This window comes from Actinomadura sp. RB99 (assembly GCF_014706005.1).
In the GTDB taxonomy this organism is placed as follows: domain Bacteria; phylum Actinomycetota; class Actinomycetes; order Streptosporangiales; family Streptosporangiaceae; genus Spirillospora.
Map to the genome: position 1 here is coordinate 1 of NZ_JABMCA010000027.1, position 111,587 is coordinate 111,587.

General features: G+C 73.5%; 109 protein-coding genes, 3 tRNA genes and 2 pseudogenes. 75 read left to right on the plus strand and 39 right to left on the minus strand.

Going from position 1 to position 111,587, the window contains the following annotated elements:
• From amrb99_RS23500 to amrb99_RS23515, 4 genes are all read left to right on the plus strand, one after another.
• Positions 1 to 887: MFS transporter (locus amrb99_RS23500; protein WP_190859628.1), on the plus strand; the 887-nt coding region annotated here is incomplete at its 5' end.
• A 152-nt stretch (positions 888 to 1,039) separates the two neighbouring features.
• Positions 1,040 to 1,384, plus strand: a complete 345-nt coding sequence (locus tag amrb99_RS23505) for an NADH-quinone oxidoreductase subunit A (RefSeq protein ID WP_190859630.1) — start codon at positions 1,040 to 1,042, stop codon at positions 1,382 to 1,384.
• 199 nt (positions 1,385 to 1,583) lie between these two features.
• Entirely contained in the window at positions 1,584 to 2,321 is a 738-nt protein-coding gene (locus amrb99_RS23510; protein ID WP_241755849.1) for a hypothetical protein, read from the plus strand.
• Positions 2,314 to 2,550 (plus strand): hypothetical protein, encoded by a 237-nt coding sequence (locus amrb99_RS23515; protein ID WP_190859632.1) that lies wholly within the window; start codon positions 2,314 to 2,316, stop codon positions 2,548 to 2,550. Before amrb99_RS23510 ends, amrb99_RS23515 begins: the two co-directional genes overlap by 8 nt.
• A gap of 13 nt (positions 2,551 to 2,563) precedes the next feature.
• Here amrb99_RS23515 and amrb99_RS23520 read toward each other — a convergent pair whose 3' ends face one another.
• Positions 2,564 to 3,499 carry an NAD(P)-dependent oxidoreductase gene (locus tag amrb99_RS23520; RefSeq protein ID WP_190859634.1) on the minus strand — a complete coding sequence of 312 codons (936 nt, stop codon included), beginning with the start codon at positions 3,497 to 3,499 and terminating at the stop codon, positions 2,564 to 2,566.
• Between the two features lie 80 nt (positions 3,500 to 3,579).
• On the opposite strand from amrb99_RS23520, the gene amrb99_RS23525 reads away from it, so the two are divergent.
• Positions 3,580 to 3,990, plus strand: a complete 411-nt coding sequence (locus amrb99_RS23525; RefSeq protein WP_190859636.1) for a MarR family transcriptional regulator — start codon at positions 3,580 to 3,582, stop codon at positions 3,988 to 3,990.
• Between the two features lie 72 nt (positions 3,991 to 4,062).
• On the opposite strand, the gene amrb99_RS23530 is transcribed toward amrb99_RS23525, so the two are convergent.
• From amrb99_RS23530 to amrb99_RS23555, 6 genes are all read right to left on the minus strand, one after another.
• A complete protein-coding gene (locus tag amrb99_RS23530) occupies positions 4,063 to 4,917 on the minus strand; it encodes an MHYT domain-containing protein (protein ID WP_190859638.1) in 855 nt (284 codons plus the stop codon).
• An 86-nt stretch (positions 4,918 to 5,003) separates the two neighbouring features.
• On the minus strand, positions 5,004 to 5,411 hold the full coding sequence (locus tag amrb99_RS23535) for an NUDIX domain-containing protein (protein WP_190859641.1): 408 nt from the start codon (positions 5,409 to 5,411) through the stop codon (positions 5,004 to 5,006).
• A 1-nt stretch (position 5,412) separates the two neighbouring features.
• Positions 5,413 to 6,162 (minus strand): amino acid ABC transporter ATP-binding protein, encoded by a 750-nt coding sequence (locus amrb99_RS23540; RefSeq protein ID WP_190859643.1) that lies wholly within the window; start codon positions 6,160 to 6,162, stop codon positions 5,413 to 5,415.
• Positions 6,159 to 7,031, minus strand: coding sequence for an amino acid ABC transporter permease (locus amrb99_RS23545; RefSeq protein WP_190859645.1), 873 nt, complete (start codon positions 7,029 to 7,031; stop codon positions 6,159 to 6,161). Before amrb99_RS23545 ends, amrb99_RS23540 begins: the two co-directional genes overlap by 4 nt.
• A gap of 7 nt (positions 7,032 to 7,038) precedes the next feature.
• Positions 7,039 to 7,914 carry an ABC transporter substrate-binding protein gene (locus amrb99_RS23550; protein ID WP_347256817.1) on the minus strand — a complete coding sequence of 292 codons (876 nt, stop codon included), beginning with the start codon at positions 7,912 to 7,914 and terminating at the stop codon, positions 7,039 to 7,041.
• A 32-nt stretch (positions 7,915 to 7,946) separates the two neighbouring features.
• On the minus strand, positions 7,947 to 8,795 hold the full coding sequence (locus amrb99_RS23555; protein WP_190859649.1) for an SAM-dependent chlorinase/fluorinase: 849 nt from the start codon (positions 8,793 to 8,795) through the stop codon (positions 7,947 to 7,949).
• 92 nt (positions 8,796 to 8,887) lie between these two features.
• Here amrb99_RS23555 and amrb99_RS23560 point away from each other — a divergent pair, with 92 nt between their 5' ends.
• Complete coding sequence (locus tag amrb99_RS23560) at positions 8,888 to 9,796, plus strand: LysR substrate-binding domain-containing protein (protein WP_190859651.1); 909 nt, start codon at positions 8,888 to 8,890, stop codon at positions 9,794 to 9,796.
• A 15-nt stretch (positions 9,797 to 9,811) separates the two neighbouring features.
• On the opposite strand, the gene amrb99_RS23565 is transcribed toward amrb99_RS23560, so the two are convergent.
• The 3 genes from amrb99_RS23565 to amrb99_RS23575 form a co-directional block, all read right to left on the minus strand.
• Positions 9,812 to 11,044: an NAD(P)-binding domain-containing protein gene (locus amrb99_RS23565; protein WP_190859653.1), complete on the minus strand. Its 1,233-nt coding sequence runs from the start codon at positions 11,042 to 11,044 to the stop codon at positions 9,812 to 9,814.
• A 93-nt stretch (positions 11,045 to 11,137) separates the two neighbouring features.
• Positions 11,138 to 11,761 (minus strand): MerR family transcriptional regulator, encoded by a 624-nt coding sequence (locus amrb99_RS23570; RefSeq protein WP_190859655.1) that lies wholly within the window; start codon positions 11,759 to 11,761, stop codon positions 11,138 to 11,140.
• A 202-nt stretch (positions 11,762 to 11,963) separates the two neighbouring features.
• Complete coding sequence (locus tag amrb99_RS23575; RefSeq protein ID WP_190859657.1) at positions 11,964 to 14,297, minus strand: glycoside hydrolase family 3 C-terminal domain-containing protein; 2,334 nt, start codon at positions 14,295 to 14,297, stop codon at positions 11,964 to 11,966.
• 107 nt (positions 14,298 to 14,404) lie between these two features.
• Here amrb99_RS23575 and amrb99_RS23580 point away from each other — a divergent pair, with 107 nt between their 5' ends.
• Positions 14,405 to 15,028: a TetR family transcriptional regulator gene (locus amrb99_RS23580; protein ID WP_190859659.1), complete on the plus strand. Its 624-nt coding sequence runs from the start codon at positions 14,405 to 14,407 to the stop codon at positions 15,026 to 15,028.
• A gap of 54 nt (positions 15,029 to 15,082) precedes the next feature.
• Here the strand turns inward: amrb99_RS23580 and amrb99_RS23585 are convergent, their stop codons facing one another.
• A complete protein-coding gene (locus amrb99_RS23585; protein ID WP_190859661.1) occupies positions 15,083 to 15,796 on the minus strand; it encodes an IclR family transcriptional regulator in 714 nt (237 codons plus the stop codon).
• Positions 15,797 to 15,895: 99 nt separating this feature from the next.
• On the opposite strand from amrb99_RS23585, the gene leuC reads away from it, so the two are divergent.
• The 4 genes from leuC to amrb99_RS23605 all read left to right on the plus strand — a co-directional run bounded on the left by leuC (position 15,896) and on the right by amrb99_RS23605 (position 19,047).
• On the plus strand, positions 15,896 to 17,293 hold the full coding sequence (leuC, locus tag amrb99_RS23590; RefSeq protein WP_190859663.1) for a 3-isopropylmalate dehydratase large subunit: 1,398 nt from the start codon (positions 15,896 to 15,898) through the stop codon (positions 17,291 to 17,293).
• Between the two features lie 13 nt (positions 17,294 to 17,306).
• Positions 17,307 to 17,894 (plus strand): 3-isopropylmalate dehydratase small subunit, encoded by a 588-nt coding sequence (gene leuD / locus amrb99_RS23595; RefSeq protein WP_190859666.1) that lies wholly within the window; start codon positions 17,307 to 17,309, stop codon positions 17,892 to 17,894.
• Between the two features lie 482 nt (positions 17,895 to 18,376).
• A complete protein-coding gene (locus tag amrb99_RS23600) occupies positions 18,377 to 18,610 on the plus strand; it encodes a hypothetical protein (protein WP_190859668.1) in 234 nt (77 codons plus the stop codon).
• A 158-nt stretch (positions 18,611 to 18,768) separates the two neighbouring features.
• A complete protein-coding gene (locus tag amrb99_RS23605) occupies positions 18,769 to 19,047 on the plus strand; it encodes an HU family DNA-binding protein (protein ID WP_151542535.1) in 279 nt (92 codons plus the stop codon).
• 65 nt (positions 19,048 to 19,112) lie between these two features.
• Here the strand turns inward: amrb99_RS23605 and amrb99_RS23610 are convergent, their stop codons facing one another.
• Positions 19,113 to 19,319, minus strand: coding sequence for a hypothetical protein (locus tag amrb99_RS23610; RefSeq protein WP_190859670.1), 207 nt, complete (start codon positions 19,317 to 19,319; stop codon positions 19,113 to 19,115).
• 9 nt (positions 19,320 to 19,328) lie between these two features.
• Entirely contained in the window at positions 19,329 to 20,015 is a 687-nt protein-coding gene (cofC, locus tag amrb99_RS23615) for a 2-phospho-L-lactate guanylyltransferase (RefSeq protein WP_190859672.1), read from the minus strand.
• 85 nt (positions 20,016 to 20,100) lie between these two features.
• Here cofC and amrb99_RS23620 point away from each other — a divergent pair, with 85 nt between their 5' ends.
• The 4 genes from amrb99_RS23620 (at position 20,101) to amrb99_RS23635 (ending at position 24,048) form a co-directional block, all read left to right on the plus strand.
• A complete protein-coding gene (locus amrb99_RS23620; protein ID WP_190859674.1) occupies positions 20,101 to 20,985 on the plus strand; it encodes a lysophospholipid acyltransferase family protein in 885 nt (294 codons plus the stop codon).
• A 17-nt stretch (positions 20,986 to 21,002) separates the two neighbouring features.
• Positions 21,003 to 21,992, plus strand: coding sequence for an NAD(P)H-dependent glycerol-3-phosphate dehydrogenase (locus amrb99_RS23625; RefSeq protein ID WP_190859846.1), 990 nt, complete (start codon positions 21,003 to 21,005; stop codon positions 21,990 to 21,992).
• Positions 21,993 to 22,084: 92 nt separating this feature from the next.
• Complete coding sequence (locus amrb99_RS23630) at positions 22,085 to 23,209, plus strand: D-alanine--D-alanine ligase family protein (protein ID WP_190859677.1); 1,125 nt, start codon at positions 22,085 to 22,087, stop codon at positions 23,207 to 23,209.
• Between the two features lie 170 nt (positions 23,210 to 23,379).
• Positions 23,380 to 24,048, plus strand: coding sequence for an acetamidase/formamidase family protein (locus amrb99_RS23635; protein ID WP_241755850.1), 669 nt, complete (start codon positions 23,380 to 23,382; stop codon positions 24,046 to 24,048).
• A gap of 96 nt (positions 24,049 to 24,144) precedes the next feature.
• Here the strand turns inward: amrb99_RS23635 and amrb99_RS23640 are convergent, their stop codons facing one another.
• A complete protein-coding gene (locus amrb99_RS23640) occupies positions 24,145 to 24,879 on the minus strand; it encodes an SDR family oxidoreductase (RefSeq protein ID WP_190859679.1) in 735 nt (244 codons plus the stop codon).
• Between the two features lie 169 nt (positions 24,880 to 25,048).
• Here amrb99_RS23640 and amrb99_RS23645 point away from each other — a divergent pair, with 169 nt between their 5' ends.
• From amrb99_RS23645 to amrb99_RS23675, 7 genes are all read left to right on the plus strand, one after another.
• A complete protein-coding gene (locus tag amrb99_RS23645; protein WP_190859682.1) occupies positions 25,049 to 26,191 on the plus strand; it encodes an MFS transporter in 1,143 nt (380 codons plus the stop codon).
• A 97-nt stretch (positions 26,192 to 26,288) separates the two neighbouring features.
• Positions 26,289 to 27,182: a metal-dependent hydrolase gene (locus amrb99_RS23650; protein ID WP_190859684.1), complete on the plus strand. Its 894-nt coding sequence runs from the start codon at positions 26,289 to 26,291 to the stop codon at positions 27,180 to 27,182.
• Positions 27,179 to 28,210, plus strand: a complete 1,032-nt coding sequence (locus tag amrb99_RS23655) for a PDR/VanB family oxidoreductase (protein ID WP_190859687.1) — start codon at positions 27,179 to 27,181, stop codon at positions 28,208 to 28,210. Before amrb99_RS23650 ends, amrb99_RS23655 begins: the two co-directional genes overlap by 4 nt.
• 75 nt (positions 28,211 to 28,285) lie before the next feature.
• Positions 28,286 to 29,809 (plus strand): protein kinase, encoded by a 1,524-nt coding sequence (locus amrb99_RS23660; RefSeq protein WP_190859689.1) that lies wholly within the window; start codon positions 28,286 to 28,288, stop codon positions 29,807 to 29,809.
• Between the two features lie 232 nt (positions 29,810 to 30,041).
• Positions 30,042 to 30,115: transfer RNA gene (locus amrb99_RS23665), tRNA-Leu, on the plus strand.
• A 5-nt stretch (positions 30,116 to 30,120) separates the two neighbouring features.
• Positions 30,121 to 30,193, plus strand: a tRNA-Leu gene (locus tag amrb99_RS23670).
• Between the two features lie 25 nt (positions 30,194 to 30,218).
• Positions 30,219 to 30,299: transfer RNA gene (locus amrb99_RS23675), tRNA-Tyr, on the plus strand.
• Between the two features lie 24 nt (positions 30,300 to 30,323).
• Here the strand turns inward: amrb99_RS23675 and hpnR are convergent.
• Positions 30,324 to 31,799, minus strand: a complete 1,476-nt coding sequence (gene hpnR / locus amrb99_RS23680) for a hopanoid C-3 methylase HpnR (RefSeq protein WP_190859691.1) — start codon at positions 31,797 to 31,799, stop codon at positions 30,324 to 30,326.
• Positions 31,800 to 31,936: 137 nt separating this feature from the next.
• On the opposite strand from hpnR, the gene amrb99_RS23685 reads away from it, so the two are divergent.
• The gene (locus amrb99_RS23685; protein ID WP_347256818.1) at positions 31,937 to 32,533 is read left to right on the plus strand and encodes a helix-turn-helix domain-containing protein; all 597 of its coding nucleotides are present in this window, start codon (positions 31,937 to 31,939) and stop codon (positions 32,531 to 32,533) included.
• A gap of 10 nt (positions 32,534 to 32,543) precedes the next feature.
• On the opposite strand, the gene amrb99_RS23690 is transcribed toward amrb99_RS23685, so the two are convergent.
• Both amrb99_RS23690 and amrb99_RS23695 read right to left on the minus strand, forming a co-directional pair.
• On the minus strand, positions 32,544 to 33,017 hold the full coding sequence (locus tag amrb99_RS23690; protein ID WP_241755851.1) for a DUF3515 domain-containing protein: 474 nt from the start codon (positions 33,015 to 33,017) through the stop codon (positions 32,544 to 32,546).
• Positions 33,004 to 33,237, minus strand: a complete 234-nt coding sequence (locus tag amrb99_RS23695) for an Lrp/AsnC ligand binding domain-containing protein (protein WP_151542521.1) — start codon at positions 33,235 to 33,237, stop codon at positions 33,004 to 33,006. Before amrb99_RS23695 ends, amrb99_RS23690 begins: the two co-directional genes overlap by 14 nt.
• A 155-nt stretch (positions 33,238 to 33,392) precedes the next feature.
• On the opposite strand from amrb99_RS23695, the gene amrb99_RS23700 reads away from it, so the two are divergent.
• From amrb99_RS23700 to thiD, 3 genes are all read left to right on the plus strand, one after another.
• Complete coding sequence (locus tag amrb99_RS23700) at positions 33,393 to 34,313, plus strand: thiamine-phosphate kinase (RefSeq protein ID WP_190859693.1); 921 nt, start codon at positions 33,393 to 33,395, stop codon at positions 34,311 to 34,313.
• A gap of 102 nt (positions 34,314 to 34,415) precedes the next feature.
• Positions 34,416 to 35,375, plus strand: coding sequence for a cellulose binding domain-containing protein (locus amrb99_RS23705; protein ID WP_190859695.1), 960 nt, complete (start codon positions 34,416 to 34,418; stop codon positions 35,373 to 35,375).
• Between the two features lie 53 nt (positions 35,376 to 35,428).
• Complete coding sequence (gene thiD, locus amrb99_RS23710) at positions 35,429 to 36,241, plus strand: bifunctional hydroxymethylpyrimidine kinase/phosphomethylpyrimidine kinase (protein ID WP_190859696.1); 813 nt, start codon at positions 35,429 to 35,431, stop codon at positions 36,239 to 36,241.
• 188 nt (positions 36,242 to 36,429) lie between these two features.
• On the opposite strand, the gene rpmB is transcribed toward thiD, so the two are convergent.
• A complete protein-coding gene (rpmB, locus tag amrb99_RS23715) occupies positions 36,430 to 36,624 on the minus strand; it encodes a 50S ribosomal protein L28 (RefSeq protein ID WP_067632165.1) in 195 nt (64 codons plus the stop codon).
• A gap of 201 nt (positions 36,625 to 36,825) precedes the next feature.
• Here rpmB and amrb99_RS23720 point away from each other — a divergent pair, with 201 nt between their 5' ends.
• The 5 genes and pseudogenes from amrb99_RS23720 to amrb99_RS51380 all read left to right on the plus strand — a co-directional run bounded on the left by amrb99_RS23720 (position 36,826) and on the right by amrb99_RS51380 (position 44,729).
• On the plus strand, positions 36,826 to 38,415 hold the full coding sequence (locus amrb99_RS23720; protein WP_190859698.1) for a DAK2 domain-containing protein: 1,590 nt from the start codon (positions 36,826 to 36,828) through the stop codon (positions 38,413 to 38,415).
• A 32-nt stretch (positions 38,416 to 38,447) separates the two neighbouring features.
• A pseudogene (locus amrb99_RS51370) lies at positions 38,448 to 40,166 on the plus strand (OB-fold nucleic acid binding domain-containing protein); the annotation flags it as partial.
• A 222-nt stretch (positions 40,167 to 40,388) separates the two neighbouring features.
• Positions 40,389 to 41,663: pseudogene (locus amrb99_RS51375) on the plus strand (ATP-dependent DNA helicase RecG); the annotation flags it as partial.
• Positions 41,664 to 41,859: 196 nt separating this feature from the next.
• Entirely contained in the window at positions 41,860 to 42,720 is an 861-nt protein-coding gene (locus tag amrb99_RS23730; RefSeq protein ID WP_190859702.1) for a HEAT repeat domain-containing protein, read from the plus strand.
• Between the two features lie 266 nt (positions 42,721 to 42,986).
• Positions 42,987 to 44,729, plus strand: a complete 1,743-nt coding sequence (locus amrb99_RS51380) for a serine/threonine-protein kinase (protein WP_190859704.1) — start codon at positions 42,987 to 42,989, stop codon at positions 44,727 to 44,729.
• 57 nt (positions 44,730 to 44,786) lie between these two features.
• Here the strand turns inward: amrb99_RS51380 and amrb99_RS23740 are convergent, their stop codons facing one another.
• The gene (locus tag amrb99_RS23740; RefSeq protein ID WP_190859706.1) at positions 44,787 to 45,743 is read right to left on the minus strand and encodes a hypothetical protein; all 957 of its coding nucleotides are present in this window, start codon (positions 45,741 to 45,743) and stop codon (positions 44,787 to 44,789) included.
• A 296-nt stretch (positions 45,744 to 46,039) separates the two neighbouring features.
• Here amrb99_RS23740 and rsmD point away from each other — a divergent pair, with 296 nt between their 5' ends.
• The 26 genes from rsmD (at position 46,040) to amrb99_RS23870 (ending at position 71,960) form a co-directional block, all read left to right on the plus strand.
• Entirely contained in the window at positions 46,040 to 46,606 is a 567-nt protein-coding gene (gene rsmD / locus amrb99_RS23745; protein WP_190859708.1) for a 16S rRNA (guanine(966)-N(2))-methyltransferase RsmD, read from the plus strand.
• An 85-nt stretch (positions 46,607 to 46,691) separates the two neighbouring features.
• The gene (locus tag amrb99_RS23750) at positions 46,692 to 48,146 is read left to right on the plus strand and encodes a penicillin-binding transpeptidase domain-containing protein (protein WP_190859710.1); all 1,455 of its coding nucleotides are present in this window, start codon (positions 46,692 to 46,694) and stop codon (positions 48,144 to 48,146) included.
• A 120-nt stretch (positions 48,147 to 48,266) separates the two neighbouring features.
• Positions 48,267 to 48,749 (plus strand): pantetheine-phosphate adenylyltransferase, encoded by a 483-nt coding sequence (coaD, locus tag amrb99_RS23755; protein WP_190859712.1) that lies wholly within the window; start codon positions 48,267 to 48,269, stop codon positions 48,747 to 48,749.
• Between the two features lie 130 nt (positions 48,750 to 48,879).
• On the plus strand, positions 48,880 to 49,521 hold the full coding sequence (locus amrb99_RS23760) for a YceD family protein (protein WP_190859715.1): 642 nt from the start codon (positions 48,880 to 48,882) through the stop codon (positions 49,519 to 49,521).
• Between the two features lies 1 nt (position 49,522).
• Positions 49,523 to 49,702: a 50S ribosomal protein L32 gene (gene rpmF / locus amrb99_RS23765; RefSeq protein ID WP_151545395.1), complete on the plus strand. Its 180-nt coding sequence runs from the start codon at positions 49,523 to 49,525 to the stop codon at positions 49,700 to 49,702.
• Between the two features lie 357 nt (positions 49,703 to 50,059).
• Positions 50,060 to 50,866 (plus strand): ribonuclease III, encoded by an 807-nt coding sequence (gene rnc, locus amrb99_RS23770; protein WP_190859853.1) that lies wholly within the window; start codon positions 50,060 to 50,062, stop codon positions 50,864 to 50,866.
• Positions 50,859 to 51,752 carry a bifunctional DNA-formamidopyrimidine glycosylase/DNA-(apurinic or apyrimidinic site) lyase gene (gene mutM / locus amrb99_RS23775; RefSeq protein ID WP_190859717.1) on the plus strand — a complete coding sequence of 298 codons (894 nt, stop codon included), beginning with the start codon at positions 50,859 to 50,861 and terminating at the stop codon, positions 51,750 to 51,752. Before rnc ends, mutM begins: the two co-directional genes overlap by 8 nt.
• A 40-nt stretch (positions 51,753 to 51,792) precedes the next feature.
• On the plus strand, positions 51,793 to 52,119 hold the full coding sequence (locus tag amrb99_RS23780) for an acylphosphatase (protein WP_190859719.1): 327 nt from the start codon (positions 51,793 to 51,795) through the stop codon (positions 52,117 to 52,119).
• Between the two features lie 178 nt (positions 52,120 to 52,297).
• A complete protein-coding gene (locus tag amrb99_RS23785) occupies positions 52,298 to 52,495 on the plus strand; it encodes a hypothetical protein (protein WP_021598747.1) in 198 nt (65 codons plus the stop codon).
• Between the two features lie 317 nt (positions 52,496 to 52,812).
• A complete protein-coding gene (gene smc / locus amrb99_RS23790; RefSeq protein ID WP_190859721.1) occupies positions 52,813 to 56,481 on the plus strand; it encodes a chromosome segregation protein SMC in 3,669 nt (1,222 codons plus the stop codon).
• A 303-nt stretch (positions 56,482 to 56,784) separates the two neighbouring features.
• Positions 56,785 to 57,192, plus strand: coding sequence for a globin domain-containing protein (locus amrb99_RS23795; protein ID WP_190859723.1), 408 nt, complete (start codon positions 56,785 to 56,787; stop codon positions 57,190 to 57,192).
• Positions 57,193 to 57,199: 7 nt separating this feature from the next.
• A complete protein-coding gene (locus amrb99_RS23800; RefSeq protein WP_190859725.1) occupies positions 57,200 to 58,384 on the plus strand; it encodes a globin domain-containing protein in 1,185 nt (394 codons plus the stop codon).
• A 5-nt stretch (positions 58,385 to 58,389) separates the two neighbouring features.
• A complete protein-coding gene (locus amrb99_RS23805) occupies positions 58,390 to 59,079 on the plus strand; it encodes a DivIVA domain-containing protein (protein WP_190859727.1) in 690 nt (229 codons plus the stop codon).
• A gap of 99 nt (positions 59,080 to 59,178) precedes the next feature.
• The gene (gene ftsY, locus amrb99_RS23810) at positions 59,179 to 60,342 is read left to right on the plus strand and encodes a signal recognition particle-docking protein FtsY (protein ID WP_190859729.1); all 1,164 of its coding nucleotides are present in this window, start codon (positions 59,179 to 59,181) and stop codon (positions 60,340 to 60,342) included.
• 267 nt (positions 60,343 to 60,609) lie between these two features.
• Positions 60,610 to 61,953, plus strand: coding sequence for an ammonium transporter (locus tag amrb99_RS23815; protein ID WP_190859731.1), 1,344 nt, complete (start codon positions 60,610 to 60,612; stop codon positions 61,951 to 61,953).
• Positions 61,950 to 62,288 (plus strand): P-II family nitrogen regulator, encoded by a 339-nt coding sequence (locus amrb99_RS23820; protein WP_190859733.1) that lies wholly within the window; start codon positions 61,950 to 61,952, stop codon positions 62,286 to 62,288. Before amrb99_RS23815 ends, amrb99_RS23820 begins: the two co-directional genes overlap by 4 nt.
• Before the next feature lie 7 nt (positions 62,289 to 62,295).
• Positions 62,296 to 64,782 (plus strand): [protein-PII] uridylyltransferase, encoded by a 2,487-nt coding sequence (locus tag amrb99_RS23825; RefSeq protein ID WP_347256819.1) that lies wholly within the window; start codon positions 62,296 to 62,298, stop codon positions 64,780 to 64,782.
• A gap of 125 nt (positions 64,783 to 64,907) precedes the next feature.
• Positions 64,908 to 66,497 carry a signal recognition particle protein gene (gene ffh, locus amrb99_RS23830; RefSeq protein ID WP_190859735.1) on the plus strand — a complete coding sequence of 530 codons (1,590 nt, stop codon included), beginning with the start codon at positions 64,908 to 64,910 and terminating at the stop codon, positions 66,495 to 66,497.
• Positions 66,498 to 67,069: 572 nt separating this feature from the next.
• Complete coding sequence (gene rpsP, locus amrb99_RS23835; RefSeq protein ID WP_190859737.1) at positions 67,070 to 67,519, plus strand: 30S ribosomal protein S16; 450 nt, start codon at positions 67,070 to 67,072, stop codon at positions 67,517 to 67,519.
• 1 nt (position 67,520) lies between these two features.
• The gene (locus tag amrb99_RS23840) at positions 67,521 to 67,763 is read left to right on the plus strand and encodes an RNA-binding protein (RefSeq protein ID WP_021598307.1); all 243 of its coding nucleotides are present in this window, start codon (positions 67,521 to 67,523) and stop codon (positions 67,761 to 67,763) included.
• Positions 67,764 to 67,897: 134 nt separating this feature from the next.
• Positions 67,898 to 68,410, plus strand: coding sequence for a ribosome maturation factor RimM (rimM, locus tag amrb99_RS23845; protein ID WP_190859739.1), 513 nt, complete (start codon positions 67,898 to 67,900; stop codon positions 68,408 to 68,410).
• Positions 68,407 to 69,189, plus strand: a complete 783-nt coding sequence (gene trmD, locus amrb99_RS23850; protein WP_190859741.1) for a tRNA (guanosine(37)-N1)-methyltransferase TrmD — start codon at positions 68,407 to 68,409, stop codon at positions 69,187 to 69,189. The genes rimM and trmD overlap by 4 nt, the downstream gene beginning before the upstream one ends.
• A gap of 114 nt (positions 69,190 to 69,303) precedes the next feature.
• Positions 69,304 to 69,654: a 50S ribosomal protein L19 gene (gene rplS / locus amrb99_RS23855; RefSeq protein ID WP_067461562.1), complete on the plus strand. Its 351-nt coding sequence runs from the start codon at positions 69,304 to 69,306 to the stop codon at positions 69,652 to 69,654.
• A gap of 168 nt (positions 69,655 to 69,822) precedes the next feature.
• Positions 69,823 to 70,752, plus strand: a complete 930-nt coding sequence (lepB, locus tag amrb99_RS23860; RefSeq protein ID WP_347256820.1) for a signal peptidase I — start codon at positions 69,823 to 69,825, stop codon at positions 70,750 to 70,752.
• Positions 70,753 to 70,920: 168 nt separating this feature from the next.
• Entirely contained in the window at positions 70,921 to 71,649 is a 729-nt protein-coding gene (locus amrb99_RS23865; RefSeq protein ID WP_190859745.1) for a ribonuclease HII, read from the plus strand.
• Positions 71,646 to 71,960 (plus strand): DUF2469 domain-containing protein, encoded by a 315-nt coding sequence (locus amrb99_RS23870; RefSeq protein ID WP_151539670.1) that lies wholly within the window; start codon positions 71,646 to 71,648, stop codon positions 71,958 to 71,960. Before amrb99_RS23865 ends, amrb99_RS23870 begins: the two co-directional genes overlap by 4 nt.
• A 124-nt stretch (positions 71,961 to 72,084) precedes the next feature.
• Here the strand turns inward: amrb99_RS23870 and dprA are convergent, their stop codons facing one another.
• From dprA to amrb99_RS23885, 3 genes are read right to left on the minus strand one after another with little or no spacing between them, the layout of a single operon-like run.
• Positions 72,085 to 73,230 (minus strand): DNA-processing protein DprA, encoded by a 1,146-nt coding sequence (gene dprA / locus amrb99_RS23875; protein ID WP_241755853.1) that lies wholly within the window; start codon positions 73,228 to 73,230, stop codon positions 72,085 to 72,087.
• A gap of 5 nt (positions 73,231 to 73,235) precedes the next feature.
• A complete protein-coding gene (locus amrb99_RS23880) occupies positions 73,236 to 74,789 on the minus strand; it encodes a YifB family Mg chelatase-like AAA ATPase (protein ID WP_190859755.1) in 1,554 nt (517 codons plus the stop codon).
• The gene (locus amrb99_RS23885; RefSeq protein WP_190859757.1) at positions 74,790 to 75,143 is read right to left on the minus strand and encodes a YraN family protein; all 354 of its coding nucleotides are present in this window, start codon (positions 75,141 to 75,143) and stop codon (positions 74,790 to 74,792) included.
• Positions 75,144 to 75,299: 156 nt separating this feature from the next.
• Between amrb99_RS23885 and amrb99_RS23890 the strand changes: the two genes are divergently transcribed.
• Positions 75,300 to 76,205: a tyrosine recombinase XerC gene (locus amrb99_RS23890; RefSeq protein ID WP_347256821.1), complete on the plus strand. Its 906-nt coding sequence runs from the start codon at positions 75,300 to 75,302 to the stop codon at positions 76,203 to 76,205.
• A gap of 39 nt (positions 76,206 to 76,244) precedes the next feature.
• On the opposite strand, the gene amrb99_RS23895 is transcribed toward amrb99_RS23890, so the two are convergent.
• Positions 76,245 to 76,976, minus strand: a complete 732-nt coding sequence (locus tag amrb99_RS23895; protein ID WP_190859759.1) for a M23 family metallopeptidase — start codon at positions 76,974 to 76,976, stop codon at positions 76,245 to 76,247.
• Between the two features lie 396 nt (positions 76,977 to 77,372).
• Between amrb99_RS23895 and rpsB the strand changes: the two genes are divergently transcribed.
• The 5 genes from rpsB to amrb99_RS23920 all read left to right on the plus strand — a co-directional run bounded on the left by rpsB (position 77,373) and on the right by amrb99_RS23920 (position 81,737).
• Positions 77,373 to 78,332: a 30S ribosomal protein S2 gene (rpsB, locus tag amrb99_RS23900; protein ID WP_190859762.1), complete on the plus strand. Its 960-nt coding sequence runs from the start codon at positions 77,373 to 77,375 to the stop codon at positions 78,330 to 78,332.
• A gap of 83 nt (positions 78,333 to 78,415) precedes the next feature.
• Complete coding sequence (gene tsf, locus amrb99_RS23905; RefSeq protein ID WP_190859764.1) at positions 78,416 to 79,252, plus strand: translation elongation factor Ts; 837 nt, start codon at positions 78,416 to 78,418, stop codon at positions 79,250 to 79,252.
• Between the two features lie 56 nt (positions 79,253 to 79,308).
• Positions 79,309 to 80,088, plus strand: a complete 780-nt coding sequence (gene pyrH, locus amrb99_RS23910; RefSeq protein WP_151539737.1) for a UMP kinase — start codon at positions 79,309 to 79,311, stop codon at positions 80,086 to 80,088.
• A 51-nt stretch (positions 80,089 to 80,139) separates the two neighbouring features.
• Positions 80,140 to 80,697, plus strand: a complete 558-nt coding sequence (gene frr / locus amrb99_RS23915; protein ID WP_190859765.1) for a ribosome recycling factor — start codon at positions 80,140 to 80,142, stop codon at positions 80,695 to 80,697.
• Positions 80,698 to 80,753: 56 nt separating this feature from the next.
• Positions 80,754 to 81,737 carry a phosphatidate cytidylyltransferase gene (locus tag amrb99_RS23920; RefSeq protein WP_190859768.1) on the plus strand — a complete coding sequence of 328 codons (984 nt, stop codon included), beginning with the start codon at positions 80,754 to 80,756 and terminating at the stop codon, positions 81,735 to 81,737.
• Between the two features lie 83 nt (positions 81,738 to 81,820).
• On the opposite strand, the gene amrb99_RS23925 is transcribed toward amrb99_RS23920, so the two are convergent.
• The gene (locus amrb99_RS23925; protein WP_190859770.1) at positions 81,821 to 82,966 is read right to left on the minus strand and encodes a suppressor of fused domain protein; all 1,146 of its coding nucleotides are present in this window, start codon (positions 82,964 to 82,966) and stop codon (positions 81,821 to 81,823) included.
• Positions 82,967 to 83,101: 135 nt separating this feature from the next.
• Here amrb99_RS23925 and rlmN point away from each other — a divergent pair, with 135 nt between their 5' ends.
• From rlmN to amrb99_RS23940, 3 genes are all read left to right on the plus strand, one after another.
• Positions 83,102 to 84,250, plus strand: a complete 1,149-nt coding sequence (rlmN, locus tag amrb99_RS23930; RefSeq protein ID WP_190859772.1) for a 23S rRNA (adenine(2503)-C(2))-methyltransferase RlmN — start codon at positions 83,102 to 83,104, stop codon at positions 84,248 to 84,250.
• A gap of 68 nt (positions 84,251 to 84,318) precedes the next feature.
• On the plus strand, positions 84,319 to 84,819 hold the full coding sequence (locus amrb99_RS23935) for a DivIVA domain-containing protein (protein ID WP_190859774.1): 501 nt from the start codon (positions 84,319 to 84,321) through the stop codon (positions 84,817 to 84,819).
• A 79-nt stretch (positions 84,820 to 84,898) separates the two neighbouring features.
• Complete coding sequence (locus amrb99_RS23940) at positions 84,899 to 85,723, plus strand: DUF1963 domain-containing protein (protein ID WP_190859776.1); 825 nt, start codon at positions 84,899 to 84,901, stop codon at positions 85,721 to 85,723.
• Between the two features lie 51 nt (positions 85,724 to 85,774).
• Here the strand turns inward: amrb99_RS23940 and amrb99_RS23945 are convergent, their stop codons facing one another.
• Both amrb99_RS23945 and amrb99_RS23950 read right to left on the minus strand, forming a co-directional pair.
• Positions 85,775 to 86,467, minus strand: a complete 693-nt coding sequence (locus tag amrb99_RS23945) for a hypothetical protein (protein ID WP_190859778.1) — start codon at positions 86,465 to 86,467, stop codon at positions 85,775 to 85,777.
• Between the two features lie 220 nt (positions 86,468 to 86,687).
• Positions 86,688 to 87,413, minus strand: coding sequence for an ATP-binding cassette domain-containing protein (locus tag amrb99_RS23950; protein ID WP_190859783.1), 726 nt, complete (start codon positions 87,411 to 87,413; stop codon positions 86,688 to 86,690).
• Between the two features lie 87 nt (positions 87,414 to 87,500).
• Here amrb99_RS23950 and amrb99_RS23955 point away from each other — a divergent pair, with 87 nt between their 5' ends.
• Complete coding sequence (locus amrb99_RS23955) at positions 87,501 to 87,941, plus strand: HIT family protein (RefSeq protein WP_347256822.1); 441 nt, start codon at positions 87,501 to 87,503, stop codon at positions 87,939 to 87,941.
• Positions 87,942 to 88,628: 687 nt separating this feature from the next.
• On the opposite strand, the gene amrb99_RS23960 is transcribed toward amrb99_RS23955, so the two are convergent.
• Both amrb99_RS23960 and amrb99_RS23965 read right to left on the minus strand, forming a co-directional pair.
• A complete protein-coding gene (locus amrb99_RS23960; RefSeq protein WP_190859790.1) occupies positions 88,629 to 88,895 on the minus strand; it encodes a DUF1778 domain-containing protein in 267 nt (88 codons plus the stop codon).
• Positions 88,896 to 89,010: 115 nt separating this feature from the next.
• Positions 89,011 to 89,502: an Lrp/AsnC family transcriptional regulator gene (locus amrb99_RS23965; protein ID WP_190859793.1), complete on the minus strand. Its 492-nt coding sequence runs from the start codon at positions 89,500 to 89,502 to the stop codon at positions 89,011 to 89,013.
• A 164-nt stretch (positions 89,503 to 89,666) separates the two neighbouring features.
• On the opposite strand from amrb99_RS23965, the gene amrb99_RS23970 reads away from it, so the two are divergent.
• The 6 genes from amrb99_RS23970 (at position 89,667) to amrb99_RS23995 (ending at position 96,781) form a co-directional block, all read left to right on the plus strand.
• Positions 89,667 to 91,100 carry a gamma-aminobutyraldehyde dehydrogenase gene (locus amrb99_RS23970; protein ID WP_190859796.1) on the plus strand — a complete coding sequence of 478 codons (1,434 nt, stop codon included), beginning with the start codon at positions 89,667 to 89,669 and terminating at the stop codon, positions 91,098 to 91,100.
• Between the two features lie 116 nt (positions 91,101 to 91,216).
• Positions 91,217 to 92,368 carry an ABC transporter ATP-binding protein gene (locus amrb99_RS23975; protein ID WP_190859798.1) on the plus strand — a complete coding sequence of 384 codons (1,152 nt, stop codon included), beginning with the start codon at positions 91,217 to 91,219 and terminating at the stop codon, positions 92,366 to 92,368.
• Positions 92,365 to 93,609, plus strand: a complete 1,245-nt coding sequence (locus amrb99_RS23980; protein WP_347256823.1) for a spermidine/putrescine ABC transporter substrate-binding protein — start codon at positions 92,365 to 92,367, stop codon at positions 93,607 to 93,609. The genes amrb99_RS23975 and amrb99_RS23980 overlap by 4 nt, the downstream gene beginning before the upstream one ends.
• A complete protein-coding gene (locus tag amrb99_RS23985; protein ID WP_190859801.1) occupies positions 93,609 to 94,478 on the plus strand; it encodes an ABC transporter permease in 870 nt (289 codons plus the stop codon). The genes amrb99_RS23980 and amrb99_RS23985 overlap by 1 nt, the downstream gene beginning before the upstream one ends.
• Positions 94,475 to 95,302 (plus strand): ABC transporter permease, encoded by an 828-nt coding sequence (locus tag amrb99_RS23990; protein WP_190859803.1) that lies wholly within the window; start codon positions 94,475 to 94,477, stop codon positions 95,300 to 95,302. Before amrb99_RS23985 ends, amrb99_RS23990 begins: the two co-directional genes overlap by 4 nt.
• A gap of 39 nt (positions 95,303 to 95,341) precedes the next feature.
• On the plus strand, positions 95,342 to 96,781 hold the full coding sequence (locus amrb99_RS23995) for an FAD-dependent oxidoreductase (protein WP_190859805.1): 1,440 nt from the start codon (positions 95,342 to 95,344) through the stop codon (positions 96,779 to 96,781).
• 19 nt (positions 96,782 to 96,800) lie between these two features.
• On the opposite strand, the gene amrb99_RS24000 is transcribed toward amrb99_RS23995, so the two are convergent.
• On the minus strand, positions 96,801 to 97,322 hold the full coding sequence (locus amrb99_RS24000) for a PH domain-containing protein (protein WP_347256824.1): 522 nt from the start codon (positions 97,320 to 97,322) through the stop codon (positions 96,801 to 96,803).
• Positions 97,323 to 97,467: 145 nt separating this feature from the next.
• Here amrb99_RS24000 and amrb99_RS24005 point away from each other — a divergent pair, with 145 nt between their 5' ends.
• Positions 97,468 to 98,178, plus strand: a complete 711-nt coding sequence (locus amrb99_RS24005; protein WP_190859807.1) for a hypothetical protein — start codon at positions 97,468 to 97,470, stop codon at positions 98,176 to 98,178.
• Here amrb99_RS24005 and amrb99_RS24010 read toward each other — a convergent pair.
• The 8 genes from amrb99_RS24010 to amrb99_RS24045 all read right to left on the minus strand — a co-directional run bounded on the left by amrb99_RS24010 (position 98,139) and on the right by amrb99_RS24045 (position 109,194).
• A complete protein-coding gene (locus tag amrb99_RS24010) occupies positions 98,139 to 99,347 on the minus strand; it encodes a hypothetical protein (protein ID WP_190859809.1) in 1,209 nt (402 codons plus the stop codon). The two genes, amrb99_RS24005 and amrb99_RS24010, sit on opposite strands and share 40 nt — an antisense overlap.
• A 166-nt stretch (positions 99,348 to 99,513) precedes the next feature.
• On the minus strand, positions 99,514 to 100,398 hold the full coding sequence (locus amrb99_RS24015) for a glutamate ABC transporter substrate-binding protein (protein ID WP_241755854.1): 885 nt from the start codon (positions 100,396 to 100,398) through the stop codon (positions 99,514 to 99,516).
• An 11-nt stretch (positions 100,399 to 100,409) separates the two neighbouring features.
• Positions 100,410 to 101,951, minus strand: a complete 1,542-nt coding sequence (locus amrb99_RS24020; protein WP_241755855.1) for a hypothetical protein — start codon at positions 101,949 to 101,951, stop codon at positions 100,410 to 100,412.
• Positions 101,948 to 102,676, minus strand: a complete 729-nt coding sequence (locus amrb99_RS24025) for an FHA domain-containing protein (RefSeq protein ID WP_190859811.1) — start codon at positions 102,674 to 102,676, stop codon at positions 101,948 to 101,950. Before amrb99_RS24025 ends, amrb99_RS24020 begins: the two co-directional genes overlap by 4 nt.
• Before the next feature lie 2 nt (positions 102,677 to 102,678).
• On the minus strand, positions 102,679 to 104,034 hold the full coding sequence (locus tag amrb99_RS24030; RefSeq protein WP_190859813.1) for a VWA domain-containing protein: 1,356 nt from the start codon (positions 104,032 to 104,034) through the stop codon (positions 102,679 to 102,681).
• On the minus strand, positions 104,031 to 105,467 hold the full coding sequence (locus amrb99_RS24035; protein ID WP_190859815.1) for a protein phosphatase 2C domain-containing protein: 1,437 nt from the start codon (positions 105,465 to 105,467) through the stop codon (positions 104,031 to 104,033). Before amrb99_RS24035 ends, amrb99_RS24030 begins: the two co-directional genes overlap by 4 nt.
• The gene (locus tag amrb99_RS24040; protein ID WP_190859868.1) at positions 105,464 to 107,881 is read right to left on the minus strand and encodes a serine/threonine-protein kinase; all 2,418 of its coding nucleotides are present in this window, start codon (positions 107,879 to 107,881) and stop codon (positions 105,464 to 105,466) included. Before amrb99_RS24040 ends, amrb99_RS24035 begins: the two co-directional genes overlap by 4 nt.
• Positions 107,882 to 107,943: 62 nt before the next feature.
• Positions 107,944 to 109,194, minus strand: coding sequence for a hypothetical protein (locus amrb99_RS24045; protein ID WP_190859817.1), 1,251 nt, complete (start codon positions 109,192 to 109,194; stop codon positions 107,944 to 107,946).
• Positions 109,195 to 109,392: 198 nt separating this feature from the next.
• Here amrb99_RS24045 and amrb99_RS24050 point away from each other — a divergent pair, with 198 nt between their 5' ends.
• On the plus strand, positions 109,393 to 109,908 hold the full coding sequence (locus amrb99_RS24050) for a WYL domain-containing protein (RefSeq protein ID WP_190859819.1): 516 nt from the start codon (positions 109,393 to 109,395) through the stop codon (positions 109,906 to 109,908).
• Positions 109,909 to 109,933: 25 nt separating this feature from the next.
• Here the strand turns inward: amrb99_RS24050 and amrb99_RS24055 are convergent, their stop codons facing one another.
• Both amrb99_RS24055 and amrb99_RS24060 read right to left on the minus strand, forming a co-directional pair.
• Positions 109,934 to 110,815: a lysophospholipid acyltransferase family protein gene (locus amrb99_RS24055; protein ID WP_190859821.1), complete on the minus strand. Its 882-nt coding sequence runs from the start codon at positions 110,813 to 110,815 to the stop codon at positions 109,934 to 109,936.
• A 57-nt stretch (positions 110,816 to 110,872) separates the two neighbouring features.
• A complete protein-coding gene (locus tag amrb99_RS24060; protein ID WP_190859823.1) occupies positions 110,873 to 111,544 on the minus strand; it encodes a class I SAM-dependent methyltransferase in 672 nt (223 codons plus the stop codon).
• Positions 111,545 to 111,587: the final 43 nt, after the last annotated feature.

Below are 111,587 nucleotides of genomic sequence, written 5' to 3' on the forward strand. Positions count from 1 at the left end.
CGCTGGCGACGGTCCCGGCCGTCCTGCCCGCGGTGCCCGGCCGCCGCGCCGGGCTCGACGTCGCCGGGGCCGCGGCGGTCACGGCCGGGCTCGGCCTCGCCGTGTACGCGATCGTCCAGGCGCCGGGGCGCGGCTGGGACGCGCCGGCCACCGTCCTGCAGCTCGGCGGCGCCGTCCTGCTGCTGGCGCTGTTCGTGGCGTGGCAGCGGATCGTGCGCGGCCCGCTGATGCCGCTGTCGGTGTGGCGCACCCCCGGCCTCGCCGGGGCGAACGCGGCGATGGCGCTGCTGGGAGCCGCGTGGATCCCGATGTGGTACTTCCTGAACCTCTACCTGCAGCAGGTGCTGGGGTACGGGGCGTTCCCCAGCGGTGCGGCGCTGCTGCCGATGACCGCGCTGATGATGGTGCTGATGGTCGGCGTCACCGGGCGGCTCATCGCGCGGTTCGGCACGCGCCCGCTCATCGTCACCGGGCTGGTCGTCCTCGCCGCCGGGCTGCTCGTGCTGTCGACGATCGACGCGGACGGCGGCTTCCTCACCGACGTGCTGCCGGGCTCGCTGGTCTCCGCCGTCGGGATGTCGCTGGTGTTCATCCCCGCCACGATGGCCGCGATCGGCGGCGTCGCGCCGGAGCAGGGCGGGCTGGCGTCCGGGATCGTCAACACCACCTACCAGGTGGGGTCGGCGATCGGCCTCGCGGTGATGACCGCCATCGCCACCTCGCAGGGCGCCGGGAGGCCGGGCGACCTGCCCGCGCTCACCGACGGGTTCCAGGCCGCGTTCGTCGGCGCCGCGGTCGTGGCGCTGGCCGGTGCGGGTCTCGCGCTGGTGACGCTGCGCGCGCGCTCGGCGCGGCCGGCGGACGAGAAGGAGAGCGTCGGCGCGTGAGCCGGGCTCAGAGGGGAGCCGTCCGGTCCGGGCGGCTCCCTTCCGCGCGTCCGGGCCCGTCCCGCTTTCCGGCGATTTACCCCCGGGAGGTTTCCTGCGGGCGGTGATCAGGTACACCTCCCGGGAGTGGACGCCGGGAGCGGGGAGGAGCGATGCCGCCGTACGCCGTGGTCCTCTCCGTCCTCGGGCTGGTGGGCGCGGTGATCGCGGCCGTCTACGCGATCTCGTACGCGATGGCGCCGGGGCCGCTGGAGGCCGGGCCCTTCCTGTCGGGCGGGCGGCCCCGCGAGCACGCCTTCTCGCGGTACCACGTCCGCTGGTACGCGGTGACGATGGTGTTCCTCGCCTTCGACATGGAGATGGTCTTCATGTACCCGTGGGCGCTCGTGGTGGCGTCGGTGGGCGCGAAGGCGGTCGTGGAGATGTTCGCCTTCCTGGGGCTGCTGCTGGTCGGGGTGCTGTACGCGTGGCGCGAGGGGGCGCTGCGGTGGGTCTGAGGGAGCGGCTGCGGGGGTTCGCGGAGCGGAGTCCGCGCCCGTTCGTCGTGTCGGCGGCGGACGGGACCGGCGACCGGCTCGCGGTCGAGGCGGGGCTGCGGGAGCGCCGGTGGCGTCCTGCGGTGTCGCCCGCGGAGACGGGCGTGCTGGTGGTCTGCGGCCGGCCCGGCGAGGCGCTCGCCGAGGCGATCGACCTCGTGTGGTCGGCGATGCCGGCCCCCGGGCGAGGATCAGGCCGGACGCGCTCGACGACATCGAACCGGACCGGACGCGGCGGCGCGGCGCGGAACCGCCCGAGGACGCCGGCATGGCCGACCGGGCGGACGACCGGGACGGCCTGCGCCTCGACGTCCTGCACGTCCCGCTCGGCCCCGTGCTGGCGGACTGGCCCGCCGGGCTGCGCCTCGACCTCGCCTTGCAGGGGGACGTCGTGCAGTCGGCCGAGGCCGTCATGGTCGACACGGGCGGCGGACCGTTCTGGGCGGGGCGGGAGGCGGCGCGCCGTCTCGACGGCGCCGCCCGGCTCCTGCGGGTCGCCGGCTGGGACGACGCTGCGCGGCGCGCGGCCGTCCTGCGCGACGGCCTTCTCGACGGCCGAGAGATCGGGCGCGGGTTCGAGGCGTTCGAGCGGACCGTCCGGCGGTCCAGGCTCCTGCGCTGGATGACCAGAGGGATCGGGCACCTCGCGCCGGACGCGGCGGACCGGCACGGCGTGCCCGCGCGGTACGTCGGCGACGTCGCCGACCGCCTGGACGGGTGGCTCCGCGACATCCGGCTCGCCCTCGACGGCGGCGGTACGCCGGTCGACGGCGACGACCGGGACGAGGCGCTCGTGTCCGTGCTGCCCGAGCTGGTGACGGGCGCCGACCTCGCGCAGGCCCGGTTGATCGCGGCGAGCCTGGATCCGGACCTCGGCGCGGTGACCGCCGATGCTTGAGGTGCTGGTGCTCGGTGCGCTCGCGGTCGCGGCGGCGTCGCTGGACGCGGCGCTTGCGGGCGGTCCGGGCCCGTTCCGCGAGGCCGCGCGGCTGCTGGCGATGGAGCGGCGCGTCACACCGCGCGCCGACCGGGCGCTGGCCCGGATCGGCGCGATCGCGCTGCCGGTGGCGGCGGCGCTGCTCTCGCTCGTCCTGGGCGTCGGCGCCGGGGTCGCGCTCACGGCATGATTCCCGTTCTCCGTCAACGACGCGGCGAGCCTTCCGCGCGGCCGCGCAGCCAGGCGACATAGTCGGCCACCGCGCCGTCGAGGTCGTGGGCGGGCGCGAAACCGGTGTCGGCGCGCAGGCGGGTGACGTCGAGGCGGTAGTCCTCGTCGGGGCCGCCCGGGGAGCGCCCTTCGGCCAGCTCGATCGGGGCGTCCGGGACGGCCTTGGCGATCGCCGCCGCGACCTCCGCGTTCGTGGTGACACCGCCGGACCCGACGTTGTAGATGGCGTGGCGCAGCGTCCCGGCCGTCTGGAGGAGGGCGATGGCGCGCCCGCAGTCCGGCGCGTACAGCGCGTCGATGCCGTCGCCGGCGTACGCCTTCCCCGGGTACGGCTCGCCGCGCACCGCCGCGTTGACCAGCCCGGGAAGCGCGAAGAACGGGGACTCGGCGCGCCCGCGCGGACCCCAGACGGCGCCGATCCGCAGGCACACGGCCTCGAACTCCGCGTGCCCCGCGATGGCCGACGCCAGCGCCTCCGCGCTCCGCTTGAACGCGGGGGTCGGGTGCGGGACGCCCGGCGGGAGCGGCGCGTCCTCGCGGAACGGGCTGTCGCGCACCCCGGCGTACACGCCGATCGTGCTGGCGACGCAGACCCGGCGGACGCCCCAGGCGCGCGCGGCCTCGAACGCGTTGAGCAGGCCGGCGGTGTTGGCCCGCATCTCCGCGACCACGTCGGTGCCGCGTAGCGGGGTGCTTGCCAGATGGACGATCCCGGTGACGGCGTACCGGTCGCCGAGCGCGAGGAACGCGTCCCGGTCGGTCATGTCGAGCCGCTCCGCGGCGGCCCCTGCGGGCACGTCCCGAGGCGCCGCCGAGTGCCGGGTGAGCAGGCACGACTCGCCGAGGTCGAGCAGCGCCCGCGCGACGTGCGAGCCGATGAATCCGAGCCCGCCGGTAACGAGGATCACGGGCCCCTCCTTTCGTTAGCGTGCTAATGGAACGCTAGCGGTGAGATCGCTAGCATGCAAACGATTACTAGGATCGGGGCATGGACGACCTGCTCCGGCTCTCCACCCGCGCCCACAAGCTGCTGCGCGCGGCCTCCGACGAGGCGATGAGCGAGCACGGCGTCCGCGTCGGGCAGAACCTGCTGCTGGAGGTGCTCTGGCAGGAGGACGGCCTGACCCCCGGCGAGCTGGCGAACCGGCTCGCCCTCACCACCCCGACCGTCGTCAACACCGCGACCCGGATGGAGGCCGCGGGCCTGGTCACCCGGCGCCGCGACCCGTCCGACGCCCGGCTCGTCCGGCTCTACCTGACCGAGCGCGGCCGCCGGGCCGAGGCGCCGATCCGGGAGGCGCGGCGGCGGCTGGAGGAGCGCGCCACCGCGACCCTCACCGACGACGAGCGCCGCCACCTGCGCAGCGCGCTCGAGAAGATCATCGCCGAGCTGTCCTGACCGGCGCGGGCCGCCGGACGAGCACGCGCCGGGCGAGGGCGCGCCGGGCGAGCACCCGCCGGGCGCGGGCCGTCAGCGGCCGTCGAACCGCTCGCCCGCGGTCCGCGCGCGGGGAGCGTCCGGCGCCGCCGCCGGGCCGCCCTCCTCCGCAACCGCCCGCCGCGCGGCGATGCGCTCCTGGAACTCCGCGTCGGCCCGGATCTCGTCCTCGCTCGGCGCCATCGCGATGATGATCAGCAGCGTGATCGACACCGCCGCGATGCCGCCGATGAGCGGGATCAGGAAGTCGGACGCGGTGGCGCCGTGCGGGGCGGGCATGGCCGGGTCCATGGTGATCCGCATGGCCGCCATGCCGGTGTAGTGCATGCCGGTCACCGCGACGCCCATGATGAGCGCGGCCCCGGCCGTCGCCGGCAGGCCCCGGACGCGCAGGCAGAACCACAGTGCCGCGGTGGCCGCCACCAACGCGATGACGATCGACAGCACGACCAGGCCCGGCCGGTACCCGATGTCCCCGGGCATGTTCATCGCGGCCATCCCGGAGTAGTGCATGCTCACCACGCCGATCCCCATGACCGCGCCGCCCGTGACGATCACGCCCGGCCCGGACCCGCCGAACCCGAGGATGAACAGCCCGACCGCGACGACCGCCACCGCGGTCAGGCAGCTCAGCAGCGTGACCGGCACGTCGTAGCGGATCGGCATGCCCGAGACGCTGAAGCCCAGCATCGCGATGAAGTGCATCACCCAGATCCCGGTGCCGCCGATGGCCAGCGCCGCGAGCGACAGCCAGGACGCGCGCGAGCGCCCGGTGGACGCGCGGGCCCGGGACATGCACAGCAGCCCGAGGAAGGAACCGACGAACGACATCAGGTACGCCGACACGGGCGTGAGCGGCCCGTAGGAGAAATGGTGCACGTGCGCCATGCGGTTCCCCGGAAAGTGAAGAGATCTCGGATCCAGCCAGGATCCTAACCGCGTCCTTCCGGAGATTGGTGTGATTCCGGAGACCTTCAGCGAAGCAGGCCGTGGTCCAATGCCAGGTCGAGCGCCGCCCGGGCCGCCGGCGCGAGCAGGCCCCGGTCGGCCGGCGCGAGGTAGAGGTACTCGTCGACCTCGCCGGACGCCGCGATCTCGCCGCGGTGCGCCGCGGTGAAGCACGCCATCCGGGCGTGCGTGTAGTCCGGCTGGTCGTGCGCCGGCGCGCGGATCACCCCCAGCTCGCGGAACGACGCCCGGTCCAGCTCGACGTCCAGTTCCTCCCGGACCTCCCGGGACAGCGCCGTCCAGTCGTCCTCGCCCGGCTCCCGCTTGCCGCCGGGAAGGTACAGCAGGTCACGGCCCCGCGACCGGACCGCCAGCAGCCGCCCGTCCACCACCCGCACCCACGCCACCACGTCCAGATCCGCCACGCCCGCCATCCTAGATACGCCGGGATTCGAGCACGCGGCGGAGGAACTCACGGGTGCGCGGCTCGGCCGGCTCCTCGAAGATCTGCTCGGCCGGGCCGCGCTCCAGCAGCACGCCGTCGTGCAGGAAGCAGACCGTGTCGGCGATGTCCCGAGCGAACCCCATCTCATGGGTGGCCAGGATCATCGTCATCCCGGACTCCTTCAGCTCCCGGATGATCCCCATCACCTCGGTGACCAGCTCCGGGTCGAGCGCGGAGGTCACCTCGTCCAGCAGCAGCAGGCTCGGCCGCGTCGCCATCGCCCGGATGATCGCGACGCGCTGCTGCTGGCCGCCCGACAGCCGGTCCGGGTACTCGCGGGCCTTGTCGGCGAGGCCGAACCGCTTCAGCAGCGCGTGCGCCTGCTCGGCGGCCTCCGCCTTCGGCCGCTTGTGGACGCGGACGGGCGCCAGCGTGATGTTGTCCAGCACCGACATGTGCGGGAACAGGTTGTAGGACTGGAACACCATCCCGATCCGCTTGCGGACCTCGTCGGGGTCGGCGTCCGGGTCGGTGATGTCGTCGCCCTCCAGGAGGATCGCGCCGTCGTCCACCGTCTCCAGCACGTTCACGCAGCGCAGCAGCGTCGACTTGCCCGACCCGGACGCGCCGATGAGGCAGACGACCTCGTGCGGCGCGACGTCCAGGTCGACGCCGCGCAGCACCGGATGCGCGTGGTAGGTCTTCCAGACGCCTTCGACGCGCAGCAGCGGTCCGCTCATGTGCCGCCTCCCGGGGCGCGGCGGCGCTCGGCGCGCGCCGCGAGGTGGTCGGTGAACCGGGCCATCGGCACCGTCAGCGCGACGAACAGCACCGCCGTGGCCAGGTACGGGGTGTAGTTGAAGTTCGTCGCCGAGTGGATCTGCGCCTGCCGCAGCGCCTCCAGCGGGCCGAGCACGGCGACGAGCGCGGTGTCCTTCTGCAGCGAGGCGAAGTCGTTCAGCAGCGGCGGGACGACGCGCCGCACCGCCTGCGGCAGCACCACGAACCGCAGGCTCTGGGTCTTGCTGAGCCCGAGCGACCGGGCCGCCGCGCGCTGGCTCGGGTGGATCGAGTCGATGCCCGCGCGGAACACCTCCGCGACGTACGCGCCGTACGACAGGACGAGCGCGAACCCGCCCAGCACCGCCGGGCTGTCCGGAACGCCCTGGAGCCGCAGCGCGGGCAGCCCGAACCCGACCAGGTACACCAGCAGGATCGTCGGGATGCCGCGGAACACGTCGGTGTAGGCGACGGCCAGGGCCCGCAGGGGGAAGAACAGCGGGTTGCGCAGCCCGCGCGCGAGCGCGACGAGCAGGCCGAGCACCAGGATCACCGGCTCGGCGATCAGGAAGATCCGCACGTTCAGCCAGAAGCCGCGCAGCACGTCCGGGAACGCGCCGGTGAACTCGCCCCAGTTGAAGAACGTCTCGTGCACGCGCGGCCAGCCGGGCGACGTCACCACCACGGCGACGACGACCGCGACGCACAGCACGGTCGACGCGGCGGCGACCGAGCCGGACCGGACGCCGGCACGCCGGCGGCGCCGCTCCCGGTCCAGCTGCCGCTCGCTCTTGACCCAGGCGGTCTCGCCGCCGGCCCGCACCGTCATCGCAGGGTCACTTCAGGACGGGCGCGCCGGCCGACGAGGTCAGCCATTGCTGCTGGATCTTCGCCAGCTCGCCCGACGACCTGAGCTGCCCGACCGCCTGGTTCAGGCAGCCCACGAGCGTGCTGCCCTTCTCCATCAGCAGCCCGAAGTGCTCGGTGCTGCCGCCCTCGGTCTGCGGGAGCTGGCCCACGATCTTCGAGCCGTCGATCTGCGCGGCGGTGACGTAGAACGCGGTCGGCAGGTCGACCAGCAGCAGGTCGACCTGCTTGTTCTTGAGCGCGTTCACCGCGTCGATCTGGGTGTTGAAGATCTTCGGCTGGCTGTCCGGCTTGATCTGGTTCTGCACCGCCTGGAGGGCGGTCGTCCCGACCTGGACGGCGATCCGGGCCTTCTTCAGCTCCGCGATGCTCGCCGCGTTCGCGAACTCGCCGTTCTTGAGCGCGACGACGCCCTGCTGCACGTCGTAGTAGCCGTCGCTGAACGTCACGGCCTTCTCGCGGGCCGGGGTGGCGGAGATCTGGTTGATGTCGAAGTCGAAGTTCTTCGGCCCCGGCGCGTAGGACGACTCGAACGACTGCGTCGTCCAGGCGACCTGGTCCTTGGTGAAGCCGAGCTTGCCGGCGACCGCGTACGCGACGGCGCTCTCGAAGCCCTGCCCGTTGGACGGGTCGTCGTTCTTGAACCAGGGCTCGAACGCCGGCTTGTCGGTCGCGACGGTCAGCTTGCCGGGCGTCTTGAGCGGCAGCTTGTCCTTGGTGCAGGAGGCGGGGCTCTTGCTCGCCGAGGCGTCGGAGCCGCCGTCGTCCTGCGGGGCGCAGGCGGTGACGGCGAGGGTGAGCGCGGCGACGCCGGTCAGGGCGGCCACGAGGGGGCGGCGGGTCACGGGGGTGCCTCCAGCGGTGCGGTGTCGCATGATCAAGAATGCGGGGTGGTGGGGCGCGGGGCGGCGGCGCGCAGGGTGACGGTGCGCGCGCCGGCCAGACCGAGGACGTCCGCGGCCCGGCCCTGGTTGACGGCGAGGCCGAGCCAGCCCGAGGAATCGATCCACAGCAGCGGCTCGCCGACGGCGACGCTGCCGAAGGTCCGCTCGAACGGGACGAGGGCGGTGCGGGACGCCCCGTCTGGAACGCTCCATTCCACTTCGAGGGGGGTGCCGGGCTCCAGCGCGCCGAACGCGGCGGCGAGATCGTCGCGCTCCGCGCCCAGCACCAGGCTGCCGAACCGGTCGGTGTACAGCACCGGGGCGGTCAGCTCGCCGTCGCGGGCGACCGGCGCCGGCAGGTCCAGCGGCACCGGCTCGACCGGCGCGCCGAGGTCGGCGACGTCCACGCCGGCCGCGACGTGCGCGGCGGCGGGGGAGAAGATGTCGCGCCCGTGGAACGACGTCGAGACCTCCGTCAGCCGGTACGCCGGGTTCTCCAGCGCGTGCGCCCGGACGATCCCGCCGAGCGCCTCGGCCGCCGGCACCAGCAGCCCGTTGTCCGGGCCGACCAGTACGTCGCCGCGTCCGGTCTCGACCGCCAGCGGGCGGCGCGGCGTCCCGACCCCCGGGTCCACGATGCCCGTGTGCGCGCCCACCGGCAGGTACGGCAGCGCCTGTCGCAGCAGCATCGCGCCCTCCACCACGTCGAACGGCGTGATCTCGTCGCTGAGCACCAGGACGTTCGCCTCGGGCGCGATGGTGTGCACGACGCCGGCGCAGATCGAGGTGTAGGCGGCGCCGAAGTCCGTGGCGATGCTGACGAAGGGGCGGCTTCCGGACATGGGCGACCTCGGTGGGACCTGCGGGGATGCGGAGAGGAGAGCAGCAGCCTACCAAGCCGATTTCATGGCCGAACCGGCGCTAACCTCCGGGGATGCGCGCCGAATCGCTCGATCCGCTCCTGCTGCGGACCTTCGTCGCCGTCGCCGACCTCGGCTCGTTCACCGCGGCCGCGGCGGCGGGCGGCTACACCCAGTCGGCGGTGTCCCGGCAGGTCGCCGCGCTGGAGGACGTCTGCGGCGTCGAGCTGTTCGCGCGCGGCGCCCGCGGCGTGCGGCCGACGCCCGCCGGCGAGCACCTCCTGCCGCACGCCCGCGCCCTGCTCGACCGGCTCGCCGACACCGTCCAGGCCATGGAGGGGCTGCGCCGCCTCGACACCGGGACGCTGCGGCTCGGCGCGTTCCCCACCGCGAACGCGGCATTGGTCCCGCGCGCGCTCGCCCGGTTCCGCGACCGGCATCCCGGCGTGCGCGCCACGCTGCGCGAGGGCGTCACCGACCGGCTCCTCGCGATGCTGGACGGCGGCGACCTCGACCTCGCCGTGGTCAGCACGCACACCGTCCCCGCGCTGCCCGCCGGCGACCTGGTGCCGCTGCTGGACGACGCGCTGCTCGTCGCGCTGCCGTCCGGGCACCCGCTCGCCGCGCGCCGCCGCGTCCCGCTGGACGCCCTGGCCGGCGAGGCGTGGATCGTCGCCGACGCCCCCGAGGCGGTCGCGGCGCTGCGCGCCCGCTGCGAGCCCGCCGGGTTCGAGCCGCGCACCCCGCTGCGGGTCGCCGAATGGATCTCCAAGCTGGGCCTGGTCGCGGCCGGGTTCGGCGTCACCCTCGTGCCCGCGCTCGCGGCGGCAGCGGCGGCGCGCGACGGCGTCGTGCTGCGGCCGCTCGCCCCCGAGCAGCCCACCCGCGCCGTCCGCGCCGCGGTCGGCCGGCACGCCCGCAGGTCCCCGGCGGTCACCGCGTTCCTGGACGACCTGCGGGCCGTCGCCGCCGAGCTGGGCTAGCACGGCCCGGCCGGGTCAGGGGATCGCGGCGACCACCTCGACCTCCAGCAGGGCGTCCGGGTGGAACAGCCGGGCGACCTCGACGGTCGTGCTGGTGGGCGCGGCGCCGGGGAAGAACCGCCGCCGCACGGCCCCGTACTCGGCGACCCGGCCGAGATCGGTGACGAACGTCCGGACGTTCACCACGTCCGCGAACCCGGCCCCGTGCGCCGCGAGGATCCGCTCCAGCAGCGAGAAGATCACCTCGGACTGCCGGGCCATGTCGCCGGGCGCGTCCACCTTCCCGTCCTCGGTGAGCGCGATCTGCCCCGACACGTACAGCATCGGACCGGCCGTCACGTGCGCGGCGTGCGAGTAGAAGGGGTTCGGCGGCGGTGGGACGGTGGCGGGGTCGCCGAATGTGACGCGCATGGGGGAGTCCTTCCGTGTCCGATCCGCGAGTGCGATGAGGTCGTGCGGCCCGAGGCCGTCCGCCAGCGCGGCGGACGCGCGGGCGCGCGCGGCGGCGAGGACGCCCCCGGTGGGCGCTCCCGGGACGTCCAGCGCGAGATCGAGGTCCTTGGCGGCGAGCGCGACCGTGAAGCGCGGCGCCGCGCCGGGCACCGCGTCCTTCAGCCGCCGCGCCTGCGCGCTCGTGCGGGACAGCACGTCCAGCACGAGGTCGCGGTCGAGGCCCAGGCGGCCGGCGAGCGCGAGCGCCTCGCCGAGCACGGCGAAGTTCGCGACCAGCATGCCGTTCGCGACGAGCTTCAGCGCGGCGCCGGACCCGGGCGGGCCCGCGTGCCGGACCCGTCCGAGCGCCTCCAGCGCCCCGGTGCACCGGGCGAGGTCGTCATCCGTGCCGCCGACCAGCACTTCCAGCTCGCCCGCCTCCGCCTGCGGGACGCTGCCCACCACGGGCGCGTCGACGTGGCCGACACCGTCCGGCAGCCGTTCGCGCACGCGGCGCGCGGCGTCCGGCCCGATCGTCGACGTGTCGGCGACGACGGCTCCGGGCTCCAGCACGGTCGCGGCCCCGTCGGGGCCGAACAGCACGTCCTCGACGGCGTCCGCGTCGGTGAGCATGGTGATGACGACCTCGCGGCCGGCGGCGGCCCGCGCGGGGGAGGCGGCGAGCGCCGCACCGAGGTCGGCGGGCACCCTGCTCGCGGTCCGGTTCCACACCGCCACGTCGTGGCCTGCGGCGATCAGCCGTCCGGCCATCGGGGCGCCCATGCGCCCCAGTCCGAGAAAAGCGATTCGTGTCATGGTGCGACCGACGCTAGGCGCCGCCGAGCCATGCCACCAGCGCAGGTTTCGCAGACCGGCCATGCGTGAGCCGCATGGCTTGCGCAGGCCGCCTCAGCCGAAGCGGCGGGCCGAGGCGTTCTCCTGGGCCAGCCGGTGCAGGGCCGTCAGGACCTGCTCGTACAGCACGGTGGAGACGAGCAGGGTGTGGACGGTCCGGGCGCGCGGCGCCCCGTCGGCCACCCGGCCGATCTCGTGGTCGGCGACCTCGGCGGCGGCCTTCACGTAGGGCCGCAGGTCGGTGAGGGTGATCGGGAAGCCGAGCCGGCGCAGCGCGACGAAGGTGTGCGCGAGCAGGTCGCGGGCGGGGGAGCGGTCGCCGACCGTCCAGCCGAGCTCGCGGACGAGCGCGTCGACGTCCTGCCGCGCGGCGCGCCAGTGCGGGTCGTACGGCGCGGCGACGTGCGGTCCGATGGCGTACTGGGCGGTGCCGAACAGCTCATGCAGGCCGACCCGCTCGTCCTCGATCGCCTCGACGATCCGCTGGATCGCCGCGACCGGCAGGTCGCCGACCTCGCGCAGCGCGCTGATCAGCCGCAGCCGCTCCAGGTGCCGGTGGTCGTACTCGGCGCGGGTCGCGCTGACCGTCGAGCCCTTCGGGAGGAGCCCCTCCCGGATGTAGAACTTGATCGTCTGGACCGTCAGGCCGCTGCGATCGCTGAGCTCGGAGATCTGCACCGCGCACCTCCCTGTCCGGAGCACAACGCTATCCAGGGCGTGCGGGCCGATACCGGCACTCTTCAAAGGTGGCCCGAGATGCGGTGCTTTGTCGGACCATGCGCGGAGACGCTCCGGCCGGGACGCCGGGACGCCGGGACGCCGGGACGCCGGGACGCCGGGGGGGGCGGGGCGGGCATCGGGCGCCGCCCCGCCCCCGGCGTCAGGCGGTCAGCCGCAGATCGGCGACGGACCGTCCGGCGCGCACCGCGCACCCGCCGGGCAGCCGCTCGTCCAGCGGGACCCGGACGGTCACCCGCTCGCCCGCCGCGGCCTCGGCGACCGCGAACCCGGCGAGCCGGAGGGGCAGCCCGTCCGGCGCGGCGTACACCTGGACGACCTCGCGCCCCGGCCGGTCGCCGGCGTTGCGGACCGTCACCTCCGTCACCCCGTCCGCCACCGCCAGCGACTCGTACTCCCAGTCCGTGTAGCCCAGGCCGTGCCCGAACGGGTACGCGACCTGCTCGGGCGCGTAGTGCAGGTAGCCGATCGCGGCGCCCTCCGCGTACGGCAGCGACCCGTCCTCGCCGGGAACCGGCGACAGGATCCCGTCCTCCGACACCGGGAACGTCGTGGGGAGCCGCCCGCCCGGCTCGGCCGCGCCGGTGAGGACGTCGGCGATGGCGTCGCCGCCCTCCTGGCCCGGCAGCCACGCCCACAGCACCGCCGCGACCTCGTCCCGCCACGGCATCAGCACGGGCGCGCCCGCGTTCACCACCACCACCGTGCGCGGGTTGGCGGCGGCGACGGCGGACACCAGCTCGTCCTGGCGGCCGGGCAGCGCCAGCGTCGTCCGGTCGAAGCCCTCGCTCTCCACGTCGTCGTTCGTGCCGACGATCACGACCGCCGCGTCGGCGGCGCGGGCGGCCTCGACAGCCGCCGCCAGCTCCTCGTCCTCGGGCAGGTGCGGCTCGTGGTACCCGATGCCGAACGCCGTCAGGAACGATCCGGCCTTGTAGGCGCGCCGCAGCTCCACCGGGACGGCCCGCCCGGCCGCGAGCTCCACCTCGACGCGGTGCTCCGGCGGACGCATCATCGCCTCGACCGGGTCGCCGCCGTCCAGGGCCAGGTTCACCGTCGCCGTCGTGTCCGCGACCCGCACCTCGTACTCGCCGACGCCCGCGACCGCGAACGTGTGGACGCCGTCCGCCGCAGGCGTCACCCGGGCGCGGACGACGATCTGCGCCGTCCCCTCCGGGACGCCCTCGAAGAACATGAAGCGGGCCGCCCCGCGGTGCTCGGAGTCGACGATGGCGCCGTCCGCGTCGACGAACTCCAGCCGCACGCCCGGCTCGCCCGTCTCCGGGTCGGCCGCCATGTCCAGCGGCAGCGCCGCCAGCCGCTCGTGCGGGTAGACGCCCGCGCGCACGGTCAGCTCGGTGTCGGCGCCGAGCGCGCGGCGCAGGCCGTCCACCGGCGAGACGACGTGCTCGGGGTTCACGTGCGCGCTGCCTCCGCCCTGCGCGCTGAACCGCACCGCGTTCGGGCCGATCAGCGCCAGCCTGCGGGGCACGTTCAGCGGGAGCACGCCGCCCTCGTTGCGCAGCAGCACGCACGCGCGCGCCGCGAGCGCGCGCAGCTGGGCGGGCGCGTCGGGAGGCGTCGTCACGGGCGCCGGCTCGGGGAACCCGTCCAGCGCGCCGACCCGCGCGGCCAGCCGCAGGATCCGCAGCACCTTGTCGTCGACCAGCTCCTCGGCCACCTCGCCGTCGCGGACGGCCGCGACGAGCCTGTCCCGCCAGGCGTTGCCAGGCATCCCCGGCATCTCCAGGTCCATGCCGGCGTTCGCGCTCGCCGCGGTCGACCGGATCGCCGTCCAGTCCGACATCAGCACGCCTTCGAACCCCCAGCGCTCCTTCAGCACGCCGGTCAGCAGCGCGCGGTTCTCCGTCATCGTCGTGCCGTTGACCTTGTTGTAGGCGGCCATCACCGCCCACGCGCCGGCCTTCACCGCGTCCTCGAACGGGCGCATGTACACCGCGTCCAGGGTCGCGTCGTCGATCCGGGCGTCGTACGACATCCGGGCGGTCTCGGAGTCGTTGCCGACGAAGTGCTTCACGGTCGCCGCGACCCCGGCCGACTGCACGCCCTTCACGAACCCGACGCCGATCCGCGCGGTGAGCAGCGGATCCTCGGAGTAGTTCTCGAAATGCCGGCCGCCGAGCGGGGTCCGGTGCAGGTTGATCGTCGGCGCGAGCTGGACGTGCACGCCCTTGTCCCTGGCCTGGGCGCCGTTCAGCCGGCCCGCGCGCTCGGCCAGCGCCGGGTCCCACGTCGCGGCGAGCGCCGTCGGGCTCGGGAACAGCAGGCTCGTGCTCCGCTCGTCCCAGGCCGTGCCGCGGACGCCGCTCGGGCCGTCCGACAGCACCACCTTCCGCAGCCCGATGCCCGGGATCGGGCGCAGCGACCAGAAGTCGGCCCCGCTCAGCAGATGGACCTTCTCCTCGAGCGTCAGCTGGGCGAGCCGCTCGCGCAGGCCGGACTCGTCGACGGACATCGAACCTCCTCCTGTATCCGAACGCCGCCCACCCTATTTTCCGATACCGAGTACTCGGTAGGTTTGTTATTCGTACGTTATTTCTGGTCTGCGTAGAGTGAGGTGGCGTGAGGACCGGCACGGATCGGCGGCGCGGCTACGCCGCGGGCGACGCCAGGCGCGAGCGCATCCTGCACATCGCGACCCAGGAGTTCGCCGAACACGGCTACCGCGGCACGTCGCTGGCCCGGGTCGCCGAACGCGCCGGGCTGTCCCAGCCCGGCCTGCTGCACCACTTCCGCACCAAGGAGCAGCTGCTGGTCGCCGTCCTCGAACTGCGCGACCGGCGGGACATGGAGCGGTTCTTCGCCGGCGACGAGGGCGCCGGCGGCCTCGACCTGCTGACCGCGCTGGTCCGGGTCGTGGAGCACAACAGCCGCACGCCCGAGCTCGTCCGGCTCTTCGTGGTGCTGACGAGCGAGGCCGTCACCGCCGGCCACCCCGCACGGGACTGGGCCCGCGCCCGCTACGCGCGCCTGCGCGCCTGGGTCGCCGACGCCCTCCGCCGCGCCGCCGACGCCGGCGAGCTGCGCGCCGGCCTCGACGCCGACGCCACCGCCGCCCGGATCATCGCCATCATGGACGGCCTCCAGACCCAGTGGCTCCTCGACCCGGACCGCATCGACATGCCCGCCCTCTTCCGGGCCCACGTCGACGACCTTCTGGAGACCCTCCGTCCCCACAAGGCTTGAACCCGAGCCGCCGATCACGGGACAGCCCGGGGTATGGGGGAGTCCCCCGGGGGGTCAGCTCCTGCGCATGCCTTCGCTGATCTTCTCGGCGGCGGCGACGACGGGGGCGGCGTGGAGGCGGCCGGGGGAGCGGGTGAGGCGTTCGAGGGGGCCGGAGACGGAGACGGCGGCGATGACGCGGCCGCCGGCGCCGCGGATGGGGGCGGAGACCGAGCCGACGCCCTGCTCGCGCTCGCCGACGGACTGGGCCCAGCCGCGGCGGCGGACGGACGCGAGCGTGGTCGCCTCGAACTTGGCGCCGCGCAGGCCGCGGTGCATCCGGTCCGGCTCCTCCCAGGCCAGCAGGATCTGGGCGGCGGACCCGGCGGTCATGGGGAGGGCGGCGCCGACGGGGATGGTGTCGCGCAGGCCGCTGGTGCGCTCGGCGGCGGCGACGCAGACGCGGACGTCGCCCTGGCGGCGGAAGAGGGAGGCGCTCTCGCCGGTGTGGTCGCGCAGCTGGGCGAGGATGGGCTGCGCGATGGCGAGGAGGCGGTCCTCGCCGGCGGCGACGGCCAGCTCGGCGAGCCGGGGGCCGAGGATGAACCGGCCCTGGGTGTCGCGGTGGACGAGGCGGTGGTGCTCCAGCGCGACGGCGAGCCGGTGGGCCGTGGGGCGGGCGAGACCGGTGGTCTGCACGAGCTGCGCGAGCGAGGCGGGACCGGCTTCGAGCGCGTTCAGCACGAGAACCGCTTTGTCAAGTACGCCGACTCCGCTAGAGTTGTCCATGTCTTGATATTGCCGTCTCGTAATTTGAGATGCAAATCAGCCGGACCGGACCTCGGCGCGACGGCGCGCCGGACGATCATGACAGGTGAGGTGGGTGTGATGGGCCGTACATTGGCCGAGAAGGTGTACGACGCGCACGTCGTACGGCGTGCCGAGGGTGAGCCCGACCTCCTCTACATCGACCTGCACCTGGTCCACGAGGTCACCAGCCCCCAGGCGTTCGACGGACTGCGGATGGCCGGCCGCCAGGTCCGCCGCCCCGACCTGACGATCGCCACCGAGGACCACAACGTCCCGACCACGGACCTGCTCAAGCCGATCGCCGACCCCGTGTCGCGCACCCAGGTCGAGACGCTCCGCAAGAACTGCTCCGACTTCGGCGTCCGCCTGCACCCGATGGGCGACGACGGCCAGGGCATCGTGCACGTCATCGGCCCGCAGCTGGGCCTGACCCAGCCCGGCATGACCGTGGTGTGCGGCGACTCGCACACCTCCACGCACGGCGCGTTCGGCGCGCTCGCGTTCGGCATCGGCACCAGCGAGGTCGAGCACGTCCTCGCCACGCAGACCCTGCCGCAGATCCAGCCGAAGACGATGGCCGTCACCGTGAACGGCGACCTGCCCGAGGGCGTCACCGCCAAGGACCTGATCCTGGCGATCATCGCCCGGATCGGCACCGGCGGCGGCCAGGGCCACATCATCGAGTACCGCGGCGACGCGATCCGCTCCCTGTCGATGGAAGGCCGCATGACGGTCTGCAACATGTCCATCGAGGCCGGCGCCCGCGCCGGGATGATCGCCCCCGACGAGACCACGTTCGCCTACCTCAAGGGCCGCCCGAACGCCCCGCAGGGCGAGGACTGGGACAAGGCCGTCGAGTACTGGACCTCCCTGCGCACCGACGACGACGCGGTCTTCGACAAGGAGGTCGTGATCGACGCGGCCGAGCTGACCCCGTTCGTCACCTGGGGCACCAACCCCGGCCAGGGCCTGCCGCTCGGCGAGTCCGTGCCCGACCCCGCGACCATCGACGACCCGGTCAAGCGGCAGAACGCCGAGCGCGCCCTGGAGTACATGGGCCTCACCGCCGGGACGCCGCTCCGCGACATCGCCGTCGACACCGTCTTCGTCGGCTCCTGCACCAACGGCCGCATCGAGGACCTCCGCGCCGTCGCGGGCGTGCTGAAGGGCCGCAAGGTCGCCGACGGCGTCCGGATGCTGGTCGTGCCCGGCTCCATGAAGGTCAAGAAGCAGGCCGAGGAGGAGGGCCTCGACCAGGTCATCTCCGCCTCCGGCGCCGAATGGCGCGAGGCCGGCTGCTCGATGTGCCTGGCGATGAACCCCGACAAGCTCACCCCCGGCGAGCGCAGCGCCTCCACGTCCAACCGCAACTTCGAGGGCCGGCAGGGCCCCGGCGGCCGCACCCACCTCGTGTCGCCCGCCGTCGCCGCCGCCACCGCCGTCACCGGCCGCCTGGCCGCTCCCGCCGACCTCTGAGGAGACCCGAGCCATGGAAGCCTTCACCACCTACACCGGACGCGCCGTCCCGCTGCGGCGCAGCAACGTCGACACCGACCAGATCATCCCCGCCGTCTGGCTCAAGCAGGTCAGCCGCACCGGATTCGACAAGGGCCTGTTCTCCGCCTGGCGCGAGGACCCCGACTTCGTGCTGAACCAGCCGCAGTACCAGGGCGCCGGTATCCTCGTCGCCGGCCCCGACTTTGGCACCGGCTCCTCCCGCGAGCACGCCGTCTGGGCCCTCCAGCAGTACGGGTTCCGCGTCGTGATCGCGCCGCGCTTCGGCGACATCTTCCGCAACAACTCCACCAAGATGGGGCTGCTGCCGGTCGTCCTCACCGGCGAGCAGGTCGAGGCCCTGCAGAGCGCCGCCGAGAAGGACCCCGCCCTGGAGATCACCGTCGACCTCGAGAAGCGCGAGGTCCGCTGGGGCGCCGACACCGCCGCCTTCGAGATCGACGACTACACCCGCTGGCGGCTCATGGAGGGCCTCGACGACATCGGCCTGACCCTCCGCCACGGCGATGCCATCAACGACTACGAGGCCGCCCGGCCGACCTGGCTGCCGGTCACGGTGTAGCCCAGGGGGGACGACCCCCCTGGAACCCCCCGTCACGACGGACGGGCTGTTTCGCCACTCCGCTAGCGCTCCGCGGCGAAACAGCCCGTCCGTCGTCGGGCATGCCCGCTCCGCTCGCTGCGCTCGCTCCGCGTGCCTGCCCGTGATCGTGGCTGGGCTTCAAACCCCCGGCCGGGCTTCAAACCCCCCTGCTGGGCTTCGAACCTTCGGGCTGGGCTTCGAACCTTCGGGCTGGGGTTCGAGTCTTCGGGCTGGGCGTCGGACCCTCGGGGCGGGCGTCGAACCTTCGGGCTGGGGTTCGAGCCTTCGTGTTGGGCTTCGAGCACCCGGGTTGGGCTTCAAAAACCTCGGGTCTGGCTTTGGACATCCGGGCCTGGGGGCGGGTTTCGGGGGGTCGGGGGACCCCGGGGCAGGGGTCGCGTAGCCTCGCGCGGGACAATTCTTCGCAGGGGACGAAGACGCCCGAGCGTTGGGGGGCTTGTGTGAACGCCACGCCGTGGAGCGGGCCGGAGTGGGACGACCCGGCGCTGACCCGGCTCGCCCGGCAGCTGCGCGACGCGCACCGGGCCGTGGCGCCGCTGCCGCCGCAGACCCGGCAGCGGCTCATCCGCCACCTCCTGGCGATCACGGATCTGGCGAAAAGGGACTCCGACCTGGCCGCCCGCAGGCTGGAGGCGTTCCTGGCCGATTTCCACGAGGCGCCCGACGTCCGTTAGCGTGCGCAGTGGCCGGATCCGGTCCGGTCACCCGGCGAGACGGGGGCGAGGCCGACAAAAACGCCAGCGACACGGCAACTTCTGCGTGCAGGTGATTGTGTCCATGCTGAGGGTCCCTTAGTTTCGTTCGGGCAAGGGGGGAACTAGAGGAGTAACCCATGAACAAGCGTGAGCTGGTCGACGCCATCTCTGACCGGCTGGGCAGCAAGAAGGCCGCAGCCGAGGCCGTCGACGCGATCCTGGAGGCGATCCAATCCGCCGTCGCCAAGGGCGACAAGGTGGCGATCACCGGGTTCGGTTCGTTCGAGAAGGCCGACCGGCCTGCCCGTACGGCCCGCAACCCCGCAACGGGCAAGACCATCGAGGTTCCCGCGACGTCCGTGCCGAAGTTCAAGGCCGGGGCGGACTTCAAGAACCTGGTGGCCGGCAAGAAGTAGCCTCACCGCGGCAGCGCCCGGGACCGTTCCGAACGGTCCCGGGCGCTGCCGTTTCCACGGCCCGTTCAGGTCCCCGGCAACGGGAACGTCGACAGCGTCACCACCGCGACCCGGTCGCCCTCCATCGCCAGGTTCACCCGCTGCCCGAAGCGCAGCAGCCGCAGGCCCCCCGCCGCGAACGCGTCCGCGTCGAACGGCAGCTCCGTCCCGTCGTCCAGCAGCACGCTCCCCGCCCGCGCGGCCGGGTCGAAGTCCTTCACCGTCCCCTGCATGCGGGAACCCTATCCCCGGCCGTGCCCGGCGGACGGCGCGAAATCGGGGAGCAGCGCGGCGACGGCCGCGGTGCGCGGGCCGGTGCCGAGGGCCAGAGCGGCGCGGAGGTCGTCGGGGGTGTCGACGTCGCGGCGGACGCTGTCGGTCCCGGGCAGCAGCAGCTCGCGGGCGCCGCGCGCGCGGTGCGCGGTGCGGGAGTCCCCGCCGAACGCGGGGGAGAAAGGGACCCCGGGACGCGCCGTATAGAGCGTGGTGCCGATGCCTGCCGCGTCCGGGACGAACGCCTCCGGCGCCCGAGCCGCGGCGTCGAGGACCGCGGCGAGCTCGTCCGGCCGCAGGGCGGGCAGATCGGCGGACAGTGCGCCGACGCCCGCGTCCGGGGCGAGGTCGCGGCCGCGCCCCGCGCCGTAGATCAGGGCCGGGTTCAGCCCGGCGTCGGGCTCGTCGGGGACGATCCGGGCGCCGAGCGCGGCCAGCTCCCCGGCGGGGACGGGATCGTCGGTGACCACTATCACATCGCGGACGCGGGCGCAGCGGAGCGCGGCCGCGACGGTGTCGGCGGCGACCGCCAGGGCGAGCGCCTCGCGGTGCGGCCCCGCCGCCGCCGACATGCGGGTCTTGGCCCTGGCCAGCACCTTGACCGGCACGACGAGCGACCACTCGGGATGAGGCGCGCTGGGCGCTGGGGTAGACATGGCAACTCGACACTATGCGCAGACAACCGCGACACTTGTGGACACCCCGCGTTCACGTCGGGTACGGATGGAGGAGGGACGGGTCATGAGCCACGGGTACTCGCCTGGCTGGCGCAAGCTCACGATCGTCATCCTGCGGCCCCTGCTGTTCGGGCTGCTGAGACGGGACTGGCGCGGCCGGGGCAACGTGCCCAGGACCGGCGGCGTGATCATCGCCGCCAACCACATCTCCGAGTCCGACCCGCTGGCCCTCGCGCACTTCGTCTACGAGGCGGGGCGCTACCCCGTCTACCTGGCCAAGGCCGCGCTGTTCAGCACGCCGATCGTCGGGGCCGCGATGCGCGGCACCGGCCAGATCCCCGTGCACCGCGACCGCGCCGACGCCGCGCTGGCCCTCAAGGACGCCGAGAAGGCGCTGGTGGACGGCGAGTGCCTGATGTTCTACCCGGAGGGCAGCTGCACCCGCGACCCCGAGCTGTGGCCGATGACCGGCCAGACGGGCGTGGCGCGGATGGCGCTGCAGACGGGCGCGAAGGTCGTCCCGGTCGCGACGTGGGGCGCGCACGAGCTGCTGCCGTACAAGAAGGCCGAGCAGCGCGGGCTCGCCGGGAGCCTGAAGAAGGGGTTCCACCCGTTCCCGCGCAAGACGATGAAGGTGATCGCGGGGCCGCCGATCGACCTGTCGAAGTACGAGGGGCTGCCGCTCTCCAAGGAGACGCTGCGCGCGGCCACCGACGAGATCATGGACGTGATCTCCGAGCTGCTCGGCGAGCTGCGCGGCGAGCGGCCGCCCGCCGAGCGCTACGACCACCACCGGGTGCTGGAGGAGCGGCGCCGCGCCGCCAAGGAGGCCGAGGACGCGGCGGCCCGGGACGCGGCGGCCGCCGGGACCGCCGGGGTGCCCGACCCGGCCGGGCCGGCGGACGGCGCGTCCGACACCACCGAGAAGACGAAGGCGGGTGACTCGTGACCTACCGCACCGCGGTGATGGGCGCCGGGTCCTGGGGGACCACGTTCGCCAAGCTGCTGCACGACGCGGGCGGCGAGGTCGCCCTCTGGGGGCGCCGGCCCGAGCTCGTCGAGTCGATCAACGAGCGGCACGAGAACGCCGACTACCTGCCGGGCGTGGAGCTGCCCGCGGCGATCCGGGCGACCCTCGACCCGGCCGAGGCGCTGGACGGCGCCGACTTCGTGGCGCTCGCCGTCCCGGCGCAGAGCCTGCGCGACAACCTCTCCGGCTGGGTGCCGCTGCTGCCGCCCGGAGCCGTCCTGGTCAGCCTGATGAAGGGCGTCGAGCTCGGCACCACCCGGCGGATGTCGGAGGTCGTCCGCGAGGTCGCCGACGTCCCGGAGGAGCGGGTCGCGGTGTTCAGCGGGCCGAACGTGGCGCGCGAGATCGCGACCGGCGAGCCGAGCGCGGCGGTCGCCGCCTGCGTGGACGAGCAGGCCGCGGTGGGGCTGCAGGCCGCCACCATGACCCCCTACTTCCGCGTCTACACCTCCACCGACGTGATCGGCGTGGAGCTGGGCGGGGCGATCAAGAACGTCGTCGCGCTGTGCGTCGGGATGTCGGTCGGGCTCGGGTTCGGGTCCAACACCCAGGCGGTGCTGATGACCCGCGGGCTCGCCGAGATCACCCGGCTCGGGATCGCGCTCGGCGCCGACGAGCACACCTTCGCGGGGCTCGCCGGGATGGGCGACCTCGCCGCGTCCTGCATGTCGCCGCTGGCGCGGAACCGGACGTTCGGCGAGAACCTCGGCCGCGGGATGACGCTGGAGCAGGTCGTCGCCGCCACCAAGCAGACCGCCGAGGGCGTGAAGTCCTCGGAGGCGGTGCTGGAGCTGGCCCGCAAGCACAACGTGGAGATGCCGATCACCGAGGCGGTCGTCTCGGTGCTGTACCACGGCACCCCCATCACGGAGGCGGCGATCTCGCTGATCTCCCGTTCACCGAAGCCGGAACGGTACGGAGTGTGACCCGTGGACGACGCGACGTCGCGTCCGGAGGCCGGGGCACGCCCGGATCGTTCGTGGCCGCACCGTACTGATCACCGGTAGGGTCGGGAATCATGTCCCAGGTTTCCAAGATTCGCGTGGCCGTGGTGTTCGGCGGGCGCAGCTCCGAGCACGCGATCTCCTGCGTCACCGCGGGCGCCGTGATGGCCGCGATCGACCGGGACCGCTACGAGGTGCTGCCGATCGGCATCGCCCGCGACGGCCGCTGGGTGCTCGCGCCCGAGGACCAGCGGCTCGCGATCCAGGACGGCCGCCTGCCCGAGGTGTCCGGCGCGGGCAGCGCCCTGGCGCTGCCGTTCGACCCCGACAGCCGCGGGCTGATGGTCGTCGAGCCCGGCAAGGTCCCCGCCACGCTCGGCGAGGTCGACGTCGTGCTGCCGCTGCTGCACGGCCCGTACGGCGAGGACGGCACGATCCAGGGCATGCTGGACCTGGCGGGCGTCCGGTACGTCGGCGCCGGCGTGCTGGCCAGCGCGGTCGGCATGGACAAGGGCTTCATGAAGCTCGTCTGGCAGGCGCGCGGGCTGCCCGTCGGCCCGTACGTGCTGATCGGCGACCGGGAGTGGCGCCGCGAGCGCAAGCGCAAGCTCGACGAGGTCAAGGAGCAGCTCGGGCTCGCCGCCGGGCGGGCGGTGTTCGTCAAGCCGGCCCGCGCCGGGTCCAGCATGGGCATCACCCGGGTCACCGACGAGGCCGACCTGGAGACGGCCGTCGAGACGGCCCGCGAGCACGACCCGAAGGTGATCGTGGAGGCGGCGATCGAGGGCCGCGAGATCGAGTGCGGCGTGCTGCAGGGCGTGGACGACGGCCCGCCGGAGGCGAGCCTGCCCGCCGAGGTGCTGATGGCCGGCGACCACGACTTCTACGACTTCGAGACCAAGTACCTCGACGGCGGCACCCGGATGGCGATCCCGCCGGACCTGCCCGCGGAGGCGATCGACGAGGTCCGGACCATCGCGGCGCAGGCGTTCGAGGCGCTGGACTGCGAGGGCCTCGCCCGCGTCGACTTCTTCCACACCCCGGACGGGCGCTGGATCCTCAACGAGATCAACACGATGCCGGGGTTCACGCCGGCGTCGGCGTTTCCGCAGATGTGGGCCGCGACCGGGCTGGACTACCCGTCGCTCGTCGACCGCCTGATCCAGACCGCGCTGCGGCGCTCCACCGGGCTCCGCTGACCCCGGCGCCCGGCGCCCGGCGCCCGGCTCCGGAAGCGGGCCGCGGCGCCGCCTTCCGGTTCCCGGTGAAGGCGGTTTGACGTGTCCTTCGCGGCGGTGAAATCCGGCTGAAACGCGCCCCGGCCAGGATCGGGACCGTTCCCGGTCACCGTTCTGGAAGGACGCCCGCCTTGACGCTCTCACCCGTTCCGCCCGCCCCGGCCGCCCCCTTCACGCTGGAGGGGAGGGGGCGGCCGGTCCCCGGGCACGACCGCTGGCATCCCGCCATCCCGGCGGTCGCCGAGGTGATCACCGGTGGGACCGTCCGGATGGAGTGCGCGGCTCGCGAGCCGGGCGAGGACGCGGTGCTGTGCGGCCCGCTCGTGGTCGTCGGCGCGGAGCCCGGCGACGTGATCGTGGTGGACGTCCTCGGCGTGGGGCGCGCCGACGGGGTGTACTGCGCGTCCGGGCATCCGGGCCTCATCGGGTGCGCGCCGCGGTCCGTCCGGGCCACGCCGGAGGGCGACCGGGGCCGGATGCTGCTCGGCGGGGTCCATCCGGCGGCCCGCGCCCGTGTCGCGGCGGAGGCGGTGCGCAGCGCGGACCGCGGCCGGGAGATCGGCGGCTGCGCGATCGCGCCGCTCACCGCCGGGTCCCGGATCCTGCTGCCGGTGCACGTACACGGCGCCAAGCTGTCGGTCGGCGACCTGCACTTCCCGCTGCGCGGCGCCCCCGACTGCGGCGCCTCCGGGCTGCCCGGCTGGATCGACCTGCGGATCAACCTGACCCGGCGGGGCGTCGAGCGGTTCCGGGTGACCGGGCCGATGCTGATGCCCGACCCGTCCCCGCGGATCGCCTAGCCGCGGGCGCGGCCCGCCGTCTCTCCGGACCGCGCCCGCACCGCCCGCCGGACCGGGCCCGCTCCCGCCCGCCGCTTCCGGGCCGCGACCGCGGCGCTAGGCGCGGAACACCTCGCCGCCGTCCACGTTCAGGATCTGCCCGGTGATCCACGCGGCGTCGTCCGACAGCAGGAACAGGCAGGCGCCGACCATGTCCTCGGGCGTGCCCATCCGCTTGAGCGCCATCTTCTGGTCGACGATCTTCTGCGACATGTTGCCGGGGACGACCTTGCGGTTCGCCTCGGTGTCCGTCGGGCCCGGCGCGATCGCGTTGACCCGGATGCCCATGCTGCCGAACTCGTGCGCGAGTTGCTGCGTCAGCCCGTTGATCGCGACCTTGGCCAGCCCGTAGAAGCCGGAGTACTGCCAGGCGGCCGTCGACGACTGGTTCACGATCGACCCGCCGCCTCGCGCCTGCATGTGCGGGTAGCAGGCGCGCGCGCAGAGCAGCGCGCCGTCCATGTTCACCGCCATGAACTTCTTGTAGTAGTCCCAGTCGACGGTGAACAGGAAGTCCAGCTTCATCGTGCCGAAGATGGCCGCGTTGTTCACCAGGTGGTCGATGCCGCCGAACCGCTCCACGGCGGCGGCGGCCATGGCCTCGGTGGACGCCGGGTCCGACACGTCCGTCCGCACGAACAGGCCCTTGATGTCGTCGGCGACGGCCTGGCCGCGCTCGTCGACGTCCGCGATGACGACGGACGCGCCCTCCGCCGCGAGGCCCCGCGCGTACGCCTCGCCGATGCCCTGGGCGGCGCCGGTGACGACCGCGACCCTTCCCTCGAACCTCATGCTCACAGTCCCCTCCGCGCGCGGCCGTCCGGCCGCTGTTTCTGGACAGGTGTCCAGACTACAGTTCAGGACCGTCCGGGGCGCAAGGGCGGATCACCTCGAACCCGGCGTCCATCGCATCGCGAAGATTCGGGGCGGGAGCCCCGAATCCGGGGCGAAATGATCTAGGGTGAGCGCCGGGGGAGCGGTGGCACTGCAGCGGATCAAGGTCGGGGCCGTCTACGGCGGCGCGCTGCTCGGCCCGCTCGGCGGCGGCGTCGTCTCGCCGATGCTCCCCGAGATCGGCCGGTCCGTGCACGCCTCGGCGGGCGCCGCGGCCGCGTCGCTGACCGCCTACTTCGTGCCGTTCGCGCTGGTCCAGCTGGTGTCCGGGACGCTCGGGGAGCGGTGGGGGCGCCGCCGGACGGTCCGGATCGCCTACCTCGTGTACGCGGCGGGCTCGCTGGTGTGCGCGCTCGCGCCGGCGCTGGGCCTGTTCCTCGGGGCGCGGGCCGCGCTCGGGGCGGCCAACGCGTTCACCTCGCCGCTGCTGCTCGCCGGGCTCGGCGACATCGTCCCGCGCGACCGCCTCGGCCGGGCCGTCGGGGCGTACTCCAGCTGCCAGGCGGCCGGGCAGTCGTTCGCGCCGCTGGTCGGCGGCCTCGCCGCGGCGTCGTCGTGGCGGCTCGGGTTCGTCGTGGTCGCGGGGGCCGCCGTGCTGCTGGCGTTCGCGCCGCCGCCGGGGGACCCGCGCCCGGCCGCGGCGGCACCGCCCTGGCGGCCGCTGCTGAGCCGGCGGATGGGCCTGCTGTCGGCGGCCTCGTTCGTGTCGTACCTCGGCGCGTCCGCGCTGCCGTTCCTCGTGGCGCTGTACGCGCGGGAGAAGCTGCACGCCGGCGCGGACCTCACGGGCGTCGCGCTGCTCGGGTTCGGGGTGGCGGGGCTGGCGCTCGGCGCGGTCTGGGGACGCGTCGCCGAGCGCGCCGGGGCACGGCTGTGCGGAGGCGTCGCGGCCGTCGTGACCGGAGGGTTCGTCGCGGTGGTCGGGACGTCCGGCTCCGTGGGCGCGCTCGCCGTGTGGTGGACGCTGGCGGGCGCCGGCGCGTCGATGATGACCGTCGCGCTCCAGAGCCTGACGATGCGGGCGGTGCCGCGGAACCGGGGCGGGGCGCTGTCGGCGGTGTCGGCGTTCCGGTTCGGCGGCGGGGCGGTCGCGCCGCTGGTGTGGCTGCCGGTCTACCACGCCGGCGCGGCGGGCGCCTTCGCGGCGGCCGCGTGCTCGCTGCTGCTGGTCGTCCCGGCCCTCGCGCTCGCCGGCGACCCGGCGGGGTGACGATCCTCACCGGACCGTGCCATTGTTGGGCGCCGGGACCGCCGGTAACTTACTAGACGTCTCGTCAATAGCCCGTCGGCGCGCCGGAGGGAAGCCCATGTCGGTCCAGCGTCCGCCCGTACGGCCCCCGGAGCCGGAGAACATCGTCCTGCAGGCGCGCGACGTCCGGTTCGACTGGTCGGACGTCCCCCTGCACTGGATCCCCCGCGACCCGGTGGCCACCCACCTCATCAACGTCCTGCACATGCTGCTGCCGGCCGGCGAGGAGTGGTTCGTCAAGGTCTTCAAGGAGGCCGTCCCGTACATCCGCGACGACCGGCTCCGCGAGGACGTGCTCGGCTTCATCGGCCAGGAGGCCATGCACGCCGCCTCCCACGACGCCGTCCTCGACCACTTCGTCGAGCAGGGCCTAGACGTGCGGCCGTTCGTCCGGCAGGTCGAGTTCGTCTTCGAGGACCTGCTCGGCGACCGCGGACTGGAGGGCGACCGCAAGCGCGCCTGGCTGTTCGAGCGGATCGCGCTGATCGCCGCGATCGAGCACTTCACCGGCGTCCTCGGCGACTGGATCCTCAACGCGAAGGCGCTGGACGAGGCGGGCGCGGACCCGATGATGCTGGACCTGCTGCGCTGGCACGGCGCCGAGGAGGTCGAGCACCGGCACGTCGCGCACGACCTGTTCATGCACCTCGACGGCTCGTACGCGGCCCGGCTCCGCGCGATGGGCGAGACGATCACCATGCTGGGGGCGCTGTGGCACCGCGGGCACCGCTTCCTGATGGCCCGCGACCCGATCGTCCGGGGCCGGATCAAGGGCGGGCTGCGGCACCTGCGGCGCACCGGCCCGGCCGGCCTCACCCCGGACGGCCGGATGGTCGGCGCGTCCGTGCGGCGCTACCTCAGGCGCACCTACAGCCCGCTGGACGAGGGGTCCACCAGCCAGGCGCTGGCCTACCTCGCCGCGTCCCCGGCGGCCCGGGCGGCCCTGCGATGATCCCGCCCGACCTGCGGGGACGCCGCGACCGCGACCCGTTCTGGGTCGCGGTGAACGCCGCGTTCAACGGCATCCAGCGGTTCCGCGCGCTGCGCGCCCCCGCCCCGCCGGCCGTCCGGCCCGTCGACCGGACGCTGCGCCTGACCGTGCGAGAGGTGCGCCGCGAGGCCGACGACGTGGTCAGCCTGCGGCTCGCCGCCCCCGACGGGCGCGTCCTGCCCCCGTGGCAGCCCGGCGGCCACCTGGACGTGCTGCTCCCGTCCGGGCGCCGCCGCCAGTACTCGCTGTGCGGCGACCCCGCCGACCGGCGCGCCTACCGGATCGCCGTCCGCCGCCTGCCCGACGGGGGCGGCGGATCCGTCGAGATGCACGAGCTGGGGGAGGGCGCACCGGTCGCCGTCCAGGGACCGCGGAACGCGTTCCCGTTCCTCGCGCACGACCGGTACGTGTTCCTCGCCGGCGGCATCGGCATCACGCCGATCCTGCCGATGGCCGTCGCCGCCGACCGGTTCGGCGCGGACTGGCGCCTGGTCTACACCGGCCGGACCCGCGCGTCCCTGCCGTTCCTGGACGAGCTGCCCGCCGGCCGCGTGACCGTCCGCACCGACGACGAGCACGGCGTGCCGTCCGCCGCGGACCTGCTCGGCGACGTCCCCGACGGGACCGCCGTGTACTGCTGCGGCCCCGCCCCGATGATCGACGCCGTCCGCGCCGCCGTCGGCCTGAACGCGACCCTGCACTACGAGCGCTTCGCGCCGCCGCCGATCGTCGGCGGGAAGCCGTTCGAGGTGGAGCTGCGGCGCAGCGGCCGCACCCTCGCGGTGCCCGCCGACCGGTCCGCGCTCGACGTGATCAGGGACGAGCTGCCGGACGTGGCCTACTCCTGCCGGCAGGGCTTCTGCGGCACCTGCCGGACCGGCGTGCTGGCCGGCGCTGTGGACGACCGCGCGCCGTCCGACCAGGGCGACGACTCCATGCTGGTCTGCGTCTCGCGCGCCACCGGAGGGCGGATCACCCTCGACCTGTGACCCGGCGGAGGCCACGCCCGCTGCCCGGATATGCCAGGCTTGGGGAAAGTGGTCCCGTCCTGAGGAGAACGTGCCGTGCCGCCAGCCGACCTGCCGGATCGCATCGGCCCCTACCGGGTGGCGGACCGGCTCGGCGAGGGCGGGATGGGGACGGTCTACGTCGGGCTGGACGGGACCGGCCGCAAGGTCGCCATCAAGGTGATCCGCCGCGAGTACGCCGCCGACCAGCAGTACCGGGCGCGGTTCCAGGCGGAGGTCGCGGCGGCGCAGCGCGTCCGCCCCTTCTGCACCGCGCCGGTCCTCGACGCCGACCCGGCGGCCGACCCGCCGTACCTGGTCACCGAGTTCGTCAACGGCCCCAGCCTGGACGCCGCCGTCGCCAAGGACGGCCCGCTGCGCGGCGCCGACCTGGAGGCCGTCGCCGTCGGCATCGCGACCGCGCTCACCGCGATCCACGACGCGGGCGTCGTGCACCGCGACCTCAAGCCCGCGAACGTGCTGCTGTCCACGTTCGGCCCGCGCGTCATCGACTTCGGCATCGCCCGCTCGGTGGACGGGACGCGCCTCACCGCGACCGGCGGCATCGTCGGCACGCCCGCGTTCATGGCGCCCGAGCAGCTCGACGGGCGCGGCGCGACCCCCGCGTCCGACGTGTTCGCGTGGGGCGCGACCGTCGCGTTCGCGGCGCGCGGCGGCCCCTGCTTCGGCGGCGACTCGATCCCCGCGATCATCCACCAGATCGTCAGCGGGGAGCCCGACCTGGGCGGGCTGAGCGGGACGCTGCGGAGCGCGGTCGAGGCGGCGCTGGCGAAGGACCCGGCGCGCCGCCCGTCCGCGCAGGCGCTCCTGGACCGGCTGATCTCCGGCGGCGCGCCCCGGCAGGCGCCCGCCGGCGCTTCGCGGACCGGCATGACGTCGGCGGGGACGCCGGGGCACGCCGCCTCCGCGGGCGGCCCGGCGAGTCCGCCGCCCCCACGGCACGCGGGCCTCTCCGCGGCACCGCCCCCTGCTCACGCCTCTGCGCCGCCCGCTGCGCACGCCTCCATGCAGCGCCCGGCGCAGGCTCCGACACCCCCGCCCGGGCCCGCGCCCTCCCCGGCGCTCGCGGCGGGCGAGGCGGACGCGCTCGTCGAACGGCAGTACCGGCAGGCCGCGCAGGCGGGCGACCCGTCCGCGATGCGCAACCTCGCGGTGATGCTCGGCATGCAAGGACGCACGGCCGAGGCCGAGTCATGGCAGAAGTACGCCGACGCGGTCGCCGCGCGCCCGGCGCCGTATCCGCAGGGCACCGCGCCCGGCTACGCCCCGGCGACCCAGGCGCCGGGGGCCGCCGCCCGCCCGAACGGGTACGGCAAGCCGTCCTACAACCACGCCTCGATCTACGCGCTGACCTGCGGGCTCGTCGGGCTGATCTCGTGCGGGCTGACGTCCATCCCGGCGATCGTCGCCGGGCACATCGCGTGGGCGCGGGTGCGCCGCTCCCGGCAGCGCGGCCTCGGCTTCGCGATCACCGGGATCGCGCTCGGCTGGCTCATGGTCGCGTTCTGGCTGCTCGTCCTGCTCGGCTGGTCGCTGCCGGACGACACGTCCAGCGGATGACGCCGGGCCGGCCGCGCGTTTAATCCGTTGCGGGCCGTCCGGCGCGGATGGCACCGTAGGACACGTCAGCCCGTCGAAGACGGCGACACGAGACCTCGAGAGGAGGACCGGCCATGGCGATGGAGCAGCTACGACTTCGACTGCCCTCGGCGTCGCACGCCCGCCCCGGCCGGTATCCCCTCTCCTAGAGGCCCCTGGCCGAGCCGCCGCGAGCGACGCCTCGCACAGACCTGCGGCTCTACCCCAACAGGCAGAGGGGCCATCCTCAGATGGTGGACGTTCCGGGTTCGAATCCCGGGAGCCGCACGCACGCCTCCGTAGTCCAACGGTAGAGACAGCGGCATGAGGTGCCGTGTGCTGGGGGTTGGAATCCCTCCGGAGGTACTGGGCGGGCCGTGGGCCCGCGCCCGGGGCGGCGCCGACGCGGGAGAGTCGGGCCTGTCTGTAAAACAGGTGCAATGCTGAGTGGGTTCGAATCCCACCCGCCCCACCGGATCCCCCTCCCGGGGTGCGGTCAGCGCTGGCGCTCGTGGATGTAGAGCTCCTTGCGGCCGGCGGGCCCGACGGAGCGGTGGTCGGGCACCGGCAGCTCGTAGCGGACCTTCCGCAGGTGGTCGCCGTACTGCCGGTCGGTGTTGTAGACGGACCGGAACTTCCAGATCGACCTGGCGAAGTTCGTCTGCCCGTGCCACAGGTGGCGGCCCATGATGCCGAGCGTCTGCGCCGCCGCGGCGACGCCGAGGTGCTTGCGGTTCATCACCGACTGCGTCTTCACCAGCTCGCGGTAGAACTCGTACAGCGGCAGGTTCGTCGGCACCACCGCGTGCTGGATGTCGAAGAGCCGGTAGTCGCGCGTGGTCAGCTTGCGGGACTCGGTATGCCAGATCTCCGTGCCGGGATAGGGCGTCATCACGGTGAGGTTGACGATCTCGGGCACCGACAGCGCCCATTCCCGGACGAGTCTGAACTGCCGGGCGTCCCAGGCCGGGTCCACGATCAGGTTGATGGCCACGGTGAGGCCCATCCGGCGCGCGAGTTCGAGGGCCTTGATGTTGGTGTCCGGGCTGGTCCGCTTGCGGTACCGGTCGAGCCCCTCCTCGTCGAGCGCCTCCATGCCGAGGAACATGTAGTTCAGGCCGAGCCGCCGCCACCGCTCGAAGACCTCGGGGTGGCGCAGCAGGACGTCCGCGCGGGTCTCCAGGTAGTACTCCTTGCGGATGCCGCGCCGCTCCACCTCGGCGGCGATCGCGTCGCCGTGCTCGGGCTTGATGAACGCGACGTCGTCCACGATGAACAGGCCGGGCTCGCGGATCGAGGCGATCTCCTCCGCCGCGGCCTCCGCCGACACCTTCCGGTACGTGCGCCCGTAGAACGTCCAGGCGCTGCAGAACGAGCAGTCCCACGGGCAGCCGCGGGTGAACTCGATGGACGCGGCCGGGTCCAGGACGCCGATGAAGTACTTGTGGCGGCGCCGGGTCAGGTCGCGGGCCGGACGGGGCGCGTCCAGGCTGTCGAGCAGCAGCGGCACCTTCTTGCAGGTGCCGTCGGCGGTCACGGCGCCCGGCACCTCGCCGAGCCCGCCGTCGCGCGCGGCCTGCAGCAGCAGCGGCGCCGCGACCTCGCCCTCCCCGCGCAGCACCGCGTCCAGCGCCCCGTTCGCCTGGTCGAGGACGTGCTGGGCGATGAACGAGACGCTGTGCCCGCCGGCGAACACGAAGCACTCCGGCAGCCGGCGCTTGACCTCCTTGGCCAGGTCGATCATCTCCGGCACGTTGGCCAGGTAGTTCACCCCGAACCCGACGGCCTCCGGCCGGAACTCGCGCAGCTCGCGGCGCAGGTCGTCGTGGGTGAAGACCTGCAGGTCCAGCAGCCGGACCTGGTGGCCCGCGGTGCGCAGCGCGGCGGCGACCCGCTCGACCCCGAGCGGTTCCAGCCGCAGGAAGATCTCCGAGTACATCAGTCCGCTGGGATGGACCAGGAGAGTGCGCATCGGGTTCCCTTCCCAGGCGCGTCGGTCGTTCGCTGTGGTGCCGGAAACGCGGCGCTCCGGACAGCGGACTGTTACCCGTGATAACGGAGAGTTAACGAGTTGCCGGGGCGGCGGGCATTGAACTAATGTCTGGACATGTGTCCGGAGAAGTGTCGACCGAGCCCCCGCGCCGCCGTCTCACGCCGCGGCAGGCCGACACGGTGCGCCGGCTCACCGACGCCGCCGTCGAGGAGGTCCGCGACACCGGCTACGAGGGGCTGACCGTCCGCAACGTCGCCCGCCGCGCGGGCGTGGCGCCGGCCACCGCCTACACCTACTTCGCGTCCAAGAACCACCTGATCACCGAGGTGTTCTGGCGGCGCCTCAGCGCGCTGCCGCCCGTCGAGACCGGCGAGGACCCCGACGTCGCCGGCCGCGTCGAGCGGGTGCTGCGCGAGATCGCGCTGCTGGTCTCCGACGAGCCGGAGCTCGCCGCGGCGTGCACCACCGCGATGCTCGGCACCGACCCCGACGTCCGGGAGCTGCGCGCCCGCGTCGGCGTCGCGATCCGCACCCGGCTGCGGGACGCCCTCGGCGACCACGACGACCCCGCGGTCCTCGGCGCGCTGGAACTCGCCTACTCCGGCGCGCTCCTGCACGCCGGCATGGGCTACACCTCCTACACCCGCATGGCCGACCGGCTCGCCGAGATGGCGCGGCTCATCCTGCCCGGCGGCGACGGCGCCCGCGCGTGACGAGGACGGCCTAGATCTGCCCCTCCGGCTTCGCCGGGATCGTCGCCTTGATCGCCGGGGTCAGCTCGATCAGCACGTCCCCGGCCGGCCGGTACTTCGCCGGGACGGTCACCTCGACGTACGCCTGCCGCCCCACCGCCGTCCAGGTCACCGGACGGTCCACCGGCTGCCCGAACCAGCTGATCCCGTTGATGTCCACCAGCTCCGACGTCTGCCGCAGCGCCGCCGGTATCGGCACGCCGCAGCGCAGCGCGATCGCCGGCGACCCCCACGCCGCCGTCAGCTGCGAATCCGGCTTCGTGTCCCGCAGCGACCGACCGTGCACCTTCGCCGGCAGGCGAAGCCCCTCGCAGAGCCGCTGCGTCGCCGCGTCCGGATGCGGAACCGGGACCTCCACCGCGCCGTCCCCGCACGCGGCCGGCAGCAGCATCAGCGGAGCCAGCAGCAGCGGCGCCCAGCGGAACCGGAGCTCAGATGTGGACAATGGGGCAGGTGAGGGTCCGTGTGATGCCCTCGACCGTCTGGATCTGCGCGACGACGAGCTTGCCCAGCTCGTCCACATTCCGCGCCTCCGCTCGGACGATCACGTCGTAGGGTCCCGTGACGTCCTCCGCCAGGGTCACGCCGGGAACTCCGGAGATGTGCCCCGCGACCTCGGCCGCCTTGCCCACTTCGGTCTGGATGAGGATGTAGGCCTGCACCATCACGTCCTCCCCTGGGCGGAGAATTAGCCGTCGGACGGTCACCGTATCGTGTTAGGCGGCGCCGTGGGCGTTCGGGGGCCGCACAGCCCATTCACGGGCCGGACGAGGCCGGCGGGACACGGGCGCCGGGCGGTGAGAGGGCGGGAACGGGGCGGATGGGCACCATCGGGGAGCTGGGCGAGTTCGGGCTGATCGGCCGGCTGACGCGGCGGCTGCCGCAGGGCCCCGCCGTCCTGCTCGGCCCCGGCGACGACGCCGCGGTCATCGCCGCGCCGGACGGCCGGGTCGCCGCCACCACCGACCTGCTCGTCGAGGGACGGCACTTCCGCCGCGACTGGTCCGGCCCTTATGACATCGGCCGCAAGGCCGCCGCGCAGAACCTCGCCGACGTGGTCGCGATGGGCGCCCGCCCGACCGCGCTGCTCGTCGGCTTCGCGGCGCCGCCGTCCACCGAGACGGCCTGGGCCGAGCGGCTCTACGACGGCCTCGCCGACGAGTGCCGCCGCGCCGGCGCGTCCGTCGCGGGCGGCGACGTGGTCGGCGCCCCCGAGGTCACGCTCGCGATCACCGCGCTCGGCGACCTCGGCGGCGGCGCGCCGCTCACCCGGTCCGGCGCCCGTCCCGGCGACCTCGTCGCGGTGCGCGGCCGGCTCGGGCACGCCTCCGCCGGGCTGGCGCTGCTCGCCGAGGGACGCGACGGGCCCGCCGACCTGCTCGCCGCGCACCGCCGCCCGGAGCCGCCGTACGAGGCGGGCGCCGAGGCGCGGGACGCGGGCGCGACCGCTCTGCTCGACGTGAGCGACGGCCTCGTCCAGGATCTCGGGCACCTCGCCGAGGCGAGCGGGGTGCGGATCGACGTCGACTCCGCGAGACTGGTCGTCCCGGAGGTCCTCGGCCCGGACGGGCTGCGGCACGTGCTCACCGGCGGCGAGGACCACGCGTTCGCCGGCGCCTTCCCGCCCGATTCGCCGCCGCCCCCGTCCTGGACGGTGATCGGAACCGTACGGAAAGGTGCGGGAGTGCGCGTCGACGGGCGCGTTCCGGACGCCTCCGGATGGGACCATTTCCGGGGGTGAACGGCCGGTCGACGCCGGGTGCCGACGGGGTGCGCTTTCCCTCATCCGGTAGGCATGTTTGGTACTGGTTTGGTATACATCCTGTGATCGAAGAGGAATGGGATGGGACGACACACCAAGCGCGAGCGACCCGATGACGAGCCCGCGCCGGACGATCCGGCGCCCGCGGGTTCGTTCCTCGGAGCCCCTCCCGGCCCGTCCTACGAGGCCTTCTCCGGCCCGACCGACGACCAGGTGTTCTTCTCCTACGAGCCCTACCCTCCCGCCTCCTCGCCCGGTTCCCCGGCCGGCCCGCCGCCGGCCGCGCAGCGCCAGCACGGCCCCCCGGACCCGCGCCGCTTCGAGCCCTATCCCGGCGACTACCCGGGCGACCTCCCCGCCGCCATGGCCGGCCGCGACGACCGCGTCCCCGGCGCTCCCGCCCCCTCCCTGCCGCCGTCCGGGCCCACTGCGGGTCCCGCCGCCGACGGCATCGCGCAGCCACCCGCCGCGCCCGCCGCGGACACCGCGGCCTCCCCGGCCTCCTCGCGCTCGACGCGGGCCCGGGTCGCCCGGCTCGTGTCCGCGCTCCCCGTCCCGATGCTGCCGATCGTCGCGCTCGTCATCGCCGTCGGCGTCGTCGCCTACGCGCTGAGCACCCAGCAGATCTCCCTCAACTTCGCCGGCGGCGCCCCCAAGAACCCCGTCGACACCAACCCGCGCGACAGCACGGTCTCCCAGCGCGGGCCGGGCAACCGCGCCAGCCGCGCGAGCCGCCCCGACGGGCTCGTCATCGCCTTCCACGTCGTCTCCCGCACCACCACGGCCTTCCGCGCCACCGGCACCGTCACCAACCAGGGGCAGAAGGCGATCTCCCGCTGGGCGCTCGCGTTCAAGATCCCGAACGTGACGGTGCGCGCGGTCAGCGGCGCCATCGTCGTGAAGACCGGGCAGCTCGCCTACGTCCGCGGCCGCACGGGGCTCGCGCCCGGACGCTCCGCCCAGTTCGTCTTCACCGCGAACGGCACGCCGCGGAAGCCGACCTACTGCGTCATGAACAAGCTGGCCTGCGCCATCCTGTGAGCTCCCCTGGCCGGGAGCCGCGCCGCGCGATGGATCACCATAAAGTGGATGCCATGCAGCAGAACGCGCCCGCGCCCCGCCAGGCCCCGCCCCTCGTGCTCACCATCGCGGGCTCGGACTCCGGCGGCGGCGCCGGGATCCAGGCGGACCTGAAGACGATGCTCGCGCTCGGCGTGCACGGGATGAGCGTCATCGCCGCCGTCACGGCGCAGAACTCCCTCGGCGTCCAGGGCTACTGGGAGCTGCCGGTCGAGGCCGTCCGCGCTCAGCTCGACTCCGTGCTGTCCGACATCGGCGTGCACGCGATCAAGACCGGGATGCTGGCGTCGACCGCGCTGGTCGAGACCGTCGCCGAGGCGCTGGCCGCCTCCGACGCCCCGTCCGTCGTGGACCCGGTCGGCGTCTCCAAGCACGGCGACTCGCTGCTCGCGCCCGACGCCGTCGACGCGGTCCGCTCGGCACTGCTGCCCGCCGCGACCGTCGCCACCCCGAACCTGTACGAGGTCGAGCAGCTCACCGGCGTCAAGGTGGTGGACGAGGCCGGCCTGCGCGAGGCCGCCGAGGCGGTCAAGGCGCTCGGCCCCCGCTGGGTGCTGATCAAGGGCGGCCACCTGCCCGGCGAGCCCGCCGACCTGCTGTTCGACGGGGAGCACGAGCACCGCTTCACCGCGCCGCGGCACGACAACCGGCACACCCACGGCACCGGCTGCACCCTCGCGTCCGCGATCGCCTCCCACCTCGCGCTCGGCGACGACGTCCCCGCGGCGGTCGGCAAGGCCAAGGAGTACGTCACCGGCGCGATCGCCGCGGGCTTCCCGCTCGGCGCCGGCATCGGGCCCGTCGACCACGGCTGGCGGTGGCGTTAACTCGCAATCCCGGCCCGAGGGCCTCGCCTCCGGCGTCGCCTCCACCGGTCAGGTCACGCGCTCGCGTGACGGCCGGGCGCCGCGCGTCGAATCCGTGCATCAAGGCCGTGTGTCAAAAGTGTCCGGGCATGCGAAAACCGGCTCACCGGGCTGTCCCGATGAACCGGCTCAGGCTCGCGTCCCGCGGTTCAGACGGTCGGCTTGACGATCTTGCCGGCCTTGATGCAGGAGGTGCAGGCGTTGATCCGCTTGGTGCTGCCGTTCACGACGGCGCGCACGCGCTGGATGTTGGGGTTCCAGCGGCGCGGGGTGCGGCGGTGCGAGTGGGAGACGCGCATGCCGAAACCGGGTCCCTTGCCGCAGACGTCGCAGACGGAAGCCACGGGAAACTCCAAGTGGTGTCGATGCTCTACCGGAGCGCCGCCCGTCGCCGCCTCGGGCGGGGCCGGGCATCGTGGGCGCTCACTGATCGCGCCTCGGACGAGGCGCACGGATCAGACTAGCCGAACGGTCCCTGACTAAGCGAATCGAAGCCGCGGTCAGGGCTCTGGCGCCCGGCGGGGAGGGCACTGCAAGATGACCCGATGGTCCTTGATGCGGCGTCGGTGCGGCGGTGGTGCAGGCTCGCGGCGGACGCCCTCGGCCGCACCCGCGGGGAGATCGACGCGCTGAACGTCTTCCCCGTCCCCGACGGCGACACCGGAACGAACCTGCACCTCACCGTCCTCGCTGCGGCGGAAGCGGCGGACGCCCTGCCCTCCGGCGCGTGCGAGGCGGACACGTGGCGAGCGGTCGCGCAGGCCGCGCTGCTGGGCGCGCGGGGCAACTCCGGGGTGATCCTCAGCCAGGTCCTGCGGGGCATGGCCGACGTGCTCGGCTCGCCGCCGGCGCGGACGGGGGGCGAGGCCCTCGCGGAGGCGCTGGAGCACGCGTCGGTGCTGGCCAGGGCGGCGGTCGAGCATCCCGTCGAGGGCACGATCCTGAGCGTGCTGGGCGCGGCGGCGTCGGCGGCGTCGGAGGCGTCCGCGACGGGCATCGAGGGGACGGCCCGCGCGGCGGCGGACGGGGCGCGCCGCGCGCTGCGCCGCACGACCGGGCAGCTCGACGTGCTGGCCCGCAGCGGCGTCGTGGACGCGGGCGCGGCCGGGCTGTGCGTGGTCCTCGACGCGCTCGCCGCCGTGGTCACCGACGAGTACCCCGAGCACTACGAGGTCCCCGCCCGTGCCGCCGGCGCGACGCCGCCGCCGGCCGCGCGCCCCGAACCGCAGGGACCCGGCTACGAGGTCATGTACCTGCTGGACGCGCCGGACGCGGCCGTCCACGACCTGCGGGAGAGGCTCGACGGCCTCGGCGACTCCCTCGTCGTGGTCGGCGGCGACGGCCTGTGGAACGTCCATGTGCACGTCGACGACGCGGGCGCCGCGATCGAGGCGGGCCTGGCCGCCGGGCGCCCGCACCGGATCCGCGTCACCTACCTTCACGCCGCGTCCCCGGACGAGCAGCACCGGCCGCACGCGGGCCGCGCCGTGATCGCGGTGACCGCCGCCGACGGGCTGGCCGCGCTGTTCGAGGAGGCCGGCGCCCGGGTCGTCCGGCGCGAGCCCGGCGCGGTGCCGCCGCTCGCCGTGCTGGCCGAGGCGATCCTCGCGGCCGGCGACGAGGTGGTGGTGCTGCCGAACGAGCCGGAGGTCCTCGCGCTCGCCGAGGCCGCAGCCGAGCGCGCGCGGGACGGCGGTGCCCGCATCGCGGTGGTCCCGGCGAAGGCGTCCGTGCAGGGCCTTGCCGCGCTCGCGGTGCACGACCCGCTGCGCCGCTTCGGCGACGACGTCATCGCGATGACCCGCGCTGCCGGCGCCACCCGGTTCGGGCACCTGGAGGTCGCCGCGCAGGAGGCGGTGACGAGCGTCGGCCTGTGCCGGCCCGGCGACGTCCTCGGCCTGATCGAGGGCGATGTCGCGACGATCGGCGCCGACATCGCGGAGGTCGCGCGGCGCGTCCTGGACCGGATGCTGTCGGGCGGCGGCGAGCTCGTCACCCTGATCGCCGGGCGCAACGCCCCGCCCGGGCTGGCCGAGCGGCTGGAGGACCAGCTGCGCGACGGCCGTCCCGATGTGGAGGTCGCCCTCTATGACGGGGCGCAGCGCCGCTACCCGCTGCTCATCGGAGTCGAGTGATTCGTGTCGCCGCCATGGGCTAGAAAGGGTCCGTGGCGAATCTCGACGAGCCGTTGCGCAAGGTTCTCGGCGACAAGACGGCCAAGGTGCTGGAGAAGGGCCTCGACCTGCACACGGCCGGTGACCTGCTGCACCACTATCCGCGCCGTTACGCCACCCGGGGCGAGCTGACGCCGCTGAACGAGCTGCTCGACGGCGAGCACGTCACCGTCATGGCGGAGGTCGTGAAGGTGCAGGGCCGCTCGCTGACCCGCAGCCCCGGCTACGTCCTGGAGATCACCGTCACCGACGGGACGGGGCAGCTCAAGCTGAGCTTCTTCGGCCGCAAGGGCTCCTACCGCCCGGAGAAGGACCTGTCGCCCGGCACCCGCGGCCTGTTCGCCGGCAAGATCAGCACCTACCGGCCGCGCAGCGGGAACGTGCAGCGGCAGCTCACCCACCCGCAGTACAAGGTCGTCGCGGAGCGGACCGCCGAGCAGGCCGCGCAGGAGTGGGCCGACGAGATCATCCCGATCTACCCGTCGACCAAGGGCCTGGACATCGAGACGATCGGCATGTCGGTCGGGATGGTCCTGGACCAGCTCGACCTGCCCGCCGACCCGATGCCCGAGGCGCTGCTGCGCCGCCGCGGGCTGATCGGCCTCCGCGAGGCGTACGAGGGGATCCACCGGCCGAAGTCCTGGGACGAGCTGACCCGCGCCCGCGCCCGCCTGAAGTGGGACGAGGCGTTCGTCGTGCAGGTCGCGCTGGCGCAGCGCCGGCTCGCGGCCGCCACCCTCCCGGCGAAGCCGCGCCCGCCGTCGTTCGGCGGCGTCCTCGCCGAGTTCGACGCCCGCCTGCCGTTCGAGCTGACCAAGGGCCAGCGCGAGGTCGGCGACGAGATCGCCGCCGACCTGGCCCTCGAACACCCCATGCACCGCCTCCTCCAGGGCGACGTCGGCGCCGGCAAGGCCCAGCCGATCGACGCCGGCGTGTTGACGCCCGGCGGATTCCGGCCGATGGGCGACCTTCGGGCGGGGGACGAGGTGATCACGCCCGAGGGCGAGGTCACGGTGGTGACGGGCGTGTTCCCGCAAGGCGAACGGGAGGTCTACCGCCTCGTGTTCTCCGACGGGACCTCGGTCGAATGCGATGACGAGCATCTCTGGGCGGTGAAGACCGACACGGGCTGGCACCGCGGGAGTGATCTCAAGGTCCTGACGACGCGCGAACTGCGCCAGGACCTGCTTCGCAAGTCCGGAGTCAGCAAGTGGTACCTGCCCTTGGTCGAGGCGCCCGAGTTGGACGCGCCGATCGCCCGCCCGATCGATCCCTACCTCTTGGGCGTCCTGCTCGGCGATGGATTCATGAAGTACGGGCGGCTGGCGATATCGACGCAGGACCGGGAGATCGTCGATGCCGTCGGGGAACTGGTGCCCGATGGATGCAGGCTCGTCCAGCGAGCGGATCGTCCACTCGACTGGTCGATTCTCGGTGAGCGACGCGGTGCGGGAAACCCGGTCATCGCCGCTCTACGGGACCTGGGCGTCTACGGCAAGGGGGCGCACGACAAGTTCGTTCCGGCCGGCTATCTGAACGCATCGGCGAAAGAGCGGCATGCGCTGCTGCAAGGGCTGCTGGACACGGACGGGACGTTGCGAGCCGAGGGCAGGGACGTCAGGCTGCTCTCCGCCTCGCGGCGACTGGCGGAGGACGTCGCCTGGCTGACCCGGTCGCTCGGTGGCTACGCCCGGTGCCGTCAGACCATGAAGATGGGCAAGCCCTACTGGACGACGAGCGTCGCACTGCCGAACGCCTTCCCGCCCTTCCGGCTGTCCCGCAAGGCGAGCCGGTTGAGGCCGCGGACGAAGTACGAGCGCAGGCGCAAGGGCATCCGCGCGATCGAGTACGTCGGCCGCAAGGAGGTGCAATGCATCTCCGTCGCCCATCCCGGTCACCTCTACGTGACGGACGGATGGACGCCGACTCACAACACGGTGGTCGCGTTGCGGGCGATGCTGCAGGTGGTGGACGGGGGCGGGCAGGCGGCGCTGCTCGCGCCGACCGAGGTGCTCGCGCAGCAGCACTACCGGTCGATCACCGGGATGCTCGGGGACCTGGCGCAGGCCGGGCAGATCGGCGGCGCCGAGCACGCGACGCGGGTGGCGCTGCTCACCGGGTCGCAGGGCGCGAAGGCGCGCAAGGCGGCGCTGCTGGACGCGGCGTCCGGCACGGCCGGGATCGTCGTCGGCACGCATGCGCTGCTGCAGGAGACCGTGCAGTTCGCGGACCTCGGGCTCGTGGTGGTGGACGAGCAGCACCGGTTCGGCGTCGAGCAGCGGGACGCGCTGCGCGAGAAGGTCGACGGCGGCCGTCCGCACGTGCTGGTGATGACGGCGACGCCGATCCCGCGGACGGTGGCGATGACGGTGTTCGGCGACCTGGAGACGTCGGTGCTGGGGCAGCTGCCGGCGGGCCGGTCGGCGATCCAGACGCACGTGGTGCCGCCGGAGCGGCCGAACTTCCTCGCGCGGACGTGGGAGCGCATCCGGGAGGAGGTCGGGCAGGGCCGGCAGGTCTACATCGTCTGCCCGCGCATCGGGGAGAAGGAGGGCGACGAGGGCGACGCCGTCGCCGCCGGCGACGAGGAGGGCCGGCGGTCGCCGCTCGGCATCATGGAGCTGCTGCCGCAGCTGGAGGAGCTGCTGTCCGGGCTGCGGATCGGGGTGCTGCACGGCAAGCTCCACCCGGACGAGAAGGAAGCGGTGATGCGCCGCTTCACCGAGCGGGAGCTGGACGTCCTGCTCGCGACGACGGTCATCGAGGTCGGCGTGGACGTGCCGAACGCGACCGTGATGGTGATCATGGACGCGGACCGGTTCGGCGTGTCCCAGCTGCACCAGCTGCGCGGGCGGGTCGGGCGCGGGTCGCTGCACGGGCTGTGCCTGCTGGTGACCGACGCGGAGCCGGGGAGCAAGGCGCGCGAGCGGCTGGACGCGGTGGCCTCGACGACGGACGGGTTCCGGCTGTCGCGGCTCGACCTGGAGCAGCGGCGCGAGGGCGACGTGCTGGGGGCGGCGCAGGCGGGCCGCGCGTCCAGCCTGCGGCTGCTGACGCTGCAGCGCGACGAGGACGTCATCCGCGACGCGCGCGAGGAGGCGACGTCGCTGGTCGAGGCCGATCCGGACCTGTCCGGCCATCCGGGGCTGGCGACCGTGCTGGCGTCGCTGCTGGACGAGGACCGCGCCGGCTTCCTGGAAAAGACGTAATTCCTACCGATTAAGTTGACTTTTGGCCGGATCGCCGCCACGATGGTCGCGTGACCCCGAACTCGGCCCTCGTCGCCCGGCTGCACGTCGACCTGCGGCGCGTGGCCAGCGCCCTGTGTTCCCGTCGCTGATCCCGACCGGGGTCCGGGCGCCCGCCCGGCCCGTCCAGGACCGACGGCTTCCAGGAGGCCACACCATGACGATCACCCGGCTCGACGACGTGGAGGAGTCCCTCCGCGCGACCGACCCCGCGACCCGCGCCGCCGCGGTCACCGCGCTCACCGCCGCCGTCCGCGCGGGCGACGCGCCGCGCGGCGCCGGCGACACCCTCGCCTGGGCGCTCGCCGACGAGGACGGCGACGTCCGCGGCCGCGCCGCCGACGCGCTGCGCCGGCTGCCCGAGCTGTACATCGGCGAGGACGGCATCGGCGCGCTGCGGCTCGCCGCCGCCCGCGGCCGCGACCGCCTCGTCCGCGACACCGCCGCCGAACTGCTCGCGATCCTCTCGCGCGGCGCCGGGGAGCTGTACGCGCAGGGCCTGCAGGACGACGAGCCGCAGGTCCGGATCCAGGCCGTGCTCGGGCTCGTCGCGCTCGGCGCCGTGCCCGAGGTCGCCGACGCGGCCGACGACCCGTCCCGCGAGGTGCGGGTCGCCGTCGCCGAGGGCCTCGCCCGGCTGTCCGGCCCCGCCGCGCTCACCGCGCTGGAGCACCTGCTCGGCGACCACGACCCCGTCGTCCGGATGGCCGCGCTCGACGCGGCGGCGGAGCTGGGCGTCCCCGGACCGCTGGAGGGGCGCGTCGTCACCTCGACCGCGCACGCCAGCTGGCAGGTGCGGCGCCGCGCCGTGCGGGCGCTCGGCCGGGCCCGCGCCGACGTCGCCGTCCAGCCGCTCGTCCGGGCCCTCGGCGACCGGATCGTGGACGTGCGGCGCGCCGCCGTGCGGGCCCTGGAGCAGTGGGCCGCGGACCGTCCCGAGGTGGTCACGGCGCTCACCGAATCCCTCACCGACCCGGACCCGGGTGTGCGCACCCAGGTCCGCTGGGCGCTCGCGTAGGCGTACGCGGGCCCGCGGGCGGGCCGCCGGCGTGGCACGGCGCCGGCGGCCCGCTCTCACCTCCACCGCGCCGGTCTCGATGCGGGCGGGACGTTCTGGGGTGGGGCGCCCTGCTCGCTTCAAGACCTGCGCGGGACGGTCGGCGGGCGGTGACCGAGAACTCACGGACGATCACCGACGTCTAACGTGGCACCGGAAGGTAAGGGCCGGACGGTGCCCGCGCGGGTAGGTGTTCCCGTGGCGGTCCACGCGACGGAGGAGAGCCGATGACGCCCGTTGCCCCACTGCGGCCGGACGACCCGGGGCGGCTGGGGCGGTACGAGCTGCTCGGACGGCTCGGCGAGGGCGGGCAGAGCGTCGTCTACCTGGGCCGCCGCGACGACGGCATGCACGGCGCCGTCAAGCTGCTGCGCGCGCAGCTGAGCCGCAGCCCCGAGTGGCGGGCCCGGTTCGAGCGCGAGCTGAAGCTGATCGAGCGGGTCGCCGGGTTCTGCACGGCGCAGGTCGTCGACGCCGACGTGTCCGCCGAGACGCCGTACGTCGTCAGCGAGTACGTGCCGGGCCCGTCGCTGACCGGGCTGGTGACCGAGCGCGGCCCGCGCGCCGGCACCGACCTGGACCGGCTGGCGATCGGCACGGTCACCGCGCTCGCGGCGATCCACGGCGCGGGGATCCTGCACCGCGACTTCAAACCGTCGAACGTGCTGATGGGGCCGGACGGCCCGCGCGTCATCGACTTCGGCATCGCCCGGCTGATCGGCGACGCGGCGGCGCGGGGCAGCGGCGTCGTCGGGACGCCGTCCTACATGGCGCCCGAGCAGGTGACCGACGCCGAGCTCGGCACCGGCGTCGACATGTTCACCTGGGCCGCGACGATGCTGTTCGCCGCGACCGGCCGGCATCCGTTCGGCAACGACTCGATCTCCGCGGTGTTCCACCGGATCCTGCACTACGAGCCGGACCTGTCGCCCCTGCCGGGGACGCTGCGCGGCTCCGTCGCCGCCTGCCTGGCGAAGGACCCGGCGCGGCGTCCCGAGGCGCAGCAGGTGCTGCTCGACCTGATCGGCCGCGACGTCCCGCCCGTGCCCAGGGACGGCGGCGCGCTGACGACCGGCGCGCAGCTGGCGGGGGACCGGCGCACGCCGCCCCTGCCGGACCGCTTCGCCGCGGCGGGGACCGGACCGGAGCCGCCGACGCCCGACACGGTCCGGGGCCCGACCCACCGCGTCGGCCGCCGCGCGGCGCTCGTGGCGGTGCCGCTCGCGGTCCTCGCGGGCGGTGGGACGGCCTGGGCGGTGCTGGCGAACGGCTCGCCGGACGCGCCCGCCACGGCGTCCACCGACCAGGCGGCCCCGCCCGCGGCGGCGAGCGCGGCGATCGCGCCGGCCTCGGAGGCGGTCGAGACGGTGCTCAGCTTCGACCACTCCTCGCTCGACCGGAACGTGGCGGCGGCGCACCAGGTGTCGACGCCGCGCTACGGCGCCGACTACGACCGGCAGCTCGCGGCGAGCGGCTACCGCAAGGAGCTCCAGGACAAGAAGGGGTCGGTGACCACCGACGTCGTCGACTCCGCGGTGGTCGGCGCGGCGTCCGGCAGCGTCAGCGTGCTGTCGTTCGTCAAGCGGACGGTACGCGCCGAGGGCGCGTCGCCGCGCCTGCTGTCGGACCCGATGCGCGCGACGATGGTCAGGCAGGGGAACCGGTGGCTCCTCGACACCCTCTACACGCTCAAGGCGGGGTCGCAGCGCGCCGATACCTCGGGCCTCCCGTGGCCGGGGGCGCAGGCGCGCGGGGTCCTCGGCGCCGTCTACCGGGATCCGTCCGTCGCGTCGGGGACGCCGGTGGAGCTGGGCCTGCGCGCGGGCGACGGGCCGCGGGGGCTGACCGCGCTCATCGCCGTCGGCGACTGCAAGGGCGCGTGCACCGACAAGGACCCGGTCTCGTTCCACCGCCTGCTGCTGCGGCGGACGGGCGGAGGGTGGACGGTCGCGTCCTCGCAGCGGCTCTGAAGCCGAAACGGTCCAGGGGCGTCCCGGACGAGGGCGCCCCTGGACCGTGGACGCGGGTCAGGACTCGCGTGCCGCGGCGCGCCTGCGGGTCGCGGCGATCGCCGCGGCCCCGGCCGTGACGGCGGCGAGGCCGAGCGCGGCGATGGGCAGCGCGTCGGTGCCGGTGAACGGCAGGCCCTTCGGCGGGACGTACGCCGACGCGGAGACGCCGGACCCGAGCCCGCCGCCATGCGCGGACGGCAGGTCGGGCAGCAGCGGCGCCGACGGCGGCCCGGGCGGCGCCGGAGACGGGCTCGGCGGGGTGGTGGGGCCCGGGGGCGGCGTCGGCGGCGACGGCGGAAGCGGTGAGGTGGGCGGCGGGGTCGGCGGGCTCGGCGGGCTCGGCGGCGCGGGGGCCTGCTCGCAGCCGCTGCCGACGCAGGCGCCGAGGTTCACGTGCGCCGACACGGGCGTGCCGCCCGCCGGCGCCAGCCCGGCGGCCAGTTCGGCGTTGCCGCTGATGAGCCGCCGTCCCGCCGACAGGGTCGTCCCGGCCTGCACCTTCAGGTTCGCGCCGCCGGCCGGTGTCCTGGCGTTCCCGTCCACGCGGGCGCCCGCGTTGAGCGTGGCGTCGTTGAGGCCGACGCTCGCGCCGGTCCGCACCCGGAGGCCGGCCTCGCCATCCGGCGTCCTGACGCCCGCGCCCAGGTCGAGACCGGCGCCGGCGGTGTTCGTGCGCTGGTCGTAGGCGAGGGTGGCGTTCAGATGCAGGTCCAGTACGGGTGCCGCCGGCTTCGCCTTCGCGACCGTCTTGGCGGCCGGCCGAGCGCGCTTCACCTTGTGCACGGCGCTCTTCGCGCGGTGGCGGTGTTCGGCGGGACGAGCCGGCTTCCGGGCCTTGAGCTTGTGGGGTCCCGCCGGCTGCGCGGCGGGCGCGAGCCGGAGGGACGGTCGGTCGGCGGGGGGCCGGGAGGCGTCGGCGTTCGACACGCCGCTCATGGCGGCGAGGCCGAGAACCGTCGCTCCGGCCGTCACCGCGATTCTCCTACCGTGGTGCACAGATGCTCCTGAGGGGGAGGGGGTTGGTCGCACAACCTGCGAGCACGTTGACACGTCACGTAGTCGAAGTGAACGGCGATCCCCGTATTTGGGGACAGGTTCACAACGGTCCCGGTGGTCGTTTGTGCACCTTCCGCAACGACCCGTGGCGGTCGATCGAGTCAGGACGGCCCGTCGGAGCCCGCCGCCCGGAGCCCCGGACCGGTGCCCGGCCCCGCAGCACGGCACCCGCGGCGACGCGGCAGGGCCCCGGATCCTGCGAAACTGGACGGATGACCAGGGTCATCGCGGGGAGCGCGGGCGGACGGCGGCTGGCCGTCCCGGCCGGACGGGACACCAGGCCGACGAGCGACCGGGCGCGGGAGGGCCTGTTCTCCACCGTGCTGGCCCTGCTCGGCCCGCTGGACGGGCTGCGCGTCGCCGACCTGTACGCGGGGTCCGGCGCGGTGGGCCTGGAGGCGCTGTCGCGAGGCGCGGCGCACGCCCTGCTCGTCGAGTCGCACCCGCGGGCGCTGAAGGTGATCCGGCAGAACGCCGCGGCGCTCGGGCTGCCCGGGGCCGTCCCGATGGGGGAGAAGGTGGAGCGGCTCGCCCGCACCGCGCCGGACGAGCCGTACGACCTGGTCTTCGCCGACCCGCCCTACGCCCTCGCCGACGCCGCCGTCACCGGCCTGCTCGAAGACCTGCGCGACCACGGCTGGACGGCCCCGGACGCGCTGGTCGTCGTCGAGCGGTCCGTCCGGGGCCATAACCTGGTCTGGCCGGACGGGTACGAGGGGGAACGCGACCGGCGTTACGGCGAGGCCGTGTTCTGGTACGGCAGAGCGCTCGGCGGCTGAACGCCCCCTGAACGGCCGCCCAGAGTCACCTGGGAGTCGACGGCGATGACGGATCGGGCGTCATGCGCGGGGTAGGGGCCTGGGCATGAGACCGGGGATCGACCGCGCCTTGGCGGCCACGTGGGTCGTCGCGCTGGCGATGACGGTCGCGCTGCTCGCCAACATCACCTACGTTCAGGGCTTCCAGGCGCAGGACCTGCGGGACAGCAGCCTCAACGCGCGCCGCCTGCAGAACCGCAACAAGGTCGAGCGCGGCCCCATCGTCGCCGACGGGCAGCGGCTGGCCTGGTCGGAGCTCACCTCGGACGGCAAGACGTACCAGCGGCACTACGCCGACAGCAAGGTCTTCTCGCCCATCACGGGATACTTCTCGCCCTTCACCGAGACCGGGCTCGAAGGCGCGGAGAACCACTTCCTGGACGGCAGCGACTCGCGGCTCGCCACCACGAACCTCGTCGACAAGATCATCGGCAAGCACATCCCCGGCGGCACCGTCGAGGCCACGATCAACGTCAAGGCGCAGCGCGCCGCCTACCAGGCGCTCCAGGCCACCGGCGCGCGCCGTGCGGCGGCCGTCGCCATCGACGCCAAGACGGGCGCCGTCCTGGTGATGGCCTCCACGCCGTCCTACGACGCCAACGACGTGTCGGTCCTGAGCGGGGACAAGTCGCAGGCGGCCTTCAACAGGCTGAACTCCGAGCCGCTCAAGCCGCTGCTGAACAAGGCCACCGGCGAGGTGTACCCGCCCGGTTCGACGTTCAAGACGATCGTCGCCTCCAGCGCCCTGAGCGCGGGCAAGAGCGAGGACTCGCAGGTCCGCGCCGGGCGCAGCTACCAGGCGCCGGGCGGCGGGCAGCCGATCAACAACGACGCCGGCGACATCGGCGGCGAGTGCGACCAGAACCCGATCCCGCTCATCGACGCCTACGCCCAGTCCTGCAACACGACGTTCGCCTACATGGGCGCGCAGAACCCCGGCAACGCGGCGGTGCACGACCAGGCGGGCGAGTTCGGCTTCGGCTCCCGGATCAGGATCGCGGACGGGATGTCCGCGGCGCCCAGCGCGTTCCCGGAGACCGGCCAGCCGGTGCTCAGCGCGCTCGGCTCGATCGGCCAGGGCAGCACCGTCGCCACCCCGCTGCAGATGGCGCTGGTCGCCGCGGCGGTGCTGAACGACGGGAAGATCATGCAGCCGTACCTGGTGGACAAGCTGCGGGCCGCGGACGGGTCGGTCGTCCAGCGGGCGGACCAGAAGGTGATGGCGCGTCCGCTGACGTCCGACCAGGCGAGCCAGATGCGGGACCTCATGAAGGCCGTCGTGGCGAAGGGCACCGGCAAGCAGCTGCGGGGCACCTCGGTGGCCGGCGGCAAGACCGGCACCGCCGACGTGGAGAACGAGCCCTACAACGACCGGTGGTTCATCGGCTTCGGGCCCGCCAGCGACCCGAGGTACGCGGTCGCGGTCATGACGGAGAAGAAGGGCTACGGCATCGAGTCCGGCCCGATCGCCGCGAAGATCTTCGACGCGCTCGGCGGCTGACCGGCGGCGACCGGCGGCCGACCTGCGGCGGGCACCGAGCAGCCCGGGTGAAAGCGGGCCGAACCGGATTTGGTACGTTCGCGCCGCAGGTCAGAAACCGGGACCGAAGGGGTTCGCGCCGTGCGCCGTGTCGTCTGTCCGGGATCGTTCGACCCCGTTACCAACGGGCACCTCGACATCATCAGCCGCGCCTCCCGTCTCTACGACGAGGTGGTCGTGGCCGTCCTGATCAACAAGAACAAGAAGAGCCTGTTCACCGTCGACGAGCGCGCCGACATGATCACGGCCGTGGTCAAGGAGTACGGCAACGTCAAGGTGGACAAGTTCTACGGGCTGACCGTGGACTACTGCAAGGAGCAGGACATCCCGGTGATCGTCCGCGGGCTGCGGGCGGTCAGCGACTACGAGTACGAGCTGCAGATGGCCCAGATGAACCACCGCATCGCGGGCGTGGAGACGCTGTTCATGGCCACCAACCCCGAGTACGCCTTCCTGTCCTCCAGCCTGATGAAGGAGGTCGTGAAGTTCGGCGGCGACATCTCCGGCCTCGTCCCCGACCTCGTGCACGACCGCCTCGTGGAACGGCTGCAGCAGCAGACCTGACCGGCGCCCCGAGCGGAGTCGCCCGCCGCGGCGCCGGCCCGGGCGGCGCTGGTGGGAGGGGCGCGAGTTGGGGCATCGGCCGGTGTTCGGTACCCTGGGACATCGGCCATTACGGCGGCCGCAGTTCGCCATGCCTCACGAAAGCAGGACTCCGCTGACTCGCCTCGATCCCAACGCCCCGCTCGTGCTCGACACCCGAGCTCTCAGCAGGCAACCCGGGTCGTCGCGGGAGATGCGCCTGTCCGTGCCGGCTCCGGAGAACTTCGGCGTCGAGATGGTGGGCGTCCCCGAGGGCGCCGCGATCGAGCTGGACCTCCGGCTCGAGGCGGTGCTGGAGGGGGTGCTCGTCACGGGCACGGCGACGGTCCCCCTGGAGGGGGAGTGCGCCCGCTGCCTGGACCCGATCGCCTCGACCTTCGAGGCGGACTTCCAGGAGCTCTTCGTCTATCCTGACACCCGCTCCGGCGGGAACGCCGACGACGACGAGCTCCGACTCGAGGACGATCTGATCGACCTCGAACCGGTGCTCCGGGACGCGGTGCTGCTCGCGCTGCCGCTCTCGCCGCTGTGCCGGGACGACTGTCCCGGCCTGTGCGCGGAGTGCGGCGCACGGCTGGCGGACGACCCGGACCACCACCATGACGTCGCCGACCCGCGCTGGGCGGCGCTGCAGGACCTCGCCGGCGAACTGTCGCCGGAGCCTCCCGAGGGGGGACGCGGGGACTCCGGTCCCCGTGGATCAGTCGACCAACAAGGAAAGCAGGAGGGCTGACGTGGCCGTCCCGAAGCGGAAGAAGTCGCGCAGCAACACGCGGCACCGGCGCTCGCAGTGGAAGGCCACCGCGCCGACCCTCGTCGAGTGCCCGACGTGCCGTGACAAGAAGCTGCCCCACACCGCGTGCGCGACGTGCGGCACCTACGACCGGCGGCAGGTCATCGCCCCGTCGGCCTGAGCCTTTTCGCATCCCCGGGGGGCGGATCCGCCCGTGCGCGCCGAACGGCGCGGGCGGGCGGCCGCCCCTCGCGGACGCGCGGCAACCCCGACCACCCCGGCGCGTGACGTCGGCGTGGTGAGCGGCGCGGACCCTGCGCCCGGAGCCGTGGTGCACGCCGGGATCATCCGAACCGGCGCGCACCTCGTCTTCGCGGACGGCGTCCTTCCGGGGCGACCCGGACGCGTCGTGCTTGCTCGCCGTCGCGGCCTCCCCGGCCGCCGCGCCACAGCGGCGACCGCGCCCTGCGCGGTGCCCGGCCTCCAAGGAGGGCCTGTGAGCAAGAAGTCGTCCGAACCCGCTCCCGACCGCGCGGAACTGAGCGCCGCCCTCGGCGTCGAGGTCACCGCCGACCTGCTCGAGCGGGCGCTGACGCACCGCTCGTACGCCTACGAGAACGGCGGCCTGCCCACCAACGAGCGGCTGGAGTTCCTCGGGGACTCGGTGCTCGGCCTGGTCGTCACCGACACCCTGTTCCGGGGCCACCCGGACCTGCCCGAGGGGCAGCTGGCCAAGCTGCGCGCCGCGGTGGTGAACATGCGGGCGCTGGCGGGCGTCGCGCGCGCCCTCGGCGTCGGCGCGCACATCCGGCTCGGCCGGGGCGAGGAGGGCACCGGAGGCCGCGACAAGGCCTCGATCCTCGCCGACACCCTGGAGGCGCTGATCGGCGCCGTCTACCTGGACCGCGGGCTGGACGAGGCGTCCGCGCTCGTGCACCGGCTCTTCGACGCGCTGATCGCCCGCTCGGCGGGCCTCGGCGCCGGCCTCGACTGGAAGACCTCGCTGCAGGAGCTGACCGCGGTCGAGGAGCTGGGCGTCCCCGAGTACCACGTCGCCGAGAGCGGCCCCGACCACCAGAAGACGTTCCGGGCGTCGGTGCGGGTCGGCGGGGCGACCTACGGGTCCGGTGAGGGCCGCAGCAAGAAGGAGGCCGAGCAGCACGCCGCCGAGGCCGCCTGGAACGCGATCCGCGAGATCGTCGTCCAGCGGGAGGCGGCCGAGCAGGCCGGGCGAACGGGGCAGGCGGGGCAGGCGGGCGCCGTCGCGGAGCCGGAGAACCGGCCGCAGCCCCAGCCGCAGGCAGGGCCGAAGGGATCGCGCTCGGCCGGGCTCGCCGGTGCCTGAGCTCCCCGAGGTCGAGGTCGTCCGGCGCGGGCTGGAGCGGTGGACGGCAGGCCGGACGATCGCGTCGGCCGAGGTGCTGCATCCGCGGTCGGTCCGCCGCCATGAGGCCGGCCCTGCCGACTTCGCCGGGCGGCTCGCCGCCCGGACCGTGCTCGCCCCGCGCCGCCGCGGCAAGTACATGTGGCTGCCGCTGCGCGCCGAGGCGGAGGGCGACCCGGGCGAGGCGCTGCTCGCGCACCTCGGGATGAGCGGGCAGCTGCTCGTCGGCGAGCCGGACCGGGAGCGCGAGAAGCACCTGCGGGTCCGGATGGTGTTCGACGACGGCGGCCACGACCTGCGCTTCGTCGACCAGCGGACGTTCGGTCACCTGATGGTGACCGACCTCGTGCCGGACGCGTTCGACGCCGCCGCGCTCGTCCCCGAGCCGATCGCGCACATCGCCGCCGACCCGCTGGAGGACGCGTTCGACGCGGAGGCGTTCTACCGCGCGCTGCGCCGCCGCAAGACGGGCATCAAGCGGGCGCTGCTCGACCAGTCCCTCATCAGCGGGGTCGGCAACATCTACGCCGACGAGGCGCTGTGGCGGGCGAGGCTGCACTGGGCGCGGCCGACCGAGACGATGACCCGCGCGGAGGCCGCGCGCGTGCTGGAGGCCGCCAGGGAGGTCATGGGCGCCGCCCTGGCCGTCGGCGGCACCTCGTTCGACAGCCTCTACGTCAACGTCAACGGCGAGAGCGGCTACTTCGAGCGGTCTCTGGAGGCGTACGGGCGCCGCGGCGAGCCGTGCGGCCGCTGCGGGACGCCGATCCGCCGCGACGAGTTCATGAACCGCTCGTCCTACAGTTGCCCGGTGTGCCAGCCCAAGCCCCGCCGAGCGCGGTATTAGGCTTCCCAGGTTCGGGAAAGAGGGGGCCGGGAAGGGCGCGATGGGGGACGTGGAGCAGGAGACGGTGCGGCTGACCGCGTGGGTGCGGGGCCGGGTGCAGGGCGTGGGCTTCCGCTGGTGGGTGCGGGCGCGCGCGCTGGAGCTGGGCCTGGTCGGCAGCGCGACGAACCTGAGCGACGGCCGCGTGGAGGTCGTGGCGGAGGGGACCCGCGAGGACTGCGAGCGGCTGCTGGAGCTGCTGGAGGCCGATCCGCTCGACGGCCCGCCGCAGGTCGCGGGCCCGCCGGACCGGCCGGGGAAGGTGACCGGCGTGACGCGGCGGTGGAGCGAGCCGCGCGGCGAGGCCGCCGGTTTCCTGGAACGGTGACCGGGTAGGGGGTTCCGGTTTTTACCTGCTAAACTAGTAGAGGAAGGTTGTTACCGGCCTGTGATGTGCGTCTTGACCAGGACACCGGCCGGTGCGACTCTAGACGATACGCGCACCGACTTCAGATGCTTCTCGTGCGCGATCCCTGCTGGTTACTCAGCGTGGAGGACCCTTAGTCATGGCGAAGGCTCTACTCGGCCACGTCGGCGGTCCCGACCCCCGGATGGTCGCGGAGATGCGGCGCCTGCAGCAGCGCGTACGGGACCTGGAAGCCGAGCTCGTACGGCTCCAGGCGGAGAACGACGCGCTTGCGACGGCGACCGACGACGACGTGATGTCGCTCGCGGTGAAGGATCGTGAGCCGGCGCTGACCTGATCGGCGCCTTTTTCTCGAAGTGGACAGGGGACGCCGTCATCAGGCGTCCCTTCTGTTTTGCCCATGCCACCCGGTGACGGGCGTCACGGCGTGCCGCCGGGCGGTCGGACTCCGGTCAAACCTTCGTAGGGTTTTGGTCTGACCGAGTTCGGGGCCTTTGCGGCCATTCGCCGTATTAACGGGTCTACGTCCGGCGTTCCGGGCCGTGCCCCGAATCCGCCTCCCATCCGTGCGGGTGCCGTGCTCGCACCGCCCGCGGCCGGTATCGTTCGTTCGGATTCCCGGAGCCGGCAGCGCAGGAGGAGGACGGCGGGCGCGTGTACCTGAAGACCCTGACGCTGCGCGGCTTCAAGTCCTTCGCGTCCTCCACGACGCTGAAGTTCGAGCCGGGCATCACCGCCGTCGTCGGCCCCAACGGGTCGGGCAAGTCCAACGTGGTGGACGCGCTGGCCTGGGTGATGGGCGAGCAGGGCGCCAAGTCGCTGCGCGGCGGCAAGATGGAGGACGTCATCTTCGCCGGCACGGCGAACCGGGCGCCGCTCGGCCGCGCCGAGGTCGTGCTGACGATCGACAACGCCGACGGGGCGCTGCCGATCGACTACACCGAGGTCACCATCAGCCGGCTGATGTTCCGGTCCGGGTCCAGCGAGTACGCCATCAACGGCGACTCGTGCCGGCTGCTGGACATCCAGGAGCTGCTGTCGGACTCCGGCATCGGCCGCGAGATGCACGTCATCATCGGGCAGGGGCAGCTCGACCGCGTCCTGCACTCCGGCCCGGAGGGCCGCCGCGCGGTGATCGAGGAGGCCGCCGGCGTCCTCAAGCACCGCAAGCGCAAGGAGAAGGCGCTGCGGAAGCTGGACGCGATGCAGGCGAACCTCACCCGCGTCCAGGACCTCACCACCGAGCTGCGCCGCCAGCTCAAGCCGCTCGGCAAGCAGGCCGAGATCGCCCGCCGCGCCGCCGTCATCCAGGCCGACCTGCGCGACGCCCGGCTGCGGCTGCTCGCCGACGACCTGGTCACGCTGCGCACCAAGCTGGAGCAGGAGGCCGCCGACGAGGCGGCGATCCGGGAGCGCCGCACCGAGACCGAGCGCGCCCTCGCCGAGGCGCAGGAGCGCGAGGCGGTCCTGGAGGCCGAGGAGGCCGAGCAGGCGCCCAAGCTCGCGCAGGTGCAGGACACCTGGTTCCGGCTGTCGGCGCTGAAGGAGCGGCTGCGCGGCGTCGCCGACCTCGCCGCCGAGCGGAACCGCAACGCCTCCGAAGCCCGCGAGGAGGAGCGCCGCGGGCGCGACCCCGAGGACATGGAGCGCGAGGCCGCCGAGATCCGCGAGCAGGAGGAGATGCTCCGCGCCGCGCTCGACGAGGCGCAGGACGGGCTGGCCGACGCGGTCGAGCAGCGCACCGGGGCCGAGGAGGCGCTCGCCGCCGAGGAGCGCCGGCTGCAGGCCGCCGCCCGCGCCGCCGCCGACCGCCGCGAGGAGCTGGCGCGGCTGCGCGGCCGCGTCGAGGCGCTGCGCAGCAAGGCGCAGGCGGGCCGCTCGGAGATCGGCCGGCTCGCGGACGCCCGGGCCGAGGCCGAGCAGCGCGCCGAGACCGCGCAGGCCGAGTTCGAGGCGTTCGAGGCCGAGGTCGTCGAGGACCCGGCGCTCGCCGCCGAGCACGAGATGGCGCAGGAGGCGCTCGCCACCGCGAAGGACGCCGCCGAGGCCGCCCGCGCCGCCGTCGACGAGCCGCGCCGCGCGCTGAAGGAGGCGCGCTCCGCCGTCGCCGCCGCGCGGACCGCCGACCAGGCCGCGCAGAAGAAGGTCACCGCGCTGCAGGCGCGGATCGAGGCGCTGAACCTGACCCTCGCCAGCGCCGCCGACGGCGGCGAGGCGCTGCTCGCGGCCGGCGCCGACGGGTCGGTCGACGGCGTGCTCGGCACGGTCGCCTCGCTGCTGACCGTCCGCCCGGGCTACGAGACGGCGGTGGCCGCCGCGCTGGGCGACGCCGCGCAGGCCATCGCGGTCGGTTCGCTCGACACCGCCGAGGCGGCGCTGACGCTGCTGCGGTCCCGCGACGCGGGCCGCGCCGGCCTGCTCGTCGGCGGGGGAGACCCCGACCGGTCCGAACGCGTGCCCGGCGTCGACTACGCGGCCGACGCGGTGACCGTGCCCGGCGCGGTGCGTCCCGCGCTGGAGCACCTGCTGCGCGGCGTCGCCGTCGTCGACGACGTCCCCGCCGCCGCCGCGCTCGTCCGCCGCGAGCCCGCGCTGCGCGCCGTCACCCGCGACGGCGACCTCGTCGGCGCGCACTGGGCGCAGGGCGGCGCCGCCGGAGGCGGGCAGAGCCTGCTGCAGATGCGCGCCACCCTCGACCAGGCCACCGAGGACCTCGCCGCGGCCGAGACCGCCGCCGCGGCCGCCGCGGAGGGGCTCACCGCGTCGGCGGAGGCCGAGCAGTCCGCGCAGGCGGCGCTGGACGCGGCGCAGGCCGCCGCGAACCAGGCCCAGACCGGGGTGAACCAGGCGCAGTCCGACCTCGACCGGGTCCGCGCGCGGCTTCGCGAGTTCGACGCGCAGGCCGCGCAGGAGGCCAAGCGCGCCGCCCGGCTGGAGGCCGACGTCCGCGCCGCGCGCGGCGAGGCCGAACGGCTCACCAAGGCCCTCGACGCGGCGAACGAGTCGCTGGAGCGCGACACCGAGGCCGCCGAGGAGCTGGCGCTGCGGCTCGCCGAGTCGGAGGAGGCCGCCGAGGTCGCCGACGAGGCCGGGCACGACACCGACGCCCGCGACGAGCTCGCCGAGCGCTGCCGGGTGCTGCGCTCGTCGGAGATGGAGGCGCGGCTGGCCGTCCGCACCGCCGAGGAGCGCGTCCAGGCCATCACCGGCCGCGCCGACGCGCTGGAGCGCGGCGCCCGCCGCGAGCGCGAGGAGCGCGCCCGCGCCGCCGAGCGCCGCGCCCGCCGCGAGCTCCAGGCGAGGACCGCCAAGGCCGTCCTCAAGGGCGCGCGCACCGCGCTGGACCGGATCGAGCTGTCGCTGGCCGCCGCCGTCCGCCGGCGGGAGGCCGCCGAGCAGGCCAAGGCGGCTCGCGAGGCCGAGCTGAAGGTCGTCCGTACCCAGGTCCGGGAGCTGTCGGGCACGCTGGAGCGGCTCGTCAACGTCGTGCACGGCAACGAGGTCGCGCGCGCCGAGCAGCGGCTCCGCCTCGAACAGCTGGAGCAGCGCGCGCTGGAGGAGTTCGGCCTGGAGACCGAGTCCCTCGTCAACGAGTACGGTCCCGACCAGCCCGTCCCGCCCGACCCCGACCAGGGCGAGGACGCGCGGCCCGCCCCGTACGTGCGGGCCGTCCAGGAGAAGCGCGCCAAGGCCGCCGAGCGCCAGCTCAACCAGCTCGGCAAGGTCAACCCGCTCGCGCTGGAGGAGTTCGCGGCGCTGGAGGAGCGGCACGCGTTCCTCACCTCGCAGCTCGACGACCTGAAGAAGACGCAGCGGGAGCTGCTCGCCCTGGTCAAGGAGGTCGACGACCGGGTGCAGCAGGTGTTCGCCGCCGCCTACGACGACACGGCCCGCGAGTTCGAGCGGATCTTCGCGCGGCTGTTCCCCGGCGGCGAGGGCAGCCTGTCGCTCACCGAGCCGGAGGACATGCTCGCCACCGGCGTCGAGGTCGCGGCGCGCCCGCCCGGCAAGAAGGTGAAGCGGCTGTCGCTGCTGTCGGGCGGCGAGCGGTCGCTGGTGGCGATCGCGTTCCTGGTCGCGGTGTTCAAGGCCCGGCCGTCGCCGTTCTACGTGCTCGACGAGGTCGAGGCCGCGCTGGACGACACCAACACCCAGCGGCTGATCACCGTGTTCGAGGAGCTGCGCGAGTCGTCCCAGCTCATCGTGATCACCCACCAGAAGCGCACCATGGAGGGCGCCGACGCCCTCTACGGCGTCAGCATGCGCGGCGACGGCGTCACCCAGGTCGTGAGCCAGCGCCTCCGCGAGCAGGAACCCGCCTGACCCGTCATTCGCCCGCGAAATTGGACCATTCCAATTGGTCTATCGGTGTAGACCGCCGTCTCGTCGCGTGGACGTTCCGGATGTTCACCCGAAATATTTCGCGTCCGAATAGCGCATTGCCGTCGCTGCATTTTCCCCGGTGACGGGTGAATGGTGCCGGCAGTGTGCACCGACCGTGATCCCGCGGCGACGCTGACGGGCTTGTGCCCGCCCGGTGGTTCCACTAGTCATGTGCCCCGTGGTTCTCCGGCTCCCCTCCCGGACACCCCGCCCGGGCTCGGCGAACCGCTGGAGAGGACACCCGTGGACCCGCAGAGACTCAAGGACAATTTCGCGCAGGTGGGAGCGAACGGCATTGTCGTCGCCGAATATTTCTACGCCGATCTGTTCGCCCGGGAACCGCAGCTCAGAAGCATGTTCCCGGCCGCGATGAGCAAGCAGCACGAGGTGCTGCTCGGCGCGCTGTCGCACATCGTGTCGACGGTCGACGACACCGATACACTCGTCCCGTTCCTGCGGGATCTCGGCCGCCGGCACCACGGATTCGGGGTCGCCGCCGAGCACTACGCCCCCGTCGGCGCCAGCCTGCTGGCGACCCTCGCCCACTTCAGCGGCCCCGACTGGAACGAGGACCTGGAGCGCGACTGGGCCGCCGCCTACGGCCTGGTCGCCCAGGTCATGACGGAGGCCGCCGCCGAGCCCGTCGCCTGACCGCCGCGTGGACGCCCAGCGCCTGAAGGACAACTTCGCCGCCGTCGCCGGGCAGGGCGACGCCGTCGCCCTGTTCTTCTACTCCGACCTGTTCGTGCGCAACCCGCACCTGCGCGACATGTTCCCGATCGGGATGACCGGGCAGCGCGACAAGCTGCTGCGCGCGCTCGGCCAGATCGTCTCCAAGGTCGACGACCTGCCGTCGCTGGTGTCCTTCCTGCAGCAGCTCGGCCGCGACCACCGCCGGTTCGGCATCGTCGCCGAGCACTACCCGCACGTCGGGGCGAGCCTGCTCGCCACGCTCCGGCACTTCTCCGGCCCAGCCTGGAGCGCGGACGTCGAGAGCGACTGGAACGCCGCCTACAGCCTGGTCGCCAAGGTCATGCTGGAGGCCGCCGACGAGGACGCGCTCGCCAGCCCCGCCTGGTGGAACGGCCAGGTCGTCGCGGCGGAGCGGCGCCGCTTCGACATCGCCGTGCTGCGGATCCTGCCGGACCGCCCGCTGCCGTACACGCCGGGGCAGTCCGTCGCGCTGGAGGTGCCGTCGCGGCTGCGGCACTGGCGGTACTACTCGATGGCGAACGCGCCGCGCCCCGACCACACCGTCGACTTCCACGTCCGGCTGGTGGACGGCGGGCCGGTCAGCCCCGTCCTGGTCCGCGCCACCGGCCCCGGCGACCGGGTCCGGATGGGCGCGCCCGTCGGCACGCTCACGCTGGACGAGTCGTCCGGCCGGGACGTGCTGCTCGTCGCGGGCAGCACCGGGCTCGCGCCGCTCAAGGCGATCCTGGAGCAGATCGCCGGCCGTCCCGCGCCACCGCGCGTGCACCTGTTCTTCGGCGCCCGCGACCGCGACGGCCTGTACGACCTGGAGGACCTGAGCAAGCGCGCCGCCGTGCTGCCGTGGCTGACCGTCGTCCCCGCCGTGTCGGACGAGCCCGCGCCCGACGAGTCCGGCGGGCACGGCTTCTCCGCGCTGCTGGGGTCCGGCGGCGGCCGCGGACCCGGCCCGGAGGGCATCGAGCACGGCGACCTGCCCGACGTGGTGGCCCGGCGCGGCCCCTGGCCCGGCCACGACGCCTACGTGTGCGGGCCGGCGGCGATGACGGAGAGCGCCGTCGACCGGCTCATCGCGGCGGGCGTCGCGCGCGACCGCATCCGCCTGGAAACCTTCGCCGACGCACAGAGGTGACCGCAGTGAACTCCCCGAACCTCCCCGTCGTGTCCGACGGCACCCGGCTGACCCCCGGCGAACTGCAGTCGGTGGTGTTCGCGCGGGCCGCCCTCGGCCGCCGCGGCTACGACGAGGACCAGGTCCGCGGCTTCCTGCAGTACGTCGAGCGGGAACTCGTCCAGATCCTCAACCAGAAGGCCGCGCTGGGCGAGGAGGTGAACCGGCTGCGCGCTCAGGCGGGCCGCGGCGCGGGCGGCGTCATGGCCCCGGAGGACGCGCACTTCCAGGCTGTCCGGATCCTCTCGCAGGCCCAGCAGACCGCCGACCTGTACGTCGCGGACGCCGAGCGCTACACCCGCGAGCTGGCGCACGAGGCCCGGCTGCACCGCGAGGCGATCCTGTCCGACGCGAAGGGCCGCGCCGAGCAGATGCTGGAGGACGCGCACCGCAAGGCCGCCGAGGTCGCCGACGCCGCGGTCCGGTCCGTGCCGCCGCCCGCCGCGACGGCGCCGCCCGGACCGGCCGCCCCGGCCGACGAAGGGCGGCGGCACGAGCTGGAGCGAGAGATCGCCTACCTGCGCACCTACAGCGAGGTCTACCGCACCCATCTGCGCTCCTACCTGGAGGCCCTGCTGCGCAACGTCGACGAGTGGGAGAGCTCCGAACGGGCATCGGTACCGGGGGAGACCCCGGGGCCGCCGCTCCGGGGCTGATCGGCACGCCCGCCGGGGGCGTGCCGTTCAGGTGCGGGGCGGGCGCGTGATCGGCGGTGGTTAGGTCCAGCGCCGCCGGTCTGGAAAACTGGGGACGCTATGGAATATGTGATCGTCATCGTCGCGCTGTGCGCGGTCGCGCTGATCGTCGGCGGGGTCACGCTGCTGCGCCGCCCGGTCCGCCGCCGCCGTCCGCCGGTCCCGCCCGCCGAGCGGCCGCCCGCCGAGCAGCACGGCGCGACCGCCGTCGACGAGGCGGAGGCCGCGGCCCCCACCATCGAGCGGGCGCCGCCCACCGAGGCCCCGGCCCCGCCGCCCACCGTCGAGATCGAGCGGCCGCCCCCCGGCGCGGGACGGCTCGTCCGGCTCCGGGCCCGGCTCGCGCGCTCCCAGAACACGTTCGGCAGGACCCTGCTCGGGCTGCTGTCGCGCGACACCCTCGACGACGACGCCTGGGAGGAGATCGAGGACACCCTCATCACCGCCGACATGGGCGCCGCCGTCGCCCGCCAGGTCACCGACGACCTGCGGACCCGGGTGCAGGTGCTCGGCACCCGCAGCCCGGAGGAGGTCCGCGCGCTGCTGAAGGAGGAGCTGGTCAAGCAGATCGGCGCCGACCTGGACCGCTCGCTGCGCACCGAGTCGCACGGCGACCGGCCCGCGGTGCTGATGGTCGTCGGCGTCAACGGCACCGGCAAGACCACCACCTGCGGCAAGCTCGGCCGCGTCCTGGTCGGTGACGGGAACACCGTGCTGCTCGGCGCCGCCGACACCTTCCGCGCCGCCGCCGCCGACCAGCTGGAGACGTGGGGCTCGCGGGTCGGCGCGCAGGTCGTCCGCAAGGACGAGGGCGCCGACCCCGCCAGCGTCGCCTTCGACGCGGTCAAGCAGGGCATCGACACCCGGGTCGACGTGGTGATCATCGACACCGCGGGCCGGCTGCACACCAAGACCGGGCTGATGGACGAGCTCGGCAAGGTCAAGCGGGTCGTGGAGAAGCAGGCCGAGGTGGACGAGGTGCTGCTCGTCCTGGACGCCACGACCGGGCAGAACGGCATGCAGCAGGCCCGCGTGTTCGCGGAGGTCGTCAACATCACCGGCGTGGTGCTGACCAAGCTGGACGGCACCGCCAAGGGCGGCATCGTGGTCCAGGTGCAGCGCGAGCTGGGCGTCCCGGTGAAGCTGGTCGGGCTGGGCGAGGGCCCGGACGACCTCGCCCCGTTCGAGCCGGAGGCGTTCGTGGACGCGATCCTCGGCGACTGAACGGCACCGCCGCACGGCGCCCCGTGACCCCTTCCGGTCGCGGGGCGCCGTTCTTTTCGGGCGCCGTTTCACCTGGACCGGAGCATGACCCGGGGAAAAGAAAACGGTTGCCGACGGGCGGGTAAGGCGGTGAGGGTTCCGAAACAGCCGTGAAACACGCCGCGGCGGGGTTTCACACTCCGGAAACACGGGCGGCTCGCCCGTGAAACGGCCGCCCAGGAATCTCGGGGCATCCACGTTTCCGGTCGAGGAGGGGCACTCTCCGAGATGAAGATCGATACAGGCGCGACCGCCTGGATGCTGGCGGCAGCGGCGCTGGTGCTGCTCATGACACCCGGGCTCGCCTTCTTCTACGGCGGCATGACGCGGGCGAAGAGCGTCCTCAACATGATGATGATGTCGTTCGGCGCCATCATCAGCGTCACCATCCTCTGGGTCCTCTTCGGGCACTCCATCGCCTTCACCGACAACGGTAGTTCGTTCGTCAACAAGTTCATCGGCGGATTCGACGCCGTCGGGCTGAAGGGCGTCGCGACCCAGGTCTCCGAAGGGCTGCTGAAGGACCAGAGCGACAACATTCCGACCATGGTCTTCTCGATGTTCCAGCTGACGTTCGCGATCATCACGGTCGCGCTCATCAGCGGCGCCATCGCGGACCGTGCCAAGTTCGGCGCCTGGATGACGTTCACCGTCGCCTGGGCGACGCTGGTGTACTTCCCCGTCGCGCACTGGGTGTGGGGCACCGGCTGGCTGAACAAGCTCGGCATCGAGGACTTCGCGGGCGGCACCGTCGTGCACGTCAACGCCGGGGCGGCGGGCCTCGCGCTGGCGTTCGTCCTCGGCAAGCGCCGGGGCTGGCCGAAGGAGCCGATGCGGCCGCACAACCTGCCGTTCGTGCTGCTCGGCGTCGGCCTGCTGTGGTTCGGCTGGTTCGGCTTCAACGCCGGGTCGGAGCTCGCCGTCGACGGCACCACCGGCCTCGCGTTCATGAACACCCAGATCGCCACCGCCGTCGCCGCGGGCGCCTGGGCCCTGGTCGAGAAGCTGCGCGACGGCCACGCCACCACCCTCGGCGTCGCGTCCGGCGCCGTCGCCGGCCTCGTCGCGATCACACCGGCGTGCGGGTTCGTCGACCCCTGGGCGGCGATCGTCCTCGGCGCCATCGCGGGCGTCGTCTGCGCCTACGCGATCGGCCTGAAGTACAAGCTCGGCTACGACGACTCCCTCGACGTCGTCGGCGTCCACCTCGTCGGCGGCGCGATCGGCGCGCTGTCGCTCGGCTTCCTGGCCGCCTACCCGTTCCTGCCGGGCCAGCACAAGGGCCTGTTCTACGGCGGCGGCGCGCACCAGCTGGGCCTGCAGGCGCTCGGCCCCGTCGTGATCGGCCTGTACTCGTTCGTCATGGCCTGGGTCATCGGAAAGATCATCGACATGACGATCGGGTTCCGGATCTCCGCCGACGACGAGGCCGCCGGGATCGACGTCACCGCGCACGCGGAGACGGCGTACGATCTCGCTCCCGCGGGAGGAGGCGCCTCCCGCGCCGCCGTTACCGGCACCGCGGCACCGCGCGCGGTGTCGCCCGACAAGAAGGTGGAGGCCGACGCGTGAAGCTGATCACCGCCGTCATCAAGCCGTTCAAGCTGGACGAGGTCAAGGCGGCGCTGGAGACCTTCGGGGTCAAGGGGATGACCGTCAGCGAGGCCAGCGGCTACGGCCGCCAGAAGGGCCACACCGAGGTCTACCGCGGCGCCGAGTACAAGGTCGACCTCGTGCCCAAGCTGCGCGTCGAGGTGCTCGTGGACGACGAGGACGCCGAAGACATCATCGACGTCATCGTCAAGTCGGCGCGCACCGACAAGATCGGCGACGGCAAGGTCTGGGCGGTCCCCGTGGACACCGTGGTCCGCGTGCGGACCGGCGAGACCGGCTCGGAAGCCCTGTAGGAGCGGTGTGACCCTCGTCCATCCTCCGGCCGGAGACCGGGCTCCCGAGGCCGCCCGCGCCGCCCTCGCGGCGGCGCGGGCCGCCCGCGCCGGCGACCTGGACCGCCGCCTCGCGGCCCTGCTCGCCGCCGCCCTCGACGTCCCCGGCCGGTCGGCGCCCCCCGCCACCCCGCCCTCCGGCACCGTGCCCTCCGACGCCGCGCCCTCCGACGCCGCCCTCTCACGTGCCGCGTCCTCTGGCGCCGCGTCCTCTGGTGCGGCCTCCTCCGGTGCGGCGCCGTTCGCCGTCCGGGCCTCGGCCGCCGCGCCCGGCACGCCGCCCGCCGATGCCCTGCCCTCCGGCGTCGCGCTCGCGGCCGTCGGCAGCCACGGGCGCCGCGAGCTGACCCCCGGCGGGGACCTCGACCTGGTGCTGCTGCACCGCGGGCGCCCCGACATCGCCGAGATCGCCGACCGCCTCTGGTACCCGATCTGGGACTCCGGCCTGCGCCTCGACCACTCCGTCCGCACCGTCGCGGAGGCCAGGACCGTCGCGCGCGCCGACCTGAAGGCGGCGCTCGGGCTGCTGTCGGTCCGCCGCGTCGCCGGCGACCACACCCTCGTGGACGAGCTGCGCGCCGCCGTCCTCGCCGACTGGCGCGCCGACGCCCGCGTCCGGCTCCCGGAACTGGCCGAGCTGTGCCGGGAGCGCTGGGAGAAGCAGGGCGAACTGGCGTTCCTCCTCGAACCCGACCTCAAGGAGGCCCACGGCGGCCTGCGCGACGTCCACGTCATGCGCGCCGTCGCCGCGTCCTGGATCGCCTCCGCGCCCGACGGGCGGGTCATGGCCGCGCACGACCTCCTCCTCGACATCCGGCACGCCCTGCACGAGTCCACCGGGCGCTCCACGGACCGGCTCGTCCTCCAGGAGCAGGAGGCCGTCGCCCGCGCCGTCGGCCTGCCGGACGCCAACATCCTGCTCAGCGCGATCGCCGAGGCCGCCCGCACGGTCACCTACGCCGCCGACCACCTGTGGCGCCGCGTCGCGCGCAGCACCGGGCCGCGCCGCGCGCCCGTCGAGCGCCGGCCGGTGGGGGACGGCGCCGTCGAGCACGACGGCGAGGTCGTCCTGGCCCGCAACGCCGACCTGAGCGACCCCGCGCTGGTCCTGCGCGTCGCGGCCGCCGCCGCCCAGGCGGGCCTCCCGCTCGCCCCCGCGACCGTCGCGCGCCTCGCCGCCGACGCCGCCCTCCCGGACGCCCCGTGGCCCCCGGAGGCCCGCGGCGCGCTGGTCTCGCTGCTCGGCGCCGGACCCGCCGCCATCGGCGTCTGGGAGGCCCTCGACCAGGCCGGCCTGATCGTCCGGCTGCTGCCCGACTGGGAACGCGTCCGCAACCGCCCGCAGCGCAACCCCGTGCACCGCTTCACCGTCGACCGGCACCTCGTCGAGACCGCCGCCGGCGCCGCCGCCCTCACCCGCGAGGTCGCCCGCCCCGACCTGCTGCTGGTCGGCGCGCTGCTGCACGACATCGGCAAGGGCTGGCCCGGCGACCACTCCACGAGCGGCGCCGTCGTCGCCCACGACCTCGGCGCGGCGCTCGGCTTCCCCGACGGCGACGTCCGGGTCCTGGAGACGGTCGTCCGGCACCACCTCCTGCTGCCCGAGACCGCCACCCGCCGCGACCTCGACGACCCCGTCACCGTCGGCACCGTCACCGCCGCCGTCTCCGCCGTCCCCGGCCGCGAACGCGAGATCCTCGAACTCCTCGCCGCCCTCGCCGTCGCCGACGGCACCGCCACCGGCCCCGCCGCGTGGGGCGCCTGGAAGGCCAGGCTCGTCGCCGAGCTCGCCCGCCGCGCCGCCGCCGCCCTGTCCGGCGGCACCCCGCCGCCCCCGCCCGTCCTCGGACCCGACCGGCTCGCCCTCGCCCGCCACGACGGCGCCGCCGTCCGCGTCATCGGCTCCCGCATCACCATCGCCGCGCCCGACCGGCCCGGGCTGCTCTGGCGCGCCGCCGGCGTCCTCGCCCTGCACCGCCTCGCCGTCCGCACCGCGCACACCGTCTCGTCCCCGGCCACCGGCGCCCGAACCGCCGTCCTCGACTTCACCGCCGTCCCCGAGTACGGCGCCCCGCCCGACCCCGCCGCGCTCGAAGCCGACCTGCGCCGCATGCTCGCCGACCGGCTCGACGTCGCCGACCGGCTCGACCGCCGCGCCCGCTCCGTCCGGATCCGGCCCGGCGCCGCCGTCCCGCCCCCGCGCGTCATGATCGTGGAGGACGCCTCCGACACCGCCACCGTCGTCGAGGTCCGCGCGCACGACCGGCCCGGCCTGCTGTGGCGGATCGGCCAGGCCCTCGGCGCCTGCGGCCTGCACATCCGCGCCGCCCAGGTCGACACGCTGGGAGCCGAGGCCGTGGACGTCTTCTACGTCGTGGACGGGGACGGCGCCCCGATCACCGACACCGCCGCGCTCGCGGCGGTCCGCTCCCAGGTCCTGTCCGCGCTCGCCTGAGGGAGGCGGCGGTGCCGCCTCCTCCGCCGTCCGCAGTCCCGTATCCGGCGACCGGGCGGGGACCGGCCGGTGACCCTATACGCTGATAGGCGATCCCAGAAGCTTTCCAAGGACGGTCCAGACACGTGTTCGAGACGCTCTCCGACCGGTTGACGACGGTCTTCTCGTCGCTGCGCAGCAAGGGCCGGCTCTCCGAGGCCGACATCAACGCGACGGCCCGCGAGATCCGCATCGCGCTGCTCGAGGCAGACGTCGCGCTGCCCGTGGTCAAGGACTTCATCGCGCAGGTCAAGGAGCGGGCCCGCGGCGCGGAGGTCTCGCAGGCGCTGAACCCGGCGCAGCAGGTCGTCAAGATCGTCAACGAGGAGCTCATCAACATCCTCGGCGGCGAGACCCGCCGGATCCGGTTCGCCAAGACCCCGCCGACCGTGATCATGCTCGCCGGCCTGCAGGGCGCGGGCAAGACCACCCTCGCCGGCAAGCTGGCCCGGTGGCTGAAGGCCGAGGGCCACACCCCGATGCTCGTCGCCGCCGACCTGCAGCGCCCGAACGCCGTCCAGCAGCTCCAGGTCGTCGGCGAGCGCGCCGGCGTCGCGGTCTTCGCGCCCGAGCCGGGCAGCGGCGTCGGCGATCCCGTCGACGTCGCCCGCCGCTCCATCGACCAGGCCCGGCACGCCCAGCACGACATCGTCGTCATCGACACCGCCGGCCGCCTCGGCATCGACGCCGAGATGATGCAGCAGGCCATCGACATCCGCGACGCCGTCAAGCCCGACGACGTGCTGTTCGTCGTCGACGCCATGGTCGGCCAGGACGCCGTCAACACCGCCCAGGCGTTCATGGACGGCGTCGGCTTCGACGGGGTCGTGCTCACCAAGCTCGACGGCGACGCCCGCGGCGGCGCCGCGCTGTCGGTCCGGCACATCACCGGCCGTCCGATCATGTTCGCCTCGACGGGCGAGAAGCTGGAGGACTTCAGCGTCTTCCACCCGGACCGGATGGCCGGCCGCATCCTCGACATGGGCGACATCCTCACCCTGATCGAGCAGGCCGAGCAGGCGTTCGACGCCGAGCAGGCCGAGCGGATGAGCAGCAAGTTCGCCTCGGGCGAGGACTTCACCCTCGAGGACTTCCTCGAGCAGATGATGATGATCCGCAAGCTCGGCCCGATCGGCAACCTGCTCGGGATGATGCCCGGCATGGGGCAGGTCCGCGACCAGATCAGCCAGATCGACGACAAGGACCTGGACCGGATCGCCGCGATCATCCGCTCCATGACCCCGCAGGAGCGCGCCCAGCCGAAGATCATCAACGGCTCCCGGCGGGCCCGCATCGCCAAGGGCTCCGGCGTCGGCGTCGGCGAGGTCAACAGCCTCGTCACCCGGTTCTTCGACGCGCAGAAGATGATGCGGCAGATGGCCGGCGGCATGGGCCTGCCCGGCATGCCCGGAGGCCGCCGCAAGGCGGCCAAGGCCGCGAAGGCCGCCAAGAACAAGAAGGGCAAGCAGCGCAGCGGCGACCCGCGCAAGCGCGCCGGCGGCAAGCAGCCCCAGGAGCAGCAGCCCGCGGCCGGCGGCGCGCCGAAGGGACTGCCGCCCGGCCTCGGCGGCCCCGGCGGCCCCGGCGGCGGCCTGCCCCCGGGCCTCGGCGGCCAGCTGCCCCCCGGCTTCCAGATGCCCGACCTCGGCAAGCTCCAGAACCGCAAGAACAAGTGACCGCGCCCGGCGCACCGCCCTGACGGGACGGTGCGCCGGCCCGCGCACACCCCGCCGCCGCCCCCGAGCGCCCCTCCCGGCGTACATCTCGCCGTTGGTCCGCGGGCGCTCTCTCGGCGCACATCTGGCCGTCGGCCTGGGGGCGCTCTCCTGGCGTACATCTCGCCGCCGCCCCCGAGCGTCCCCTACGCATCCCTCGCTGCCGGGCCGCCAGCGTCCCTCCGCGCACACCTCGCCGCCGGGCCACGAGCGCCTTCCCGCGCACCCTTCGCCGTCGGCCTGCGAGCGCCCTCCCGCGCACCCCTCGGCGCCGGGCCATCGGAGCGCCCGAAGGGAAGCGCCGCCCAGCTCAGCGGGGCCTTCGGGGCGGCGTCGCGCGACAGGGCAACACGGCTTCCGCCGATTGCGCGTTCACGGCGACGATCTGGCAGAATGACAGGCTGGAAACCCGGACCCGCGAGGCGCCCTCTCTCGTCCTGCGCGGCCGGAGTCCATCGGGCGGCGGTGAGCCGGTGTTCCCCACCTGGCACGGGCCGCCCACCCTGTAATGAAGTCTGGAGTACACCACACCCGTGGCAGTCAAGATCAAGCTCAAGCGTCTGGGGAAGATCCGGAACCCGCAGTACCGGATCGTCGTCGCCGACGCCCGCACCAAGCGTGACGGGCGGGCCATCGAGGAGATCGGGCTCTACCAGCCCAAGCAGGAGCCGTCGCTCATCCAGATCGACTCCGAGCGCGCGCAGTACTGGCTCGGCGTCGGCGCGCAGCCGACCGAGCCCGTGCTCAACCTGCTGAAGATCACCGGCGACTGGCAGAAGTTCAAGGGCGAGCCCGGCGCCGAGGGCACCCTCAAGGTCGCCGAGCCCAAGGCCGACCGGAAGGCCGCCTTCGAGGCCGCCGTCAAGGAGTCGATGGGCGACGACGCCGCCGAGGCCACCGCCGCCCGCGGCAAGAAGAAGGCCGAGCCGAAGAAGTCCGAGGCGAAGGCCACCGAGACCGACGAAGCCAAGAGCGAGGGCTGACGTGCTCGAAGAAGCGCTCGAGCACCTGGTCCGCGGGATCGTGGAGAACCCGGACGACGTCCGGGTCCGCGCCCGCCGGATCAGGGGCGGCCGGGTCCTGGAGGTGCGCGTGCACCCCGAGGACCTCGGCAAGGTCATCGGCCGCAGCGGTCGTACCGCCAAGGCCCTGCGCACCGTCATCAGCGCCCTTTCCGGGGGCCGGTACGTGCGCGTGGACCTGCTCGACGTCAACGAGGTCCGCTGAGTGAGCCCCTGGCATCGCGCATGCCGGGGCACGCTCGCCCCGGTGGTGGCCGTCCCGGCCGCCGCCGGAAGCGGTTCGCCGGCGGGCCTCGCGCCCGCCGGCCCTCGTAGCCTCGCCCTCCGGGGGCGAGGCCGATGAGCGACCCGCTGGTCGTCGGGCGCATCGGCCGCCCGCACGGCGTCCGCGGCGAGGTCACCGTCGACGTCCGCACCGACGACCCGGAAGGCCGGTTCGCCGCCGGCACCCGGATCGAGACCGATCCCGCGTCCACCGGCCCCCTCACCGTTGAACGGGCCCGATGGCACTCGGGACGCCTGCTCCTGCGCTTCGCCGGAATCGACGACCGCGATGCCGCGGAGACCCTCCGCGGCACCTGGCTGGTCGTCGACTCCGGTGACATCCCCCCCTCCGCCGACCCCGACGAGTACCACGACCAGGAACTGATCGGGCTCGCCGTCGTCACCACCGCCGGCGCCGACGTCGGCGAGGTCGCCGGCATCCTGCACCACGGCCAGGACCTGCTGGTCGTGCGCGGCCCCGGCGGCGAGACCCTCGTCCCCTTCGTGGCCGCGCTCGTCCCCGAGGTCGACGTCGCCGGCGGCCGGCTCGTGATCGACCCGCCCCCCGGCCTGCTCGACGGATCATGAAACTCGACATCGTCACGATCTTCCCGGAGTACTTCGCGCCCCTGGAGATCTCCCTGCTCGGCAAGGCCCGCCGCACCGGGCTGCTCGACGTGCACGTGCACGACCTGCGCGACTGGACCCACGACCGCCACCGCACCGTGGACGACACCCCCTACGGCGGCGGCCCCGGCATGGTCATGAAGCCCGAACCCTGGGGCGAGGCCCTCGACGACCTCGCGCCGCCCGGCGCCGCCCCCCGCATGATCATCCCGACGCCCAGCGGCCGCCCGTTCACCCAGGCGCTCGCCGCCGAGTACGCCGCCGAGCCGTGGCTGCTGTTCGCCTGCGGCCGCTACGAGGGCATCGACTCCCGCGTCGCCGAAGACGCCCGCACCCGCATGCCGGTGGACGAGGTCAGCCTCGGCGACTTCGTCCTCGCCGGCGGCGAGGTCGCCGTCCTGGTCATGGTCGAGGCGGTCGGACGCCTCCTGCCCGGCGTCCTCGGCAACGCCGACTCCGTCGCCGACGACTCCTTCGCCCCCGGCGCGATGGAGTCGCTGCTCGAAGGCCCCGTCTACACCAAGCCGCCGGTCTGGCGGGACCGCGCCGTCCCCGACGTCCTGCTGTCCGGCCACCACGGCGCGATCGCCCGCTGGCGCCGCGACGAGGCGCTGCGCCGCACCGCCCGGCACCGCCCCGAACTGCTGCCCCGGCTCGCGTCCGGCGGCCTCGACGAGCATGATCGCCGGGTGCTGCGGGAGGCCGGTTTTCCGGTTGACGCCGAAGATATGGCAGACTAAAGCGTCCGTGCGCTCGTACGCGCGGTACGAAGACCACTCTCCGCGGCGCGACGCCCCCACCGATGTCCCATGGGGCCTCTCGACGCCCGCGTTCGACCAAGAGGAACCGCTGCGATGCACACCCTGATCCAGGAGATCGAGAAGGCCGCCATGCGCGCCGACGTCCCGGACTTCCGTCCGGGCGACACGCTGAAGGTGCACGTGCGCGTCACCGAAGGCAACCGGAGCCGTATCCAGGTCTTCCAGGGCGTGGTGATCCGGCGGCAGGGCGGCGGCGCCCGCGAGACCTTCACCGTGCGGAAGGTCAGCTACAGCGTCGGCGTCGAGCGGACGTTCCCGCTCAACAGCCCCTCGATCGACAAGATCGAGGTCGTCACCCGCGGCGACGTTCGCCGCGCCAAGCTGTACTACCTGCGCAACCTGCGCGGCAAGGCGGCGCGCATCAAGGAGAAGCGCGACTTCTGAGCCCGCTGATCGCCGACGCCCCGGGAACCCGCTGCGGTCTCCGGGGCGTTGCCCGTTTCGGGCTGATACGCGGTCGCGGTGCACGGCGACACGCCCAGCCGACCGGTGCTCGGGGCAGGTCGCCGCTAGGCTTTGTCCCTGATGACTGACGAGGACGATCGGAGAGACGTGCGATCCGAAGCCGAGGGCGCGGTGCCCGATGAAGAGGAGACCGTGACCTCCGCCGAGGAGAAGACGGCCGACGCCTCGGGCGACTCCGCCGACGACGGGAACGGCGGAGACGAGAAGGACCCCGCCGACGACGACGGCGAGAAGAAAAAGAAGAAGCCGGGCTCGTTCTGGAAGGAACTGCCCGTCCTGATCGTCGTCGCGGTCGTCCTCGCCCTCGTCATCAAGGCCTTCGCGGTCCAGGCGTTCTACATCCCGTCCGGTTCCATGGAGAACACCCTCCAGATCGGCGACCGGGTCCTCGTCAACAAGATCGTCTACCACACCCGCGACATCCACCGCGGCGACGTCGTCGTCTTCAACGGCCTCGACTCCTGGGACCCCGAGACCCACATCTCGAAGCCGACCAACCCGTTCTCCAAGGCGCTGCGCGCCGTCGGCACCGCCTTCGGCGTGGCGCCCAACGAGAAGGACTACATCAAGCGCGTCATCGGCGTCCCCGGCGACCACGTCCGCTGCTGCGACGCGCAGGGCCGCGTCACCGTCAACGGCGTCCCCCTGAACGAGAAGTCCTACCTCTACACCGACCCGGTGACCCACGAGCAGAACAAGCCGTCCAACGAGCCGTTCGACGCCTACGTGAAGCCGGGCCAGCTCTGGGTCATGGGCGACCACCGGGAGCTCTCCTACGACTCCCGCTCCCACCGCGGCGACCCCGGCGGCGGGACCATCCCCACCGACCGCGTCATCGGCCGCGCCTTCGTGATCGTCTGGCCGCTGAACCGCATCGACACCCTGCCGATCCCGGACACCTTCAAGCAGGCCGGCTTCAAGACCGCCTCCATGGCGGCCCCTGCCACGCCCATGGCCCTCGGAATCCTCGGCACCCTTCCGATCGCCTACCTGCGCCGCAAACGCCGACGCCCGTAACCGCCGGTACACGACCCGCCGCGCCGCAGGCCCGCCCGGCGCCCTTTCGTTCTCGGCGCGCCCGCAACCGCCTTGTGGCCGGTCATGGGGGCGGCGTGATCGGGGACATGCCCGGAACAGTGGCATTCGGTGAGCGGCGGGGTGTTCGGGCGACGTACGCTGCGGAGCATGAAGGGTCGTCCACTTCGCTTCACGCCGCGCCGTGACGCGGGGCTGCACGCCTACGAGCGCGCCTTGGAGCACGCCGGGTTCAGTCCCGTGGCGGGTGTCGACGAGGCGGGCCGCGGGGCCTGCGCCGGCCCGCTGGTCGTCGGCGCCGTGATCCTCCAGGGCGGCCGGGGCGGGCGGATCGAGGGCCTCACCGATTCCAAGCTGCTGACGGCGGCGCGCCGCGAGGAGCTGTACGCCGAGATCACCGCGCGGGCGCGGGCGTGGAGCGCGATCATCGTGCCCTGCCACGACATCGACAGGATCGGCCTGCACCGCTGCAACGTCACCGGCATGCGGCGGGCTCTGGCGGTCCTGGACACCCGTCCCGCCTACGTCCTCAGCGACGGGTTCCCGGTGCCGGGGCTGGAGGCCCCGGGCCTGGCGGTGATCAAGGGCGACCAGGTCGCCGCCTGCGTGGCCGCCGCCTCCATCGTCGCGAAGGTCACCCGGGACCGCATCATGGTGGATCTCCATCAGCGCTACCCCGAGTACGGCTTCGACGTCCACAAGGGATACGTGACGCGCGCGCACGGTGCGGCGCTGGCCGAGCACGGGCCCTGTCCGGAGCATCGGTTCTCCTACGTCAATGTCGGGCGTGCCTTGCGTAACAATGGGGAGATGGCCTTGGGGGAGGAGACCGAAGGGGAGGTCCCCGGCGAGGGCCGTACGGAAGGGGCACGGGCGTGAGCGCCGAGGATCTCGAGAAGTACGAGACCGAGATGGAGCTGCAGCTCTATCGCGAGTACCGCGACGTCGTCGGGCTTTTCACCTACGTCGTCGAGACCGAGCGGAGGTTCTACCTCACCAACTCGGTCGACCTGCAGGTGCGCGGCGCCGACAACGGCGAGACCTACTTCGAGGTCACCATGCAGGACGCCTGGGTCTGGGACATGTACCGCCCCGCGCGCTTCGTCAAGAACGTGCGTGTCGTCACCTTCAAGGACGTCAACGTCGAGGAACTCGCGAAGAGCGACTTCGAACTCCCCTCCGATCAGTGACCCTCGCGCCAACCCCGCCCGCACCCACCACTCAGCGCCCCCACTGACCGTTCGGTGCGTTGGCGGCTCCAGACGCCTGGGGGCTGGGATGGGGGCATATTGTCTCCTTGGCTGGACGAGTGCGTTAGCGGGGGGATTTGGCGGACTTGGTGAGGCGCCAGCCGCTTGGGGCCCGTTCTATGAAGCCGGACGCCGCCAGCAGGCCGAGCTTGGCGTTGATGGCGGCCAGGTCCATGCCCGCCTTGGCGGCTAGGGCCGCCGGGCCGGTCGCGCCCCGCGCGGGAAAGGCCTCCAGGACGGCGCGCGTGACCGGTTCCAGGCGGTCGCGGGGAAGGACGGGCGTCTGCGGAGGCGGCGCGAGGTCGGCGCCCAGCCGACCGACGGCCTCGATGATCTCCTCGGTGCGGCTCACAAGAACGGTGCCCTCCTGCCGGAGAAGCTGGTGGCAGCCGACCGATGAGCGGGACGTGACCGGCCCCGGCATGGCCATCAGCACGCGGCCGAGCCTGCGGGCCCACGCCGCGGTGTTGAGGGCGCCGCTGCGGGCCTCCGCCTCGACGATCACCGAACCGCGGGAGAGAGCGGCGATCACCCGGTTGCGGACGAGGAAGCGCAGCCGGTGCGGATGGGTGCCGGGCGGCGACTCGCTCACCAGCAGGGACCGGCGTGCCATCTCCGCGAACAGGCCCTCGTTCGAGGCCGGGTAGGGCACGTCCACGCCGTTGGCCAGGACCGCGACCGTGCGGCCGTCGGCGGCCAGGGAGCCGCGGTGGGCGGCGGCGTCGATGCCGAGCGCTCCGCCGGAGACCACCGTCCAGCCGTCGTCGGCGAGCTCGGACGCGAAGTCGGAGGCCATCCGCTGCCCGTACGGGGACGAGGCGCGCGAGCCGACCATGGCGACCGATCTCAGGCAGGCGTGGCGCAGGTCCTCGGGGCCGCGGAGCCAGAGCGCGTAGGGCCGTTCACCACCGAGATCGTCGAGGGTGGTAGGCCATTCCGGTTCGCCTGGGCAGACCAGGCGGCCGCCGAACTGCGCGCAGACGGCCAGGTCGCGGTCGGGTTCGGCGGCGGCCAGGCGGATGCGCCAGTGCTCCAGCCGCTGGATCTCCTTCGGCGTGGTGGGCAGGTCGGCGGGGACGGCCCCGGAACGGATCACGTCGAGCGCCCCTTCGGCGCCGCAGTGCCCGACGACGCGGTTGAGGAACGCGTCGCCGGGTTCGGCGACGGCGGTGAGCGCGGCCCGGGCCGCCCGCTCCGGTGTCATGGGCATCGAGGTCATGACCGTCCCGCGTGCCAGAGCGCCAGGGCGCCGCCGATGTCGTCCGCGTCGGGCTCGTCGTGACCGGCGAGGTCGGCGATCGTCCACGCGACGCGCAGGACGCGGTCGAGGCCGCGTGCGCTGAGCGTTCCGCGTTGCAGCGACTCGTCCACCATCCGCATGGCCTCCGCGGCGGGCGTGAAGCGGCGGCGCAGCTCGGGACCGGGGATCTCCGAGTTCGTTCGCCATGGGGTACCGGTCAGGCGTTTCAGCGTCCGCTCCCTGGCGAGCATGACCCGGTCCGCCACCACCTTGCTGGCCTCGGCGAACTCCAGGTCGTAGCGGAGTTCGGCCCTGGTGGCGGGGGCGAGCTCCAGTTTGAGGTCGATGCGGTCGAGGAGCGGCCCGGTGACGCGGGTGCTGTACTTGCGGCGCACTCCGGGGGCGCAGGAGCAGTCGACCTGCTTGGCGGCGGCGCACGGGCACGGGTTGGCCGCCAGGACGAGGGTAAAGCGGGCGGGGAACCGGGAGGTGCCCTCGGCCCGGCTGATGCGCACCTCGCCCTCTTCGAGGGGCTGGCGCAGGGCGTCGAGGGTCCCCGCCATGAATTCGGGAGCCTCGTCCAGGAACAGGATGCCCCTGTGCGCGAGGGAGACGGCGCCCGGTTGCAGCACCCGGCCCGATCCGCCGCCGACCATGGACGCTCGGCTCGCCGTGTGGTGCGGCGCGTGGAACGGGGGCTGGGTGATCAGGGGCTGGCCGGGAGGGAGCGTTCCCGCGACGGAGTGGATCGCGGTGACCTCCAGCGCCGAGTCGGGCTCCAGCGGCGGCATCAGCGTCGGCAGCCGTTCCGCCAGCATGGTCTTCCCGCAGCCCGGCGGCCCGGTGAAGTACAGGTGGTGCCCGCCGGCGGCGCTGATCTCCAGCGCCCGCCGCGCCTCCGCCTGGCCGCGGACGTCGGCCAGGTCGAGATCGGCCGGGACGTCGAGCCGCCGGATCGCCGACCCGTCGGCCGCCACCGACACGTCGTCGGGCTCCGCCTCCTCGATGGGCGGCGGTTCGTCCCGCAGGATGCAGAGCAGGCCGCGCAGCGTCGCGGCGGAGACCACCTCCACGCCCGGGACGAGCTCGGCCTCGGCGGCGTTCGCCCGCGGGACGACGACGGTGCGGCACCCGTAGTTGGCGGCGGCCAGGACCGCGGGCAGCACGCCCTGGATCGGCCGGAGCCGGCCGTCCAGGCCGAGCTCGCCGATCATCACCAGCCCGGCGCAGGACCGCGCCGGGACGACCTCCGCGGCGGCGAGCAGGGCCACGGCTATGGCGAGGTCGAAGATCGACCCCTTCTTGGGCATGCTCGCGGGGAACAGGGAGACGGTGACGTGCCGGTTGGGCCAGTCCTCGCCGGAGTTGAAGATCGCCGCGCGGACGCGGTCGCGCGCCTCGCTGAGCGCGGTGTCGGGCAGCCCGACCAGGTGCAGGCCGGGCACTCCGCTGGTGAGGGCGGCCTCGACGTCCACGACGAAGCCGTCCACCCCCACCAGGGACACCGAGCGGGTCTTGGCGAGCGTCATTCAGCACACCTCCTTCAGATGATCGATCGAGAAGCCGTCGCCCTTGACGACCAGGCCGAGCACGTCCACCCGGACCTGCGCGCCGCCGACGCCGTGCGCGGCGGCCCACCGCCAGGCCAGCCGCCGTAACCGGGACGACTTGGCGGCCGTGATGGCCTCGAGCGGGTCGCCGTACAGGGCCGAGCGGCGGGTCTTCACCTCGCAGACGACGTGGGCGCGGCCGTCGTGCGCCACGATGTCGAGCTCGCCTTCGGGGCAGCGCCAGTTGCGGTCCAGCACCGTCCAGCCGAGCCCGGTCAGGTAGGCGGCCGCCGCGTCCTCTCCGCGCCGGCCCAGTTCGATGTGGGCGGTCATGTGCCTCACCTCCGGCCTCCGACGCTGCCGGAGGCCGGATCCGCGAAGCATGAGAACCAGGTTCTGTGGATAACCACCGGCGACATTCGCGGCGATCCGGCGGAAAGCGGCGGTGGGTGCTTGCTCAGGGCCGTCGGGTGCCGCAGCGTGGCCCTTGTGGATCTGAACGAGGCCGTGGACGAGTTCGGGCGGCACCTGCACGCGGAACGCGGCGTCTCGCCGCACACCCTGCGCGCCTACCTTGGCGACCTGGCGGACCTGTGCGCGTACGCGTCGGACGTCGGGGTGACGGACCCGGCGGGCCTGGACGTGTCGTTGCTGCGCGCCTGGCTCGCCCGCCAGCACGCCCTCGGGCGGGCGCGCGCCACGCTCGCCCGCCGGACGGCGGCGGTCCGGGCCTTCACCCACCACCTCCACCGGCGCGGGCTGCTGGAGAACGATCCGGGCCTCCTGCTGGGCACACCGAAGAAACGCCGCGACCTCCCCGGTGTGCTCACCCAGGACGATGCGGCGCGCCTTCTCGACACCATGGACGCCGAAGGGCCGATGGGGTTGCGCGACCTGGCCGTCCTGGAGGTCCTCTACGGGACGGGCGTGCGCGTCAGCGAACTCTGCGGCCTCGATATCGACGACCTGGACACCGGCCGCCGGACCATACGCGTTCTGGGCAAGGGGAGCCGGGAACGCACCGTCCCGGTGGGCGAGCCGGCCGTCCGGGCAGTGGAGGACTGGCTCAGGGCCGGCCGTCCGGCCGTGGTGACCGAGGACAGCGGCCCGGCCCTCTTCCTCGGAGCACGCGGAGGGCGCCTCCACCCCACCAGCGCGCGCCGCATCGTCCATTCACGGATCTCCGACGCCGGCACGATGCCCGACCTCAGCCCTCACGGCCTGCGCCACACCGCGGCCACACACCTGCTGGAGGGCGGCGCCGACCTCCGCAGCGTCCAGGAGATCCTCGGCCACGCGTCTCTGCAGACCACCCAGCTCTACACGCACGTCTCGGCCGAACGGCTCAAGCAGGTCCACCGCCAAGCCCACCCTCGCGCCGCCCGAGAGGACTAAGCGGTCCCTCCGCAGCTCGCTCCGGCTGTTCGGGGGCTCCTAGGTGCGTTCCTCGCGGCGGTGGGGGACGCGGCGCAGGCGCCGCTCGTGGGCGAGGTCGATGACCCCGGGCGGCGGCCGGCGGGACCGGACGCGTGCGCGGGTGCGGCGCCAGGCGAAGGACAGCGAGTAGGCGAGGACCAGTCCCGTGACGGCCCCACCGGTGGCCGTCGACGCGTCGCGGAGCGTCATGCCCGGAGCCGAGGGCTGCTCGGACGGGGGATGCCGCTCGTGTTCCTTCGACGATGCCTTCTGCGGCGGTGCGGCCTGCGGCCACTGGGGGAGCAGCCGTACTTCCCGCCTGACCAGGCTCAGCGGATCCAGGTAAACGCTGCCCTTGCGCAGGCCCCAGTGCAGGCAAGGCGTCGGGCAGTGGAGAGGCGCGTCCTCCAGGATGCCGATGCGGGCGCCCAAGGTCACCTGTAGCCCGGCCTTGACGCTGGGCTTGACGGGCAGGTACGTCGTGCGCAGCGGCCCGTGGTCGACGGCGACGACGCCCCGCCCCGCCAGGTGTCCGGCATACGAGACCCGTCCGGCCCCGGCGGCGTACACCGGCTCGCCGGGCCGTGCCGAGAGGTCGACCCCGCGGTGGCCGGGGCCCCACGGGACGGCGGGCGGGGAGAACGCGCGCAGGACCCGTGGCGCGGGCGGGCCTAACGGCCAGCGCCAGGCGCTCACCCCCGGAGAGCAGGCGGTGATCACGCAGGTGAGGAGCAGTGTGAGCAAGGTCATGCCCAGGAGCCTGCCGCCCGCGAACCCGGCCGTCGAGGAGGTCCGCCAACTGTGGATAACCGCTCGGTCCGTTGATTCCCGGGGGCGTCCGGGCCCTGATAATCTGTATGCGTGCCCGGAAGGACACCGGCCAGGGCCAGGCCGTCGCCGATCCGCCGTCAGGCGGGGAGGCGGGAAGCCGCTCTCGCGAGCGGAGAGGTCACGGATCCGGGGAACGTTTCCGGATCACAGCCGCCAGGGGCGTCCCGGCGGCTGATTTCACGCGTCCGCATGCCACCGAAAACATGGTGGGGCGCCGCCCCTCGGTCCGTCGCCGCGGCGACGGTGGGGCGATGCCCGGGCGCAGGGCGACAACCAAATGCGGCCCGGAAGGGCCAGAGAAGGAGAACACGGGCAATGGCACCCGTCGTCACCATGCGGCAGCTCCTGGAGAGCGGCGTCCACTTCGGCCACCAGACCCGCCGGTGGAACCCGAAGATGAAGCGCTTCATCCTCACGGAGCGCAACGGCATCTACATCATCGACCTGCAGCAGTCGCTGTCCTACATCGACCGCGCCTTCGAGTTCGTCAAGGCCACGGTCGCCCACGGCGGCACGATCCTGTTCGTCGGCACCAAGAAGCAGGCTCAGGAGTCCATCGCCGAGCAGGCCACCCGCGTCGGCATGCCCTACGTCAACCAGCGCTGGCTGGGCGGCATGCTGACCAACTTCTCCACCGTCCACAAGCGGCTCACCCGGCTCAAGGAGCTGGAGGAGATCAACTACGACGACGTGGCCGGCTCCGGCATGACCAAGAAGGAGCTGCTTGGCCTGCGCCGCGAGAAGGACAAGCTGGAGCGCACCCTCGGCGGTATCCGCGACATGGCGAAGGTCCCGAGCGCCATCTGGATCGTGGACACCAAGAAGGAGCACATCGCGGTCAACGAGGCCAAGAAGCTCGGCATCCCGGTCGTGGCCATCCTCGACACCAACTGCGACCCCGACGAGGTCGACTACCCGGTCCCGGGCAACGACGACGCCATCCGCAGCGTCAGCCTGCTGACCCGCGTCGTCGCCGACTCGGTGGCCGACGGCCTCCTCGCGCGCGCGGGCGCCGCGTCCGGCGGCGACGAGAAGCCGGCCGAGGGCGCCGCCTCCGGTGCCAGCGAGCCGCTCGCCGAGTGGGAGCGTGACCTGCTGGTGAACAAGCAGGCCGAGGACGAGGCCGCCGCCGCTCCGGCGGAGGCGGAGACCTCCGAGGCGCCCGCCGACGCCGCGCCGGCCGACGAGGCCGCGGGCGAGGCTCCGGCCGCGCCGGCCGACGAGGCGCCCGCCGAGGCTCCGGCGGAGGCCCCCGCCGAGGGCCAGCAGGCTTGATCCCACGGTCCCGGCGGCGTCGTGCCGACGCCGCCGGGACCGTCGCGGGTCCACGACCAACGACGAGAGAAGCGAAGAGAGCGATGGCCAACTTCACCGCCGCTGACGTCAAGCGGCTCCGCGACCTGACCGGCTCCGGCATGATGGCCGTAAAGAACGCCCTGACCGAGGCGGACGGCGACTTCGAGAAGGCCACGGAGCTGCTGCGCCTCAAGGGCGCCAAGGACGTCGGCAAGCGCGCCGAGCGCACCGCGGCCAACGGCCTGGTCGCCGAGCACTTCAACGGCTCGGGCGACGGCGCGCTGCTGGAGCTCAACTGCGAGACCGACTTCGTCGCCAAGAACGAGCAGTTCATTGAGCTGGCGAACCGGCTGGTCGAGTTCGCGGCGGGCAGCGGCGCGGCGGACGCGGCGTCCCTGCTCGGCGCCGAGATCGAGGCCGGCAAGACCGTCCAGGCCCTGATCGAGGAGAACAGCGCCAAGATCGGCGAGAAGCTGGAACTGCGCCGCTTCGCCCACTTCCAGGGCGCCTATGTGGCCAGCTACCTGCACAAGTCCGACCCGTCCCTGCCGCCGACCACCGGCGTGCTGGTCGAGCTGGACAAGGAGAACGCCGAGGTCGCCAAGGACGTCGCGCAGCAGATCGCGGCGATGGCGCCCAAGTACCTGAACCGCGACGAGATCCCCGCGGACGTGATCGAGAAGGAGCGGGCGCTCGCCGAGCAGCTCACCCGCGACGAGGGCAAGCCCGAGCAGGCCATCCCGAAGATCGTCGAGGGCCGGGTGAACGCCTACTTCCGCGACTTCGTGCTGCTCGAGCAGGCGTTCGTGAAGGACGGCAAGAAGACCATCGCGAAGGTCCTGGACGAGGCCGGCGTGAAGGTCGTGCGCTTCGCCCGGTTCAAGGTCGGGCAGGCGTAAGGGCACTCTGGAGACTGGGACCCGAGATTCAGCGACGCAACGAGGAGGCCGCCGACGTGCCGGAGAAGACGACCACCAGTGCGACGGCGGCCCCGTCGTCCGGGCAGCACGCGCCGCGCGCGGGCTGGAAGCGGGTGCTGCTGAAGCTCTCGGGCGAGGCGTTCGCCGGGCGCGATCCCCTGGGCATCGACCCGGAGGTCGTGCAGCACGTGGCGGAGGCCATCTCCGAGGCCGTGAAGGACGGCGTTCAGGTCGCGGTCGTGTGCGGCGGCGGCAACATGTTCCGCGGCGCGGTCATGGCCGAGCGCGGCATGGACCGCGGCCGCGCCGACTACATGGGGATGATCGGCACGGTCATCAACTGCCTGGCGCTGCAGGACTTCCTCGAGAAGCTCGGCCTCGACACGCGCGTGCAGACGGCCATCACCATGAGCCAGGTGGCCGAGCCGTACATCCCGCGGCGCGCCATCCGGCACCTGGAGAAGGGCCGGGTCGTCATCTTCGGCGCGGGGCTCGGGCAGCCGTTCTTCTCCACCGACACGACCGCCGCCCAGCGCGCGCTGGAGATCGGTGCCGAGGCGGTGCTGAAGGCGACTCAGGTCGACGGCGTCTACGACGCCGATCCTCGTAAGAGTCCAGAGGCGGTCAAGTTCGACCGTTTGGATTACGGTGAGGTTCTACAGCGGGGTCTGAAGGTCATGGACGCCACGGCCATCAGCCTCTGCATGGACAACGCGCTCCCCATCGTGGTCTTCGACCTCATGGGGCAGGGCAACATCGTCCGGGCCGTCCGGGGTGAGAAGATCGGCACGCTGGTCAGCCCGGCACAGGGCTGACCGCGGCCCGGAACGCGGTGCCAGGGCCGACCAGATGACATGGGAGTCACAGTGATCGACGAGACCCTCCTCGAAGCCGAGGAGAAGATGGAGAAGGCGGTCGCGGTCGCCAAGGAGGACTTCCAGGCCATCCGCACCGGCCGGGTCACCCCCGCCATGTTCAACAAGATCACCGCGGAGTACTACGGCACCCCGACGCCGGTCAACCAGCTGGCGTCGTTCACGCTGCCGGAGCCGCGGATGGTCATCGTGCAGGTCTTCGACAAGTCGTCCATGCAGGCGGTGGAGAAGGCGATCCGCGACAGCGACCTCGGCGTGAACCCCACCAACGACGGCAACGTCATCCGGGTGGTCTTCCCCGAGCTGTCGGAGGAGCGCCGCAAGGACTTCATCAAGGTCGCCGGCACCAAGGCCGAGGACAGCAAGATCTCCATCCGCAACATCCGCCGGCGCGCCAAGGACACCCTCGACAAGCTCGCCAAGGACGGCGAGGTCGGCGAGGACGAGGTGCGGCGTGCGGAGAAGGAGCTCGACGACACCACGCACAAGTACGTGGCGCAGATCGACGAGCTGCTCGAGCACAAGAAGGCCGAACTGCTCGAAGTTTGATGGGACTCGACGACGCCGGGGAGTCCACGGGCTCCCCGGATGAGCCGGAGGTCGACATGCCCGGCCCACCCCCGGGAGAAGCTCTGGACTCGCCCTCCGGCGAGGCGCCGGACGTCCCCGCAGGCCCCGCCGCCGAAGACGCGGCGCCCTCCGGTGTGACGTCCGTGACGGGCGCGCGCGCTGGATCCGAGGGGGAGCCGCCACCGGACCCGTCCGGCGGCGGGCGCCAGAGCAAGACCGGCAGGAACCTGCCGATGGCCATCGGCGTGGGCGTCGCCCTCGGCGCGCTGGTACTGCTCTCGCTCTACACGGTGAAGCCGATCTTCCTCGCCGTGATGGTGGTCTTCCTCTTCCTCGGTATGAGGGAGCTGACGGACGCCTTCAAGTCGCGCGGCATCCGGGTTCCGTTCATCCCGGTGGCGACCGGCATGGTGGCCACTCCGGTGGTCTCCTATGTGTGGGGGACCACCGCGGTGGTCGCGGCGGTGTCCCTCACCGTGCTCAGCATGATGCTGATCCGGATGACGGAGGGCGCGGACGGCTACGTCCGCGACGTCAGCGCGGGCTCGTTCGTCGCGGGCTACCTGGTGCTGATGGGCGGGATCGTCGCGCTCCTGATGCGGCCCGGCGACGGCGACGACCGCACGGTCATCTTCATTGCGACGACGGTGGCCAGCGACATCGGCGGCTACTTCGCCGGCACGTTCCTCGGCAAGCACAAGCTCGCCCCCACGATCAGCCCGAAGAAGACGTGGGAGGGCGTCACCGGCTCCGCGATCACCTGCATGATCGTCGGCGGGTGGCTGGTGTGGTGGCTGCTGGACGGGGGTCAGCCCTGGCAGGGCGCGCTGGTCGGCCTCGCCGCCGTGGTGACCGCGACCGGCGGCGACCTCATCGAGTCGATGATCAAGCGGGATCTCGGCATCAAGGACATGGGCACGCTGCTGCCGGGCCATGGCGGGGTCATGGACCGCCTCGACTCGCTGGTCGCGACGGCCCCCGTGGTGTGGCTGCTGCTGGAGCTGTTCGTCCCCAGCTAGACCCCTCAGGCGCCCTGGGCAGGGCCGGCCCCTGGATGGGGTCGGCCGTCTCCGGCCTAGGAGAACGGCCAGCCGTCTCTGGCCTAGGAGACGACCCAGGAGCGTCCCTGCTGCGCCAGGCGCCGGATGAGCGCGTCCGAGCCCTCGCTCTTGGCGTACCGGTGCTCCTCGCCCGAGATGGGGACGAGCCATAGCCACCGGACGGGATCGCCGTGCAAGGTCAGCCCCGTGAGGGCGGGCGCCTCCGGCCCGGCCAGCCGCGCGGGGTCTTCCAGGAGGAGCACGCCTTCCCACGCGCCGTCGCCGCTCCCGAGGGGGAACGTGCGGGCCTCGTGGTACCACTTGACCACGTCCCCTGGGGCGAACCAGGTCACCGATCGCCACGGGTACTGGGCGAGCCACGGGAAGATACTTCCCGCGCGCTGGCTGGGCAGTGTGCTCGCCACAGCGAGTTCTATGCGGGCGTACGGGGCGACGTCGTCCTCGTACAGCTCCACGGTGGGCATCCGCTGGCGGCTCATCCCGACCGTGCTGAGCACGGTGAAACCGCGGTCGCCGCGTGCGGGCCGCTCCGTCACGCCCACGGTGGGGGACGGGCTGACCTTGCCTCCCGCGAGTTGGCGTCCCACGTCGTGCCAGTAGTGGCCCCCGGGGCCGAGCCGCTGCAGCAGGTGGCCTAGGACCGACTGCTGGAACTCCGCCCACGAGCCCTCCGCGCGGCACATCTTCCAGTGCTCGCGCGCGCGCTCGATACGGGGGCCGAACTCCGCGATCTCCTCTTCCATGGGGAAGGCGAACGGGCTCTGCTCCGTCGCGTCGCGCGCGTAGCCGGGGATGCCGCGGCCCATGTCCGACCATCCCGGGATCACGAACAGCGGGTCGCCCGCCTCCAGCACGGCGACGCCGTCGCCCTCCTCGAACCACACCACTTCGAGGGCGGAGGCGTCGAGGGCCTCGCGTCCCTGCGGATGGGCGACATGGGACTCGGGGAGCAGCGGTGCGCCGCCGGCGTCGAGCCGTGACCGGTCCAGCGACGACGGCGCCTTGCGGTGGTTGGCGACCCAGACGGCGCCGATCACCGAGTCCCGCGCGTCCCGCAGGTAGGCCGAGGTCACATCGCCGTCGGACTCGACGACGAGCCTCCGGCTGCCGTACGGGCTGGCCTCGGCGTGGACGATCGTGGCGGCGGGGGTCCTGGGCGAAGCGGTGCCCCTGCGCAAAACCGACATGATCAGACCTTAGTCGCAGTGAAGGTCATGCGCAGCGATGTCGCAGCGCTCGCCGCAGGACGCCGGGCGCGCGCGGGAGAAGAGCGCCCGGATGCGGACGAGGCATCGGCAGGTGTTTGCGACACTGGAAGGACCATGTCTGCCACCACCGAGCCCGCCACCGCGGGCGCCGCGCCCAAGAAGACCCCGGCGAAGCTCGTCTTCGCCGCGCCGCGGCGCGGCAAGCCGCCGCGGCACCTGGCCGACCTCACGCAGGCCGAGCGCCGCGAGGCGGTCGCTGAGCTGGGCGAGAAGCCGTTCCGGGCCGACCAGTTGTCGCGGCACTACTTCGCCCGGCTCGTCGACGACCCGGCGAAGATGACCGACCTGCCGGCCGCGGTGCGCGACCGGTTGGTGTCGGAACTGCTGCCCTCGCTGCTGACTCCGGTCCGCGAACTGGACTGCGACGGCGGCAGGACGCTGAAGACGGTCTGGAAGGCGTTCGACGGCGTCCTGTTCGAGTCGGTGCTGATGCGGTACCCCGACCGGGCCACGATGTGCGTCTCGTCCCAGGCGGGCTGCGGCATGAACTGCCCGTTCTGCGCCACGGGGCAGGCCGGTCTCACGCGCAACCTCTCCACGGCCGAGATAGTGGAGCAGGTCGCGGCGGGCGCGCGCGCGATGGCGCGGGGGCGCGTCCCCGGCGGGCCCGGCCGCGTCTCCAACATCGTCTTCATGGGCATGGGGGAGCCGCTCGCGAACTACAAGGCCGTCATCGGCGCGGTCCGCCGCATCACCGATCCGGCGCCGGCCGGCCTGGGGATCTCCCAGCGTTCCGTCACCGTGTCCACGGTCGGCCTCGTCCCGGCGATCGAGAAGCTCGCCGCCGAGGACATGTCCGTGCGGCTCGCGGTGTCCCTGCACGCCCCGGATGACGAGCTGCGCGACGACCTCGTCCCGATCAACAACCGGTGGAAGGTCGCCGAGGTCCTGGACGCCGCGTGGGCCTACGCCGACCGCAGCGGGCGCCGCGTCTCGATCGAGTACGCGCTCATCAAGGACGTCAACGACCAGGCATGGCGGGCCGATCTTCTCGGCAGGCTCTTGCGCGGCCACCTCGTACACGTCAATCTGATCCCGTTGAATCCGACGCCGGGGTCCAAGTGGACCGCCTCGCGGCCGGAGGACGAGCGCGAGTTCGTCCGCCGCCTGGAGGCCCACGGGGTTCCGGTCACGGTGCGCGACACTCGGGGCAGGGAGATCGACGGGGCCTGCGGACAGCTGGCCGCGGCGACCAAGGACTGAGCGCGCCGGCGGCGCCCCCCGGGGCCCCGCGGGCGCGGGGACGAGGGCTGAGGAGCACGGTGGCGCTGATGAGCACGCGGCTGCCGGTGGCGTTGCGGGGCTACGACCGGACACAGGTGGACGGCCTTCTCGAACGGATCTCGGGAGCGCTCAACGGCGGGCCGCCGATGTCCGCCGACGAGGTGCGCACGGCGCGCTTCGACGTCGTCCTGCGCGGATACGACCGCCGCGCGGTGGACGACCTGGTGCGCGAGTGCATCCGGGAGCTGGAGACGAAGGCACCGATCGCCGAGCGTCCCGGCCGTTCCCGGGCGAACCCCGCATGGCTGATCAACTGGATCCAGAACGCCCGGTTCGCCGGCTCGGGCATGCGCCCCGGCTACGACGTCCGGGACGTCGACGCGTTCCTCGACCGCGTCATCTCCGGGCTGCGCGGCGCGGCGCCGCCGGTGTCGGCGCGCGACGTCCGGGAGAGCGCCTTCCGCGTCGTCCGCCTCGGCCCCGGCTACGACGAGCAGGAGGTCGACCGCTTCCTCACCCAGCTCGCCGGGGCCCTCGAAGGCCGCTGAAAACGATCACCGCCGCGGGGTTATCCACATTTTCGCCGCGGGGTGGTGACCGCCGCCGGGGCCCAGCAGGCTTCGGGGCATGGACGACTTCGACGCGCAGCGCCGGCGGCTGAGCACCTTCCTCGGCCTGCTGTTCACCCCCGAGATCATCTCGGTCCTGCTGTCCCTGGCCCGGCCCGCGGTGCGGCTCGGAGCCGGCGGCGGCGTACCGGTCCGGCTGGGCGGTGCCCCGCTACTGCCGGCCGCCGCGGCCTGGCCCGCATGGAGGGGCCGTCCGCTCGACTTCCTCGGCGCCGTCGACTTCACCGAACTCGCCGTCTTCGGCGCGATCCCGGGCCTTCCTCAGGGTGGTCTGGCCGCCTTCTACTACGCGAGCGAGATCCCGAGGCCGTGGGGCGACGCGTCCGGGCAGCGGGACGGCTGGCGCGTGTTCACCGGCGACCTGCATCCCGCCGAGCCGCCGCCCGGCGCCCTGTTTTATCCACCAACCGAACTGGGCGCCACTCCGTTCCTGTCGCTGCCTTCGCCGCAGGAGATGGTCGTGCAGCGGCTGGAACGCGTCCATCGCGGCTTCCTGGCCGAGTACGAGCAACTGCACGCGGTCTGGTCCCGGCACGTCACGTCCGAGGCGCCCGCGCATCAGCTGGGAGGCTGGCCCGACCTCGTCCAGCGGCCGATCGGCCCCGACTGCCTGTACGCCTCCACGGGCCGTCCGCTCGACGGCTTCGACGCCCCGGAGCTGTCGGAAGACGATCTGGCGGCCGTCGACGACTGGCGCCTCCTGCTCCAGCTCGACTCCGACCACCGCCTCGGCTGGTACTGGGGCGACCCCGGCCGCGTCTACTTCTGCTCCCGCCGGAGCGACCCGCTGGAGCGAGCATGGCTGACCGTCCAAGCGACCTGACGTCCGGAGGGACCATGCGCCTCCAGCGATCCCTTGACCCCGTATGGACGGTCAGTGACGCAGCCGGGCGACGAATACGTAGGCGGCGCCGACGACGGCCGACCAGAGGGCCAGGTGCAACACCAGGCCGGGGAAGTCCGAGACGAAGCGGTCCGGGCCGTCGTGCGCCACCCTCAGCCACTCGATCATCGGGACCGAGAGAAAGGAGAGCCGGCCCAGCCCCAGCAAGAGGACCACGGTCACGCCGCCGAGCAGCGCCAGCAGCGACACTCCCGGATCCGGGATGAACGCCCGGCTCGTCCAGGCGCCGAGCAGTGTGCCCGCGAGCGCGACCGGCACGCTCAGCGCGCACCCCACGAGGATCGCCCGCCCCGGCGCACCCGCCTCGAGCCCCTGAAAGAGAGGAATGGCCAGCACGATGACGCCCAAGCACAGGTTCACGGCGTACGCGGCGACCAAGCCCGCCCAGGTGGGCGTCCAACGGTGCCGTGCCGCGGTCGCCGACAGCGCCCGCTGCTCGTCGGGCTGCGTGTCCAGCAGGGCCCGCGCCGTCCACGCCCAGATCGGGAACATGAACGCCGCCACATCGCCGAACGTCCCGACGGACAGCTTGACCCGCTCCGGCCCGCCCGGCCCCTGGAACAGGACGAGCACCATGACCAGCGCCACGACGATCATCGGATGCAGGACGCGCAGCGAACGCACGTACCCCTCGACCTGGAACCGCGCGAGCGCGATCACCATCCCCACCTCGCACGCTCGCCCCGGCCTCGCCCCGCCGCGCACTGCGGATCGCGGTCTGCTGACCCTCGCAGATCGCGGTCTGCCGACCCTCGCCGAGCATGGTCCGCCGACCCTCGCAGATTACGGCGCCCTGCCCGATCGCGAACGGTGCCTGGCCCCTTCGAGGCACCGGGCCGCCTGCCGCATCGGCACGCTTCGTCCCCTGCGCGGGACATGGTGATCATTGGCCGGGCCTCCGCACGGTGTAGCCGTCGGCGCGGAGCTTGGTCTCCACGGTGTCGGCGTCGGCCTCGGGCACCACGACCTCGAGCACCGTCAGCCTCGACGCGTCCGGCTCGTCGGCGGCGGCCAGGCGGGTCACCGTGCCGCCCGCGACCTGGAGCCGGTCGATGCCCGGCAGGGATTCGATGCAGCGCTGGTGGTCGCTGATGACCACGGTGGCACCGTCGGCGGCGAGACCGGCGATCAGCCCCGGCAGGGTGTCGCGGGTGGCCGCGTCCAACCCGGCGAACGGTTCGTCGAGGATGAGGAGTCCCGGGTCGTCCATGAGCGCCTGGGCGAGGCCGACCTTCTGCGCACTGCCCTTGGACAACTCCGGCAGCCGCACGTCGAGGAGGTGATCGAAGGCCAGACGCTCGGCCCACGTCCCGATCGCGTCCTCGGGCACCCGCCTGACGGCGGCCATGTGGCCGAGGTACGAGCGGACGGTGAACGGCTGGTCCACCGGGAAACGCTCGGGTGCGTACCCGATGCGGCTCGGTCTCTCTCGGACCGATCCCTTCTGGGGCCCGCGCAGGCCGGCGATGAGGCGGAGAAGGGTGGACTTCCCAGCGCCGTTCCGTCCCGTGACCTCGGTGACGCTGCCGGGCGGGAGGGAGAGCGTGACGTCCCTCAGCACCCAGGGACCCCTCCGGTGGTAGCGGAAGGCGACGTCGTCGAGCCGCATAGGACACGAAGGGTAGCGGCGAAAACCTAAGGGGGCCGTTAGGGAGGAGGCTGCGCACGCAGGCCGGGGGGCGGCAGAATGCCGCGCATGGCTGACTCCGTGTCCGGCAAGTCCTGCGTCTTCTGCGAGATCCTGAAGGGAGAGCGCCCCGCGCACGTCGTCCTCGACGCCCCGGACGCGCTCGCGTTCCTCGATGCCCGGCCGCTCTTCAAAGGACACACGCTGCTGGTGCCGCGGACGCACGTCGAGACACTGCCGGACCTGCCCGCCGACCTCGTCGGCCCGTACTTCCAGCACGCGCAGCGGCTCGCAGCGGCTATGGAGTCGGTGCTCGGCGCCGCCGGCTCCTTCGTCGCCGTGAACAACCGCATCAGCCAGAGCGTCCCCCACCTGCACGTTCACGTCGTTCCCCGCAACCGCAAGGACGGCCTGAGGGGCTTCTTCTGGCCCCGCCACAAGTACGACTCCGACGCCGAGGCCGCCGACTACGCGGCCCGCCTGTCCACGGCCCTCACCGACCAGACCTGAACCCGCCCCACCACCTCACCCAGACCGGACACCCCGCCGAACCAGCACCTCGCCGCCCAGCCCGCACCCTCGCCGACCCCGCGCCCTCGGCGGGTAGGTGACCTCGCCAAGCCCGCGGTCTGGACGCGAGCTGGTGACCTGGGCGAGTCGGTGACCTCGTCGGGGCCGCGGACTCGGCGAGCTGGTCTGGACGTGAGGCGGTGATCTGGGCGGTTCGGTGAGCTCGGCGAGTCGGTGACCTTGTCGGGGCTGCGATCTTGGCGAGCTGGTCTGGACGCGGGCCGGTGGGCTCGTCGGGGCCGCGGACTCGGGGAGCTGGTCTGGACGCGGGCCGGTGGGCTCGTTGAGGCGGGGAGCGCGTGGAGTTGGTCGGGTGCTGAGCCGCCTGGCTCGCCGAGGTCGTGGGCTCGCCGGGGAGGTGGGTTCGGTCGGCCGGTGGACGAGGTGGAGGTGGCGGGTCAGTGATTTGGGGTGAATCCGAGGTGGGCGGCTTCGGGGATCAGAGGCTCAGCTGGATCGGTGATTCGCCTCGGAGATGGCCGTCTTGCCGAGTCGGTTTGGCGAGGGGGGGTGGTGGGGCTGTGGTGCCCTGCCGGGGGCTGTGGTGCCCTGGCGGGGGCTTCGGTGCTCCCGCTAAGGGGCTGTGGTGCCCCCGCCGGAGGTGGCGGGGGCAGGGGTGGGTGGGAGTCAGGTCAGGGCTAGGAGGAGGGCTATGTAGGGTTCGGTCGCCTTGGGGTCCGGGGGCGGGTCGGGAGCGGCGGCGCGGAGGGCGGCGGCGTGCTCGTAGAGGTCGCGTTCCGCGCGGTCGAGGGCGGCGGACAGGATGTAGTCGGCGACGCTCCAGCCGATCAGGTCGGCGGCCTTGCGGATGGCGAGGAGCTGCTCGGCGGTCGTGCTCAGCGCGATGCGGTCGGTTCCGGGGGCGGGAAGGTCCGGGCGGACCGACTCAGACATGGCCGGTCTCCTTCCTTACGGCACCCCAAAGTACGCCGCGAGGGGTTGCCGGAACATCCTCATTCGGGACGAGAATCGACGGATGGCGGGCGAAGGCGGACGGCGGCGCGCGGCCTCAGCGGGTCCCCCAGGAGTAGGTCTGTTTCCGCAGCTTGAGGTAGACGAAGCTTTCGGTGGAGACGACGCCCGGGACGGCGCGGATCCGGCCGAGCAGCTCCAGGAGGCGCTCGTCGTCCTCGCAGACCAGTTCGAGCAGGATGTCGAACGAGCCGGCGGCGATGACGACGTAGTCGATCTCGTCGAGGGCGGCGAGCTCGTCGGCGATCGTCTCCAGGTCGCCCTCGCACTTCACGCCGATCATCATCTGCCGGGAGAAGCCGAGCATCAGCGGGTCGGTCACGCCGACGATCTGCATGACGCCGGTGTCGAGGAGCTTCTGCACGCGCTGGCGGACCGCGGCCTCGGAGAGGCCGACGGCCTTGCCGATGGCGGCGTAGGAGCGGCGGCCGTCCTGCTGGAGCTGCTCGATGATCCGCTTGGCGGTCTCGTCGAGATGCACGGGAGACCGGGCGGACCCCCGGCGGGAGGGAGGGCGCTCCTCCGTCATCGTAGGTACTCCTAGCTGCGGCATCGAGGGTGTGAGGCGGTTGGTCCAAGTGAATCAGTCGTGAAACTGGATCGTAACAACGGAATCACTTGTATTGGGCTGGAACCTCTGTCAGGGTCAGGCCAACGGGACAGTTCGGGCGGCGGCGCCCAGGAAGGATCGAGATGAGCGGCGAACGGCTGCGCAACTTTATCGGTGGCGAGTACACCGACGCCAAGGACGGGCGGACGCTGGAGGTGGTCGACCCCAGCACCGGCGAGGCGTACGCGGAGGCGCCGGTGTCCGGCGCCGAGGACGTCGACGCCGCGTTCCGCGCCGCCGCGGAGGCGTTCCCCGCCTGGCGGGACGCGACGCCCGGCGAGCGCAGCCTGGCGATGCTGCGGTTCGCCGACGCGGTGGAGGCCCGGGGACGCGAGCTGGTCGAGGCGGAGAGCCGCGACACCGGCAAGCCCGTGCAGCTCACCATGGAGGAGGAGCTGCCGCCGATGGTGGACAACCTCCGGTTCTTCGCGGGCGCGTCCCGCGTCCTGGAGGGCAAGGCCACCGGCGAGTACCTGGCGGACCACACCTCGTCCATCCGGCGGGAGCCGATCGGGGTGTGCGCGCAGGTGACGCCCTGGAACTACCCGATGATGATGGCGGTCTGGAAGATCGGGCCGGCGCTGGCGACGGGCAACACCGTGGTGCTCAAGCCGTCGGAGACGACCCCGGTCAGCACGCTGATGCTGGCGGAGATCGCCGCGGAGTTCCTCCCGCCCGGCGTGTTCAACGTGATCTGCGGCGACCGCGGCACCGGCCGCGCGCTGGTGGAGCACCCGACCCCGCAGATGGTGTCGATCACCGGCAGCGTGCGGGCGGGCATGGAGGTCGCCGCGGCCGCCGCGAAGGACCTCAAGAAGGTCCACCTGGAGCTCGGCGGGAAGGCGCCCGTCGTGGTGTTCGACGACGCGGACGTGGAGTCGGCGGCGCAGGGCATCGCGGAGGCCGGCTACTTCAACGCCGGGCAGGACTGCACCGCGGCGACGCGGGTGCTGGTCGCGGACCGCCTGCACGACGAGTTCACGGCGGCGCTCACCGAGGCGGCGCGCGGCACCGTCGTCGGCCCGCCGAGCAACACCGACGCCTTCTACGGCCCGGTGAACAGCGCCGCGCAGCTGGAGCGCGTCCAGGGCTTCATCGACCGGGTGCCGGGGCACGCGGAGGTGCTGACCGGCGGTTCGCGGTCCGGTGACGCCGGCTTCTTCTTCGAGCCCACCGTCGTCGGCGGGCTCCGCCAGGACGACGAGATCGTGCAGAACGAGGTGTTCGGCCCGGTCATCACCGTCCAGCGCTTCTCCGACGAGGCGCAGGCGATCGAGTGGGCCAACGGCGTCCGGTACGGGCTGGCGGCCAGCGTGTGGACGCAGAACCACGGGCGCGCGATGCGCATGAGCAAGGCACTGGACTTCGGGGCGGTGTGGGTGAACACCCACATCCCGTTCGTCTCGGAGATGCCGCACGGGGGCTTCAAGCACTCCGGCTACGGCAAGGACATGTCGATGTACGGAATCGAGGACTACACCCGCGTCAAGCACGTCATGCACTACATCGGCGCCTGAGGGACGTACCGCGGCGGTGCGCGGACCGGTGCCCGTCCCCTGGACGGGCACCGGCCGGCGCGGGGGCGCCGCCGCGGTGGTCGGGCGCCACGAGCTCGTGAAGGAAACCCCTGCCCATGACCGAAACCCAGCCCGCCCCGGCGCGCGACGACCCGGGTCGCGCAGTTCCCGCCATCGAGCTCACGGGAGTCGAGAAGACCTACCACGCGTACGGTGAGGCCGTCGCCGCGGTCCGCGGCGTGGACCTGACGATCGCGCAGGGGGAGTTCTTCTCCCTGCTCGGCCCGTCCGGCTGCGGCAAGACCACCACCATGCGCATGATCGCCGGCTTCGAGGAGCCGACGGCCGGCGAGGTCTACCTGCACGGACGCAGCGTCACCGGCGTGCCCGCCAACCGCCGTGACGTCAACATGGTGTTCCAGTCGTACGCGCTGTTCCCGCACATGAACGTCTTCGACAACGTGGCGTTCGGGTTGCGCCGGCGCGGCGTCGGCAAGGCCGACGTCAAGGCGCGGGTCGGCGAGATGCTGGAGATCGTCGACCTCACCGGGCGGGAGCGGCGCCGTCCCGGTGAGCTGTCGGGCGGACAGCAGCAGCGGGTCGCGCTGGCCCGCGCGCTGGTGAACCGGCCGCGCGCGCTGCTGCTGGACGAGCCGCTCGGCGCGCTGGACCTGAAGCTGCGGCAGGCGATGCAGGTCGAGCTGAAGCGCATCCAGCGGGAGGTCGGCATCACGTTCGTGTACGTGACGCACGACCAGGGCGAGGCGCTGACGATGTCGGACCGGATCGCGGTGATGAACGACGGGCTGATCGAGCAGCTCGGCACGCCGCGGGAGATCTACGAGCATCCGGCGACGCGGTTCGTGGCCGGGTTCATCGGGACGTCCAACCTGCTCGGCGGGGAGGTCGCCGAGGTGTCCGGGGGCGGCGCCGTGATCTCCTACGGGCCGGACGGGCGGATCGAGGTGCCGGTGCGGGACGGGCTGGCGGTCGCGGCGGGGGAGCGGCTGGAGCTGACGGTGCGGCCGGAGAAGATCGGCATCGGGACGGACAAGCCGGCCGACGACCTGTGCCGCGTCCGCGGCACGGTCACGGAGGTCGTCTACCTGGGGACCTCGACGAACTACAACATCACCACCTCCACCGGCGCCGACGTGGTCGTGTTCCTGCAGAACGCCACGAACGCCGACGACATCGCCGTTCGCGGGGACGGCGTCTGGCTGTCGTGGGACCCGCGCCACTCGTACGCCATAGGAGCCCCCCAGTGACGAACATCGACCCCGCGTTCCTGCGCGGACTGACCCGCCCGCGCCTGGCACGGTCCACCGCGTCCCGCCGGGACGTGCTGCGGCTGATGGGCGCGGCGGGCGCGGGCCTCGCCCTGTCGGCCTGCGGCGTGAAGGGGCAGGGCGGCAAGGAGAAGGTCACCCAGACCGACGTGCAGAAGTACTGGGCGGGCAAGGCCAAGACGGGCAAGCTGAGCTGGGCGAACTGGCCGGGCTACATGGAGGACGACCACTCGACCATCAAGGCCTTCGAGAAGGCCACCGGCATCAAGGTGGACTACAAGGAGGTCATCCAGGAGATGGGGCCCTGGTTCGGCAAGATCCAGGCGCCGCTGGCGGCCGGCCAGTCCATCGGGTTCGACCTGATGGTGATGACGAACGGGATCCAGCTGGAGCAGGCGCGGCAGCTCGGCTACCTCGCGCCGCTGGACCAGTCGCGGCTGAAGAACTTCCAGGCCAACGCCGGCCCGACGTTCAAGAACCCGTCGTACGACCCGGGCAACGCGTTCACGGTCCCGTACGAGTCGGGCGTCACCGGGATCGCGTACAACACCAAGTACGTCAAGGAGGAGATCACCAGCATCGCGCAGCTGTTCGACCCGAAGTACAAGGGGCGGGTCGGCATGATGGGCGACTCGCAGGAGCTCGGGAACTTCGGGATGTTCCTGCTCGGCATCGACCCGGAGAAGTCGACGCAGGCCGACTGGGAGAAGGCGGCGGCGAAGCTCCGCGAGCAGCGCGACAAGGGGATCGTCCGCAAGTACTACAACCAGGACTACGTCGACGCCGTCAGCAAGGGCGACGTGTGGATGACGATGGCGTGGTCGGGTGACGTGTACAGCATGACCAGTCCGGACGTGCGGTTCGCCATCCCGAAGGAGGGCGGCACCATCTGGACGGACAACATGTGCATCCCGAAGACCGCGGGCAGCCCGGTGGACGCGATCACGCTGATGGACTGGCTGTACGTCCCGGAGAACAACGCGCCGCTGACCGAGTTCGTCAACTACATCACGCCCGTGCCGGGGGTGAAGCAGGTCGTCGCGGCGGACGCTGCGAAGGCGACGGGCCAGGAGAAGAAGGACCTGACGCGGCTCAGCACGAGCCCGCTGGTGTTCCCGTCCGAGGCGGACATGCAGCGGCTGCGGCGCTACCGGCGGCTCACGCAGGCGGAGGAGACGCGGTACCAGAAGATCTTCGAGCCGATCGCCAAGGGCTCGTGATGGCCCGGCGGCCGCGGGGCGGCGCGCTCGCGCCGTACCTGATGATCCTGCCGAGCGGGCTGTGGATGCTGGCGTTCTTCATCGTGCCGATCGTGCTGATGGTGTCGCTGTCGCTGCAGACGGGGAACCTCATCGACGGCTTCCGGCAGACGTTCCACTGGCAGAACTACACCGACGGCCTCAACACCTACGGCGACAAGGTCGTGCGGTCGCTGTGGTACGGCCTGATCGCGACCGTCCTGTGCATCGCGCTCGCCTACCCGGCCGCGTACTGGATCGCCTTCCGCGGCGGGCGGCACAAGTCGACGTACCTGTTCCTGCTGCTGCTTCCGTACTTCGTGTCGTTCGTCCTGCGGACGGTGTCGTGGAAGCTGGTGCTGACCGACAACGGGCCGATCCTCGGGCCGCTGCGGAACCACGGCCTCCTGCCGTCCGGCTTCCATGTGCTGGACACCGGCGTCGCCGTCGTGTCGGGGCTGACGTACAACTTCCTGCCGTTCATGGTGCTGCCGATCTACGTGGCGCTGGAGCGGATCGACGAGCGCGTCGTCGAGGCCGCGTACGACCTGTACGCGAGCCGGGCGCAGGCGTTCGCGCGGGTGGTGCTGCCGCTGTCGCTGCCCGGCGTGTTCGCGGGCGTCATCATGACGTTCGTGCCGGTGTCGTCGGACTACGTCAACGCCGAGGTGCTGGGCGGCCCGCAGAACACGATGATCGGCAACGTGATCCAGACGGAGTACTTCGACAACAGCGCCTACCCGGTCGCGTCGGCGCTGTCGTTCGCGCTGATGGCGATCCTGCTGGTCGGCATCTTCGTGTACGCGCGGTCGCTCGGCACGCAGGACGTTCTGGAGGCGGCGGGACGATGACGACGATCGCACCCACCGCGGCGCCGCGCCCCGCGCCGCCGCGCCGGCGCCGCCGGATCTCCGGCCTGCACCTCTACACGCTGCTGCTGATCGCGTGGCTGATCCTGCCGATCGCCATCATGATCATGTTCGGGTTCAACGACACGCACAGCAAGCAGAACTTCCAGTGGCAGGGCTTCACGTTCAAGTGGTACGTCCACCTGTTCGACAAGGAGGACCTGACCACCGCGGTCATCAACTCGCTGACGATCGCGGTGCTCAGCACCGCCATCACCACGGTCATCGGGACGTTCGCTGGGATCGCGCTCGGCCGGCACCGGTTCCGCGGCAAGGGCGTGACGAACCTGGTGCTGTTCATGGCGATCTCCTGCCCGGAGATCGTGATGGGCGCGTCGCTGCTGTCCATGTTCGTCACGTTCAACCTGCCGCGCGGCTACCTGACGATCCTGCTCGCGCACGTGATGTTCTCGATCGCGTTCGTGGCGGTGACGGTGCGGGCGCGCGTGGTCGGGCTGGACCCGGCGGTCGAGGAGGCGGCGCAGGACCTCGGGGCCGGGCCGCTGACGCGGTTCCGGCTGGTCACCCTGCCGATGATCATGCCGGGCGTGGTGGCGGGCGCGCTGCTGGCGTTCGTGCTGTCCATCGACGACTTCGTGATCACCAACTTCACCAGCGGCTCCACCATCACGTTCCCGCTGTGGATCTACGGCTCGACCCGGACCGGGACGCCGCCGCAGGTCAACGTGATGGGCACGATCATCTTCGCGGTCGGCGTGCTGATCGCGGTGGTGTCGGCGCGGCGGAGCATCCGCGCGTCCCGCTGAGCGCGGGGACGTGCCCGACTCCATGAAAGCGCCGGACTCATGAAAGGGCTGGACTCCGCGAACGTGCCGGACGGAGTCGTAAAGGCGCTCGCGGACGCCGAGCCCGTGCCGTACTGGCTCGCCGACGCGGCGCGTCCCGAGCCGGAGCCGCCGCCGGCGGGCGAGCGGTCATGCGACCTCGCCGTGGTCGGCGGCGGCTACGGCGGCCTGTGGACGGCCCTCCTCGCCAAGGAGCGCGACCCGTCCCTGGACGTGGTGGTGCTGGAGGCGGGACGGGTGGGGTCCGCCGCGTCGGGCCGCAACGGCGGGTTCTGCGCGGCGAGCCTCACCCACGGCCTGGAGAACGGCCAGGCGCGCTGGCCGGACGACATGCACGAGCTCGAACGGCTCGGCTGGGACAACCTGCGCGCCATCGGCGCGACCCTCGCCCGGTACGGCATCGACGCCGAGTGGGAGCCGACCGGGGAGATGACGGTCGCGACGCGGGAATGGCAGGTCCCGGCGCTGGAACGGGCGGCGGAGAAGGCGTACGAGTTGGGCTGGGAGCCGATCCTGCTCGGCCCGGACGCCGTCCGCCGGGAGGTCGCGTCGCCCACGTACCTCGCCGGGCTGTGGGACCGAGACGCGGTCGTCATGGTGCATCCCGCGAAGCTCGCGTTCGGGCTTGCGGAGGCGTGCCGGTCCCTCGGCGTCCGCGTCCACGAGAACACGCGGGTGACCGGGGTGCGCTCGGGCGCCCGCAGGCTGCGGCTGAGCGGCGCGCACGGGTCGGTGACGGCCCGGCGCGTCGCGCTCGCCACGGGCGCGTTCCCGCCGCTGCTGCGGCGCATGCGCGGCTTCCTCGTCCCCGTGTACGACTACGCGCTGGTGACCGAGCCGCTGTCCCCGGCGCAGCGCGAGGCGATCGGCTGGAAGCACCGGCAAGGGCTCGGGGACGCCGGCAATCAGTTCCACTACTACCGGCTCACGGCCGACGACCGGATCCTCTGGGGCGGGTACGACGCCGTCTATCACTACGGCAACGGAATGCGGCGCGACCTGGAGAACCGCCCGGCCACTTTCGCCACACTGGCGCGGCATTTCTTCGCCACGTTCCCGCAGCTGGAGGGCGTCCGTTTCACGCACGCGTGGGGCGGTGTCATCGACACGTGCAGCCGTTTCTGCGCCTTCTACGGGACGACCTTCGACCGCAGGCTCGCCTATGCGGCGGGGTATACGGGCCTCGGTGTGGGGGCCACGCGTTTCGGCGCGGACGTCATGCTCGATCTGCTCGGCGTGGGCCTCGCCCCCGGCGAGGAGACCGAGCGGACGCGGCTGGCGATGGTGCGCTCCAAGCCCGTCCCGTTCCCGCCCGAGCCGCTCAGGTACGGCGTCATCGAGCTGACCCGCCGCGAACTCGCCCGCGCGGACCGCGACGACGGCCGCCGCGGTCTCTGGCTCCGCACCCTGGACCGCTTCGGGCTCGGCTTCGACTCCTGACGGGGCCGCGCCGGCGGGATCAGTCCGGAGCCGCGTCGACGGTGCCGAAGACGAACGACGAGACCTCGAGGTACAGCTGCTCGGGATACGGCACGAAGCGGACCCTCCGAAGCCCCTGCTTCTGCCCCGCGGACTCGATGATGAACTCGCCGTAGCCGAGCGCCCGGCCCGTGTAGGAGCGCTTCAGCTCGATGTTGTCGACCTTCGCCATCGGCATCATCGCGATGTCCCGGTTGAGGACGCCGCGGATCACCATGATGCGGTGCTCGGTGACCAGGAAGAACTGCAGGGACCAGGCGGCGAGGTTCCAGAGCAGGTAGCCGAGGCTGACCAGCCACAGGAGCCAGATCCACGCCAGGCCGATGGTCACCTGGACGGCCGCGCACAGGATGAGGGCGGCGACCGCGTAGACGATCGGCAGCAGGAGGAGGGCGGGGTGCCGGCGCACGGCGATGACCCGTCCTTCGTAGGACATCAAGTACCTGTCGACCATCCGCGTCGTCGTGTCGTCGCGGTGGACCACCATGTCCTGCAGATTCACTGCGGTTTCCCATCGTGTCCGGTGGTCCAACGGTAGCCCAACGCGCGCGGGCCGTGCAGGTACCGCGGCGGTGATCGCGGCGGGTCGCCCGGGGAACGGCGCATCGGCCTTGTGCGCGCCGGGCGCGCGGCTGATGATGTTCCGCATGGACGGCGTTGGGGAGCCCGGTCGGCAGCCGCAGGAGGGCCGTGCGGGCGCTCAGGGAGCGCAAGGGGATTTCGCCCACGACGTCATGGGCCGTCCGATCTGGCGGCTGCTGCTGCGCGGCCTCGGCGTGTACCTGCCGGGCTGGCGGACGCCTGAGACGGTGCTGCGGGTGCCGGGCGGCGCGGTCGGGTTCGGGCCGCCCGCGTTTTTGGACGGCGACGCCGGGTTCGGACTGCAGCTCCCGGACCGGCGGAAGGGCCTGGAGCCCGACCGGGAGATCTACGTGCGGGGCCGGGAGAACCCGAGCTTCGGCATCGTCGTGGCGGGCCCGGCGGCGGCGATCGGCAGCCGGGTCGTGGACGCGGAGGTGCTGATGCGGTTCGCGCGGCGGCTGACCTTCGAGGAGCTGTTCGACACCGGCGACGCCGACTCGGTGCCGTACGCGGTGCGCGGCGCGCGCGCAGTGGAGAACGTGGTGTTCCTCGACCGCGCCGCGGGCGTCGGGCTGTGCGCAGAGGTCGAACCGGTGACGCGCGCGCTGCACTGCCCCCTGTACGTGCGGATCGGCGGCCCCGCTGAGCGGACCGTCCGCGCCTATGCCCCGAACCCCGAACACGTCCCGAACGGCGCCCAGCGCGAAAACGGGCCCGGCGCGGCCTACAGTGCGTCCTACGGAGCGGACGACCAGGCGGTGAGATCCCACAGCTGATGGGACGGCAGCCGCCGCAGCCGCTCAGTGGCGGACGACGGGTCCCAGAACACCTCGTCGCTCTCCAGCTCCAGCGACTGCGCGGCGGTCAGCACCGCGCACAGCAGCTCGTCGCGGGTGCGGACGGCCATCAGCGGCCCGATCTGCGCCACCGCGCCCGAACACTCCGACAGGGTGCGCAGGAGCGCCTTGAGCGCCTCCTCGTCCTCCGGAGCGCGCGCGGGCTCCACACCGGGCGGCAGGCCCGGCTCGACGCGGGCGAGGCCGCCGCGGCGGTCGCCGCCGTTGGCGGTGAGGCCGTTCTTCGGCGGCTCGGTGCCGGCCGAGATGAGCAGCGCGCTGAACGCGCCGGCGAGGTCCTCGGCGGCCTGCCCGCCGAGGAAGTAGCGGCGCCGCTCGGGGGAGCCCGGCGCCGTCCCGTCGGTGCCCTCGGCCGTGCGGAACCGGACGTTCAGCCGGCTCGCCCGCACGCACCGCTCGTACATCTCGGTGAGGATGTCGTCGAGCTGCCCGTCGCGGGTCCACAGCCGCCCCGTGGCGGTCACGGACGTCCCGCCGGGGTGGTCGCGGGGGCGGCCGGTCAGCGCGGCCGTGACGGTGTCGTCGAGCTCGCCCTCGGTGAACTGGAGCAGCTCGGTGACGACGTCCTCGACGTCCTCCAGCGTGCGGGTGAGGGTGCGCTGCAGCTCGAGGATCTCCTCGCCGCCGCGCTCCAGCTCGGCGAGCCGGTCCAGCGCGCCCTCCACCTTGCCCTCGACGGCGGCGGCGCCGGCGCCGGTCACCGACCGCACCGACGTCTCGATCTCGGCGAGCTTGCGGCGCAGCGCGGCGAGCGTGATGCGCTGCTGCTCCAGGTCGTGCAGCCGGCCGGCCTGCACGCGCAGGTGCTCGTCGGCCTGGTGGACGCGCCCGGCCAGTTCCTCGACCTGCTCGTGGTTGTGGCGCAGCCGGCCGTCGAGCGCGGGCAGCACGTCCTGCTTGACCCGCGACAGCTCGGCGGTGAGCTGCTCGCCGACCGTGACCAGCACGTTGTTCTGCTTGGCGACCTGCTCGTTCAGCTCGTCGACGCGGCGGTTGAACGCGTTGGCCTGGTTGCGGGACTGCCGGCCCGCGTACAGTTCGAGCGCCCCGACCACGACGCACAGCACCACCAGGACGACCGTCGTCATGGCACTCCTCGGGCGGGGCGGTTCCTACCGGAATGGGTTTTGATCGCGACCATAACTTACGATCACGCGCGCCGACCGGAACTTACGTAACCGACTGATCTCAGTGACCCTCCGGTTTCATCGGCCCTTCACGCCCCGCCGTTCCTCGCAATGCGCATCCGCGCGGTCACGACTCGTCACAACCCTCGAATTGGGGCACGGTGGTGGTGACTTTCAGGCCCGCGGGATCGAACCACTTGTGCAGCAGCCGCGGCACGGTCCCGTCCTGGTACATCTTGGTGAGGACCTTGTTCACCTTCTCGCAGCCGTCCACGTCGTCCTTGCGCAGCCCGATGCCGTACGGCTCGTCGGAGAACGGCGCGTTGACGATCGCCACCTTGTGGCCCTCCTTGACGGCCTTCGCCGCCAGGCCCGCCAGGATCAGGTCGTCGGTCGAGACGGCGTCGAGCCGGTCCGAGGTCAGGCCGTCCAGGCAGGCGGCGTAGCCCTCGCGCTCCCCGACGTCCGCGGGAAGCGCCGCCACGCCCAGCTCGTCGTGGACGCGCGGGTACGACACCGACCCGGCGACCCGGCACAGCCGCTTCCCCGCGAGGTTGTGGACGTTCTTCACCGCCGACGCGTCGGACGCGCGGACCAGGATGTCCTGGTGCGCGACGTAGTACGGGCCCGCGAACGCCACGTCCAGCTTCCGCTCGGGCGTGATGGAGTAGCTCGCGACGACGAGGTCGACCTTGCCCTTCTCGATCAGGCTCTCGCGGGTCTTGGACGTCACCGGCGCGAAGCGCAGGTGCGAGCCGGTGACGCCGAGCCGCCGCGCGACCTCCCGGGCGACGTCGATGTCGAAGCCCGCGTAGGTGCCGCCGCTGCGCGACCCGACGCCGGGCTGGTCGGTGTTGACGCCGATCGTGAGGTCGCCCTTGTGCACGATCGACGTCTCGCCCGCGTCGGCGATCCCACAGGCCGCCGCCGACAGCGCGGCCGTCCCGGCGGTCAGCAGCGCCGCCGCCGCGCGCAGGACGTTCCCGTTCCGCCGGATCCCCATGGTCCCCATACCGCGCCTTCTCATCGCTGCCACCGGTACTCCGCCAGGCGCGGCCGCACTCCGGCGAGCGCGAGCGCGACGATGGCGATGCCCGCGACCGGCAGGATCGCGTACCAGCCGCCCGTGCCGTCCTCGCCGTCCTTCACGGCCTGCTGGAACGCCCCCCAGTGGATGCCGATCAGGGACTGCATGTCCTTGTCGTACCGGGTGAAGTCGGCCGTGGCGGCGCCGCGCGCCGCGGCGGCCTGCGCCTTCTGCCCGCCGTCGACGAGCGCGCGCATCCGGTGGTCGTTCTCCTGGACCCTCTGGTAGTCGGCCAGCACGCGCTTCAGGGCGTCCTCGGTGTCCACGGGCCTGGCGAGGTCGTCGACCCGGTTGGCCTCCGTGCCGAGGAAGCCGAGGAACGGCGCGCGTCCCTGCTCGACCGGCAGCCCCTTCTGCACGGCGGCGTTGTACTCGTCGAGGTTCCCGGCCTTCAGGTAGAGGACGGTCTGCGACTTCTTCAGGTAGACCTGCTCGTAGGAGTCGGCGCGGGCCGGGTCGAGCAGGAAGCGCGTCTCGTCGGCGTTCGCGCTGTTGCTGATGGCGCGCGCCCGCGACAGCGACAGGATCGGGTCGAACCCCTGCTCCTTCGCCCTGCGCAGGTCGTCCGCCTGCCCGGCGAGCATCGCGGCGCACGCGGCGACGAGGACGAGCGCGCCGAGCGTGGCGACGGCCAGCGCCGGGTTCAGCAGCCGCCGGAAGCGGCGCGCCAGGTACGCCTGGAGCCCCAGCAGGACGGCCAGCAGCACGATCCCGGTGACGACGACCCACAGGGTGCCCGACCGGACGTCGGAGCGCTTGTTCTCGTAGGTGTGCCGGACGAGCGTGCCGTTGTCGAGCGTCAGGTTGTAAGCCTTGGGCAGCAGGTCGAGCTTCATCATGTCGGTCGCCTGCCGGTACAGGTCCAGGACCTTCTTCGGCGGCTGGCCGGAGGTGCGCCCCGACTGCTGGTCGAGCAGGAGCGCCTGCGAGGCGAGCCGCTCGTAGCGGCCGATGCCGTCCAGCAGGTCGCGGGCGGTGTCGTCCTCGGTGGTCTCGTCGGCGAGCTTCGCGGCCTTCAGCAGCGCGACGCCGGCGCGCTGCCGGTCCTGGTCGTAGCGGGCGAGGGCCTCGTCGCGGCCGCCGCCGGCCGCGGGCCCCGCGAGCAGCGCGTTGGCCAGCTGGGCGTCCATGTCCGACAGCTGGAAGTACATGTCGCCGGTCGCGACGACCTGCGGGCCCGCGTCCTTCCCGATGACCTTCACGCCGTCGCGGGCGTCGGCGATCGCCGCCCACGCCGCCACGAGCAGCGCCACGAGGACCACGGCGACCGCCGCGGTCAGCGCCCGGACCCGGCCCGCGACGGTGCGGGGGAGCGCCCGCGCGATGCCCGACGGCTCGCCGGGGACCGCGCGCCGCAGCCGCCGCTCCGACGGGCGCTCCGGCGGCGGCGCCGCGCCGCCGGGAGCCGGGGCGCCGCCTCCGGGACGGCCGGACGGTGCGCCCGGCGGTCCTCCCGGCGCCTGCTGGACGGCCGTCATGTCGCCTCGTCTCTGGTCAGCGTGATGGTGGTCCAGGCGCCGACGTGGATGCGGTCGCCCGCGGACACGGGGACCTCCTCGTTCAGCGGGATCGGATCGGTGGAGCCGTTCAGGCATGTCCGGTTCCGGGAACCGGGGTCGACGAGCGTCCAGGAGCCGTCCGGCTTGGCCAGCAGCACGGCGTGGACGTGCGAGACGCCCGGGTCCTCCGGCGGCTCGCGCAGGTCGATCTCCGGCGGGGACGGCTGCGCCGAGCTGCGGCGCCCGATGCGGATCTGCTGCCCGGCGAGCGGGATCCGCCGCTCGGGCGCGTACGGCGGGAACGCCAGCGTCGCCGAGTCCGGGCCCTCCTCGGCGATGACCGCGTTGTAGTACTCGCGGTCGGCGGCCACCACGGCCGTCCAGCCCGTCGCGCTCGGCGCGGGCGGTGGAGGCGGTGGAGGCGGTGGAGGCGGTCCCGGTGGTCCCGGGGGCGGGGGAAGCGGCCGGTCGGGCGTGGGCCTGCCGCCGCCGGTCGCGAAGTCGTAGCCGCAGATCTCGCAGAACCGGTCGGTGCCGGGCTCTCCGCAGTCGGGGCAGCGCCGCTCCCCGGACGGGCCGGACGGCGCCGCCGGCCCCCCGCCGGACGGGGACGCGGGGGGCGTGGCGGGCGCGCCGATGAGCTCGCCGCAGTCGTCGCAGTAGTCCGCGGACCGCGAGGTGTGGCCGTTGGGGCAGATCGCCATGCTCAGCCCTCGCCCCGCCGCGTCGGGACGGTCTCGTCCTTGCGGGTCGTCGGGGTCTCGGCGCCGCGCGTCCGGACGGTCTTGGTGGAGCGGGTGTCGAGCGTCATCTCGTCGGCCTTGTCGACGTCGCGCTTCAGCCGGACGGTCCCGGTGACCGGGTCGACGACGTCCACGACCCGGCGCAGCAGCGCGGTGATCTCCTCGTTGCCGGCCTGGTCGGCGAGCACGACCGCGCGGCCGAGCCGCGCGGTGGCGGTGTCGACGTCGCCCTTGCCGCGGGCCTCCAGGCCCTCCTGGATGGCCTGCGCCAGCTCGGCCTGCCCGGTGTAGTCGGCGACCCGCGAGTTGATCTTGGTGGAGAGGGCCTCGTCGTCGGTCCACTGCGCGAGGACGTTCCCGGTCGCCAGCACCTGCGCCTCCTCGCCGGGGGCGCCCGGCACGACCAGCTTCACCCAGGCGGCGCGGACCTCCTTGCCGATCTCGCCGGGCGGCACCTCGACGCAGACGTGGTAGTCGCGGCTCTCCGCGCCCCACGCGCCGAGCGGGTAGTCGCCGGCCTGCGGCGCCGACTCCACCCGCTTGCCGCTGAGGTCGTCCACCGACGGCATGACCTGCTTGACGAACTTCAGCGTCGCGGTCTTCGGCGTCCACACCCGCAGCGCCACGTCCGCGACGGCCTTGCCCATCGCCGCCTCCGTCATCGCCCGGAAGTCGGCGGCGAGGTCGTTGGTGTCGCGGATGAACTCGACGCTGCCGAGCATCGCGGACGCGATCCGGCGCAGCTCGGCGACCTCCCAGTCGGTGCCGATGCCGCGGCAGTCGCAGACGAACCGGCCCGCGCAGCGCGCCAGCGCGGCGTTGAGCTGCTCGGGCGTCTCGTGCTGGTTCTTGCCGTCGGTCAGCAGGATCGCCTGCCGGATCGCGCCGGGACGGGCGTCGAAGATCTGGTCGGCGAGCCGCAGCCACGACCCGATGGCGGTGCCGCCGGACGCCTTCAGCCGCTTCAGCTCCTGCTTGGCGCGCTGCCGGGCGCCGTCGGACGCCTTGACCAGGCCGGGCTGCTGCGGGAAGACCATCGACGCGGAGTTGGAGCCGGAGACGATGGCGAACTCGACGCCGTCGCGCAGCGTGTCCACCGCGGTCTGCGCGGCGGCGACCGCGGCGCGCAGCTTGCTGTCGGGGTACGACATCGAGCCGGACGTGTCGATGATGATCACCACGGCGGCGTCCACCGCGGACGGCGACGGCAGCGCCGGGCCGGTCGCCTCGACGGACACGATGGCGTGCACCTCGCGGCCGCCCGCGGGCAGGTACTTGTTCTGGTCGACCTTGATCGTGAATTGCGGCTGCTCGCTCATCGGTGCTGCTCCGTGCTCTCGGGGTGCGTGCGCGGGGGGACTGGGGGAGGGGGGAAGGGGATGACCGCGACGGTGATGTTGTCGCGCCCCCCGGCGTCGAGGGCGTGCCGCACGAGCGTCCGCGCGGCGCCGAGCGGGTCGGCGGCCGGGTCGGGCCGCTCGTTCTCGGCGGGTGCGCCCTCGGCGGCGCCCGCCGCCGCGTTCCCGGCGGCCGCCTCGAGGCCCTCGCCCGCCGCCGCGGGGTCGTGCGCGGGGGCGTGCGCGGAGCCGCCTCCGGGCCCGCCGAGGAGGGCCGCCAGGTCCGCGGCCGCGGGGAAGTAGTTCCACAGGCCGTCGCTGCACACCAGCAGCGTGCCGGGGCCGGTCGGGCGGAACGTCGCGACGTGCGGCCGGACCTCGCCCGCGTCCGCGCCCAGCCAGGCGGTGATGACGTGCGCGTTCGGGTGCGCCTCCGCCTCGGCCTCGGTCAGCGCGCCCTGCGCCACCATGATCGCGGCCCACGAGTCGTCCTCGGTGAGCTGCCGGGACGCGCCCAGCTCGGCCATGTCGCCCGTGTTCGGCTCGGTGTCGCCGGTGTTCGGCTCGGTGTCGTCCGGTCCGAGGCCCTCCGGCCGCGTCGCGTCCGGGCGGGTCTCCTCGTCGCCGGAGTCGGCCGTCCCGTCCCCGTCGGCGGACAGCCAGTAGGCCCGGCTGTCGCCGACCCAGCCGACGGTCAGGGCGCCGCCGCGCGTCACCGCCGACACGTACGTGCACGACGGCGCCTCCGACGGGGACGCGGCGAGCGCCGCGACCGCGTCGGCCGCCTTCAGCGCCGCCGCGCGGGTCGCCTCCTCGGGGTCGCGGCCCGCGTCCAGCAGCGCCGCCAGCTCGGCGGCGGCGGTGTCGGCGGCCGCGCGGGACGCCTCGTCCGGACGCTGCGACGAGCCGACGCCGTCCGACACGACCGCGACGACGCCGGCGGCGTGCGCGGCGAGGGCGATCGCGTCCTCGTTGCGGCTGTAGCGGCGGCCGCGGTCGCTGGCGCCCGCGGCCGCGAGCGGTCCGGACCCGTTCGCGGCCGGGCCGGCGGATCCGCCGGCGGCCGGAAGGCCGATCTCGACATGGTCGCGTTCGGCGGGCTGGCGCAGGCCGCACCGCTCGCAGTAGCCGTCCGCGTCGATCGCCGCGCCGCCGCACTCCGGGCACGGGCGGGCCTCGCCCGCCGCGCGGCGCCGCGCGATCGAGGCGGAGCTCTGCCGGATGGTCGCGCCCTCCCGGGGCGCCGCGCCGCTCCCCTCGGGACCGGCGGGCGGCGGGTCGCCGAGCTTGTGCCCGCAGTTCTCGCAGAACACGTAGCCCGGGTAGACGATCTCCCCGCACACCGGGCAGGTCGGTTCGGCGGGCTTGGCCGCGGCCGTGCCGTCGACGGGGGCGGCGGTCGGGTCGTCGGTCACAGCAGCGTCCTCGGGCGTACGGCGTTGGCGGAGTCGATGAGCAGGCGCGACTCGGCGCGGTCACGGGAGCGGCGCGCCAGTTCCCGGTAGGTGCGCTCCAGCCGGCGCCGCAGCGGGGTCTCGGCGAGCGGCGCGCCCATGAGCGCACCGCCCTGCGCACCGCCCGGCGCGCCGTTGCCGGAACCGGCGGGCAGCCAGTCGAGCGCGGCCTCCAGGATCTCGGCGGCGAGTCGGTCGCGCCGCTCGTCGTCCAGGTCGAGGCCCTCCAGCCGCTCGCCCGCCGCGACCAGCTCGGCCGCCGTCAGGTCCGCGGGCGCGCGGCCGCGCACCGCCGTCGCGACGGCCGCGACCTGCGCCGGCACGTACCGGATGGAGATCTTCGGCACCGCGTCCAGGGCCTGCACCGCGGCGGCGCGGCGGCCCGCGGCCAGGTGCACGCGGGCCAGCCCGAACGCCGCCGTGAGGTAGCCGTGGTCGGTCCGCCACACCAGCTCGAACAGCCGGACGGCCTCGTCCGGCGCGGAGTGCTCGCGGCAGTAGGCGAGGCCGAGCTTCGGCGCCGCCTCGCCGGGCAGCAGCGAGTACAGCCGGTCGAAGCACCGCTCGGCCTCGGCGACCCGCCCCGAGGCGAGGAGCGACACGGCGCGGAACCAGTCCACCCGCCAGTCGCCGGGAAGGCTCTGCGCGAGCCCGTCCAGCAGGGCCGACGCCTCGTCCGCGCGGCCCGTCTCGATCTTGACGCGGGCGAGCGCCAGCATCACCTCGGGGGTGCGCTCCGGCGCGCTCTCCAGCACCGGGCCGAGCTGCTCGTCGTCCAGCGCGGTCAGCCCGGCCAGGAACGCGGCGGCCGGGTCGGCGCCGTCCACCAGCGGCACCGGCAGCGCGGACGCCGCGACCTCCGGCGGGACGGGCGGCAGCGCGGACTCGGCCGCCAGGTCGCCCGCCATCCACGGGTCGAAGCGCTCCGGCCCGAACAGCGCGGACGGCGCGGGGCGCGGCGCGCCCTCCTCGGCGGCCAGCACCTCCCGCAGCACGCCGGTGAGCTGCTCCGCCATCTCCGCCGCGTCCTGGAACCGCTCCGCGGGCTCCTTGTGCGTCGCCCGGCGCAGAAACCGGTCGTAGGACTCGTACTTCTGGAGCAGCGGCACCTCCTCGCGCGGCGGCAGGCTCTCCGCGTACGCCCGGGTGTAGCCCTTGAACGGGAAGCTCAGCACGGCCAGCGCGCGCCCGACCGTGTAGAGGTCGGAGCTGATCGACGGGCCGACGTCGGCGATCTCCGGCGCCTGGTAGCCGATGGTGCCGTAGATGGCGCCGTCCGGGTCGTCCAGCCGCCGGACGCCGCCGAGGTCGATGAGCTTCAGCTCCTCCTCGGACTGGATGACGTTGTCGGGCTTGAAGTCGCAGTAGACCAGGCCCTTGGCGTGCAGGTAGTCGAACGCGCGCAGCACCTCGAGGCCGTAGGCGATGGCCTGCGTGAGCGGCAGGTGCTTCTCGCCGGTGGGCTGCGGCTGCTCCAGCAGGATGTCCTTGAGCGACTGGCCGCCGACGTACTGCATGACGATGTAGCCGTCGCCGTCGTGCTCGACGAAGTTGTAGATCTTGACGATGTTCGGGTGCTCGACCTCGGCGAGGTAGGCGCGCTCCGCCGCGGCGGCGGCCATGGCGTCGGCGTCCCCGGTGTCCAGCAGGCCCTTGAGCACCACCCACCGGTTGCTGACGTTCTTGTCCTGCGCGAGGTAGATCCAGCCGAGGCCGCCGTGCGCGATGCAGCCGAGCACGCTGTACTGCCCGCCGACCAGGTCGCCGGGGCTGAGCTTCGGGGTGAAGGAGAACCCGGTGCCGCACTTCGGGCAGAACCCCTCGGTGCGGCCCGGCCGGTCGGGGCGGCCGCGCCCGACGGGCTCGCCGCAGTTGGAGCAGTACCGCTTGCTCTCCGCGACCTGCGGGTCGCTCATCACCGCCGAGGACGGGTCCCGGTACGGGACGCGCGGCACCTCGACGAGACCGGCGCCGAGCATCCCGCGCCGTCCGGACGACCGCGACGAGCCGGTGCGGGTGCTGCCGGTGCGGGTCGTGCCGCTCGTGCCGCTCGTGCCGGTCGTTCCGCTCGTCCCGGTCGAGGCGGACGGCTGGTCCGGGGGCGAGCCGCATTCGTCGCAGTAGCCGTCGACGATCGTGCCGGAGCAGCCCGGCTGGCGGCATTCGCCGTCCGGCGGGGCGGACGCCCCCGCCGATCCGGACGGCGCCTGCGCGGCCGGGGCGGCCGCCGAGCCGCATTCGTCGCAGTAGCCGTCCACGATCGTGCCGGAGCAGCCCGGCTGGGTGCAGGCGTCCGGCGCGCCGGACCCGGAGGCGGGCGACCCGGACGCGGAGGATCCGGAGGCGGGCGACGTGTTCGGCGAAGCGGGCGGCATGCCGCATATGACGCAGTAACCGTCCTCGATGGTTCCGCCGCAGCCCGGCACGGTGCACTGGCTCAACGTTCCGCTCCCTTCGCCCGCGAGGTGATGGCCTGCTGGTAACCCGACAGCGTCACGGTCGCCTCGCGCAGGTCGCACGGCGAGGTCCAGAGCAGCTCGCGGGCCCGCTCGTAGATCGCGGCGAGTTCGGCGTCCTCGGACCCGCCGAGGCGGGCGGCCTTCGCCCGGTACGCCTCCAGCCGTCCGCGCAGCTCCTCGCGCCGGTCCAGCAGGCCCCGGATCACCTCGACGTCCCTGCGGGCCTGGTCCAGCGCGGCGTGCATCGCCCGGTCCAGGTCCGCGACCCGGTCGGCGAGGTCGTTCCAGCCGCCGCCGCGGGCCGCCGTGCCGTGCGGCGGCCGGCCGACGGCGGCGAGCCGGTCGGCGAGCGTGGCGGACATGTCCGGTAGATCCGGCAGCACCGGCGAGGCGATCTTCGCGAGCACCTCGTCGCGGACGCGGCGCGCCTCCGCCTCCGTGCCGCGCAGCGCGTCGAGCACGGCCGCGATCCCGGCGATCCGGTCGGCGAACCCCTCGCGCAGCCGCTGCGCCTCCTCGAGGCCGCGCCGCACGTCCGCCAGCGCGGTGCGCAGCGCGTCCAGCCGGCCGGTGTCGGCGCGCCCGCCCTTAGCCAGCGCGAGCGGATCGGCGCGCACGACCGCGGCCACGGTGCGCAGCTCGGCGGTCAGCCGGTCCAGGTCGGGGTCCGTGCCGCCCAGCGCGGCCAGCAGGTCGGCGGCGGCGCGCTGCTCGGCCTCCACCTCGGCGAGCCGGGACAGCAGCGCCGACCAGACGGCGTCGAGCGCGGCGACGGTCTTGGCGACGTCCTCGTACAGCGGCGTCATCCGCGCGACCACCGCCTGCAGCGTCAGCCTCTCGCCGGACGGGACGGCCAGCAGCGTCCGGCGCTCCAGCGGGACCTCCTCGGCCGGCAGCTCCACCGACGGCCCGGCCAGCAGCCGGGTCAGCTCGGCGAGCCGCGACCGGTCCGGCCGCGGGTGGAGGGCGCGCAGCCGCTCGGCCTCGCCGAGCGTGCGCCCGTAGTGGTCGAACAGCGCCCAGATCTCCGCCATCCGCGACCGCACCTCGGCCTGCACGCGCCGCGTCTCCCCGTCCAGCGCCGCGCCGTCCAGCAACTGGTACCCCGGATGCCCCTCCAGTTCGAGCAGGGCCGTGCTGATGCGCTCCTTCTCGTCGCGCAGCTGCGCGAGCGCCCGGTCGGCCCCGTCCCGGTCCAGCGGGGGCCGGGCCGCCCACACGTCGTTCACCGCCCGTCCGCGATCATGCGTTCGCCCCCGATTCCCCCGAATAGAGCACGTTTTGGGGCACAGTGTTCACCATGCGGCGTGGGCATCTCAAGCGAGCCCGCGATCGGAGCGCGCCGTGCCGCCCGTCCTGCGTCAGGTGACGCTTTCCGGGCGTTCCCGCCACTGCGAAATGTCAGTGTTCGAACGTATGATCGAACCATGGCGAACGTTGCGACGCACCTTCGGACCACCCCCGCGCACGACGCGGCCGGCACCGTGCTCACCGCCGCCGAGATCGCGGCCCTCGCGCTCTCCCTCGCGCACCTCGGCGCCGGCCCGCAGGCCGCCACCGCCCGCCGCGCCCTGCGCTCCCTCCTCGACAACGCCGGCCACGACGACGTGGTCGCCGCGACCCTGGCCACCCTCACCGCGCCCCTGGACGCCTCCACCGCCGACCGCGCCCGCGTCATCGCCGCGGCCATCACCGAGCACCGCGTCGTCCGGCTCTGCTACGGCGACGCCGGCGCCAACGTGACGATCCGCGAGGTGGAGCCCGTCACCTGCCTCGTCCACCGCGACCACTGGTACCTCGTCGGCTGGTGCCGCATGCGGCGCGGCGTCCGCGCCTTCCGCTTCGACCGCATCCTCGCCGTCGAGTCCACCGGCCTGCCCTCGCGCCCCCGCCGCGCCGACCGCTACCTGCCGTTCCAGCGCCGGACGGCGCACGCGGCCTGACGGGGGCCGGGCCGGCGCCGCGCCCTCAGCGCAGGACGCGGCGCCGGCCCCGCACGGCCCGCCCGAGCAGGCGGCCGGTCGAGCGGGCCAGCCGGCCCGCCGGCGTGCGCGACGGGTCGTCGCGCTGCTCGGCGCGCAGGCCGTGGATGATCTCCTCGACGGCCTTGCGGGTCAGGTCGCGCACCTCGGTGACCGCGCGGTCATCGTCCGCGCGGCCCTCCCACAGCGAGGTGTCGATCGGCTCGCCGAAGCCGAAGTAGAGCCGCTGCGGGCGCGGGATCGGCGTCGGGCCGATGCAGCGCGACACCGGCATCAGCACGTCGTCGCGCAGGCCGCGCTCGCCGAGGACGGCGCGGCCGAGCAGCCGGGCCGGGGCGAGCAGCGGGCTGCCCGGGTCCAGCACGGTGGTGAACATCTCCTCCACCCCGACCGAGCCGAACGGGATGATCGGGCAGCCCGCCTCCACGGCGAGGCGGGCGAAGCCCAGCCGGCCCTCCCATTGCAGCCGGTACCGGTCGGCGCGGTCGCGCGTGGCCTCCCGCGCGCCCCCGGGGAACACCACGACCATCTGCCCGTCGCTCAGCAGGGCCCGGCAGTTGGCGCGGGTCCCGTCCACCGAGCCGCCCAGGTCCATCACGCTGCGCCACCCCGGGATCCGCCAGTGCGCGTGGTCGGCCAGCGACCGCACCCACACCCCGCGTCGCCGGTGGATCTCGAAGAAGATCAGCGGCGCGTCGACGACCCCGTACACCGTGTGGTTGCCGACCAAGAGCGCCGGACCCGTCCGGGGCACGTTCTCCATGCCGTGGAAGACGGGCGAGGTGTACGCGCGCCACGGTTCGAGCGCCAGGTCCGCAGCGCGGATCAGCGCGCCGGACGGCGGGGTCCAGTCGAGGGGGGAGGCCATGGCGACCGATCGTAAAGGAGACCGACCGCCGCTCCTGACCCGAGGGTCAGCGACCGCTTACTCGAGCGGCTCATAGAACGAGTCGACCGCCGGCTGCCCGGTGTAGTTGGGACCGGCCTGGTCGTCGGCGCCCAGGTACCGGAAGGGGAACCGCACCTCGCGCCGCCCCCGCAGGGAGATCCGGCGGCGCCGCCCGTCGTAGTGGAACCCCGCCTCGCGCAGCGCCGCCCCGACCCGCCGCCCGCCCGCGCCTCCCCCCGGACCTCCGCTCGGAGCCCCGCTGGAGGACCCGTCCGAGAGCCGGACGCTCGCCGCGTCGAAGTTCGCCACGAGCAGCCCGTCCGCGCTGAGCCACGACGCGGCGCGTGCCAGGACGCCCAGCTTGTCGCCGACGTAGTGCAGGCCGTGCACGCACGTGATCAAGCCGTACGGCGCGTCCGGCGCCCACTCCGCGACGGACGCCGTGACCAGCCGCACGGCGCTCGCCGCGGGCAGGAAACGGCCGGCCAGGTCGACGCCCGTGATCCGCGCGTCCGGGCGGCGGGCGGCGGCCTCGGCCAGCGCCCGCCCCGCGCCGCAGCACAGGTCGAGCCAGCCGTGGTCGATCTCCGCGAGGACGTCGATCCCGAGCTCCCGCCCGTACGACCTGAGCGTCCGCTCCCGGTTCATGGCGCAGTTGGCCACCACCGGTGACCTTTCCAACGTCACGTCGTCCAGCCGCCGCTCCATGCCCGGATTCTGGCACCGCGCGCGGCCCGGCGACGGGGGACGC

Bases quoted from the DNA above. Each gene is read 5' to 3' on its own strand.
- amrb99_RS23975 (WP_190859798.1), top strand. From the start codon at position 91,217: ATGACCGAAACCCAGCCCGCCCCGGCGCGCGACGACCCGGGTCGCGCA.
- amrb99_RS23625 (WP_190859846.1), top strand. From the start codon at position 21,003: ATGGGCGCCGGGTCCTGGGGGACCACGTTCGCCAAGCTGCTGCACGAC.
- thiD (WP_190859696.1), top strand. From the start codon at position 35,429: ATGCAGCAGAACGCGCCCGCGCCCCGCCAGGCCCCGCCCCTCGTGCTC.
- amrb99_RS24020 (WP_241755855.1), bottom strand. From the start codon at position 101,951: ATGACGGCCGTCCAGCAGGCGCCGGGAGGACCGCCGGGCGCACCGTCC.
- rsmD (WP_190859708.1), top strand. From the start codon at position 46,040: ATGACCAGGGTCATCGCGGGGAGCGCGGGCGGACGGCGGCTGGCCGTC.
- amrb99_RS23640 (WP_190859679.1), bottom strand. From the start codon at position 24,879: ATGAGGTTCGAGGGAAGGGTCGCGGTCGTCACCGGCGCCGCCCAGGGC.
- amrb99_RS23730 (WP_190859702.1), top strand. From the start codon at position 41,860: ATGACGATCACCCGGCTCGACGACGTGGAGGAGTCCCTCCGCGCGACC.
- amrb99_RS23530 (WP_190859638.1), bottom strand. From the start codon at position 4,917: ATGGCGCACGTGCACCATTTCTCCTACGGGCCGCTCACGCCCGTGTCG.
- rpsB (WP_190859762.1), top strand. From the start codon at position 77,373: ATGGCACCCGTCGTCACCATGCGGCAGCTCCTGGAGAGCGGCGTCCAC.
- amrb99_RS24040 (WP_190859868.1), bottom strand. From the start codon at position 107,881: ATGCCGCCCGCTTCGCCGAACACGTCGCCCGCCTCCGGATCCTCCGCG.
- amrb99_RS51380 (WP_190859704.1), top strand. From the start codon at position 42,987: ATGACGCCCGTTGCCCCACTGCGGCCGGACGACCCGGGGCGGCTGGGG.
- amrb99_RS23535 (WP_190859641.1), bottom strand. From the start codon at position 5,411: ATGGCGGGCGTGGCGGATCTGGACGTGGTGGCGTGGGTGCGGGTGGTG.
- amrb99_RS23545 (WP_190859645.1), bottom strand. From the start codon at position 7,031: ATGACGGTGCGGGCCGGCGGCGAGACCGCCTGGGTCAAGAGCGAGCGG.
- amrb99_RS23705 (WP_190859695.1), top strand. From the start codon at position 34,416: ATGGGACGACACACCAAGCGCGAGCGACCCGATGACGAGCCCGCGCCG.
- amrb99_RS23525 (WP_190859636.1), top strand. From the start codon at position 3,580: ATGGACGACCTGCTCCGGCTCTCCACCCGCGCCCACAAGCTGCTGCGC.
- amrb99_RS23515 (WP_190859632.1), top strand. From the start codon at position 2,314: ATGCTTGAGGTGCTGGTGCTCGGTGCGCTCGCGGTCGCGGCGGCGTCG.
- amrb99_RS24030 (WP_190859813.1), bottom strand. From the start codon at position 104,034: ATGAGCGAGCAGCCGCAATTCACGATCAAGGTCGACCAGAACAAGTAC.
- amrb99_RS23780 (WP_190859719.1), top strand. From the start codon at position 51,793: ATGGGGGACGTGGAGCAGGAGACGGTGCGGCTGACCGCGTGGGTGCGG.
- amrb99_RS23650 (WP_190859684.1), top strand. From the start codon at position 26,289: ATGTCGGTCCAGCGTCCGCCCGTACGGCCCCCGGAGCCGGAGAACATC.
- amrb99_RS24060 (WP_190859823.1), bottom strand. From the start codon at position 111,544: ATGGAGCGGCGGCTGGACGACGTGACGTTGGAAAGGTCACCGGTGGTG.
- amrb99_RS23990 (WP_190859803.1), top strand. From the start codon at position 94,475: ATGACGACGATCGCACCCACCGCGGCGCCGCGCCCCGCGCCGCCGCGC.
- cofC (WP_190859672.1), bottom strand. From the start codon at position 20,015: ATGTCTACCCCAGCGCCCAGCGCGCCTCATCCCGAGTGGTCGCTCGTC.
- amrb99_RS23955 (WP_347256822.1), top strand. From the start codon at position 87,501: ATGGCTGACTCCGTGTCCGGCAAGTCCTGCGTCTTCTGCGAGATCCTG.
- amrb99_RS23750 (WP_190859710.1), top strand. From the start codon at position 46,692: ATGAGACCGGGGATCGACCGCGCCTTGGCGGCCACGTGGGTCGTCGCG.
- rplS (WP_067461562.1), top strand. From the start codon at position 69,304: ATGCACACCCTGATCCAGGAGATCGAGAAGGCCGCCATGCGCGCCGAC.
- amrb99_RS23540 (WP_190859643.1), bottom strand. From the start codon at position 6,162: ATGAGCGGACCGCTGCTGCGCGTCGAAGGCGTCTGGAAGACCTACCAC.
- amrb99_RS24015 (WP_241755854.1), bottom strand. From the start codon at position 100,398: ATGGGGACCATGGGGATCCGGCGGAACGGGAACGTCCTGCGCGCGGCG.
- rlmN (WP_190859772.1), top strand. From the start codon at position 83,102: ATGTCTGCCACCACCGAGCCCGCCACCGCGGGCGCCGCGCCCAAGAAG.
- amrb99_RS23555 (WP_190859649.1), bottom strand. From the start codon at position 8,795: ATGTCCGGAAGCCGCCCCTTCGTCAGCATCGCCACGGACTTCGGCGCC.
- amrb99_RS23785 (WP_021598747.1), top strand. From the start codon at position 52,298: ATGGCGAAGGCTCTACTCGGCCACGTCGGCGGTCCCGACCCCCGGATG.
- amrb99_RS23940 (WP_190859776.1), top strand. From the start codon at position 84,899: ATGGACGACTTCGACGCGCAGCGCCGGCGGCTGAGCACCTTCCTCGGC.
- amrb99_RS23885 (WP_190859757.1), bottom strand. From the start codon at position 75,143: ATGACCGCCCACATCGAACTGGGCCGGCGCGGAGAGGACGCGGCGGCC.
- amrb99_RS23920 (WP_190859768.1), top strand. From the start codon at position 80,754: ATGCCCGGCCCACCCCCGGGAGAAGCTCTGGACTCGCCCTCCGGCGAG.
- amrb99_RS23960 (WP_190859790.1), bottom strand. From the start codon at position 88,895: ATGTCTGAGTCGGTCCGCCCGGACCTTCCCGCCCCCGGAACCGACCGC.
- amrb99_RS23945 (WP_190859778.1), bottom strand. From the start codon at position 86,467: ATGGTGATCGCGCTCGCGCGGTTCCAGGTCGAGGGGTACGTGCGTTCG.
- trmD (WP_190859741.1), top strand. From the start codon at position 68,407: ATGAAACTCGACATCGTCACGATCTTCCCGGAGTACTTCGCGCCCCTG.
- amrb99_RS23720 (WP_190859698.1), top strand. From the start codon at position 36,826: ATGGTCCTTGATGCGGCGTCGGTGCGGCGGTGGTGCAGGCTCGCGGCG.
- amrb99_RS24055 (WP_190859821.1), bottom strand. From the start codon at position 110,815: ATGGCCTCCCCCCTCGACTGGACCCCGCCGTCCGGCGCGCTGATCCGC.
- amrb99_RS24005 (WP_190859807.1), top strand. From the start codon at position 97,468: ATGGACGGCGTTGGGGAGCCCGGTCGGCAGCCGCAGGAGGGCCGTGCG.
- amrb99_RS23950 (WP_190859783.1), bottom strand. From the start codon at position 87,413: ATGCGGCTCGACGACGTCGCCTTCCGCTACCACCGGAGGGGTCCCTGG.
- amrb99_RS23815 (WP_190859731.1), top strand. From the start codon at position 60,610: ATGAAGATCGATACAGGCGCGACCGCCTGGATGCTGGCGGCAGCGGCG.
- amrb99_RS23505 (WP_190859630.1), top strand. From the start codon at position 1,040: ATGCCGCCGTACGCCGTGGTCCTCTCCGTCCTCGGGCTGGTGGGCGCG.
- amrb99_RS23760 (WP_190859715.1), top strand. From the start codon at position 48,880: ATGCCTCACGAAAGCAGGACTCCGCTGACTCGCCTCGATCCCAACGCC.
- ftsY (WP_190859729.1), top strand. From the start codon at position 59,179: ATGGAATATGTGATCGTCATCGTCGCGCTGTGCGCGGTCGCGCTGATC.
- amrb99_RS23970 (WP_190859796.1), top strand. From the start codon at position 89,667: ATGAGCGGCGAACGGCTGCGCAACTTTATCGGTGGCGAGTACACCGAC.
- amrb99_RS23895 (WP_190859759.1), bottom strand. From the start codon at position 76,976: ATGACCTTGCTCACACTGCTCCTCACCTGCGTGATCACCGCCTGCTCT.
- amrb99_RS23695 (WP_151542521.1), bottom strand. From the start codon at position 33,237: ATGGTGCAGGCCTACATCCTCATCCAGACCGAAGTGGGCAAGGCGGCC.
- amrb99_RS23605 (WP_151542535.1), top strand. From the start codon at position 18,769: ATGAACAAGCGTGAGCTGGTCGACGCCATCTCTGACCGGCTGGGCAGC.
- amrb99_RS23865 (WP_190859745.1), top strand. From the start codon at position 70,921: ATGAAGGGTCGTCCACTTCGCTTCACGCCGCGCCGTGACGCGGGGCTG.
- amrb99_RS23935 (WP_190859774.1), top strand. From the start codon at position 84,319: ATGAGCACGCGGCTGCCGGTGGCGTTGCGGGGCTACGACCGGACACAG.
- amrb99_RS23925 (WP_190859770.1), bottom strand. From the start codon at position 82,966: ATGTCGGTTTTGCGCAGGGGCACCGCTTCGCCCAGGACCCCCGCCGCC.
- amrb99_RS23560 (WP_190859651.1), top strand. From the start codon at position 8,888: ATGCGCGCCGAATCGCTCGATCCGCTCCTGCTGCGGACCTTCGTCGCC.
- amrb99_RS24050 (WP_190859819.1), top strand. From the start codon at position 109,393: ATGGCGAACGTTGCGACGCACCTTCGGACCACCCCCGCGCACGACGCG.
- amrb99_RS23985 (WP_190859801.1), top strand. From the start codon at position 93,609: ATGGCCCGGCGGCCGCGGGGCGGCGCGCTCGCGCCGTACCTGATGATC.
- amrb99_RS24025 (WP_190859811.1), bottom strand. From the start codon at position 102,676: ATGGCGATCTGCCCCAACGGCCACACCTCGCGGTCCGCGGACTACTGC.
- amrb99_RS24010 (WP_190859809.1), bottom strand. From the start codon at position 99,347: ATGACGACGGTCGTCCTGGTGGTGCTGTGCGTCGTGGTCGGGGCGCTC.
- leuD (WP_190859666.1), top strand. From the start codon at position 17,307: ATGGAAGCCTTCACCACCTACACCGGACGCGCCGTCCCGCTGCGGCGC.
- dprA (WP_241755853.1), bottom strand. From the start codon at position 73,230: ATGCCCATGACACCGGAGCGGGCGGCCCGGGCCGCGCTCACCGCCGTC.
- amrb99_RS23620 (WP_190859674.1), top strand. From the start codon at position 20,101: ATGAGCCACGGGTACTCGCCTGGCTGGCGCAAGCTCACGATCGTCATC.
- tsf (WP_190859764.1), top strand. From the start codon at position 78,416: ATGGCCAACTTCACCGCCGCTGACGTCAAGCGGCTCCGCGACCTGACC.
- hpnR (WP_190859691.1), bottom strand. From the start codon at position 31,799: ATGCGCACTCTCCTGGTCCATCCCAGCGGACTGATGTACTCGGAGATC.
- amrb99_RS23655 (WP_190859687.1), top strand. From the start codon at position 27,179: ATGATCCCGCCCGACCTGCGGGGACGCCGCGACCGCGACCCGTTCTGG.
- rimM (WP_190859739.1), top strand. From the start codon at position 67,898: ATGAGCGACCCGCTGGTCGTCGGGCGCATCGGCCGCCCGCACGGCGTC.
- leuC (WP_190859663.1), top strand. From the start codon at position 15,896: ATGGGCCGTACATTGGCCGAGAAGGTGTACGACGCGCACGTCGTACGG.
- amrb99_RS23575 (WP_190859657.1), bottom strand. From the start codon at position 14,297: ATGTCCGTCGACGAGTCCGGCCTGCGCGAGCGGCTCGCCCAGCTGACG.
- amrb99_RS23880 (WP_190859755.1), bottom strand. From the start codon at position 74,789: ATGACGCTCGCCAAGACCCGCTCGGTGTCCCTGGTGGGGGTGGACGGC.
- amrb99_RS23965 (WP_190859793.1), bottom strand. From the start codon at position 89,502: ATGACGGAGGAGCGCCCTCCCTCCCGCCGGGGGTCCGCCCGGTCTCCC.
- amrb99_RS23995 (WP_190859805.1), top strand. From the start codon at position 95,342: ATGAAAGGGCTGGACTCCGCGAACGTGCCGGACGGAGTCGTAAAGGCG.
- amrb99_RS23700 (WP_190859693.1), top strand. From the start codon at position 33,393: ATGGGCACCATCGGGGAGCTGGGCGAGTTCGGGCTGATCGGCCGGCTG.
- amrb99_RS23565 (WP_190859653.1), bottom strand. From the start codon at position 11,044: ATGACACGAATCGCTTTTCTCGGACTGGGGCGCATGGGCGCCCCGATG.
- amrb99_RS23585 (WP_190859661.1), bottom strand. From the start codon at position 15,796: ATGGACAACTCTAGCGGAGTCGGCGTACTTGACAAAGCGGTTCTCGTG.
- amrb99_RS23610 (WP_190859670.1), bottom strand. From the start codon at position 19,319: ATGCAGGGGACGGTGAAGGACTTCGACCCGGCCGCGCGGGCGGGGAGC.
- amrb99_RS23630 (WP_190859677.1), top strand. From the start codon at position 22,085: ATGTCCCAGGTTTCCAAGATTCGCGTGGCCGTGGTGTTCGGCGGGCGC.